General features: G+C 57.0%; 99 protein-coding genes and 5 pseudogenes (1 of these 104 running past the window's edge). 63 read left to right on the top strand and 41 right to left on the bottom strand.

Annotated elements, in window-relative coordinates; all coding sequences use genetic code 11:
• The 3 genes and pseudogenes from HNQ36_RS17455 to HNQ36_RS17445 all read left to right on the top strand — a co-directional run.
• Positions 1-873, top strand: partial view of an AMP-dependent synthetase/ligase gene (locus HNQ36_RS17455; protein ID WP_024577333.1) — the end only. The gene continues 942 nt to the left of window position 1, outside the view; the window shows 873 of its 1,815 coding nt (coding positions 943-1,815); its start codon lies off the left edge, out of view; it ends in the stop codon at positions 871-873.
• Between the two features lie 134 nt (positions 874-1,007).
• A complete protein-coding gene (locus HNQ36_RS17450) occupies positions 1,008-2,657 on the top strand; it encodes an acyl-CoA synthetase (protein ID WP_024577332.1) in 1,650 nt (549 codons plus the stop codon).
• Positions 2,658-2,922: 265 nt separating this feature from the next.
• A pseudogene (locus HNQ36_RS17445) lies at positions 2,923-4,182 on the top strand (efflux RND transporter permease subunit); the annotation flags it as partial.
• Between the two features lie 605 nt (positions 4,183-4,787).
• Here the strand turns inward: HNQ36_RS17445 and HNQ36_RS17440 are convergent.
• The 4 genes from HNQ36_RS17440 to HNQ36_RS17425 all read right to left on the bottom strand — a co-directional run bounded on the left by HNQ36_RS17440 (position 4,788) and on the right by HNQ36_RS17425 (position 7,701).
• Positions 4,788-6,413 carry a recombinase family protein gene (locus HNQ36_RS17440; RefSeq protein ID WP_184087187.1) on the bottom strand — a complete coding sequence of 542 codons (1,626 nt, stop codon included), beginning with the start codon at positions 6,411-6,413 and terminating at the stop codon, positions 4,788-4,790.
• On the bottom strand, positions 6,410-6,919 hold the full coding sequence (locus HNQ36_RS17435; protein WP_184087185.1) for a DUF2924 domain-containing protein: 510 nt from the start codon (positions 6,917-6,919) through the stop codon (positions 6,410-6,412). Before HNQ36_RS17435 ends, HNQ36_RS17440 begins: the two co-directional genes overlap by 4 nt.
• The gene (locus HNQ36_RS17430) at positions 6,916-7,365 is read right to left on the bottom strand and encodes a DUF3489 domain-containing protein (protein ID WP_081758784.1); all 450 of its coding nucleotides are present in this window, start codon (positions 7,363-7,365) and stop codon (positions 6,916-6,918) included. The genes HNQ36_RS17435 and HNQ36_RS17430 overlap by 4 nt, the downstream gene beginning before the upstream one ends.
• A gap of 105 nt (positions 7,366-7,470) precedes the next feature.
• On the bottom strand, positions 7,471-7,701 hold the full coding sequence (locus HNQ36_RS17425; RefSeq protein ID WP_024921766.1) for a hypothetical protein: 231 nt from the start codon (positions 7,699-7,701) through the stop codon (positions 7,471-7,473).
• A 239-nt stretch (positions 7,702-7,940) separates the two neighbouring features.
• Here HNQ36_RS17425 and HNQ36_RS17420 point away from each other — a divergent pair, with 239 nt between their 5' ends.
• The 6 genes from HNQ36_RS17420 (at position 7,941) to terL (HNQ36_RS17395) (ending at position 12,957) form a co-directional block, all read left to right on the top strand.
• The gene (locus HNQ36_RS17420) at positions 7,941-8,345 is read left to right on the top strand and encodes a type II toxin-antitoxin system RelE/ParE family toxin (RefSeq protein WP_024921767.1); all 405 of its coding nucleotides are present in this window, start codon (positions 7,941-7,943) and stop codon (positions 8,343-8,345) included.
• Positions 8,284-8,634: a helix-turn-helix domain-containing protein gene (locus HNQ36_RS17415; RefSeq protein ID WP_024921768.1), complete on the top strand. Its 351-nt coding sequence runs from the start codon at positions 8,284-8,286 to the stop codon at positions 8,632-8,634. The genes HNQ36_RS17420 and HNQ36_RS17415 overlap by 62 nt, the downstream gene beginning before the upstream one ends.
• 434 nt (positions 8,635-9,068) lie before the next feature.
• Positions 9,069-9,557, top strand: a complete 489-nt coding sequence (locus HNQ36_RS17410; RefSeq protein WP_024927783.1) for a hypothetical protein — start codon at positions 9,069-9,071, stop codon at positions 9,555-9,557.
• Positions 9,558-9,567: 10 nt separating this feature from the next.
• The gene (locus HNQ36_RS17405) at positions 9,568-11,022 is read left to right on the top strand and encodes a DNA modification methylase (protein WP_024921770.1); all 1,455 of its coding nucleotides are present in this window, start codon (positions 9,568-9,570) and stop codon (positions 11,020-11,022) included.
• Entirely contained in the window at positions 11,015-11,389 is a 375-nt protein-coding gene (locus HNQ36_RS17400; RefSeq protein WP_024921771.1) for a DUF5681 domain-containing protein, read from the top strand. Before HNQ36_RS17405 ends, HNQ36_RS17400 begins: the two co-directional genes overlap by 8 nt.
• Before the next feature lie 65 nt (positions 11,390-11,454).
• Positions 11,455-12,957 (top strand): phage terminase large subunit, encoded by a 1,503-nt coding sequence (gene terL, locus HNQ36_RS17395; protein WP_024921772.1) that lies wholly within the window; start codon positions 11,455-11,457, stop codon positions 12,955-12,957.
• 126 nt (positions 12,958-13,083) lie between these two features.
• On the opposite strand, the gene HNQ36_RS17390 is transcribed toward terL (HNQ36_RS17395), so the two are convergent.
• From HNQ36_RS17390 to HNQ36_RS17375, 4 genes and pseudogenes are all read right to left on the bottom strand, one after another.
• Entirely contained in the window at positions 13,084-13,473 is a 390-nt protein-coding gene (locus tag HNQ36_RS17390; protein WP_184087183.1) for a hypothetical protein, read from the bottom strand.
• A gap of 104 nt (positions 13,474-13,577) precedes the next feature.
• Positions 13,578-14,306 carry a recombinase family protein gene (locus HNQ36_RS17385; protein WP_024922099.1) on the bottom strand — a complete coding sequence of 243 codons (729 nt, stop codon included), beginning with the start codon at positions 14,304-14,306 and terminating at the stop codon, positions 13,578-13,580.
• Positions 14,307-14,441: 135 nt separating this feature from the next.
• Positions 14,442-15,425: a hypothetical protein gene (locus tag HNQ36_RS17380; protein ID WP_024922098.1), complete on the bottom strand. Its 984-nt coding sequence runs from the start codon at positions 15,423-15,425 to the stop codon at positions 14,442-14,444.
• Positions 15,422-16,668: pseudogene (locus HNQ36_RS17375) on the bottom strand (MBL fold metallo-hydrolase). Before HNQ36_RS17375 ends, HNQ36_RS17380 begins: the two are co-directional and overlap by 4 nt.
• 72 nt (positions 16,669-16,740) lie before the next feature.
• Here HNQ36_RS17375 and HNQ36_RS17370 point away from each other — a divergent pair.
• Positions 16,741-17,000: pseudogene (locus tag HNQ36_RS17370) on the top strand (helix-turn-helix domain-containing protein).
• A 461-nt stretch (positions 17,001-17,461) separates the two neighbouring features.
• Here HNQ36_RS17370 and HNQ36_RS17365 read toward each other — a convergent pair.
• A complete protein-coding gene (locus tag HNQ36_RS17365) occupies positions 17,462-17,716 on the bottom strand; it encodes a helix-turn-helix domain-containing protein (RefSeq protein ID WP_024922095.1) in 255 nt (84 codons plus the stop codon).
• 2,746 nt (positions 17,717-20,462) lie between these two features.
• A pseudogene (locus tag HNQ36_RS17360) lies at positions 20,463-21,088 on the bottom strand (transposase family protein); the annotation flags it as partial.
• A gap of 440 nt (positions 21,089-21,528) precedes the next feature.
• Here HNQ36_RS17360 and HNQ36_RS17355 point away from each other — a divergent pair.
• Entirely contained in the window at positions 21,529-23,556 is a 2,028-nt protein-coding gene (locus HNQ36_RS17355; protein WP_184087181.1) for a carbohydrate porin, read from the top strand.
• Between the two features lie 50 nt (positions 23,557-23,606).
• On the opposite strand, the gene HNQ36_RS26595 is transcribed toward HNQ36_RS17355, so the two are convergent.
• Positions 23,607-24,347, bottom strand: a complete 741-nt coding sequence (locus tag HNQ36_RS26595; protein ID WP_002714821.1) for a flagellar hook-basal body complex protein — start codon at positions 24,345-24,347, stop codon at positions 23,607-23,609.
• Positions 24,348-24,487: 140 nt separating this feature from the next.
• A complete protein-coding gene (locus HNQ36_RS17345; RefSeq protein WP_081602422.1) occupies positions 24,488-24,814 on the bottom strand; it encodes a hypothetical protein in 327 nt (108 codons plus the stop codon).
• 216 nt (positions 24,815-25,030) lie between these two features.
• Here HNQ36_RS17345 and HNQ36_RS17340 point away from each other — a divergent pair, with 216 nt between their 5' ends.
• The gene (locus HNQ36_RS17340; RefSeq protein ID WP_002714823.1) at positions 25,031-25,855 is read left to right on the top strand and encodes a hypothetical protein; all 825 of its coding nucleotides are present in this window, start codon (positions 25,031-25,033) and stop codon (positions 25,853-25,855) included.
• Positions 25,856-25,946: 91 nt separating this feature from the next.
• On the opposite strand, the gene HNQ36_RS17335 is transcribed toward HNQ36_RS17340, so the two are convergent.
• The gene (locus tag HNQ36_RS17335) at positions 25,947-26,354 is read right to left on the bottom strand and encodes a MerR family transcriptional regulator (protein WP_040301646.1); all 408 of its coding nucleotides are present in this window, start codon (positions 26,352-26,354) and stop codon (positions 25,947-25,949) included.
• 221 nt (positions 26,355-26,575) lie between these two features.
• Here HNQ36_RS17335 and HNQ36_RS17330 point away from each other — a divergent pair, with 221 nt between their 5' ends.
• From HNQ36_RS17330 to HNQ36_RS17310, 5 genes are all read left to right on the top strand, one after another.
• Positions 26,576-29,167 (top strand): heavy metal translocating P-type ATPase, encoded by a 2,592-nt coding sequence (locus HNQ36_RS17330; protein WP_002714827.1) that lies wholly within the window; start codon positions 26,576-26,578, stop codon positions 29,165-29,167.
• A gap of 124 nt (positions 29,168-29,291) precedes the next feature.
• Positions 29,292-30,041, top strand: coding sequence for a cytochrome c biogenesis CcdA family protein (locus HNQ36_RS17325; protein WP_002714828.1), 750 nt, complete (start codon positions 29,292-29,294; stop codon positions 30,039-30,041).
• A gap of 25 nt (positions 30,042-30,066) precedes the next feature.
• Positions 30,067-30,552 (top strand): signal peptidase II, encoded by a 486-nt coding sequence (gene lspA / locus HNQ36_RS17320; RefSeq protein WP_246395427.1) that lies wholly within the window; start codon positions 30,067-30,069, stop codon positions 30,550-30,552.
• A 45-nt stretch (positions 30,553-30,597) separates the two neighbouring features.
• The gene (locus tag HNQ36_RS17315) at positions 30,598-31,608 is read left to right on the top strand and encodes a L,D-transpeptidase family protein (RefSeq protein WP_002714830.1); all 1,011 of its coding nucleotides are present in this window, start codon (positions 30,598-30,600) and stop codon (positions 31,606-31,608) included.
• Between the two features lie 437 nt (positions 31,609-32,045).
• Positions 32,046-32,501 (top strand): class I SAM-dependent methyltransferase, encoded by a 456-nt coding sequence (locus HNQ36_RS17310; protein ID WP_245259275.1) that lies wholly within the window; start codon positions 32,046-32,048, stop codon positions 32,499-32,501.
• A 114-nt stretch (positions 32,502-32,615) separates the two neighbouring features.
• Here HNQ36_RS17310 and HNQ36_RS17305 read toward each other — a convergent pair whose 3' ends face one another.
• Positions 32,616-33,527 (bottom strand): cation diffusion facilitator family transporter, encoded by a 912-nt coding sequence (locus tag HNQ36_RS17305; protein WP_002714832.1) that lies wholly within the window; start codon positions 33,525-33,527, stop codon positions 32,616-32,618.
• 139 nt (positions 33,528-33,666) lie between these two features.
• Between HNQ36_RS17305 and HNQ36_RS17300 the strand changes: the two genes are divergently transcribed.
• The 11 genes from HNQ36_RS17300 (at position 33,667) to HNQ36_RS17250 (ending at position 44,106) form a co-directional block, all read left to right on the top strand.
• Positions 33,667-34,053, top strand: a complete 387-nt coding sequence (locus tag HNQ36_RS17300) for a hypothetical protein (protein ID WP_184087179.1) — start codon at positions 33,667-33,669, stop codon at positions 34,051-34,053.
• A 65-nt stretch (positions 34,054-34,118) separates the two neighbouring features.
• Positions 34,119-35,396: a divalent metal ion exporter subunit IhpA gene (gene ihpA / locus HNQ36_RS17295; RefSeq protein WP_184087177.1), complete on the top strand. Its 1,278-nt coding sequence runs from the start codon at positions 34,119-34,121 to the stop codon at positions 35,394-35,396.
• Positions 35,393-36,343 carry a divalent metal ion exporter adaptor subunit IhpB gene (ihpB, locus tag HNQ36_RS17290; protein ID WP_184087175.1) on the top strand — a complete coding sequence of 317 codons (951 nt, stop codon included), beginning with the start codon at positions 35,393-35,395 and terminating at the stop codon, positions 36,341-36,343. The genes ihpA and ihpB overlap by 4 nt, the downstream gene beginning before the upstream one ends.
• Positions 36,333-36,698, top strand: a complete 366-nt coding sequence (locus tag HNQ36_RS17285) for a P-II family nitrogen regulator (RefSeq protein WP_184087173.1) — start codon at positions 36,333-36,335, stop codon at positions 36,696-36,698. The genes ihpB and HNQ36_RS17285 overlap by 11 nt, the downstream gene beginning before the upstream one ends.
• On the top strand, positions 36,691-39,906 hold the full coding sequence (locus HNQ36_RS17280; RefSeq protein ID WP_184087171.1) for an efflux RND transporter permease subunit: 3,216 nt from the start codon (positions 36,691-36,693) through the stop codon (positions 39,904-39,906). The genes HNQ36_RS17285 and HNQ36_RS17280 overlap by 8 nt, the downstream gene beginning before the upstream one ends.
• Positions 39,903-40,280, top strand: coding sequence for a hypothetical protein (locus HNQ36_RS17275; protein WP_184087169.1), 378 nt, complete (start codon positions 39,903-39,905; stop codon positions 40,278-40,280). Before HNQ36_RS17280 ends, HNQ36_RS17275 begins: the two co-directional genes overlap by 4 nt.
• Positions 40,281-40,304: 24 nt before the next feature.
• Entirely contained in the window at positions 40,305-40,763 is a 459-nt protein-coding gene (locus HNQ36_RS17270; RefSeq protein WP_184087167.1) for a hypothetical protein, read from the top strand.
• A gap of 26 nt (positions 40,764-40,789) precedes the next feature.
• Entirely contained in the window at positions 40,790-42,976 is a 2,187-nt protein-coding gene (locus HNQ36_RS17265; protein WP_184087770.1) for a heavy metal translocating P-type ATPase, read from the top strand.
• Positions 42,977-43,024: 48 nt separating this feature from the next.
• Positions 43,025-43,339 carry a ferritin family protein gene (locus HNQ36_RS17260; RefSeq protein WP_002714842.1) on the top strand — a complete coding sequence of 105 codons (315 nt, stop codon included), beginning with the start codon at positions 43,025-43,027 and terminating at the stop codon, positions 43,337-43,339.
• 9 nt (positions 43,340-43,348) lie between these two features.
• On the top strand, positions 43,349-43,594 hold the full coding sequence (locus tag HNQ36_RS26465) for a PilZ domain-containing protein (protein ID WP_184087165.1): 246 nt from the start codon (positions 43,349-43,351) through the stop codon (positions 43,592-43,594).
• Between the two features lie 38 nt (positions 43,595-43,632).
• Complete coding sequence (locus HNQ36_RS17250) at positions 43,633-44,106, top strand: hypothetical protein (protein ID WP_184087163.1); 474 nt, start codon at positions 43,633-43,635, stop codon at positions 44,104-44,106.
• Between the two features lie 247 nt (positions 44,107-44,353).
• Here the strand turns inward: HNQ36_RS17250 and HNQ36_RS17245 are convergent, their stop codons facing one another.
• Positions 44,354-44,683, bottom strand: coding sequence for a hypothetical protein (locus HNQ36_RS17245; protein ID WP_184087162.1), 330 nt, complete (start codon positions 44,681-44,683; stop codon positions 44,354-44,356).
• Between the two features lie 694 nt (positions 44,684-45,377).
• Between HNQ36_RS17245 and HNQ36_RS17240 the strand changes: the two genes are divergently transcribed.
• Genes HNQ36_RS17240 through HNQ36_RS17230 form a run of 3 tightly spaced genes read left to right on the top strand, consistent with a single transcriptional unit; the run spans position 45,378 to position 50,352 of the window.
• The gene (locus HNQ36_RS17240) at positions 45,378-45,785 is read left to right on the top strand and encodes a FixH family protein (protein ID WP_184087160.1); all 408 of its coding nucleotides are present in this window, start codon (positions 45,378-45,380) and stop codon (positions 45,783-45,785) included.
• Positions 45,782-47,197 carry an efflux RND transporter periplasmic adaptor subunit gene (locus tag HNQ36_RS17235; RefSeq protein WP_184087158.1) on the top strand — a complete coding sequence of 472 codons (1,416 nt, stop codon included), beginning with the start codon at positions 45,782-45,784 and terminating at the stop codon, positions 47,195-47,197. The genes HNQ36_RS17240 and HNQ36_RS17235 overlap by 4 nt, the downstream gene beginning before the upstream one ends.
• On the top strand, positions 47,194-50,352 hold the full coding sequence (locus HNQ36_RS17230; protein ID WP_184087156.1) for an efflux RND transporter permease subunit: 3,159 nt from the start codon (positions 47,194-47,196) through the stop codon (positions 50,350-50,352). Before HNQ36_RS17235 ends, HNQ36_RS17230 begins: the two co-directional genes overlap by 4 nt.
• A 647-nt stretch (positions 50,353-50,999) precedes the next feature.
• On the opposite strand, the gene HNQ36_RS26590 is transcribed toward HNQ36_RS17230, so the two are convergent.
• Both HNQ36_RS26590 and HNQ36_RS26585 read right to left on the bottom strand, forming a co-directional pair.
• Positions 51,000-51,158: a hypothetical protein gene (locus tag HNQ36_RS26590; protein WP_184087154.1), complete on the bottom strand. Its 159-nt coding sequence runs from the start codon at positions 51,156-51,158 to the stop codon at positions 51,000-51,002.
• 36 nt (positions 51,159-51,194) lie between these two features.
• On the bottom strand, positions 51,195-51,332 hold the full coding sequence (locus HNQ36_RS26585; protein WP_184087152.1) for a hypothetical protein: 138 nt from the start codon (positions 51,330-51,332) through the stop codon (positions 51,195-51,197).
• A 137-nt stretch (positions 51,333-51,469) separates the two neighbouring features.
• Between HNQ36_RS26585 and HNQ36_RS17215 the strand changes: the two genes are divergently transcribed.
• From HNQ36_RS17215 to HNQ36_RS17205, 3 genes are read left to right on the top strand one after another with little or no spacing between them, the layout of a single operon-like run.
• On the top strand, positions 51,470-51,877 hold the full coding sequence (locus tag HNQ36_RS17215; protein ID WP_184087150.1) for a FixH family protein: 408 nt from the start codon (positions 51,470-51,472) through the stop codon (positions 51,875-51,877).
• Positions 51,874-53,289: an efflux RND transporter periplasmic adaptor subunit gene (locus tag HNQ36_RS17210; protein ID WP_184087147.1), complete on the top strand. Its 1,416-nt coding sequence runs from the start codon at positions 51,874-51,876 to the stop codon at positions 53,287-53,289. The genes HNQ36_RS17215 and HNQ36_RS17210 overlap by 4 nt, the downstream gene beginning before the upstream one ends.
• Entirely contained in the window at positions 53,286-56,471 is a 3,186-nt protein-coding gene (locus HNQ36_RS17205) for an efflux RND transporter permease subunit (protein WP_246395423.1), read from the top strand. The genes HNQ36_RS17210 and HNQ36_RS17205 overlap by 4 nt, the downstream gene beginning before the upstream one ends.
• Positions 56,472-57,088: 617 nt before the next feature.
• Here HNQ36_RS17205 and HNQ36_RS17200 read toward each other — a convergent pair.
• On the bottom strand, positions 57,089-57,319 hold the full coding sequence (locus HNQ36_RS17200; RefSeq protein ID WP_156464357.1) for a hypothetical protein: 231 nt from the start codon (positions 57,317-57,319) through the stop codon (positions 57,089-57,091).
• A 419-nt stretch (positions 57,320-57,738) separates the two neighbouring features.
• On the opposite strand from HNQ36_RS17200, the gene HNQ36_RS17195 reads away from it, so the two are divergent.
• From HNQ36_RS17195 to HNQ36_RS17165, 7 genes are all read left to right on the top strand, one after another.
• Positions 57,739-59,391: a hypothetical protein gene (locus HNQ36_RS17195; protein ID WP_056296696.1), complete on the top strand. Its 1,653-nt coding sequence runs from the start codon at positions 57,739-57,741 to the stop codon at positions 59,389-59,391.
• A 125-nt stretch (positions 59,392-59,516) separates the two neighbouring features.
• Positions 59,517-59,747: a hypothetical protein gene (locus HNQ36_RS25965; protein ID WP_200941186.1), complete on the top strand. Its 231-nt coding sequence runs from the start codon at positions 59,517-59,519 to the stop codon at positions 59,745-59,747.
• Positions 59,744-61,063, top strand: a complete 1,320-nt coding sequence (locus tag HNQ36_RS17185) for an SIR2 family protein (protein ID WP_082512525.1) — start codon at positions 59,744-59,746, stop codon at positions 61,061-61,063. Before HNQ36_RS25965 ends, HNQ36_RS17185 begins: the two co-directional genes overlap by 4 nt.
• Positions 61,063-61,593 carry a hypothetical protein gene (locus tag HNQ36_RS17180; protein WP_056296689.1) on the top strand — a complete coding sequence of 177 codons (531 nt, stop codon included), beginning with the start codon at positions 61,063-61,065 and terminating at the stop codon, positions 61,591-61,593. Before HNQ36_RS17185 ends, HNQ36_RS17180 begins: the two co-directional genes overlap by 1 nt.
• Entirely contained in the window at positions 61,590-63,638 is a 2,049-nt protein-coding gene (locus tag HNQ36_RS17175; protein WP_056296686.1) for an ATP-binding protein, read from the top strand. Before HNQ36_RS17180 ends, HNQ36_RS17175 begins: the two co-directional genes overlap by 4 nt.
• Positions 63,635-65,953 carry an nSTAND3 domain-containing NTPase gene (locus HNQ36_RS17170; protein ID WP_056296683.1) on the top strand — a complete coding sequence of 773 codons (2,319 nt, stop codon included), beginning with the start codon at positions 63,635-63,637 and terminating at the stop codon, positions 65,951-65,953. Before HNQ36_RS17175 ends, HNQ36_RS17170 begins: the two co-directional genes overlap by 4 nt.
• Before the next feature lie 127 nt (positions 65,954-66,080).
• Complete coding sequence (locus tag HNQ36_RS17165; RefSeq protein WP_056296680.1) at positions 66,081-66,761, top strand: hypothetical protein; 681 nt, start codon at positions 66,081-66,083, stop codon at positions 66,759-66,761.
• A 435-nt stretch (positions 66,762-67,196) separates the two neighbouring features.
• Here the strand turns inward: HNQ36_RS17165 and HNQ36_RS17160 are convergent, their stop codons facing one another.
• Entirely contained in the window at positions 67,197-68,903 is a 1,707-nt protein-coding gene (locus HNQ36_RS17160) for a P-loop NTPase fold protein (protein ID WP_056296679.1), read from the bottom strand.
• Between the two features lie 543 nt (positions 68,904-69,446).
• On the opposite strand from HNQ36_RS17160, the gene HNQ36_RS17155 reads away from it, so the two are divergent.
• Together HNQ36_RS17155 and HNQ36_RS17150 are read left to right on the top strand one after the other, a co-directional pair.
• On the top strand, positions 69,447-70,388 hold the full coding sequence (locus HNQ36_RS17155; protein WP_162244593.1) for a DUF4365 domain-containing protein: 942 nt from the start codon (positions 69,447-69,449) through the stop codon (positions 70,386-70,388).
• A gap of 39 nt (positions 70,389-70,427) precedes the next feature.
• Positions 70,428-71,411 (top strand): hypothetical protein, encoded by a 984-nt coding sequence (locus HNQ36_RS17150; RefSeq protein ID WP_056296673.1) that lies wholly within the window; start codon positions 70,428-70,430, stop codon positions 71,409-71,411.
• Positions 71,412-71,790: 379 nt separating this feature from the next.
• Here HNQ36_RS17150 and HNQ36_RS17145 read toward each other — a convergent pair whose 3' ends face one another.
• Positions 71,791-72,597, bottom strand: coding sequence for an HNH endonuclease (locus HNQ36_RS17145; protein ID WP_056296668.1), 807 nt, complete (start codon positions 72,595-72,597; stop codon positions 71,791-71,793).
• 88 nt (positions 72,598-72,685) lie between these two features.
• A complete protein-coding gene (locus HNQ36_RS17140) occupies positions 72,686-73,582 on the bottom strand; it encodes a 3'-5' exonuclease (RefSeq protein ID WP_056298723.1) in 897 nt (298 codons plus the stop codon).
• Between the two features lie 134 nt (positions 73,583-73,716).
• Between HNQ36_RS17140 and HNQ36_RS17135 the strand changes: the two genes are divergently transcribed.
• Positions 73,717-75,384, top strand: a complete 1,668-nt coding sequence (locus HNQ36_RS17135; RefSeq protein WP_082512608.1) for a RecQ family ATP-dependent DNA helicase — start codon at positions 73,717-73,719, stop codon at positions 75,382-75,384.
• 105 nt (positions 75,385-75,489) lie between these two features.
• Here HNQ36_RS17135 and HNQ36_RS17130 read toward each other — a convergent pair whose 3' ends face one another.
• The 4 genes from HNQ36_RS17130 to HNQ36_RS17115 all read right to left on the bottom strand — a co-directional run bounded on the left by HNQ36_RS17130 (position 75,490) and on the right by HNQ36_RS17115 (position 78,220).
• Positions 75,490-77,028 carry a recombinase family protein gene (locus HNQ36_RS17130; RefSeq protein ID WP_056296662.1) on the bottom strand — a complete coding sequence of 513 codons (1,539 nt, stop codon included), beginning with the start codon at positions 77,026-77,028 and terminating at the stop codon, positions 75,490-75,492.
• Positions 77,015-77,470: a DUF2924 domain-containing protein gene (locus HNQ36_RS17125; RefSeq protein ID WP_347339981.1), complete on the bottom strand. Its 456-nt coding sequence runs from the start codon at positions 77,468-77,470 to the stop codon at positions 77,015-77,017. The genes HNQ36_RS17130 and HNQ36_RS17125 overlap by 14 nt, the downstream gene beginning before the upstream one ends.
• Before the next feature lie 74 nt (positions 77,471-77,544).
• Positions 77,545-77,898, bottom strand: a complete 354-nt coding sequence (locus HNQ36_RS17120) for a DUF3489 domain-containing protein (protein WP_056296656.1) — start codon at positions 77,896-77,898, stop codon at positions 77,545-77,547.
• Between the two features lie 100 nt (positions 77,899-77,998).
• The gene (locus tag HNQ36_RS17115; RefSeq protein WP_056296653.1) at positions 77,999-78,220 is read right to left on the bottom strand and encodes a hypothetical protein; all 222 of its coding nucleotides are present in this window, start codon (positions 78,218-78,220) and stop codon (positions 77,999-78,001) included.
• Positions 78,221-78,607: 387 nt separating this feature from the next.
• Here HNQ36_RS17115 and HNQ36_RS17110 point away from each other — a divergent pair, with 387 nt between their 5' ends.
• From HNQ36_RS17110 to HNQ36_RS17100, 3 genes are all read left to right on the top strand, one after another.
• Positions 78,608-79,111 carry an RNA polymerase sigma factor gene (locus HNQ36_RS17110; RefSeq protein WP_056296650.1) on the top strand — a complete coding sequence of 168 codons (504 nt, stop codon included), beginning with the start codon at positions 78,608-78,610 and terminating at the stop codon, positions 79,109-79,111.
• 68 nt (positions 79,112-79,179) lie between these two features.
• Positions 79,180-80,160, top strand: coding sequence for a FecR family protein (locus HNQ36_RS17105; protein ID WP_056296647.1), 981 nt, complete (start codon positions 79,180-79,182; stop codon positions 80,158-80,160).
• Positions 80,161-80,255: 95 nt separating this feature from the next.
• Complete coding sequence (locus tag HNQ36_RS17100) at positions 80,256-83,729, top strand: TonB-dependent receptor domain-containing protein (protein WP_056296642.1); 3,474 nt, start codon at positions 80,256-80,258, stop codon at positions 83,727-83,729.
• 227 nt (positions 83,730-83,956) lie between these two features.
• On the opposite strand, the gene HNQ36_RS17095 is transcribed toward HNQ36_RS17100, so the two are convergent.
• On the bottom strand, positions 83,957-84,232 hold the full coding sequence (locus HNQ36_RS17095; RefSeq protein ID WP_056296639.1) for a helix-turn-helix domain-containing protein: 276 nt from the start codon (positions 84,230-84,232) through the stop codon (positions 83,957-83,959).
• 216 nt (positions 84,233-84,448) lie between these two features.
• Between HNQ36_RS17095 and HNQ36_RS17090 the strand changes: the two genes are divergently transcribed.
• Positions 84,449-85,018, top strand: a complete 570-nt coding sequence (locus tag HNQ36_RS17090; protein WP_056296636.1) for a hypothetical protein — start codon at positions 84,449-84,451, stop codon at positions 85,016-85,018.
• Positions 85,019-85,171: 153 nt separating this feature from the next.
• Here HNQ36_RS17090 and terL (HNQ36_RS17085) read toward each other — a convergent pair whose 3' ends face one another.
• From terL (HNQ36_RS17085) to HNQ36_RS17065, 5 genes and pseudogenes are all read right to left on the bottom strand, one after another.
• Complete coding sequence (gene terL, locus HNQ36_RS17085) at positions 85,172-86,566, bottom strand: phage terminase large subunit (RefSeq protein ID WP_056296633.1); 1,395 nt, start codon at positions 86,564-86,566, stop codon at positions 85,172-85,174.
• Entirely contained in the window at positions 86,563-86,997 is a 435-nt protein-coding gene (locus HNQ36_RS17080; protein WP_056298720.1) for a DUF5681 domain-containing protein, read from the bottom strand. The genes terL (HNQ36_RS17085) and HNQ36_RS17080 overlap by 4 nt, the downstream gene beginning before the upstream one ends.
• 2 nt (positions 86,998-86,999) lie before the next feature.
• On the bottom strand, positions 87,000-88,328 hold the full coding sequence (locus HNQ36_RS17075) for a site-specific DNA-methyltransferase (RefSeq protein WP_082512607.1): 1,329 nt from the start codon (positions 88,326-88,328) through the stop codon (positions 87,000-87,002).
• A gap of 108 nt (positions 88,329-88,436) precedes the next feature.
• A complete protein-coding gene (locus tag HNQ36_RS17070) occupies positions 88,437-89,144 on the bottom strand; it encodes a hypothetical protein (protein WP_082512524.1) in 708 nt (235 codons plus the stop codon).
• Between the two features lie 131 nt (positions 89,145-89,275).
• Positions 89,276-89,570, bottom strand: a pseudogene (locus HNQ36_RS17065) (alpha-hydroxy-acid oxidizing protein); the annotation flags it as partial.
• A gap of 709 nt (positions 89,571-90,279) precedes the next feature.
• Between HNQ36_RS17065 and HNQ36_RS17060 the strand changes: the two are divergent.
• The 3 genes from HNQ36_RS17060 to HNQ36_RS17050 all read left to right on the top strand — a co-directional run bounded on the left by HNQ36_RS17060 (position 90,280) and on the right by HNQ36_RS17050 (position 93,928).
• A complete protein-coding gene (locus HNQ36_RS17060) occupies positions 90,280-91,911 on the top strand; it encodes a flavin-containing monooxygenase (protein ID WP_184087145.1) in 1,632 nt (543 codons plus the stop codon).
• Between the two features lie 153 nt (positions 91,912-92,064).
• The gene (locus tag HNQ36_RS17055; RefSeq protein ID WP_056296622.1) at positions 92,065-92,832 is read left to right on the top strand and encodes an SDR family NAD(P)-dependent oxidoreductase; all 768 of its coding nucleotides are present in this window, start codon (positions 92,065-92,067) and stop codon (positions 92,830-92,832) included.
• Between the two features lie 4 nt (positions 92,833-92,836).
• Positions 92,837-93,928: a zinc-binding dehydrogenase gene (locus tag HNQ36_RS17050; protein ID WP_056298716.1), complete on the top strand. Its 1,092-nt coding sequence runs from the start codon at positions 92,837-92,839 to the stop codon at positions 93,926-93,928.
• Between the two features lie 72 nt (positions 93,929-94,000).
• Here the strand turns inward: HNQ36_RS17050 and HNQ36_RS17045 are convergent, their stop codons facing one another.
• Positions 94,001-94,795: an SDR family NAD(P)-dependent oxidoreductase gene (locus HNQ36_RS17045; protein ID WP_056296619.1), complete on the bottom strand. Its 795-nt coding sequence runs from the start codon at positions 94,793-94,795 to the stop codon at positions 94,001-94,003.
• Between the two features lie 375 nt (positions 94,796-95,170).
• On the opposite strand from HNQ36_RS17045, the gene HNQ36_RS17040 reads away from it, so the two are divergent.
• From HNQ36_RS17040 to HNQ36_RS17005, 8 genes are all read left to right on the top strand, one after another.
• On the top strand, positions 95,171-96,463 hold the full coding sequence (locus tag HNQ36_RS17040; protein WP_056296618.1) for an ABC transporter substrate-binding protein: 1,293 nt from the start codon (positions 95,171-95,173) through the stop codon (positions 96,461-96,463).
• A gap of 51 nt (positions 96,464-96,514) precedes the next feature.
• Positions 96,515-97,393 carry a branched-chain amino acid ABC transporter permease gene (locus HNQ36_RS17035; RefSeq protein WP_056296615.1) on the top strand — a complete coding sequence of 293 codons (879 nt, stop codon included), beginning with the start codon at positions 96,515-96,517 and terminating at the stop codon, positions 97,391-97,393.
• Positions 97,393-98,409 carry a branched-chain amino acid ABC transporter permease gene (locus HNQ36_RS17030; protein ID WP_056296614.1) on the top strand — a complete coding sequence of 339 codons (1,017 nt, stop codon included), beginning with the start codon at positions 97,393-97,395 and terminating at the stop codon, positions 98,407-98,409. The genes HNQ36_RS17035 and HNQ36_RS17030 overlap by 1 nt, the downstream gene beginning before the upstream one ends.
• A complete protein-coding gene (locus HNQ36_RS17025; RefSeq protein WP_244487248.1) occupies positions 98,409-99,176 on the top strand; it encodes an ABC transporter ATP-binding protein in 768 nt (255 codons plus the stop codon). The genes HNQ36_RS17030 and HNQ36_RS17025 overlap by 1 nt, the downstream gene beginning before the upstream one ends.
• Complete coding sequence (locus HNQ36_RS17020) at positions 99,173-99,883, top strand: ABC transporter ATP-binding protein (RefSeq protein ID WP_056296612.1); 711 nt, start codon at positions 99,173-99,175, stop codon at positions 99,881-99,883. The genes HNQ36_RS17025 and HNQ36_RS17020 overlap by 4 nt, the downstream gene beginning before the upstream one ends.
• A 4-nt stretch (positions 99,884-99,887) precedes the next feature.
• A complete protein-coding gene (locus HNQ36_RS17015) occupies positions 99,888-100,895 on the top strand; it encodes an alpha/beta hydrolase (protein ID WP_082512523.1) in 1,008 nt (335 codons plus the stop codon).
• A 5-nt stretch (positions 100,896-100,900) separates the two neighbouring features.
• The gene (locus tag HNQ36_RS17010; protein ID WP_200941184.1) at positions 100,901-101,992 is read left to right on the top strand and encodes an alpha/beta fold hydrolase; all 1,092 of its coding nucleotides are present in this window, start codon (positions 100,901-100,903) and stop codon (positions 101,990-101,992) included.
• Positions 101,993-102,054: 62 nt separating this feature from the next.
• On the top strand, positions 102,055-102,984 hold the full coding sequence (locus tag HNQ36_RS17005) for a LysR family transcriptional regulator (RefSeq protein ID WP_056296606.1): 930 nt from the start codon (positions 102,055-102,057) through the stop codon (positions 102,982-102,984).
• 1,478 nt (positions 102,985-104,462) lie between these two features.
• Here the strand turns inward: HNQ36_RS17005 and HNQ36_RS17000 are convergent.
• Positions 104,463-104,627 (bottom strand): type 2 periplasmic-binding domain-containing protein, encoded by a 165-nt coding sequence (locus HNQ36_RS17000; protein ID WP_184087141.1) that lies wholly within the window; start codon positions 104,625-104,627, stop codon positions 104,463-104,465.
• A gap of 50 nt (positions 104,628-104,677) precedes the next feature.
• Between HNQ36_RS17000 and HNQ36_RS16995 the strand changes: the two genes are divergently transcribed.
• Positions 104,678-106,399 (top strand): hypothetical protein, encoded by a 1,722-nt coding sequence (locus tag HNQ36_RS16995; RefSeq protein WP_184087140.1) that lies wholly within the window; start codon positions 104,678-104,680, stop codon positions 106,397-106,399.
• Between the two features lie 16 nt (positions 106,400-106,415).
• Here the strand turns inward: HNQ36_RS16995 and HNQ36_RS16990 are convergent, their stop codons facing one another.
• Positions 106,416-106,664, bottom strand: a complete 249-nt coding sequence (locus HNQ36_RS16990) for a hypothetical protein (RefSeq protein WP_184087138.1) — start codon at positions 106,662-106,664, stop codon at positions 106,416-106,418.
• A gap of 15 nt (positions 106,665-106,679) precedes the next feature.
• Between HNQ36_RS16990 and HNQ36_RS16985 the strand changes: the two genes are divergently transcribed.
• Together HNQ36_RS16985 and HNQ36_RS16980 are read left to right on the top strand one after the other, a co-directional pair.
• On the top strand, positions 106,680-109,883 hold the full coding sequence (locus HNQ36_RS16985) for a hypothetical protein (protein WP_184087136.1): 3,204 nt from the start codon (positions 106,680-106,682) through the stop codon (positions 109,881-109,883).
• A gap of 61 nt (positions 109,884-109,944) precedes the next feature.
• Positions 109,945-110,151: a hypothetical protein gene (locus HNQ36_RS16980; RefSeq protein WP_184087134.1), complete on the top strand. Its 207-nt coding sequence runs from the start codon at positions 109,945-109,947 to the stop codon at positions 110,149-110,151.
• A 9-nt stretch (positions 110,152-110,160) separates the two neighbouring features.
• Here the strand turns inward: HNQ36_RS16980 and HNQ36_RS16975 are convergent, their stop codons facing one another.
• From HNQ36_RS16975 to HNQ36_RS16950, 6 genes are all read right to left on the bottom strand, one after another.
• Complete coding sequence (locus tag HNQ36_RS16975) at positions 110,161-110,820, bottom strand: hypothetical protein (protein ID WP_210312094.1); 660 nt, start codon at positions 110,818-110,820, stop codon at positions 110,161-110,163.
• Between the two features lie 230 nt (positions 110,821-111,050).
• Complete coding sequence (locus tag HNQ36_RS16970; protein WP_184087130.1) at positions 111,051-112,586, bottom strand: recombinase family protein; 1,536 nt, start codon at positions 112,584-112,586, stop codon at positions 111,051-111,053.
• The gene (locus HNQ36_RS16965) at positions 112,576-113,064 is read right to left on the bottom strand and encodes a DUF2924 domain-containing protein (RefSeq protein ID WP_184087128.1); all 489 of its coding nucleotides are present in this window, start codon (positions 113,062-113,064) and stop codon (positions 112,576-112,578) included. The genes HNQ36_RS16970 and HNQ36_RS16965 overlap by 11 nt, the downstream gene beginning before the upstream one ends.
• Positions 113,061-113,417 carry a DUF3489 domain-containing protein gene (locus HNQ36_RS16960; RefSeq protein ID WP_184087126.1) on the bottom strand — a complete coding sequence of 119 codons (357 nt, stop codon included), beginning with the start codon at positions 113,415-113,417 and terminating at the stop codon, positions 113,061-113,063. Before HNQ36_RS16960 ends, HNQ36_RS16965 begins: the two co-directional genes overlap by 4 nt.
• 96 nt (positions 113,418-113,513) lie before the next feature.
• Entirely contained in the window at positions 113,514-113,735 is a 222-nt protein-coding gene (locus tag HNQ36_RS16955) for a hypothetical protein (RefSeq protein ID WP_184087124.1), read from the bottom strand.
• Between the two features lie 146 nt (positions 113,736-113,881).
• Positions 113,882-114,157 carry a helix-turn-helix domain-containing protein gene (locus HNQ36_RS16950; RefSeq protein WP_184087122.1) on the bottom strand — a complete coding sequence of 92 codons (276 nt, stop codon included), beginning with the start codon at positions 114,155-114,157 and terminating at the stop codon, positions 113,882-113,884.
• Between the two features lie 192 nt (positions 114,158-114,349).
• On the opposite strand from HNQ36_RS16950, the gene HNQ36_RS16945 reads away from it, so the two are divergent.
• Entirely contained in the window at positions 114,350-114,712 is a 363-nt protein-coding gene (locus HNQ36_RS16945; RefSeq protein WP_184087120.1) for a hypothetical protein, read from the top strand.
• Positions 114,713-114,747: 35 nt separating this feature from the next.
• Here HNQ36_RS16945 and HNQ36_RS16940 read toward each other — a convergent pair.
• The coding region (locus HNQ36_RS16940; protein WP_184087119.1) for a DDE-type integrase/transposase/recombinase at positions 114,748-115,343 on the bottom strand (596 nt) is incomplete at its 5' end.

Genomic DNA, 115,343 nt, shown 5'->3' with positions numbered 1-115,343 from the left:
GCGGAGAAGAACGCGGCCGACCGAACGTTGTCTGAAAAGCTCAAGTTTGCGCTGTCGTACTGGCTGATCTTCCGCGCGCTGCAGAACTTCATCGGGCTGCGAAAGACCCGCATTGCCATGACCGGTGCCGCGCCGATCTCACCTGCGATCGTGCATTTCTTCCGCGCCATCGGCGTGCCACTGATCGAGGTCTACGGTTTGACGGAAAGTTCGGGCATCGCGCTGGGGCAGGTGCTGTCGGACCGGCGAGTGGGGACCGTGGGCAGCGGCATTGATCGGATGGACACAAAGCTCGGACAGTCGAACGAGTTGCTCATTCGCGGCGATACGGTGTTTGAAGGTTACTATCGCAACGAAGAAGCGACCCGCATGTCGATCCGCGATGGATGGCTGCACACCGGAGATGTCGCGGAATTCAAGGATGGCCATTTCCGTATCGTGGATAGGCTCAAGGATATCATGATTACGGCGGGCGGAAAGAATCTGAGTCCGTCGGAAATCGAGAACACGGTGAAGTCCAGCCCGTTCATCAAGGAGTGCATCGTTATTGGTGAGGCGCGCAAGTATGTCTCAGCGCTGATCCAGATCGACTATGATCTCGCCGGGAAGTGGGCCGAGGAAAAAGGCATCGCCTATACGAATTTCAAGAATCTCACCGAAAACGAAAGCTTGCGCGATCTGATCCAGTCGGAGATCAACACTGCCAATGCGCAGCTTGCGCAAGTATCGCAGATCCGGAAGTTTCATCTGCTGACGAAGGAACTGGATCATGACGATGACGAAGTCACAGCGACAATGAAGGTTCGTCGCTTCAATGTTCAGAAGAAGTACGCTTCAGAGATCGAGGGTCTCTATAGCCGACATGGTTCATGAACGGCCTCAACCTTCCATAGCTCGGCTCATTCGGCGTTGTGAATGATCACCGAAACCATCGTGTATAGACAAATAGAGTACGGGTCTCGTCCGTTTCGGGCGTCCGACCTGTCGGACAATCAGGGAGTCAGGCTATGAGCGGCCATCAGGGCCAATACAGCACTGGTCTGGACAAGAATGCCGCCAACTATGTGCCGATGTCGCCGCTTAGCTTCCTTGCTCGCAGCGCCGCCGTCTATCCGGATCACGTTAGCACGGTCTACGAGGATCGCAGCTTCACCTGGGCGCAGACCTATGAGCGCTGCAAGCGCTTCGCGTCGTTTCTTGCTGCGCGCGGCATCCAGCGTGGCGACACCGTCGCGGCCATGCTGCCGAACATTCCGGCGATGAATGAGGTTCACTTCGCCGTGCCCATGGCCGGTGGAGTCCTCAACGCGCTCAATATCCGGCTCGATGCGGCGTCCATCGCATTCCAGCTCGACCATGGCGGCGCAAAGGTCATTCTGGTCGATCCCGAGTTTACCGGCGTGATCTCAGATGCGCTCGGTCTGATGAAGGGTCCAAGGCCGCTGGTGATCGATGTCGACGACACGGCATTTACCGGCGGCAAGCGCATCGGCGAACTCGAGTACGAGGCGGCAGTTGCGTCCGGCGACCCGGACTTCGCCTGGCATCAGCCGCAGGACGAATGGGACGCCATTGCGCTCGGCTACACGTCCGGAACAACGGGCAATCCCAAGGGCGTCGTCACGCATTATCGCGGCGCCTATCTCAACGCCGTCAGCAACATCCTCGCGGGCAATCTCGGTACGCATCCGATCTATCTCTGGACGTTGCCGATGTTTCATTGCAACGGCTGGTGCTTTCCGTGGACCATCGCCGCGTCGGCCGGGATCAACGTCTGCTTGCGCAAGGTCGATCCGGCCAAGATTTTCGAGCTGATCAAGGCCCACGGCGTGACCCACATGTGCGGCGCGCCGATCGTCTACAACACGCTGATCAATGCGCCGGGCGCGCCCAAGGGCAAGTCGGCGAAGCCCGTCGTAGGACTGATTGCGGGCGCGGCGCCGCCGGTAGCCGTGCTTGAGGGCGCCGAGAGCATCGGCATCAAGCTGACCCATGTCTACGGTCTCACAGAGGTCTATGGCCCCGCCTCTGTTTGCGCCGAACAGCCCGGCTGGGATGATTTGCCGGCAGATCAGCGCGCCCAGCTGAAGCGCCGGCAGGGCGTGCCCTATCCGCTTCAGGAAGCCGTCACGGTGCTCGATCCAGAAACGATGCGCGAGGTGCCGCGCGATGGCGAAACCATCGGCGAGGTCATGTTCCGTGGCAACATTGTCATGAAAGGTTATTTGAAGAACGAGGCGGCGACCAAAGAAGCCTTCGAAGGCGGGTGGTTTCACACCGGCGATCTCGGTGTCCTTGATGAGTTCGGCTACGTGATCATCAAGGATCGTTCCAAGGACATCATCATTTCAGGCGGTGAAAATATCTCGTCCGTCGAAGTCGAGGACGTTCTTTACAAGCATCCAGCGGTGCTGTTCGCCGCCGTGGTCGCCAAGCCTGATCCGAAATGGGGCGAGGTGCCCTGCGCGTTCGTTGAGTTGAAGGACGGCGCGAGCGCCACGGAAGCTGAAATTCTGGCTTACTGCAAAGGCGTGTTGCCGGGCTTCAAATCACCGAAATCCGTGATATTCGGCTTCATCCCGAAGACATCGACCGGCAAGATCCAGAAGTTCGCCCTGCGCAATCAGGTGAATTCGGCGAAGGCGATTTTGGCGTAGTGTCTGTGCCGCAATTTGCGAGCTTGGGTGGGTGTAATTCAGGTTTTGCTTCTATCGGTATGGCTTTCGGCGGCCTTGCCTCAGGTAAATTATTTGGCGCCTTTCACTCTCGTGGGGGCGCGTGCAATCGGAGCAGCGCACTCACACTCATCGCTTGGATATCGACCACCGGCACCAGAAGCCTACGTCTGGCCAGCACCAAAGGAGATAGTCAAAATGCAATCTCTAAACTAACATTCCAATCGGACCACTCGGTGGGGGCCGGTCAGTTTACGGAAAGGCTGGACGCGCATTGACCGCCACCGATCCTGCGCCGTCCGAAATGTTCGAGACAATTATCAATCTGAAGCCGAAGGAGGAATGGCGGCCCGGCGTGACCATCGACAGCCTGACCGCCGAGATGGATCGCGCGCTGCAATTCCCCGGCGTCTCTAACGCCTGGACCATGCCGATCAAGGCGTGCATCGACATGCTGTCGACCGGCATCCGAACGCCGGTCGGAGTCAAGGTGATCGGCACCGATCTGGCTGAGATCGACAAGCTGGCCAAGCAGATTGAGCAGGTTTTGAAGACTGTGCCTGGGACATCGTCGGCGTACGCCGAGCGTCGGATAGGCGGATATTATCTCGATATCACACCAGACCGGGCTGCTTTGGCGCGCTACGGCATCATGATTCAGGACGTCCACGACGTGATCGGGACCGCGCTTGACGGCCAGACCGTGACCACAACGGTGGAGGGACGGCAACGCTTTAGCGTTAACATGCGATACTTGCGCGATTTGCGCGACAGTCCGCAGGCTATCGCCAACGATGTTCTGGTGCCGATGCCGGCCGGCGGCGCGGTACCCCTCGGGGAGGTCGCCAAGGTTGCGCCGTCGCGCGGCCCGACATCGATCCGCACCGAGAACGGGCAATTGGCCGTCTATATCTATGTCGATATCCACGACCGCGACCTTGGCGGCTACGTGTCGGATGCCCAGCAGGCGGTGAACGCGAGCATCCAATTCCCGCCGGGATCCTATGTGGTGTGGAGCGGGCAATTCGAATATCTCGAGCGCGCGACCGCTCGCCTGAAGATGGTGGTGCCGGTAACGCTGCTGATCATTTTTCTTCTGCTGTACCTTAACTTCCGCTCGGTCACGGATACGATGATCGTCATGTTGTCGCTGTCATTCGCGCTGGTCGGCGGAATCTGGCTCATGTGATGGCTGGGCTTCAATTTGTCGGTGGCGGTCGTTGTCGGTTTCATCGCGCTGGCGGGCGTCGCCGCCGAAACCGGGGTCGTGATGCTGATCTACCTCAACCAGGCGTTGGCTGAGATCAAAGCGCGGCGTGATGCGGAGGGCCGCGAGATGACCCAACACGATCTCTACACCGCCGTCATGGAAGGCGCGGTGGAACGGGTGCGACCGAAAATGATGACGGTCGTGGCCATCATGGCGGGGCTGCTGCCGATCATGTGGAGCACTGGCACCCGCTCCGAGATCATGCAGCGCATCGCCGTGCCGATGATCGGCGGCATGAGGGGATTCGCTGTTCCCGCTGTAGAATTCCCTGATCTCTAAGATTTATTCCCTGTTAGTTTGGTTAGGGAATTCTCAAAAATCATTGCGGCACAGCGGTTTCAGCTTTAAGAGTCGCCTGCTCGAGCAGGGAAATCGCAGATTTCCCTGTAAAATTCCCTGTTAGCAGGGAATTCAAGCTGAGACGGGTGCGATCACCACTGCGTCACCAGCCAGCCAGTTCAGTCTCTCGGATAGAAACTGGCTCTGCCTAAGAGCGCTTTATTTTTCAGCGGGTTAGCGGGCATCAGAACGGTCTCTGCGACGGATTCGGCCGCGTCGGTCTCCCATTGGAGGCTGTTTGACCCATAAATCTCTGGCGTCGATTTTTGATATCCGAATTTCGATGCCTTGGATCGCTGAGACGGGTTCGTTTTCGGAAGAGACCGGGTTTGAAATAGCGATTTGAGGGCGAAGCCGGCAGTCAAAGTGCTGAGTGAGCAATTTGCAGGGGTGATTGGCCCGCGCAGCAGCTGGAAGTGAACCCAGTTTTTAGTTCGACCTAGCGGTCACGTTCGTGGTCGAATATCGAACTTCACTGAACGTGTTGTGCTCGAGATTGTACATCAACGTTTTGAACTCACCTTTAGCAGGTGGTGTTGTTGGCGCCATGAATGCACGGACGATTTTGCCAGTTCGGTGATAGTGAGACTGGCAGGCGCTGTCCCTTCGATGATTGATTGCACAATGGAGGGCGCGACAAACGCGAGCGGCGCAAGCAGGCGGATGTGACGTTCAACCTTTTTCTCTTTTGTGGCGATGTCTGCGAATGATTTCACACGTCCCAACGTCATGTCGCTGACCCATTGCCGAGCCTTGGCAATCGCATTCAGGAGCGCGTCACGCGTGTCTGGCGTCAATGTAGGACCGGTCGGATCCGGTGCGTGAACGATCCCTTTCACCGCAGAGAATATTTTGGCGGTCCAGGGGATTGAGATCGTATTTGAGCCTGCTGACGGCGAGTCCTTTGTTCTCCGTGTTCCTGGAATGATGTTCGTTGATGTCGGTTCGGTCTCAAGAAGTCTGATCTCAAGCACCTCCCGTCTCACAACTATTTTGTCGATCTGCGCAATGATCGCTTCCTGATCCGGGGAAGCGTCCGGATTGCGGCTGGATAAATTCTGCCGAACCGCTTGGAGGACGAGGTGTTCTATCTCGGTTGCGGGAACGCGGCTGACGGAGCCCGCATCACGTTTGCGTCCCTGGATTAACGCGTGCGAGACATAATACCGGTATCGCACGCCGCGTTTGTTTGAATGGCTCGGCGTCATGCGATTGCCGATGTCATCAAAGATACGCCCCATCAGGAGCGCGGGTGAACCTTTGAGGCGCATTGCGCGATCGACCGTGTTCTTCGTCAGCTTTTCCTGAACTTTGTCGAAAAGCTTGCGATCCAGAATGGCTTCGTGCTCTCCGGCGTGGATCTCGCCGCGGTAGTCGATCTCGCCGATGTAGAATCGATTACGCAGCAAATGGGCGAGGGCGCCGACGCCGAATGGACCTCCACCCCGGCTTTCTCCATTCGAAAGGGATCTGATTTTTGTCCGGATTCCCTTGTGTCCGAGGACTTCAGCAAGAGACGCGATTGAATCGGCTTCAAGATACAATGCAAAAATCAGGCGTACGATTTTCGCCTCCGCCGGAACGACAACAAGCTTCTTGTCCTCGGTGGCATAGCCGAGCGGGACAGGCCCCCCGACCCACAGGCCCTTTCGTTTGGATGCCGCGATCTTGTCTCGAACCCGTTCGCCAATGACCTCTCGTTCGAACTGGGCAAACGATAGCAGCACATTAAGGGTCAGGCGGCCCATGCTGCTTGTGGTGTTGAACGACTGGGTGATCGAGACAAAGGACACACCGTGCTGATCGAACAGTTCGACCAGCTTGGCGAAGTCGGCAAGCGAGCGCGTCAATCGATCGACCTTATAGACCAGGATGATGTCGATCTTGCCGTCCCGCACGTCGTCGAGCAATCGTTGCAGCGACGGCCGGTTGAGGGATGCGCCCGAGAGCCCGCCATCGTCAAAATGATCGGGAACGAGCCGCCAGCCCTCATGAGCCTGGCTCTTGATATAGGCCTCGCAGGCTTCCCGCTGCGCATCGAGTGAGTTGAACTCAAGGTCGAGGTTATGTTCGGTGGATTTGCGGGTGTAGATCGCACAGCGCTGCCGTTTTTGCGATTGAGGCGTCATAGTGCGCTCCTTTTGCCGCGACGAGGGCGGCTAAGCGCGACCGTTTCTGTGTTGTCTGATTTGTCGATGCTCAACCTCAGACCAAAGAATTTTGGGCCATTCCAATTGGTGCCGGTAATCAGACGCGCGATGCTCGAGAGACTGGCATAGGTTTCGTCCCTCCAGACGAATCCGTCCGGTGACACGACCACTGAATGCCGCTCGCCTTGGTATTCTCGAACCAGAACGGTGCCAGGTTTCAAGCGTCGTTGCGCTGTTTCGACCGCGGATTTACCCCGTCCGATGTCGTTCAAAACTCGCTGCGACGCCCGGCTTAAGCCGCCGAGCGCCTTCTCTTGCACATGGTAGCAGATCATCCGTCCCAACATGTCCTTGGCGAATGCAGACGGCGGCGGCGATTTGAATGTCTGCCGCCACAGCACCCGAAGCTGATCGACCGGCAGAGATCGGATCTGTTCGATCTCTGCCTCAAGTTCCGCTTCACCCTTCCTGGATATGTCGCTCATATCTTCTGGGATGGCCTGCCGTCGGCGATCCGGTACGATCGTTCGCTGCCGGATTTGTCTGACACCAGATTCAGACCCAGTCGTTTGCGGACGACCCCGGCGAAGAAGCCACGTACCGAGTGTTGCTGCCAGTCGGTCGCCTTCATGATGGCGGCAATGGTGGTGCCTTTTGGCTGGCGCAGCATAGTGAGCACAGTGGCTTGCTTTGAAGAGTCGCGTGCGGGCTTGGCCACTGCGGGGTGGAGAGAAGGTCCTTTGGCTGACTTCGACTGAGAGGCAGTTTCGACGGAGCGTGCGGTGGACTGTTCAGCGACGCCTCGAACACGGGAGCGCGCTGCTTTGGCTAAACGAGTTGTTTTTACCACTTTCGATGGTTGTCGTGCCTTGGCGGTGGGCTTGCGCGCTGCACTTGCTTCGCCGGCAGCGACTTTGGTGCGGATGTTCATGGGATCTCCTGTGGGGCAACGGCAACATCGGGTGTTGCCACTGACCCGACCCGCCGGTCGCAATGCGAGGGCGGGGGAGGTCTCCCAGTTAGGGAAGGATGCTAATTATGCGGTCTCAGCAAACAGGTTGCGCTTGATCGTCAGCGCTGCCTTGAACAGATCCCGTGCCTCATGCACCAAGCCTTCGAAATCCATCAGGATTTGCACCGCGCGATCCACGCTGCCATCGCGAGCGCAGCTCTCGGCAGCTTTCGCGATACTTAACGCTTCTTCCAGCTTGCCGCGGACTTCCGTTACGAGTGTGGCAACCACGTTATTTGCGGCGGCATCGGTCATCAGGGTTCTCCTTGTTGCGTGCCACCACACACGCTCCGTTCGCCGCCGAAGTCGAGCGGATTGTGAGCAATCTTGTGGCTTTATTGGCAGGACGCGGAGCATCTTGTGATGCTGAGGGATCTGCAATGTCAGGAGAATACGGCGCACGCAGGCTTCGACATGATTGCGACCCTGCGAGTTGTGCCAGGGCGTCATGCCCGGTTGACTTTGATCAATTATAGTATAAAAACTATATTCAAATGAGTGACGGCGATACTCCGGTCGAATGGGTTGGATCCTCCAAGGAGGACCTGTCTGCCTTCCCAAGGAAGGTAAAGGAGGCCATGGGTTTTGCGTTGCGTACTGCCCAGAAGGGCGGCAAGCACATCGATGCAAAGCCGCTGAAGGGTTTCGGCGGAGCAGGTGTTCTGGAAATCGTTGAAGACTTCGATGGCAACACCTACCGAGGTGTCTATACCGTTAAGATGAAAGGCGTGATCTACGTTCTTCACGCGTTTCAGAAGAAGTCGAAGAGCGGCATCAAGACGCCAGAATTCGAGATCAAGAAAATCCAGCAGCGTCTAAAAATGGCGGAGCAGGCTTATGCTAGTAGAAAAAAAGAAGACGACGAAAAGAAGAGCAAAGGTCGTAAAAAGCATCGGTAACGTATTTGCTGATATTGGGCTGCCGAACGCTGAGGCTCATTCGGTCAAGGCGGATCTTGTGATCGCTATCGGGGATATTATTCGAGCCAAGGGCCTGACACAGGCCCAGGCGGCCACTCGTCTTGGTCTGGCACAGCCTGATGTCTCAAAGCTCCTGAGAGGGCAGTTCAGCGGATATACCTATGACCGGCTGTTTTCCTATTTGAACGCTTTAGGTGAGAAAGTTCGCATTAAGGTGTCGGAAGCCAAAACCAAGAAAGAAGCGCGCTTGGAACTAGAGGTGGCCTGAGGACATCTGTTTGTCAGTGAACTATCGATAAATCTGCGCTTAGACTCTATATAAGGAAGCAACGCGGGAACCTTCCTCGTCGTTCTGATTTGAATCGGAACCAACGGAAGCGGCCTGAGCGGCCGCCTATCTTTAAGCAGATTGAAGGCTGGATATCTGGCTTGGCCGGGTGCCCGGTGTGATAGGGCGGTTTTTGCTGGAAGCCGTTGGATCAGGCTTTCACTCCGCTGGTTCTGCTCCCCAACAGCCCATCCTGTTCCACTGTACCCGACTTAGCAAACGCTCGGGGAGCAGGGCCTATCTGTTACGGACCTAATATTTTTCCCCTAGTGCAGCTCATCATCTTGGGCAGCACAGGCGAATAACTACCAGAACGTGCATTTGTGCTGTATGCGCGTCGTTTGCCGGTGCTCCCCGTTATCCGGAGCCCCATTATGCTTCAAAAATTGAATACGAAGATCGTCCCTTTTTCCCGCATTCAAGTCTCCCCTTCGCGGTTGCGTCGCAAGAACGTCGCGGCGCTGCGTGGGGCGATGCAAGTGATCCGCAAATATGGTCAGCCGCGCCCGCTGATCATCGGTCCAGACTATCAGCTTCTTTCCGACACGGTTTCGTATCTTGCGCTGAAGGCCGCGCGTTACGATTTCGTGAAGGTATTTCAGGTCACGGAAACGTCTCGTGCAGTTGTTCGTGCTGTCGGCCGCCTGCTTGTTTGCGCTGAGGTCATCAATCGCCAAGCGGAAGGCTTCAATGCGGCGCTGGCATCTTTGTTGGCATCCCTCGACCGGAGCGCGGAGCTGGATGTTGAGGAACTTGTGCGCGAACTGTTGCCGGTCATGATTACCGGTATCGGTGAGCTGCCGGACCGCGGTTCGTCTTCTGTGGCTTCGGACGCAGATGACCACACCCCGCTTAAAATTTAAGGGGTGCGGTATGAGCAACAAGAACTCACTTGAGATTGTTTATCTCAACGCGACGGCTATCAAGCCGTCGCCCCACGCTGCGCGTCAGCATAGCGCCGCGCAGCGTCGTAAGCTGAAAGCCATCCTGCGGCAGTTTGGCCAAGTTGTGCCGCTTCCGCTGGACGCGGCGACAGGCACGCTGATCGATGGTCATGCCGTGTTCGACGCGCTTGTCGACCTTGGCCATGACGAAATCGCCGTGGTGCAGCTGGAGAACCGTTCCGAGGCGGAAGTGCGCGCCCTCCGTTTGGCCCTCAACCGGGTCGCCCAGGAAGCTGTCTGGGACGACGCAAAGCTGCGCGGCGAGTTCGAATACCTAATCAGCGTGGGCTTCGATCTCGACCTGAGCGGGTTCGAAACGGTGGAGATCGACATGGCTTTGTCGATCGATACGCCGACCGCCAACACCATTGAGGAAGAAGCGCTCGATGAACTTGCGCCGGCGGCTGGACCGTCGGCTGCAAAGCCTGGCGATGTTTTCCGCCTCGGTGAGCACCTGATCGGTTGTGGCGATGCTCGCGACGCAGCTTTTATCCGTGACCTTGTAGGCACCAAAACAGCCGCCTGTGTGTTCACCGACCCGCCTTACAACGTGAAGATCGACGGCTTTGTATCGGGCCTCGGCAAGACGCGTCATCGCGAGTTCGCCATGGGCGTCGGCGAGATGTCGCGCGAGCAATTCGTCGCCTTCCTGAGCGCGACCGTGGCTGCATTCAAATCGGTCGTTGTCGATGGCGCTATCGCATTTATCGCTATGGACTGGCGCCATGGCGGTGAGCTTTGCGAAGCCGCCGCCCAGAACGGTCTGGAGCAGAAAAACCTCTGCGTCTGGGTCAAAAGCAACGCCGGCATGGGGTCGTTCTACCGCAGCCAGCACGAGCTGATCTACGTGTTCAAGCATGGGGAGGGGCCGCATCAGAACAACTTTGGTCTTGGTGCGGGCGGCCGCACCCGCTCGAACGTCTGGCAGTACCGTGGCGTCAACGCCTTCGGTAAGGATCGCATGAACCTTTTGGCTGTTCATCCGACTGTCAAGCCGGTCGCGATGATCGCCGACGCCCTGCGCGACGTGACCCGTCGTGGCGACGTCGTTCTCGATGTCTTTCTGGGATCGGGGTCGACCTTGATCGCGGCGGAAGAAACCGGTCGCGTCTGCGTCGGCGTTGAGCTCGATCCAGGCTATGTCGATGCCGCAATCCGCCGCTGGCAAAAGCGTACCGGTAAGGACGCTGTTCACGCCGCTAGTGGCGAGACGTTTGATGCGATCTATGAGCGCATTGTCTCGGCGGCTACCGCGGATCCGGCATCGACAGATGGTGCGGTTGTAGAGGCGTCGGCTGAGCAGCCTGCCATCGGCAGCGTGGTCGGTGCGAATCTGTACGCCGCCGCTACGGGCACCGACACGACGGAGGCGGGCGATGTCTGAGCAGGAGGAAGAGAAGGTCGGCTACCGCAAGCCGCCGGCCAAAACCCGCTTCAAGCCGGGGCAATCTGGTAATCTGAACGGGCGCCCTAAGGGCAGCGTCAATCTGAAGACGGATCTGCGCAGCGAGCTTTCTGAAAAGATCCGGATTCGGGAAGGCGAGCGCAGCCTCAAGGTCTCCAAGCAGCGCGCCATGCTGAAGGCGCTTGTCGCCAAAGCACTGAAGGGTGACGCCCGCGCTGCCAACGTTGTCTTGACGCTGGTCGGCAAGCTATTCGAGCCTGAAGCTGTGGCAGAGCGGGTGCCGGCGTTGACAGCCGATGACCAAGCGATCCTCGAGCGCTTTCTCGCGCGGCGTCTGGCCGAATAGGAGATGTGGATCATTTCGGCCGGTGCCGATCCGCACCGGCCACTCACTTCTTAGAGTAAATAACCATGCCTTCCGATCTTCAAATCTACCGCGCGGTCATGAAGACCGACCTTCAGGCGTTTCTCGAGGGCGCATTTCCTGTTGTGGACAATCGGTGGGGCCTCGAAGTCGCGCCCTATCTGGAATACCTGATCAGCGAACTGACCGGCGTAGTCGAGGGCCGGGAAACGCGTCTCATCATCAACCTGCCGCCGCGCCACCTGAAGTCCGTTCTGACGTCAATCGTGTTCGTCGCCTGGCTTCTAGGTCGCGATCCGAAACAGCGCATCGCCGTGATCTCGCACAGTCAGGCCTTGGCTTCAGATCTGGCGTCGAAAACGCTGCAGTTGATCAGCTCGGAATTTTACCAGCGTGCTTTTCCAGGCGTACGACTGCGCGACAATGGTCGCAAAGCCATGGACTTCGTCACGACGGACGGCGGTGGCCGCTATGCCGCTTCGTTTGAGACCGGCATCACCGGCCGCGGCTTCGACGTCATCATCATCGATGATCCCATCTCGGCCCACCACGTCAAATCGGAAAAAGAGCGGACAAACGTCAACGAGAACTTCGACAACATGATCGCGTCACGTCTCGACGATCAGATCAATGGGGTCATGATCGTGGTTGGTCAACGCATGCATGAGGACGACCTGTCCGGTAATCTGCTGCAGAATGGCGGCTGGAAGCACGTCTGTCTGCCCCTGGTGGCTGAGGAAGCGGCGTCCTATGCCCTCGGTAATTCAACCTGGCACCGAAAGGCCAGTGAACCGCTGCTGGTCAATCGGTGGCCGGAAGCAATCATCAATCGGAAGCGGGAAGAGGTTGGTGAATCGATCTTCGCCGCTCAGTATCAGCAGAACCCGTCAGCGGCCGTGGGAGAATTGATCCGACCAGGCCAGATCAAGCATTTTGATGACTTGCCGCCGGACGCACGGCAGATCACCCTCAGTTGGGATACGGCGGTCAAGACAGGTTCTGGCAATAGCTATACTGTCTGCCTGGTGATCGCTCGCGACACCCGGCGCCACTACGTCATCGACGTATTGCGCGCACGTCTTGAACCGGTTGAGATGCGTGACGCTGCTCTCGGCCTGATCACAGCCTATAAACCGTCAAAAATCCTGATCGAAGACGCTAGTTCTGGGACCGGCCTTGCGAGCATGCTGTCCGAACGCGGCCATCAGGTTGAACTGCGGCCGACCGGCGGGCGTGGTAAAGAGGAGCGGCTTGAAAGTCAGCTCCATATGTTCGCTCAACATCGGGTCCTGATCAAAAAGAATCAGCCCTGGACTGTCGAGTTCGAAAGCGAACTGATGCGGTTCCCGTTTGCCAAGCACAACGATCAGGTCGATGCGTTGACGCAGTATCTGGCCTGGATCGCTGAAAGTCCCATGGTCAATCCCGTGGTGATGGGTGCCGGCGGCAGGGAAGCGCGCATCGAGCGCGTGTTTTCCCGGCGACCTTGGCCTGTTGCAAAAGGAGATAATCCGTTACGCCCGCGCGGTAAACCCATGCGCCGATGGTAGCAAGTGCTGGAGCGGCTTTGCTAGAAATAGGCCCCATTGATCACGTGGGCCGGGCGACCATGTGGATGATGGGCCAAGACAATCATCCAAGATAGTCGCTCAGGTTGTGAGCCCTCCTAATCGTGGTCAGAACGGCAACATCGGTGCTTCAAGATAGACTTGGGATTTTTGGGCGTCAGCCCAGGACATGTTGAAAAATACCGGCTTCCGTCCGCGGTTCGTGAAGATGTCGGCGACGCAAACGCGGTGGCGAACTTTTTCGTTTTCGTCGAGCAAGTCTTTCCCGACAACTCCGATGTCCCCGATTTTAAGCAGTTTCAGTCCCAGAGTGGCTTGGGGAGAATCCTTGAAGGCATCCTGCAACATGTCGCGGGTGGTGTTGCTGTTGCATTCGGGAATGCTGCTGGGGCCACCATATCCTCCTGTCGCCAGTCGCAGCGTCACGATGACGACTCCGAACAGGGCCGCGAAGGCGATACCGGTCATAAGGTTTGATTTTGAAAATGACTTTGTCATTGGGGGCTTCCTTGGTGTGGCTTGAGGTCATCAGGTGATGGGCATGCAGCATCGTTCGCCGTCGCCGTTGAAGGGCGTGCGTCGAGACGTTGTCGGGCCAGCGGCTATTTCTTCAGGGCGATGTACGCCGAGGGCAGAGGTGCGGCATTGAGGAACGCTGTCAGCCGTTGCGTCTGTTCCTGCTGGTCAAGGAACGTGATCTCGAAGGTGGTGACGAAATCGCTGTCAAACATCGGGTCGTAGCGATCGATCACAGCGGCATGTCGCGCATCCAGCCGGTCGAGCGAAAATGTGGTCGGTGTCGTCGACAGGGGCTGTTCGGAGGGAGAGCCAGTCTTGTCAGCGATGGTCGGATTTGGCGTTGTGAATTTCGAAGTCAGGCTGATCGTCCTGACCGTGATGATACGAATGGCCGCATCCGTACCATTGCACAGATAAACCGGCATGTTCTTCAGGCTGCGGAAGTCCGGAAAATACAGGGTAAGGTCTGGCGGCGCTTTCTCCGGCGCAAGGCTGACATAGCCGCGCTCGCGCGATGGCTCCGGCGCGAAGGCCACCGGAATACTCGAAATCCGCGGACAAAACTCTGCACCGCTGCCGATAGCTTCTGTACGCGCGATCAGCAGCGTGGCGCCGGACTGTTTGCAGTCCTCCATGGCTTGCCGCAATTGCGGGCGCGAGAAGCCGTCAGTCTCGGGCTCGACGTATTCGGTCTGGACAGCCGCCCTATGGCCTTCGATCCAAGTTTTGACGGCTTCACGTTGTTCTTGCAGTGCAATATCAGAGTGCGCGGGCTCGTTCGGTCGGACGCGGTAATAGGCAATAACCTTCATGCAGAATCCCTGATTAACGGCACGGACTGCCCGTGCCCCCTAGATTCAAATGAGGCCCCGAGAAATTGCGGGGTTTTGCAAAGAAAGGCCGAGTGTCTCCCGAAAGCCGCATTTCGGGGCGCGGGCACTGCGACATCAGAAGAATTCACGCGCCGACCGGGTGTTTCCGATCGCTTTGATTTTAAGAGCTGGCTGGTGCTCCCGAAGGCGTTTGGCGTCCCGTTCCCAGCGCCCATCGCGCTGATCGCCATCGAAACCGAACACAATCAGCCGGGGATCAGGGTCAATCTCGGCCTGGACCTCACCTGCGGCGATGGCGGCGATGAGAGGATCAGGCGCTTGCAGCGGTTCAGTCACCGGGACGGCTGCGCGTACTGCAGTTCGCATGGTGTGGAGGCGGACCAGCGCTTGGCAAACAGCGACGTAGCGCTGTCGCAGTGTTGCATCATGCTGCCTGAGCGTTGCCTGGTAGCGCACGATCTGAGCCAGAACGGCAGGCTCGCCTTTGGCTCTCAAGGCAGGATTGCTGAAATGCTTAGCTTCATGAAAAACGATGAAAGGCTTGCCGCCGCGGTTCTCGACGGTGACGACATCCAGCCGGTCCTGAGACCGGTCAACCGACGTGGCGCCTGCCGAATGGACATCAGCATCTGGCAGGCTTTCATCAACGGAAGAGCTTGCCCGCAGCAGCGATAGTTCGACGTCGATGACTTTTGAGCTTCCAACGATCAGCGGATGCAATCCGCTCTTTTCCGCTCCGGCGAGATCGGTGGCCGAGCGGATCATGTCGGACAGCGTGGAGGGACCGCTATACTGCGTCCAACCGATATCAGACGGCTCGAAGTGTCCGTTGTCCTGAAGTTGAGCCAGCACCTGTTGCTGGCGGATCAGGTATTTGGTGTGGGTCCAGGGAATAACTCGGCCGGCTCCTGCATCGTCGATCCGGAAGATCGAAGCGCCCCGGTGATAGACGTTGAGCGAATTCGCTCGCACCGCGATGAATACATCGTCGCGTAAAAGCACATCGCGCCACCAAGATGGCTTTCGCGCGAGATTGTCGAGCGCATCGAGGAAAGCCTCACTCACGCCATGGCTTGAGAGCGCCTGCTGGATGATCATGTCGCGCCATCCCACCACTCGCCATCATTCTTGAGACTGACGGCCTGGAAATGTGCCGGAAACTGCCCCGGCTCATAGGTATGGATCGGCACCAGCATCTTCGGTTGGATCGCCTCCGCGAGGCGCTTCAGGTCAGGAATGCTGGCGTGGCCGGAGGTATGGGCGTGGTCGAGCGGGATACCGCGTGCGTGAAGCTCGGCGAGGAGGGCGACACCGCGTTCCTGTTTGAGATAGCCATCCATTGCGACCAGATGGCGCGTGCGCCGGACAGGCAGCCGGCATGATCAAGATCGCGCAGCATTGCTGGTCGGAAGAGCATTGCGGCCCGGGGCGCTAGATCCTCAAGTCGTTCCACGAAAACACGGTTGGTCTTGTGAGGATCGAGTAGGTCGAAGCGGCCGCTGCGCTTGATCTGGATTCGCTGATACTGCGGCACGTAGACCGCCACATTCGGCCAGTCGGACTGTGGGATATTGCTGTTCCCCGTCGCGCGAAGAATCTCGGCGGCATAAAGATCAATGATCAGCGTTCTGCCGGTACGCTTGCAGGCCCGATACAGGCTGACCATGCGATCAATGCTTTGTGCCGACGCTGCGACCAGCGCTAGGCCATCCGTCGCCTGGAGCAGATCAACCAGACGCTGCTCTACTTCTATCTCGGTCGGGAAGACGTGATCGGGGCTCAGGCGTCCGAAGCTCGAGCCTTCCATCAGCATCACGTCGATGGATCGTGGAGGGTGCGCCACGAGACGTTCGAACAGCGCGGCCTTACGACCATGCGCCCGGATATCGCCAGAATAGAACAGGCGTCTGCCACCGGCTTCCACCTCCAGGGCATAAGCATCATAGGCGGAATGATCGACCAGATGCGGCGTGACCCGAAACGGACCAAACTGCATCATCGCGCCAGATGAGAACTCGATTGGCCGCGCAGGCACATATGGTCTGGGCACAAACGGGGCGGCGGCCTTTAGAATGCGGTGAGTTGCAGCGCCTAGCGCAACGGGCAGATCAGGTCCGGCGAGATGGGCCAGCCCCCAATGGTCGACGTGACCATGGGACAGGATCAGAGCCAGCAAGTCCCCGCCGCCTGCTAGGCCGTCCACCGAGGGATGTATGCTGACCTCGTCCGCATCACCGTCCAGAGGCAACCCCAGATCCAGCAGGATCCGACCACCGTCGGCTTCCAGCTCGACACAGGTCCCGCCGATCTCTTTCGTCCCACGATGAATGCGGATGCGCACAACTGCCCCAAATCTGTAATAGGGACATTATAGTGCGTGTTTTAATGGGCCGCCAAGTCGTTTGTTTCGCTTATGAAAGCGACAGCGCTCGTGGCCTGGAATGTCCGGAAACTGCGGGTTAGATATGGCCTGTCGCAGGAGGCGCTGGCGGTCGATGCCGGCGTGGACAGATCCTATGTCGGCGAATCGAGCGGGGGATCGAAAATCCGACCGCCGAGACCTTAGAAAGATTGGCGGCGGCCTTGGACGTACCCGTCGCCGAGCTTTTGGCCGTCCCCAAAGCAAACGAAAAGCCGCCAGCTACGCTTCGAAAAGGGCGAAAAAAGCGGTAGCTTGGCCTTCGCTTCAAAGTCACGGGCCGGCCTTGGTGGCATTTGGACGGTGAGCGAATGAGCACTCAAAAAGGTCGGTTCACATGTCTTTGTCCGTTAGTGAAATGGATAAACACGTCCAGTTGATTGCTGATGAAAATCAGATCGTTATTCATTGTAGTTTGAACAGGCTGAGCCGTTCGTACTCAATACGAGTAAGCGAAGAAATTTATATCGCACCTATTAGATCGGTGTTGAGTTACGCGGTCGCGCTACATGAACTAGGCCATCAGTTAGGACCACATCAAAGCAGTCTTAGTGTATTAGTCCGCGAGAGAGCTGCTTGGAGGTGGGCGAAGAGGAATGCACTGCTTTGGTCGCCTCGGATGCAGGCGCGCGCCGAGGCCTCAATCCAATGGTATGAAAAGAACTATCGCGATATCGATAAGCGTCAGCGCTCGTACTTGGTAGTCGATGACCATTCAGGTCGAGTCTTTCACTGTCCAGTAAAGCAAGCAATTATTGAGCGAAGGTGATGTCGCCGCCAGCCGGCCGCGGCGGCGGGAGACCAGGGCCTCCGGGCCATGCTGGCCGTAGGCCTTCGCCAGCCGGAATACCTGACGTCGGCCAAGTCCCATCAACGCCGCAGCATCCGCAACCTTGATCCTGTTCGCCGCCAGATCCTGCAACACGCTCATCCGGTCGATCTCCGTCCGGCTCATCGCAATCACCGTCATCGGCCCAATGCTCCCCAACTGAAACCGTGGAGAGTGACATCTCTATCTGGGCCAACAGTGACTTCTCTATCTGGCGTCTACAATCCGGATTCGCGTAATGAGCGGTTATGGAACCAAGCTAACGGCCTTAAAGGATAATCCAGCGTTTGTGTTTTAAGCGACCCCGGTCGGACCTCTTTGCCGAGCGCTTCACCTGCTTAATCTGCGCAATTTTACGGGCAACATTGAGACAGCGTGATGATTAACCTCGGATAAGCGGACGGAAGAGTTAGCACCCGAGCTTCTTCAACGCGCAACGCTCGAACGGATGAAACGCGAATGGCCGCGATGGCTCCTGCTAAGACGCTTGAGAGGTTGCGTCATCAAGAGCGGATAGAACTGTGTCATAGGTTGCAGATGTGGTGCCGCAATCCGTAACCGCAAATGGAAGCCTTGGCACAGGCCATGCGGCGGCGAATTCGTGACCGTCAAATATCTGCGGCGATCACCCGCGTGGTCTTTGCGAGGCGCCCTTTGAGCGTCGAGAGCTTGTCGGTGAGCTCCCGGAGTGTCTGATCGGAGAACGAGGTTATCAGCGACCGCCTGCCGGGAAAACAGATTCGCAATTTTCTTGTGGGTCGTGTCGGTGAGCGACATTAGGACGACTCGCGCATCGTCCTTGGACGCGACGCGGCGCACGAAACCATGTTCTCCAAGATTTTGGTCGGAGCGTGTTCCGGTACGCTGTGGTAACGCTCAGAGCACCGCTGATTCCAACGTATGCACTCTGTGGCGCCCTGTTAAAAACGCAACGTGACTCACATCGCCCGGGTGTTACGGACGAACGCCGCCTTGGGGGCTTAATGATCGCTATCGAAGAATATGACGGATGGCCTACGCGATAGCAAAATCAGCGCGGCTGACACGTCGCAAAATGCATCGTGTGCAGCATGAAAAAAGCCCGCATTGCTGCGGGCTTTTATTCTTTTACCGGTGTCCACCACCACCGCTGTGTGCACCGCCGCCAACCCCGATGGTAACGCTCGGACCGCCTCCACCGTGACCTCGTCTATTGCCATAACGGGGCGCGTGGCCAGAGCTACTGCGGTAAGAATGGTTCGGACGTACAATACGCTGGACACGGTAATTACGCCCGTGCCGATCGCGTGAACTAAAGTCAGTGGACTGCGTCACGTCCGTTGAGGCATTCGCCTTTACCGAATTGTCTGCGGCGTTTGCCGCGGAGCCTCCAAGCAGCATAGCTGCACCGAGGGCCATTGCGATAGCAAAACTTTTCATACAATCAACTCCTATATGTGTATGAGACAATCGTCGATCACTTCGAATGTTCCGACATGCGGCGTTAATTCGAGGACGGGTACTTGAATGACTGTTCATATTGCTCAATGGACCTGCACGAAAAAGCCCGCACTTCTGCGGGCTTTGCTTCTCCAGTTGTCAGTGGTGGCCGCTGTGGTGTCCACCGTGATGACCACCGTGATGTCCGCCTCCGAAGCCAAATCCGATGCTGGGTCCACCGCCGTAGTAGTAAGGCTGTGGGGCATAGTAAGCCTGCGGAGCATAGTAGCCATAGCTCCCACCGTGGGGGCGAACGTGTCTGTGGCGTGAGTGATGACGATGACGCCGATGCTGCGAACTGAACTCGGCAATCTGCGCAGTATGGGCTGCAGCCTGCGCCGTCACTGAGTTGTCTGCTGCGTTTGCGGCGGAACCGCCGAACAGTGCAGCTGCACCGACGGCAAAATAGCTAACTTTTTCATTTCCTCACTCCATTGATAAGCATGTAAAATCCTAATTGCCGCAGAAGCTCTCCGTTCCAGCGCGTCACATTAAATTTGCGATCAGTCCTTGAACATCCATTCATATTGATGAACGCATCATTGTGTTGGTGAGCGTAACTTGCGATGACGCTGCCCTGGATGTCTTTCTCTGTCTCGAAGCCAGTCAGCCATCCCGGTACGACCTACCGTCTTGGCTTAGGGGCTCCTTGCACCCAACTTTGGCCTCGACGATAGCCGTACTGTCTCGGTTGTTCTAACGAGAGGGCACCTCGGAAACGGGGTGTCCTTTTCGTTTTAATCTTTGCCGCTGTTCGCCGCCAAGAAGAGCTTGGAAGGTTGCGGCCTGCGTCGAGTCACTGCATTGCCGATGCGCCAAACGTCGCCAGGCTGAGTAACAGCAGGGCCGGGGATAACCGGCGGCACTGCGTCGGCCGAATCGTCGACATTAGCAGATAGCTCGCCGATCAATACATCGATCTCAGGCGGCTCTAAGTGATTGGTCTACGATAGATAGCTGGCTCACGACGAGTGCTCCCTGTTTATGGAGCTTCGCCAAATGAAAAAGCGCATCTCCGGACAAAATCCAGAACCACGCCATCGGCATCACGCGTCAACGGGTACCTCTTAAGGCGGATCTAGCACATGTTAGGTGTTCCGCTTGGCAGGCAAGATGCGTTCAGCTGGTAACGCAGCTTGCCTCAAGAGCGCGAATATATAACTTTGTCATCTTTCATCCATCGCGCAGGGAGTTTCATGAGATGCCAGGTCTATTCACGGTTATTGGCAATCTGAAATTCATGATGTGGTCGTCCACAATGCTAGCTCAATGATCGTTGGCCCAACCGGATGCTGTCGCCGACATTTAGGGAAGTCACGATTTGCGCCGGTTAGAAATGTCACTCGGTCGGGAGAGCCGCCTTTCTATGGTTGGGGTTGAGTTTTTCGCGCCGGGTGATCCGTCGGCTCTAGCCGACCTTAAATATGTGGTTCTTCTGGCCGCGCCGGCGCGGCGCCTTGGCCCAGCGGGACATGTCGAGCTGCTTCTGCTGTTCAGCAACGTAGGCGAGGATCGGGCCCAAGCGGTTGTTCTCGACAATCGCAGCCTGGTTGACCTGCGGACGCTTATCGAAAGTGCGGTACTGCAAATCGACGCCGTTGTGCCGGATCGCCAGCCGCCCGTCGGGATAGTCGATCACGGTGACCCCGCTTGCGCGCCCGCGACCGCGCGATCCCGGTGGGCTCGAGCATAAACAGCATCTGGTCGTACTGCAGCGTCAGGTTCATCGAGACCGAGCGCTCTTCCTTCCAGGCGAAGACATCGTCGAGATCGTCATGCGCCGCGACGGACGATGGATATCGCGATTGTCGAAGCGCCCGCGTTGTACGTCTCCAGGAATGCATTGCCGACCAGGATGGTATCGATGCCGCACAACCGCATCTCCTTCACCAGCCGATCCTGCAACGTGCTATGGGCCCGTTCCACGCGGCCCTGGGTTGAGGAGTTGGCACAAATGATGTCAATGTTCAGCACATGCAGCGCTCGGCCGAACTGGGTCATGCCATCGCCGGAGGCAGCATCCTTCCTGTTGACCAGCCGGACATTGAGGATCGAGACAAGCGACTTGAGTGGTTGAATTGAAGTACCAACGGCCTAGGGCAAGGCCGCGTGTCGTGAGCCCCTGACGGGAGGGCGCGCTGAGGCCGTAACCGGCATCCGCTAGCACACAGCCGAAGCGCATGTCAGTCTGCACTTTGGCGCGCTCGTAGTTTGGTGTCGCCGGCGGCGGTATGAGAAGCCTTGGATTTGAGACGCTCCTCCGCGCCGTCTCCATGACCAGCTTTTCCCAGGCCGGAGGCGACCACTAATTTCAGACGAGCGACGTTACGCGACTGCCGCAATGCGATGGCTGGCCGGTCCCAAAGCAGCAACTTGTTGCTATCCATTCGCAAGAATTTTGTTGCAAGTGGTTCGCAACAAGTATTTGATAGTCATTCGCAAGTAACTTTTACGACTAGGAATGGCGGCATTTTATGACGCTGCGAGGCCAAAACGTCATCATCGAGACGCGTCGCGGCGCGAATAGCTTGAAAAGCCTGTTCGCCGGGATCGTGCTCGGGGCGCTGTCGCTCGATGCCGCTCAGGCGGCCGACGTGTCTGCCACGCCGGTCAAGGCGCCGCGCGTTGAAACATACTTCGACTGGACCGGCCCTTATATCGGCGCCCATATGGGGTACGGCTGGGGGCACTCCAGCGCGACGCTGTTCAATCCGCTGCCATCGACACTCTCCCATTCCTACAACGGCATCAATGGTGGCGTGCACGTCGGGTACAATGTCGTCTTGCCCTCGCGGGTTTTGCTCGGCGTGGAGGCCGACATCACGTTTCCAAATTATATCAACTCCAACGCGGTCGTGTCGTCTCCAAGAGCGGCCGAGTCCGGTCTGACCGAGAAGATGGATTACGTCGGGTCCGCCCGCGCGCGCATCGGTTACGCCGGACAATCCTGGATGGTCTATGCGACCGGTGGATTCGCTTGGCAGGGCACACGCTTTGCCAGTGACCTGTCGGGCGGACTGGAAGAGAAAAATATCCAGCTTCGCACCGGCTGGGCTGCCGGTGCCGGATTCGAATATGTCGTCGACCCGCACTGGACGGCGCGGCTGGAATATCTCTATTACGATTTTTGGTCGGCCGACGTTCGGCTGCCATCGGGAGCCCGCTATGCCTCGACGCTGGATTTTCAGACGCTTCGTTTCGGCCTGAACCGCAAAATCGACTGGCCCGGCAGTACCGAACCGCGATTGGCAGCGACAAAGGCCGCGCTCTCATCGGATATTTGGGAGGTCCACGGACAGACCACGTATCTGTCGCAGGGCTATCCCGGATTTCATGCTCCGTATAGCGGCACCAATAGTCTGACGCCCGGCCGCCAGTCTCAGGCGACATGGAGCAATAGCCTCTATCTGAATGCCCGGCTGTGGGAAGGCGGCGAAGTCTACTTCAACCCTGAATTGCTTCAGGGCTTCGGCCTCAGCAATACCGTTGGCTTTGCCGGCTTTACCAGCGGCGAGGCGCAAAAATCGAACTTCCCTTATCCGCGCTTCAACCCGTCGAGACTATACCTGCGCCAGACATTCGGCTTCGGCGGCAAGCAGGAAGAGTTGCCCAGCGGCCCCGGTCAACTCGCTGGGAAAGCGGACGTCTCACGGCTGACGCTGCAGGCCGGAAAATTCGCCGTCCCCGATGTTTTCGACGGCAATGCCTACGCCAAGGATCCCCGCAAGGACTTCATGAACTGGTCGATATGGGCGCCGGGCGCGTTCGACTATTCCGCCGACAAGGTCGGCCTGACATATGGCGTGACGGCCGAACTGAACCAGAGATACTGGGCGCTGCGCGCGGGTTATTTCCTGATGGTTTCGGAATCGAACTCAGGCAATTTCGACATGAAGGTGTTTCAGCGCGGCAACTACATCCTCGAGTTAGAAACGCGCTATTCGCTGTTTTCGCAGCCGGGGAAATTCCGCACCATCGCCTGGCTCAACAGTGCTTATTCCGGCAGTTACCGGGACACCTTGAACGATCCGGTGCTCAATCTCGACATCAGCCAGACGCGCCGCGGGCGGATTAAGTATGGCTACGTGTTCAACGTCGAGCAGGCGATCACCGACGATATCGGCGTATTCGGCCGGTGGAGCTGGAACGACGGCAAGACCGAGATTATGGTCTTCACCGACATCGACGCCAGCCTTGCATTCGGCGCGTCGATCAAGGGCACCTCATGGGGAAGGCCGGACGACATCGTCGGGATCGGCGGCGCGTTCAATGCCCTATCGAAGGACCATCGCGACTTTGTCGCGGCCGGCGGCCTCGGCGTGCTGATCGGTGACGGGCAAATCAATTACCGGCAAGAGAAAATCCTTGAGGTTTATTATGCGCTGGCCCTCAACAAGCAGATCACGCTGACCGCCGACTATCAGTCCATCACTAATCCGGCGTACAATGCGGACCGCGGCCCGGTATCGGTGTTCTCAGGCCGCCTGCGCGGAGAATTTTGACGTCGTCGTGCCCCAGTCAAAAGCAGCCGGCCCAAGTCAATTCAGGCCAGCTAATCGGGTACATCAGCCAGCCTGTTTAACTCAGTCACATCCTGTGAGCTTTTCAACAACTTGCTCACCATTTCGTAAGCTTTGTTGATTTCGGCCAGTCGGCTTATCTCGACGGTTGGCTGGACATTGGATTTCTCTACCATACCCTGCAGTACCTTCGCAGAGCCATCCGAAATTGCAGCCGGTGCAGAGTCCGATCGAAACAGATTTCCGCCGACCGCATGCAGATTGCCGCGTTCTGGAAATTGGACCAGCCGCAACCGGCCCAGTTCGCCCAGCTTGGTCGAAATCCGCCCGCTTGCATCGATACTGATGCTGTCAGCTTGGGTGGGCACTGTTACAGCGCCATTTCCAGCTTGAACTGTGTGGCCCTCCATGGTGACCAGCCGGCCCGATTTATCAAGACTAAATGATCCGTCTCGGGTGTAGCGCTCTCCCTGAGGGGTTTGGACGACGAAATAGGCATTTCCGTTGATCGCCAGGTCGAGCGGATTCGTTGTGATCTGCAGCCCCCCGGGCGAATCCGCCGTAAATCCAAATGCAGCGTCTACCAGAGAGAGGGGACGTTCGGGTTTGATGCCGACGACCTGATTGCTTTCTGGTTTGAGGTACTCTTGAAAGGAAAGATGCTGAGCACGGAAGCCGGTATTTTCGACGTTCGCAATGTTATTTGCTGCGACGTCGAGCTGACGCCTGAGAACCACCAGGCGCGAAAGATGGATAAGCGTGGTCTCGCCCACGGCGGCCCCTTTTCACGGCGAATCAAATTAGGTCTACGGCTTGGTACGATGCCGCCTTCGCGACGCAGCACAATGCGACATCTTGGGTGTACGGCCAGCGCTCACCACTCGGTTCCCGTGTCCAGGCGCGCTCTGCGAACTCAGTGATGGCCGTGGTGCCCGCCATGGCCACCGAAATGATGGCCACCGAAATGGTGGCCACCGTGATGACCAAAGCCAAAGGGTATGAATACAGGTGGTGCGTAACCGTATCCATAGCCGTAATAAGGATTAACACGATAACGTCGATGCGCGTAGTGCCTATGATGACGATGCCGGCGCATATGAACCGGCTGCACTTGCTCGCTCGCAGCAATACTTCGCGCTTCTATGGCGGTCCCGGAGGCCGGTAAGGCTGCTGCGGGAGTTACGGCTGCGACACCACTCAAAAGAATAACGCCGGCCGCAATCGTGATGATGGTTTTCATGGCAACGTTCCCTTAGTCGGTCGAGAGCAATCATGAATCCCGCAAGAGACATAAATTCTGTCACGTCCTGCGTGCCAAATCAATTCCCGTGCGGTAGTAGCTATCACTCCCTCAATGCCCGTTTATGGCAAAACGTACACGCGACAAAAGGTCCACCTTTTTGCGAGAAAGAGATGGTCTTTATAAAGTCCCATTCGATCGCAAAGGTTCCGCATTATGAAATGGATCAACGGGCATCACGAGTTGAAGAAGCTTAAGTTATTCTTCCTCGTGGCGGGATTGGTCGTCGCGATCAGCGCCATCAAGGTGTTTGTTCACTGGATGCAGTTCGAATTCGTGACGCTGAGCACGCTGTTGACCAGCGCAATCGGCGGAGCGATTTTCATCATTGGCTTTCTCCTGTCGGGCGTTCTTTCTGACTACAAAGAATCTGAGCGGTTGCCGGCCGACATTCGCGTGGCATTGGAGGCAATCCATGACGACGCTGTCTGTTTTGCCGAGAAGTGCCCGGATTTCAAAGTCGGTCCGCTGCGAATAATACTCGGGAACATCCTTATCGTCTTGCAGAGGGGGCTTGGACACGAGGGAGCCCACAAGGATCTGCGGCCAGCTATTCTCGAAATCGACAAGCTCACCCCGATGGTTGCGCAAATGGATGTCCTGGGCATGCCGGCGAATTTCATCGTGCGGCTGCGCGGCCAGCAGGATCAACTGCGCAGATGCGTCTTCCGGATCTATCACATTCAAAGCATGCAATTCGTGCCTTCCGTGTACATTTTGGTGAAGACGTTGGTTGCAGCTATCGTGCTGCTTTTGCTGTTCTTGGAGACTGAAGGCTCGCCCGGTACGGCGCTGATTTTTGGCTTCATATCCTATATGTTTGTATATGCGCTTTATCTCATCGAGACGCTTGAGCAGCCGTTCCGCAAAGATCATGACTCGCTCGACGATGTCAGTCTGTTCCTGCTACGCGAGTTCGGAGATAAATTGGACGGATGTAAAGATGAGAATCTTGCCAACCGGCCCGTCGCCGGCCCGTGATATCGATCGCGGTGGTCGAAGGCCGCTAGGTATTCGCAAAATCGCGGGCTGCGCACTGCAAGTAGGCAACGTTCGTACATGCCTTCTGCTTTCACTGAGCCGGAGCCAACGCTTCGATGATGCGGCAATCGGCAATCGTTCCACAACTGCACTGATTGATCACGCTATCCAGCTCGGCCCGGAGGGCCCTTAGGTCCGTGATCTTACGATCTACCTGTCTTAGATGTTCTCGAGCAATTACGTCGACAGCTTCACAGGATCTCCGCTTTTCGTCGGAAAGGTCGAGCAAGTTTCGTACCTGGCCCAACGTGAAACCCAGTTCCCTCGCCCGACGTATGAAACTTAATCTGGCCAAATGTTCCGGCGCGTATGATCGGAAATTACCCGTGGTGCGACGGGGCGCCGGGATAAGGCCAATGTTCTCATAGTACCGTATCGTTTCGACCTTGGTGTTAGTCGCCTTGGAGAGGTCGCCGATTTTTAGGAGTTGCACGGACATGCGCCCTTGACCCTCTAGTTGCTAGAGGGTGTATATGAGCGGTCACGTCGAAAAAGTCGAGGTGACAAGTGACAGATTTTTCCGTGCCTACAAGCTCACGGGTATTCCGATTCCAAGTTCAAGGCCTTGATTGCCAAAATGAGGTTCGCGTCCTCAGGGCTGCCCTCAGTCCTATAGTCGGTGGCGACGAGAGTCTCTCGTTCGACATCAAACACGGACTAATGACGATCGATGCAGGCGTCTCAAGTTTGGACGCAATTCTTGCGGCGGTCGCGGCAACTGGCATGACAGCGACGTTGCGGGCCGATAGCCCGACGACCGAACCGCTCTCTTTCCGCGTGACAGGCCTCGATTGCCAAAACGAGGTTCGTCAACTCAAGAGTGCGGTTGGTCCGCTCATAGGTGGCGAAGATAACCTCTTCTTTGACACGAAGGCCGGTCGTATGGACGTTACGCCAAGTGTATCGGTGGCAACTGATGCAATTAAGGATGCAGTCGCAACCACTGGTATGGTCGCGGAACTGTTACGTGACCAAAAGCTGCCATTGAGTGTGCCAGCGGCGGACCCTTCTTGTACTGGTTGCGCCAGCGACCTTGCACTCACCCCTCTCGTACCTGCCGCGATCCCAGGCGAAGCTGTGTTCAAAATCCATGGCATGGATTGCGGAGACGAAGTCGCCGCTCTCAAGCGCGAAGTCGGGCCGTTGGTCGGCGAGGACAGGCTTGTATTTGACCTCATCAACGGTCGGATGTCCGTGAGCGGCAATCCGGACGCAACCCTCGCGGCCAGCATTGAGAAGGCCGTGGCGCGGACGGGCATGCGTGCGGAACCGTGGAGCGAAGGCCCGAAGACCGAAGGTGCACATGCCGAGGACCGCAGGCGACATACCCAATCGCTTCTGACCACAGCGAGCGGTCTACTAACTGCAATTGGCTTTGCCATTCATGCTACGTCTGCGGGGAGCGTGCTTGCAGCGCTCAGCGAAACTCCGGGGGTGTTCGCGCCTGCTCCAATTGCCGCCATCTTGGCGTACGCATTGGCCATTGTCTGTGCGATTAGATATGTTGCACCGAAGGCCCTACTTTCCGCGCGACGTCTGCGGCCCGACATGAACTTGTTGATGGTCATCGCCGTCGTGGGCGCGGTTGCCATTCATCAATGGTTCGAGGCGGCCACCGTCTCATTCTTTTTCGCGCTTGCCCTGGCGCTGGAGGCGTGGAGCCTTGGGCGCGCGCGTCGGGCCGTAGCAGCGCTGATGGAACTGGCTCCAGCCGTTGCACGCGTGAAGTTTGCAGGCGGAACGGAGAAGGATATTCCCGTCGCGGCGGTGTCAATCGGTGCTCACATCGTTGTACGGCCTGGCGATAAAATTCCGCTCGACGGAATCGTCCTGACCGGTGCAAGCGAAGTGAACCAAGCTCCCATCACCGGCGAAAGCGCCCCCGTCTCGATATCGGAAGGTTCTGTGGTCTACGCCGGAACCATCAATGGCGAAGGTGCGCTGGAAATCGAAACCACAAAGGGTGCGCAAGACACCACGCTCGCCCGCATCATCAAAATGGTGGGCTCCGCGCAAAGCCGCCGCGCGCCTTCCGAGCAATGGGTCGAACGCTTTGCCCGAATCTATACGCCGAGCGTCATGGGGCTTGCGGTGGCGGTGTTGATCATTCCGCCGCTTATATTCGGCGGAGCATGGGACGTATGGTTTTATCGCGCCCTGGTTCTTCTTGTCATCGCGTGCCCCTGCGCGCTCGTCATCTCCACTCCGGTCAGCATCGTGGCGGCTCTGGCTGGTGCAGCAAAACAAGGCGTGCTGGTGAAAGGCGGCGTGCACCTCGAGACACCGTCGAAACTCAAGGCAATCGCCATGGATAAAACCGGCACGCTGACGCAAGGCCGCCCCAAAGTCGTTGAGCTCGTCACCTTCAACAATCACAGCGAGGGCGAACTGCTAAAGTTGGCGGCTGCCCTTGAAGCTCGCAGCGAGCATCCTTTGGCCCACGCGATCCTTGAAAAAGCGGCCGAAGCCGGTATTGCGGCGGTCCCCGCCAATGGGGTTCAGGCAGTGCGCGGCAAAGGTGTTGTAGGACGCATCGGCGCGCAAGAAGCTTGGTTAGGTTCTCGTCGTTTGATCCAAGAATACGACAGGCTTTCGAATTCGGCCGAGGCGCTTCAAGCCGCCGATGCTCTTGCAATCGCTGGACGCACCGTTATCGGCGTTGGAGATGACCGCGAGATCTGGGGGCTGATTGCCGTCGCCGATGCGGTGAGACCCGAGGCCAAGCGTATTGTGGCCGACCTACACGCGGCAGGTATCGAGCGCGTCGTGATGCTAACTGGCGATAACAAGGCCACTGCCGAAATGATTGCGCAGAAAACTGGCGTCGATGAGGTGCACGCGGAGCTCTTGCCCGAACAAAAGGTCGAAGCTGTTGAAAGATTGGTCGCGCGGTACGGCCATGTCGCTATGATTGGAGATGGCGTGAACGACGCTCCCGCGATGGCTCGCGCCAACGTTGGCATCGCCATGGGAGCAATCGGCTCTGATGCTGCCATTGAGACTGCAGATATTGCGCTCATGCAGGACGATTTATCGCGCCTGCCTTGGCTCATTGGTCATTCCAAGGCCACCTTGGCGATCATTCGGCAAAACATCGGCTTTTCGCTTGCTGTCAAATTGCTGTTTACAGGTCTGACGATCGTCGGATGGGCCTCGCTTTGGGGCGCCATCGCAGCCGATGTCGGGGCCTCGCTGCTGGTCGTGCTGAACGGGCTACGACTATTAAGCCGCGACCAGTCAGCTCAGACGTAAATCTATCGACGAATAGCCGTAGCCGATTGCCTCTGACTGCAGACGCGGAACGGTGTGCTCTCACTAAAATGAGCTGGTGGATGAAGGTTCTCAGGTTGATAGATTCGTTTAAGGCCATACACCGATGACGCTCGACCTTTCCGTCGTCGGCATTGTCACGACGTTCGCGGCTGGAGCGGTCTCGTTCCTATCGCCGTGTGTCCTTCCCCTGGTGCCGGCATACATCTCATATGTCGCAGGTCAAAGCCTCCCACCGGCGGACGGCGATCAATCGGTCCCGGCTCGGCAGCAGCTTCGCGTACTGTTTTTGAGTGTATGCTTTGTCCTCGGATTTACGACGATCTTTGTGGCACTCGGTGCCGGCGCCAACGCCTTGAGCTTGGTGCTCGCAGTTTACCGATACCAAATCAATATACTCAGCGGCGGGCTAGTCATTCTGTTTGGTATCTTTACGACAGGCCTCTGGCGTCCTGATTGGATCGAGCGCGACACGCGCGTGCAAATCGCACGGCCGGGCACAGGGCCGGTCTCTGCCTATCTCCTCGGTACTGCATTTGCGTTTGGATGGACGCCCTGCATTGGTCCGGTCCTTGGCGCAATCCTTGCGGTCGCGGCTTCGTCTTCCTCCGGCGCGAGCGGTGTGGCGCTGCTTGCCATTTACTCTCTCGGCCTTGGGTTGCCGTTCGTTCTGGCGGCGCTTTTTTCCAGCAGCTTTGTCGGACGCTTGGGAAAATTTGGACGCGCCGGTCGCATTTTGCAGCTAATTTCAGGATTCGTGATGATCGCTATGGGAGTTGCAATGATAACGGGTCATCTAACTGACGTTGCGATCTGGTTCATGGAAACTTTTCCGATGCTGGGCCAAATCGGCTGAGCAGGCGCGCAGGTAGAGTGTGATGATGCGAGCAACACTAGCGCTGGCTGCAACGTGGTACGTGATAGACCAAGCCACCAAATGGTGGATACTCAATCATCTCATGAATCCGCCAGCGGCGATCGGCATCACGCCGCTTTTCAACTTTGTGCTGGGCTGGAACACCGGAGTTAGCTTTGGGCTGTTTGGAGCCCTTGGCGTTCCGGCGTGGATTTTCGCTGCATACGCGATCGCGATTTCCGCCGCCCTTTTGGTCTGGCTGGGTCGCGCTAACACCCCATCCGTGCGTGTTGCCATCGGCTTGGTTGTCGGTGGAGCGCTGGGGAATGCTACGGACCGCCTACGGCACGGTGCTGTGCCGGATTTCTTGGATTTTCATCTCGGGGATTGGCACTGGCCGGCTTTCAACATGGCCGACGTTGGAATTGTCTGCGGAACATCTCTGCTGATGATGCATTTCGTCGGACATCGTAGCAGCGCTGACACCGCAAGCGCACGACAAATTCGCTGATGTTTGTAAGCGCGGCTTTCACTCTATAACGCTTCGGAGTTCGAATTGTCGAAGATCATCGCCACACTTATGGTTTCAGTCTTTCTCCTGGGATGTTCGACGCCTCAGTTTGACGCTGCTAAGCATCTGCGGCCGATACCCACCGTCTTATTGTCAGACATGCAGGCCAAGGGAATGACCTCGTCAGACCCGATCTTGGTGCGCATCTTCAAACAGGAAAATGAACTTGAAGTGTGGAAACGTGAGAGCAGCGACCGTTACGCTTTGCTGAAGACGTACGGCATTTGTCGATGGTCCGGCCAGCTAGGTCCAAAGACTCGGGAAGGAGACCGTCAGGCCCCCGAAGGATTTTATCTCGTTACGCCTAGGCAAATGAACCCTCGCTCGGAGCTCTTTCTTTCATTCGATCTGGGATTTCCGAACGAGGTCGATCGGGCGCACGGTCGATCTGGACGCCATTTGATGGTGCATGGTGAATGCACTTCGAGCGGATGCTACGCGATGACGAATGATGGGATGGCTGAAATATATGCGCTTGCGCGGGAGGCATTCGCCGGCGGCCAAAAGGCCATCCAGGTTCAAGCATTGCCGTTTCGCATGACGGCTGAGAATCTTGCCAAATACCGTGCCGATCCAAATTTTGCATTTTGGACAAACCTGAAGGAAGGTTCAGATCATTTCGAGGTTGTGCGTCAAGAGCCTAGAGTTGACGCGTGCGGCGGAAACTACGTTTTCAATGCGAGCGCCGCTCGCGGCCCGCTTCAGGCCTCGCGACCTTGTCCCGAATTATTGTATGAACCAGAGACAGCGGCACTCGTTGGAGAAAAGCAACGCAACGATACCCAACAGGTAGCTCAGCTCGTGCGCGCTGGCACTGGTGCATTTAAACGCGTTTATCTCGATGGAGACATGCACAAAAGTTATCGGCGCTTATTGGGCGCGGCACCCTCATCATATGCGAGCTTCAACGTCGCCGAGGTCAGTCGGCTGGAGGCGTTAAAGGGAGAGCCGCTAGAAATGCCGGTCACCTCACCTGCATTGGTTCGCGAGCGTTAAGATGGACGACCAACTCTCAGCTTTCGTTTGCAAACGCTCCAATGGCTTTCACCTCTCGCGAGCGAAGCCTCGGCTGTGTTCATGACCGGAAAGGATATCCTGAACAATGACGCTGCGATCATGGGTGGCACCAACACATAGTCAACGGCCAGATATATGGAGATACTATTCTTGTCCAGCGAACTCCCTCCGGCGGACAACAATCAAGCGCTTGCCGGGGACACATGCATGCTGGCGGTCAAACTGACATGCCTATAACTCGCCCTTCATCACTCATGAGTTCGGTGCGTGTTCGCTTGCTCATGTTCGTAAGTAAATGGGGCTACCGGTTAACGATTCGGGCGCGAAACTGGCGTGAGCCGCTGATACAGGACGCAGCGCTACGTTCAGGCGAGCGAGTCTTGGAGGTGAGCGCGGAGGGGTGCAGCTTGTGCGAGGTGCTTGCACGTCAGCATCCCGCAGTACGTTTTTCTGCCGTACAGCCTGCGGGATCAAGCACGGGCGTCCGCGACCCCTTAAGCAATCTCGAGCTTTTGCACGGGGATCAGTATTGCATCGGTTGCCATGCTGCATCATTCGACAAGGTGATCTTATCGCTCGCGCTGCATCCTTTGCGGCAGAGTGATAAGGTTGCCCTCCTCAAGGAAATAAGGCGAGTATTGCGGCACGGCGGTACACTGCACATTGCCGACTTCGACCAACCGCTGCACCCGCGAGAGATCCACGCGCTTCGCGGCACCGGCTACTTGTTCGGTTCTGAGACCGCGAAGTCCCATCTCGACGGCAGCTGGTTGCACTTAATCAAGAAGACAGGGTTTGATGGTGTGCGTCGCGTGAACACCGTTTCCGAGATAGTCGGCCGCATCGCCATAATCCGCGCACGCCGCAGTTGAGCCAGTGCGGTGCCGAATATCTTTCACTCGCTATTTCATTCCGGAATCAGACTGATGCAATGGCTGATCCGGCGGCAGGCAACTTTGTGTAGGTCGGGGACCGACAGGCCAGCTTCAGATGCGCAGCAAAGGCTCGGCCGTTCGCATTTCCTCGTCCTCAATCTGAATCGTCACATGATCGATCTTGAATTTCTCCTCGAGAACGGCCTTTGCGTTCATCAGGATTGCCCGTGCGTCTTTCATGTCGGTGACAACCACGTGGCCGGTCAATGAATCCGTTCCGGATGTAATGCTCCAGACGTGCAAATCATGAACGGCGGTCACACCGGGAATTTCCAGCAATGCTTTTTCAAGTGAAGGCACATCAATTTCGATCGGAACCCCCTCCATTAGGATATGGACAGCTTGCTTTAACAGCGTCCAGGTTCGGGGCACGATAAACAGGCCGATGCCGGCGCCGATGATGGGATCGGCCAAGGTCCAGCCGGTGTACATGATGATCAGGGCGGCGGCGATCACCCCCAGCGAACCGAGCATATCGCTGAGCACCTCGAAATAGGCACCCTTGACGTTGAGGCTTTCCGAAGAGCCCGCCGAAAGCAGCTTCATGCTGATGAGATTGACGACAAGGCCGACCGCGGCGACGGCCAGCATCGGTCCGCTGAGAATTTCGGGCGGCGACAGAAATCGTTTGTAAGCCTCGTAAAGAATGTAAACCGTGAGCAGCAACAGCACCACGGCATTGGTCAATGCGGCGAGGATTTCGGTGCGCAGATAGCCATACGTCTTTTGTGAAGTTGCGGCCTTCTGGGCGAAGTAAATTGCAAATAAAGCCAGAGCTAAGCCGCCGGCGTCGGTTCCCATGTGCGCGGCGTCGGCGATCAGCGCAAGGCTTCCGGTCCAGATCCCGCCGACGATTTCGGCGGTCATGTAAGTCAAGGTCAGCGAGAGCGCTATATAGAGAGGTTTCCGGTGTCGGCCAGCCGCCGATGGGATAGTTCCTCCGTGCGAATGACCTTCACTCATGTATGGGCCTCAAAGTATAGTCGCAATCGACTGACTGGACCACCGCTAGGGTAATTTCGGGTGAAAATCAAACTCCGGAGAAGATGATTTCAGTCAATTTGTGATAGTGTTCAGCAACGGAATTTGCTATTCGGACCATATGGAACATCGGACCAGCCGGAATCTATCTGATCAGCGAGCGCTGCGCGTTCGCCCCGCGCTGGTGATGTTTCTGGCGTTCGTTTATCTTTTTGTTGGACTGGCCCATGCGACCGCGCATGTGAACGAAACGATCGCAGGTTTCAAAGTCATTCCAACAACGATTGCGCTGGAAACGAGTTTGGCAACGGACGGTCTCGACGACGGGGGCTCTGAAAAATTGTCCGCCGGCGGTGAGTATTGCCAAGTCTATGTACCGATTTTATTGCCGGTCTTAGCCCGGGTTGCGACTCCGTCGGCTCAGCTTATTGATCCACAGTTTGGGGTACCGACGCTCCTGGTCGAGGACCACCGCCGGCTCGACAAACCACCCCCCAAAAATATCTGATCTGAATGTTGTCGTAGCGACGCGGCTCTTTCGCGTCGCCGTCTCTCCGTTTTCAGGTCAGTATTATGTCTTTCGTCCGAACGGCTTTGCGCATGATTTGCGCATTGCTTATCATAACAATTCCCGCCGCAGCCACCGAACCGCGTCCCACGCGCTCCATTTCGCTGCCGCAGGCACTGCAGCGGGCGCTGTCGGCTAATCCGCGCTTAACAGCCGCTGAGCGCGATATCGGGATAGCGGGGGGGCTTCGCATTCAGGCCGGAGCGTTGCCCAATCCTGACGTTTCCTTTGAACTGGATAATGCCCTTGGCTCCGGTCCCTACAAGGGAACGCGGTCCGCCGAGACAACTTTACAGCTCAGCCAACTCGTCGAGCTTGGAGGGAAGCGCGAAGCCCGTCTGGCCGCCGGCGAAGCCGGCGTAGGAAGCGCGGTCTGGCAGAGGCGTGCGACGCGCCTCGAAGTCCTCTCAGAGACTGCTATCGCATTCATCACGATTATCAGCGCCCAACGCCGGATCGAAATCTTCGACGAGCAGATCGCAAGCTTCGATACGCTCATTCCACTGCTTCAAAAGCGCGTTCAGGAGGGCGCTTCGTCGCCCGCCGAGACCCTGCGTGCCCAGGTCGCGGCCGATCTGTTTCGAGTCGAACGCGAGCGGTCGAAGACGCTCTTGGCGACAGCGCGGCGTGATCTGGCGATCCTGATGGGCGACAGCAGCCCGCGCTTCGGAACCGCGGTCGGGCGGCTTGCAAATATCGGCCAGCCGCCTTCGTTTCAGGCGGTCGTCAACGCCATCGAAGCCAATCCCCAGCTCATGCGGTGGACTGCCGTCACTGCCCAGCGCAATGCTGAACTGCTCATCGCGCGCCTGAAAGCGATCCCTGACCCGCGCATTTCGGCGGGTTGGCGCCACTATCAAGACACCAACGATAACGCTGTGCGCTTGGGCGTCTCGATTCCGTTGCCGATCTTCGACCAGAATACCGGCAACATTATCGCGGCCCAAGAGTCGCTGGCGAAGACCAATGCCGAGCGCGCCATCAACAAGCTCGTCCTGATCAGCATCGCGGGCCGTGCCTACGACACGCTGACTGGAGCGCTTGCGGAACTCAAGCTGCTGCGGTCCTCGGTCATCCCGAAGGCGCGCAGCGCTTCTGAGACCATCCTGAGCGGCTACACGCAAGGCAGGTTCACCTTGCTCGAACTGCTCGACGTCCGGGGCGCTGTTTTGCAGGCGCTGCTTCGCGAGCAGGAGGCCTTGCAGAATTTCCATATCGCGATCGCGACGATCGAAGGTCTCGTCGGTAACCCGTTTTCGCTAACCCGCGAGAGTTCAAGATGATCAAAGGACTAATTCGGTACTCGGTGTTTTTGCTAGTTGTCGGGACGCTTGTTTATGGCGGCTATCGGTTGCTGGCGCCGGCAACTCCCAAACCAGGCTCGACGGAAAAGGTGGAAAAGGAAGAACATTCCGAAGGGATCGAAATGAGCGACGCCAAAGTGGCCGCAGCCGGTATCGAACTTGCCAAGGCATCACCCGGCGTCTTGCGCGATAGCCTGCTGTTGAACGGCATGGTCCAGCCAAACCAGGAATCGCTGGTGCAGGTCACGCCAAGATTTCCCGGAATCGTGCGCGAAACCCGCAAGCGGGTCGGCGATCGCGTCCAAAAGGGCGATGTTCTTGCGATCGTCGAGAGCAACCAAAGCCTGACGCCTTATGAACTGAAGGCGTCTCTCGCGGGTACGGTGATCGATCGCCAGACCACACTGGGCGAATACGTTTCCGAGCAAAAGCCTGCGTTTGTTATCGCGGATCTGTCGACCGTCTGGGTGGATCTTTCTGTCTACCGCCGCGATCTGAACCGCGTCAGCGTCGGCGACCAGGTTCTTGTCGATCCCGCCGATGGTGGTCCTCCGATCGAAACGAAGATTGCCTATCTGGCTCCAATCGGCAGCAGCGACACCCAGAGCGCTCTCGCGAGAGCCATCGTGCCTAACTTAGACCAACGGTTGCGTCCGGGCCTATTCATTACTGGACGGCTGACGTTGTCGGCGAAGAAGGTGAATGTGGCGGTGAAGTCGTCCGCGCTGCAGACAGTGGAAAATCGAACCGTTGTATTCGTCCGCAACGGCGACAAGTTTGAAGTCCGCGATGTCGAACTCGGCGGGCGCGACCCGGAAATCGTCGAAATAGCATTCGGCCTTGTGGAGGGCGACGTCTATGCCGCCCAGAACAGTTTTATCGTCAAGGCAGAGATGGCAAAAGGATCGGCTTCGCATGAACACTGATAGCGACATGATGCTGGTCACAGCGCTGATCAGGCCGCACATGGAAGGCCATGTGGTGCGCATGCTTCACGACCTGCCTGATTTTCCGGGTTTCACACTCACCGAAACCCGCGGTCAGGGGCGAGGACGAGGGCAAGGCGGCGCCTATGTCTCATCTGAATTCGATCTGACGTATCACCAGTTTCTCGAACTCCGGCTGGTGTGCCGATCCGAACTGGCAGACGAGATTAGTGGCCGCATCGCGTCGGCCGCCTGGACCGGCAGAAAGGGAGATGGCGTCGTGTTCATAACGCCCATCCATTCTTTCGCGCGCATCAGGGAAATCGGCAAGCGTCCGGAGAAGTCCAATGATTGACGGTATCCTTTCGTTTTCCATCCGCCAGAGGTGGCTGGTGATGATCGGTGCTCTGCTCATGGCAGCGTTCGGAGCGTGGAATTTCACGCGCCTGCCGATTGATGCGGTGCCCGACATCACCAACGTTCAGGTTCAGATCAATACCAGCGCCCCGGGCTACTCACCGCTTGAGGTGGAACAGCGGATCACGTTTCCGATTGAAACCGGGATGGGCGGTCTTCCTAACCTGCTTAATACTCGGTCGCTGTCACGATACGGGTTGAGCCAGGTAACCGTCGTCTTCAAAGACGGCACTGACATCTATTTCGCGCGACAACTCGTCAATGAGCGCATCCAGCAGGTCAAGGACAGTCTGCCCACGGGTGTCGAAACGGCGATGGGCCCGATTTCGACCGGTCTCGGAGAAATCTATCTGTACACGGTCGAAGCCAAGCCAGGAGCGCTCAAACCCGGCGGCGAGGAGTTCACCCCGACCGATCTGCGCACGATTCAGGATTGGATCATCAAACCGCAACTGCGAAACACTTCGGGCGTGATCGAAGTCAACACCATCGGCGGCTTCGAGAAGCAGTTTCATGTGCTCCCCGATCCGGCACAATTGATGGCCTACAAGCTCAGCTTTCGCGACATCATGTCCGCGCTTGCTGCCAATAACGCCAATGTCGGCGCCGGCTATATCGAGCGCAACGGCGAGCAATATCTGGTGCGCACGCCCGGACAGGTCGCCAACATCGAGGAGATCAAGGAGGTGGTCATCGGGTCGCGCAATGGCGTGCCCGTTCGGATTTCCGACGTTGCCGATGTGAAGGAGGGCAAGGATCTTCGAACCGGCGCTGCCACGCTGAACGGCAAGGAAATAGTGCTGGGCACCGCGATGCTTCTGATCGGCGAGAACAGTCGTACTGTTGCGCAGCGCGTCGCCGCGAAGCTCGAACAGGTCGGGCGATCGCTTCCGGAAGGCGTGACGGCCCGCGCGATCTACGACCGTACCCATCTCGTTGAAGCCACGATCGCAACCGTGGAAAAGAATCTCGTGGAGGGTGCGCTTCTCGTCATCGTCATTTTGTTTTTGATCCTCGGGAACTTCAAGGCGGCGATCGCAACGGCGTTCGTGATCCCGTTGTCCATGCTGTTCACCGTCACGGGAATGTTCGAAAATAAGGTCAGCGCCAACCTGATGAGCTTGGGTGCAATCGATTTCGGCATCATCATCGATGGCGCCGTCATCATCGTCGAAAACTGTCTGCGCTTGCTGGCGCATGAGCAGCAAAAATTGGGCCGCGTTCTCAAACGCGAAGAGCGTTTCGCGACGATTCTGGAGGGATCACGCGAAGTTATCCGTCCAAGCCTGTTCGGCACTCTTATCATCGCTGTCGTTTACCTGCCCGTCCTCACGCTGACCGGCGTCGAGGGCAAGATGTTCACGCCGATGGCTCTCACGGTTTTGATGGCATTGCTTGGTGCCAGCATTCTGTCGATGACGTTCGTACCTGCCGCAGTTGCGCTGCTGGTAACTGGCCGAGTGTCGGAGAAAGAGAACTGGTTTATGCGTGGCTCGCGCCGCATCTATGTTCCCCTGTTATCGAAGTCAATCCAGCATCGCGGCATGATTGCGTTCCTGGCCGCGTTCCTGGTCATTGTAAGCGGCTTCGCGGCGTCCAAAATGGGCGGCGAGTTCATCCCAAGCCTGGACGAAGGAGATGTTGCCCTGCAGGCGATTCGTATTCCAGGCACAAGCCTAACGCAGTCGCTCGAGATGCAACAAATGCTCGAGAAGCGCCTTCTCAAGATACCTGAAGTGAAGGAAACTTTCGCCCGTACTGGCGTTGCAGAAGTTGCAACGGATCCGATGCCGCCTTCGATCTCGGATGGCTACGTGATGCTCAAGCCGCGTGACCAGTGGCCGGATCCGAAGAAGCCAAAGAATGAGGTCGTCAAAGCCATCGAGGAAGCTGCCGAAGAAATCGCGGGCAGCAGTTACGAACTTTCGCAGCCGATTCAGTTGCGCTTCAATGAATTGATTTCGGGCGTACGCAGCGACGTCGGCGTCAAGATCTTCGGTGACGATCTGGAGGTTCTGGCTCAAGTGGCAGCACAGGTTCAGGCCGTCATACAGAACGTACAGGGCGCGGCCGATGTCAAGACCGAGCAGATTTCGGGGCTACCGGTACTGACCGTCAAGCTCAATCGTGCGGCGTTGTCGCGCTACGGCATCAGCGTCGCGGACGTTCAAAATCTCGTCGAGATCGCAGTCGGCGGTAAGAGTGCTGGTCTGGTTTTCGAGGGTGATCGGCGCTTCGAACTGGTTGTGCGGCTTCCGGAGCGCTTGCGCACGAATTTGGAAGCGATCAAGTCGCTTCCCATACCGCTGCCTCCGCTCGACGGTCAAACGAAGGCGATGGCCACGCCCGCAGTTTGGGGAAATTCTCCGCTCGCCCAGATCAGATACGCCCCGTTGTCCGAACTTGCTCAGATCGATGTCGCGCCGGGCCCCAATCAGATCAGTCGCGAGGACGGCAAACGCCGAATCGTCGTTTCCGCGAATGTGCGGGGACGGGACCTGGGATCGTTCGTTGCAGATGCGCAAAGCCAGATAGCCGAGAAAGTGAAGATTCCTGCGGGCTATTGGATCGGATGGGGCGGTCAGTTTGAGCAACTGGTCTCCGCAACGCAGCGATTGACCATCGTTGTGCCAATCGCGCTACTTCTGATCTTCCTGCTGCTATTCATGAGCTTGGGTTCGATGCCTGACGCGCTGCTGGTGTTCAGCGGTGTTCCGCTCGCATTGACCGGCGGCATACTTGCGCTCTTGCTTAGAGGCATTCCTCTTTCGATCAGCGCAGGCATCGGATTCATCGCGCTGTCTGGTGTTGCCGTGCTTAACGGGCTGGTGATTATCACCTTCATCGAAAAGCTGCGCTCCGAAGGTCACGCGATCATAGATGCTGTCAGAGAGGGCGCATTGACAAGGCTGCGGCCCGTCCTCATGACGGCGCTTGTCGCGTCGCTCGGCTTCGTGCCGATGGCGATTGCCACCGGCGCCGGAGCAGAGGTTCAAAGGCCGCTGGCGACCGTCGTCATCGGCGGAATTATTTCATCGACACTTCTCACGCTTCTTGTCTTACCGGCGCTCTACGTTCTTTTCCGGCGTGAAAACGGCGAGAGGAGCGAAGCACCCCAACCCACATCCAATGGAGTTACAACATGAAATACGTTGCAATCATTGTTCTGTCCCTCATCTGGTCGGTGCCGTCTTTCGCGCAACATTCCCATGGAAGCCAAAAGGGACCGAATGGCGGGCAGATGGAGGATGTCGCGGGAGTTGACGCTGAGCTGGTAACATCTGGAAGCACCATCATGATCAACATCTTTGACGAAGGTAAAAAGCCGATTTCCACAAAAGGCTTCACGGGCGCCGCACTTATTGTCATGGGAGCGGGGCGCGAGACGGTCACACTTGCGCCATCAGGAGAGAACGCGTTGAAGGGCGAGGCCAAGGCCCCGATTGCCCCTGGCGCGACGCTCACGTTGACCATCAAGACAGCCGACGGAAAATCAGGCCAAGCGAAATTTAAGAAATAGGATGATCATACGAGGATAGGGTTCATGGCTATAAGTTTGGGCTTGCATCCCATCGGCACAGAGGATCCGGCGCACCTCACCATGTGCTCCGCTCTCCCGAGCGTCTGTCGTTTGTGCTTTCCATGGACTGTGGGGATTTTGTTCCTGACAGCAGTTAGTTCATGGTCTGCTGTTCAGGCGCAATCTTCCCAAGCCAAAATTGTCGGGCTGGGCGCAACTACGTGTCAGCGTTTCAGTACTGATATTAGGTCCAATCCTATCCTTCGTCGCGACTACCTGGCTTGGGCACAAGGCTTCATGAGTGGAATTCTGTCGAGCAGACCCAGCGGAGCTGATGAACAACCCGACCTCAATCCGGTCACGTTCGATCTCGTAAACCAGTTGCATTTCCTCGAAGATCATTGCGCTCAGAACTCGGCGATCAATTTTTCCGACGCCGTCGCGGCGCTATATAAAAGGCTGCGCAAAGAAGGCAAAACATGAACAGCCACACAACTAAAAGTCTGCCTATGGCCGGCACCCCACGCAGTTTGCGCCTCGGTGTCGAGGGGATGGACTGTGCCTCTTGCGCCACCAAGATCGAAAACGCCCTGCAACGGATGCCCGGTGTTGGCGACGTAACGGTCTCAGTGCATCGGGGCACGGTGACAGTTAGTCATGACGGTAAAGTCGAAAACGAAAAGATTCAAAACCAGATTTCGGATTTGGGTTATCGAATCACGCGCGTGGAAGAGCTTGCGGTCAAGCGCGCTGGTCATGAGACGGACGATGGCACGCTCCCGACTTCTGACGACCAGCTCCATTCACACATTGATGGGCTCGATTCGAGCAACCAAGCCTGGTGGCGAACCCGCAAAGGCATGCTCACCATTGCGTGCGGCGTAGCCTTGGCCTCGGCTTTTCTACTGGGCAAATTCTATCCAGCAACAGAGCGTTGGGCATTTCTTCTCGCCATGATGGTTGGCCTTGTTCCTATCGCGAAGCGCGCGCTGTCCGCAGCGCGGGCCGGCACGCCATTCTCGATCGAAATGTTGATGTCAGTCGCCGCCGTGGGCGCGGTGATCATTGGAGCAACTGAAGAGGCCGCCACTGTTGTCTTCCTGTTCCTGATTGGCGAGCTTCTGGAAGGCGTGGCCGCAAGTCGCGCCCGTGCCAGCATCCAGGACTTGACAAAGCTCGTTCCGAAGACCGCTCGGCTGGAAGAAAATGGTCAGGTTCGCGAGGTGCAGGCGGAGAGCCTTTCGGTCGGAGCGATCATCCAAATCCGACCCGGCGATCGCATCCCGGCCGACGGCGTCATCCTTTCTGGAGAAAGCGGGATCGACGAAGCGCCTGTGACTGGCGAAAGCACGCCGGTTCGAAAGGGACCTGAGGGAATCGTGTTTGCCGGCACCGTCAACGGTGAAGGCTTACTGCGCGTGCGTGTCACCGCCGCAGCTTCCGACAATACGATCGCGCGTGTCGTCCGATTAGTCGAGGAAGCTCAAGAATCGAAGGCCCCGACAGAGCGCTTCATTGATCGCTTTTCCCGGTACTACACGCCCGGTGTGGTTGTTGTTGCGGCCTTGATCGCCGTTGTTCCGCCACTCCTGTTCGGCGGTGTCTGGAGCACCTGGATATATAAGGGGCTTGCCATCCTCCTGATTGGCTGCCCATGCGCGCTGGTCATTTCGACGCCGGCCGCCATTGCCGCAAGCTTGTCCGCAGGGGCACGGCGGGGGCTCCTCATGAAGGGCGGCGCCGTACTGGAACAGATCGGGAAGGTCACTGTCGCGTGTTTCGACAAGACCGGCACCTTGACCGCCGGCAAGCCACAGGTCACGGACATACTTGCCTTTGCACGCAGTGAAGCAGACGTATTGCGTTTTGCCGCCGCGCTCGAGTCGGGGTCGAGCCATCCCCTCGCTACAGCGATTCTAGGGAAAGCAACCGAGCGGCAGCTTGCGCTACCGCTGACATCCGACGCCAACGCGATCGGCGGAATAGGCATTCGCGCCATGGTAGAGGGGGTGGAAGTGTTTGTCGGATCGCCCAAGGCCGCTGGCGAACGGGTTCCGATGACACCAGAGCAAAGGGCGCAGATTTCTGCGCTCAATCATGAGGGAAAGACGGTTTCCATTGTTCTGGTCGGGCATGAAGTGGCTGGCGCGATCGCCATGCGTGATGAAGTGCGGCCGGACGCGAAGTCAGGCCTGAAGGCTCTCACAGCCATGGGCATCAAGACGGTCATGCTGACTGGAGATAATCGCAGAACGGCAAATGCAATCGGCGAGCGTCTTGGAATCGAGGTTCAGGCGGAATTGCTGCCTGAGGACAAGCAGAGGATTGTTGCTCAGTTTCAGAAAGCGGGCTGGTCAGTTGCGAAAATTGGAGACGGCATCAACGATGCCCCCGCGCTGGCGGCAGCGGACGTCGGTATCGCCATGGGGGGCGGCACCGATGTCGCGCTGGAGACCGCCGACGCCGCTGTGCTTCACGGTCGAGTGTCGGACGTGGCGGCGATGGTCGATCTGTCAAAGCGCACCATGGTCAACATCCGGCAGAACATCGCCGTCTCGCTTGGCCTCAAAGCTGTTTTTCTTGTCACCACGGTGATCGGATTGACGGGCTTGTGGCCAGCCATTCTCGCGGATACTGGCGCTACGGTTCTGGTGACCATAAACGCCTTGCGCCTGTTGGCGCCGCCCAAACTTTAATGATGTGGAAGAACTGCAAGCAGTTTTGTTTCAACGGAAGGAAAGCAAATGGGTTTCGATCAGTATCACGAGCCGCCGGAAGAGCTTTCACAGGAAACTCGGACTTTCGCGCGGATGATCACGTCTCTGATCGAGGAGGCGGAAGCCATCAGTTGGTATGAACAGAGAATCTCTGTCGAAAAAGACAAGAACGCCAAGGCGATTATGGCAAACGCGCAGAAGGAGGAGTTCAAACATTTCGGAATGAACCTCGAATTTCTTCTCCGAAAAAAGCCGGACTGGCGTGCGGAGCTACAAGGGATTCTGTTCACGAAGGGCGATATCGTCAAACTAGGCGAGAAGGCGGAGAAGAAAGTCGATTAGACAAACGCGGTGTCGGTCTTGGGATATCATGAACGGAGGAAAGTTTTTAGAGCCGGCATAATCTCTTTCGGAGATGCGGCGATCTCCTGCACAGTCCGGAGTCTCAGTTCCACTGGAGCCTTGCTGGAAATTAGGGGCCCAGCAGCAGTTCCCAAGAAATTTACTCTTGTAATTGCCGCAGACGAGTTTCGGCGAGCTTGTCGAGTTATTTGGATGACGGAAAAGAGGCTCGGCGTGGTGTTCGAACTGATCTGACCTCGGGGGCCGATTCTGCTAGACTGTAGGAGGATGCAATGCTGCATTTATTCATCGTACTCATGGTGTGTCTGACCGTAACCGGAGCAAATGCGCGCGCGGCAGGAATGGCACAGGGCAAATTCTCCCCGCTCTCAGATGAACGCCTGCAACAGCTACCGCCAGCGATTCACAAGGCGTTCAAAGCGGCGCAGCGTCTCTGCATGGACGACGCGATAAATGTTCGAACGGGGTATCTGCGATACATTATGGGCTCGAGGGGCGAAGAGTTCATCGCAATTCACTTTGATCAGTTCAGGTGCTCCAATAGCCAAGCGCTATGCTCGCCGAAAGGCTGCCTTCATCGTGTTTTCGTTTCCAGAGCAGGTGTGCATCGCGAGGTATGGCGAGGGAACGTTTTCGAGATAGATATGTCGATCGACTCAGGTGTGCCGTCGATCGACATCAATTGCAGCCGAGACGGATTGTTTTGCCGCAACAAGGTGCAATGGGATGGCAAGCGGTTTCGTTGAGGTTGCCAGATGCGAACAGACATCAGCAAACACAGATAGTCGGGCGGGCATGGCTACCATCATCGGCGGAATCATCACTGACGAAAAGGGCCGCCAAAGGCGGCCCTTTTCGTAATCGCCCCATAGAGAACGCGTGGGATTGACGTTGTTAGACCACGTTGATCAACGTCCGCGCCACAATTTTTAATCGCACGCGCCTTCGGCCGCACGGTCGTAACTTCATACCGCGCAATGGTTCGCGAAAACGCTAGTGGTGGCCGTGGTGACCGCCATGGTGACCGTGGTGACCACCATGATGGGAGAATCCGCCACCGCCAAAGTAAATTCCTGGTCCGCCGTAATAGTACCCCGGTGCTTCATCGTAATAGTAGCTGGGGCCCGTTTCATAGCAGGCCCGGACCCAGCGATAGCCATTCCACGTTCGCTGACATACCAGACGCACCTGTTCGGTCAGTGCATGTCCAACAAATGCGCCCAGTCCGCCGGCTCCCGGCATCGCGTCTGCCCGCGTGCTGACGAGCGATCCTGCACCGGCGAGTGCCGCGACCGCCGCAACTGCAAAAACCAAATGACGCATCTTTTCCTCCTGGGCTAGAAGTCTCCGCCTCGCGCCAAGTCGACGCTTCAGCACAACAAGTCAGAACGGTAGGTCCAATTTATGGTGAACGGCGTTTCAGCATTACGCCTAATTGTCGCAGCGCGATTGTGAGCGAACCGTGGCGAATTTGATCACGGCGTCGTTAACCCGGAAGGCTTTCAATTCCGGCGCGTATATGAGATTTTCGAACCATGGACCGTCACCTCACCATCCGCCGGCTAGTTGCGACCGTCTTGATCGCCGGCCTGGCACTGGCTCCGCTATCGAAGCCTGTCATGGCGGATTCGCTGCCAGGAGGTGCGATGGCCGCCATGTCACAGGATATGGCTGCGTCGGTGACAACGGACGAAATGGCGAACGACATGCCGTGTCGTCCATCGAAAGCCCCGGCCTCGACCGGTTGTGAGAAGTGCCTTCTCATGGCGGTCTGCATGACCGCGAGCTTCGCGGCCGTGCCGGCGTCTACCTTGCTTCGGTTTCCTGCTGTTTCCAGCCGGATTGCACGGCCGAAGGATAATTCCTGGCTCCAGAGCCTGGTCCATCCACCCCCCGACCATCCTCCTCGACTCTTGGTCTGATCGGCGTTTCGACGCCGGTTCGCTGCCGCGCGGTATTCAGCCGTGCGGTTAAACGCATGCCGCATTGCGGCAGATCAGAATGTTGAGGATTTCAAATGAAGACGTTCAACCACCCGCGCGCCGTTCGGGCGGCGCTCATCGGCATTGCAATGACCGGATTGGGCACTGCCGCTCGCGCCGAGATCAAAGACTATGAATTTCAACTCGTCGATCAGACCGTCAAGGCCGGCCCGGACAAGATCGTTACGGTTCGGCTCGTCAACAAGACCAACGGCAAGCCGGTGCCGGATGCGGTGATCTTCGCGACTCGTCTCGACATGGCCCCGGACGGCATGCAGGAGATGGCGACGAAGATCGTGCCTGCTCCGGGCGCGGAGCCGGGCAGCTACAGGTTCAAGGCAACGTTCGGGATGGCGGGCCGATGGCTGCTCTCGCTCGGCGCGAAAGTGCAGGGAGAGACCGGTACTGTCGAAGGCAAGCTCGTCATTACGGCTCAGAAATGAGAACCGCCATCCTGACGATCGCAACCGTCGCCGCAGTAAGTGCGGCGGCGGGCAGCGGGTTCATTGTGGGCCGTCCCCAACATCAGGCAACCGAAGTCCCGCGCATCTCTCTCGTGACAGCCGCGGCCGCGCAGGCCATGGACGCGCCGATCTATTATCAGGATCCGGACGACAAACCGTCGTACTCGCTGACACCCAGGAAGACGCCGGACGGACGTGACTACAAAGCCGTGCCCGCCGGTGCCGACGTCAGCTTTGACGAGGCATCCGCCCCCGAGGCCATGCCACCGGCGCCGATGGATCGAAAGATCAAATACTACCGCAATCCGATGGGACTGCCGGACACGTCGCCAACGCCGAAAAAGGATTCGATGGGGATGAACTATATCCCTGTCTACGAAGGCGAAGACAGCGACGACGGATCGGTCAAACTCTCGCCGGGAAAAATCCAGCGCACCGGCGTGAAATCCGAGCCCGCTGCACAGCGGGTCATCCGCACATTGATCAGGGCGCCGGGAACGATCCAGCTCGACGAACGCCGCATCTCCGTCATTTCAATGCGGGCGGAAAGCTGGGTTCAGAAGGTTGCCGATGTCACCACCGGCACCAGGGTCGCGAAGGGCCAGCCGCTGATGGAAATTTATAGCCCGTCGGTTGCTTCCGCCTCCGCCGAGTACATCGCGACTATCACCTCGAAAACAACGGGCGGCGACGGACCGTTCGGTCGCGGCTCGCGTCAGCGGCTCATGAATCTCGATGTGCCGGACGCTGCAATTGTTGCAATGGAAAAGAACCGCACCGTTCCGATTGCAATCGAGTGGTCGGCTCCGCGCGACGGGATCGTGCTGGAACGCAACGCCGTTGAGGGCATGCGCGCGCAGCCGGGCGATGTGTTGTTCCGTGTTGCGGACACGTCGGTCGTGTGGGCGATGGCTGACGTCGCCGAGCGCGATCTTGGCGTGCTCGCTGTCGGGCAGGCGGTCATCGTTAAGGCGCGCGGCTTTCCAAACCGGGAGTTCGCGGGGAAAATCGACGTGATCTATCCGCAAGTGAATCGGGAAACACGAACCGCGCGGGTGCGAATTGAATTGTCCAATCCGGATGGCGCGTTGCTTCCGGATATGTATGTGGATGCGAGCATCAATACCGGCGCTCCTGAGCCGGTCCTGACGATCCCGGAAAGCGCCGTTCTCGATACCGGAACCAAACAGGCGGTATTCGTCGACAAGGGAGAAGGGCGCTTTGAGCCGCGCGAGGTCAAAATCGGCCGTCGCGGCGACGGTTATGTCGAGGTGCGAGACGGCCTCAAGGAAGGTGAGCCGGTCGTTGTCTCGGCGAATTTCCTGATCGACGCCGAAAGCAATCTGAAGGCTGCGCTCAAAGGCTTTTCGGACGCCGGAGCCCACCAATGATCGCCCGCCTCATCGCATGGTCGGCCCGCAACCTGCTGCTGGTTTTTTTCGGCGCCGGCTTTGCCGCGGCTGCCGGCATCTATGCTTTGGCGCATCTGCCGCTCGATGCAATTCCGGATCTCTCCGATACCCAGGTGATCGTCTACACGGAATATCCCGGACAGGCGCCGCAAGTGATCGAGGATCAGGTCACATATCCTCTGACAACCGCGATGCTGACCGTGCCCCGGTCGAAGGTGGTGCGAGGGTTCTCGTTCTTCGGTGTCTCGTTTGTCTACGTTATCTTTGAGGACGGCACCGATATCTACTGGGCGCGTTCGCGCGTACTCGAATTTCTCAATGGTGCAGCATCGCGGCTGCCGGCTGGCGTAACGCCGACCATGGGGCCGGACGCCACCGGAGTGGGTTGGGTCTACCAATATGCGGTGATGTCGAAGGAATTGAATCTCTCCGACACGCGCGCGATTCAGGACTGGAATCTGAAGTTCGCTCTCGCCAAGGCGGAAGGCGTGGCCGAGGTGGCAAGCGTCGGGGGCTTCGTCAAACAGTATAACGTCATCCTCAATCCGCAGCGCATGCGCGATCTCGGCATCACGATGCAGAAGATGCGCGATGCGATCCGCGCCAGCAATGCGGACGTCGGCGGCCGCACCGTCGAACTTTCGGAGTTTGAATATGTCATCCGCGGCAAGGGCTATCTGAAAGGCATCAATGATCTCGGCAACATCGTGCTGAAGACCAGCGGCGGCACGCCGGTCCTGCTGCGTGATGTCGCCCGTGTCGAACTGGGCCCGGACGAGCGGCGCGGCATTACCGAGTTGAATGGAGAAGGGGAGGTTGCGAGCGGAATCGTCCTGCAGCGGTTTGGCGTCAATGCGCTCGATGTCATCGACAACGTCAAGAAGCGCTTCAAGGAGATCGCCAGCAGCCTGCCGGCTTCGGTCGAGATCGTTCCGGTCTATGACCGTTCCGAGCTGATCAACGCGGCCATCGCCACGCTCAAACACACACTGCTCGAGGAGAGCGTGGTCGTGGCGCTGGTCTGCATCGTTTTCCTGCTGCATGTCCGCAGCGCCCTGGTGGCGATCATCATGTTGCCGGTCGGCGTGCTGATGGCGTTCGGCGCGATGAAATTGCTTGGTCTCGGCTCCAACATCATGAGCCTTGGTGGTATCGCGATTGCCATCGGCGCCATGGTCGACGCCGCCATCGTGATGATCGAGAATGCGCACAAGCATCTGGAGCGGGCCGAACCCGGCCGTTCTCGGGTTGATATCCTGATCGAAGCTGCATCCGAGGTTGGACCAGCCCTGTTTTTCAGTCTGCTGATCATCACCGTGTCGTTCATGCCGATCTTCACGCTGGAATCGCAGGAAGGCCGGCTGTTCAGTCCCCTAGCATTCACCAAGACGTTTGCAATGGCGGCGGCAGCTTTGCTGTCGATCACACTGGTGCCCGCCCTCATGGTGATTTGCGTACGAGGCAGGATCATCCCGGAGCACAAGAATCCGATCAATCGCTTCCTGATCTGGATTTATCGGCCGGTGATCAAGACGGTTATGCGCGCCAAGACATTGGTTATCCTGCTATCGCTCGCGGTGCTTGCCGTGACTGTCTGGCCCGCGCGGCAACTGGGCACCGAGTTCATGCCGAACCTGAACGAAGGCACGCTGCTCTACATGCCGACGACGTTGCCCGGTATTTCGGTGACCAAGGCGGGCGAACTTCTGCAAACCCAGGACAGAATCATCCGGTCATTTCCGGAAGTGGCGTCGGTCTACGGAAAGGCCGGGCGTGCATTGACCGCGACCGATCCTGCGCCGTCGGAAATGTTCGAGACCATCATCAACTTGAAGCCGAAAGAGGAATGGCGCGCTGGCGTCACCATCGACAGCCTGACCGCAGAAATGGATCGCGCGCTGCAATTCCCCGGTGTCTCCAATGCCTGGACCATGCCGATCAAGGCGCGCATCGATATGTTGTCGACAGGCATCCGGACGCCGGTCGGGGTCAAGGTGATCGGCACCGATCTGATCGAGATCGACAAGCTGGCAAAACAGGTCGAGCAGGTCTTGAAGGCCGTGCCTGGAACATCGTCGGCGTATGCCGAACGCGGGATAGGCGGATATTATCTCGACGTCACGCCGGACCGGGCGGCACTGGCGCGCTACGGCATCATGATTCAGGACGTTCAGGACGTCATCGGCACTGCGCTTGGCGGTCAGACCGTGACCACCACCGTCGAAGGCCGCCAAAGGTTCAGCGTCAACATGCGCTACCCGCGCGATTTGCGCGACAGTCCGCAGGCCATCGCCAGCGATGTTCTCGTTCCGATGCCAGGCGGCGGCGCGGTCCCCCTCGGCGAGGTCGCCAAGATTGCCCCGTCACGAGGCCCGACATCGATCCGTACCGAGAACGGGCAACTGGCCACCTATATCTATGTCGATATCCGCGACCGTGATCTTGGTCGTTACGTGGCCGATGCCCAGCAGGCGGTGAAGGCGAGCATCCAGTTTCCGCCAGGTTCTTACGTGGTCTGGAGTGGGCAGTACGAATATCTCGAACGTGCGACTGCCCGCCTGAAAATCGTGGTGCCGGTGACGTTGCTGATCATTTTTCTCCTGCTGTATCTCAACTTCCGCTCAGTGACAGACACGATGATCGTCATGTTGTCGCTGCCATTCGCGCTGGTCGGCGGCATCTGGCTGATGTGGTGGCTGGGCTTCAACCTGTCGGTGGCGGTCGTGGTCGGCTTCATCGCGCTGGCCGGTGTTGCGGCCGAAACCGGCGTGGTGATGCTGATCTATCTCAATCAGGCGCTGACGGAGGTCAAAGCGCGCCGCGAAGCTGAAGGCAGGACGCTCGCGCGCGGCGATCTCTACGACGCGATCATGGAAGGCGCGGTCGAGCGCGTGCGGCCCAAGATGATGACGGTGGTCGCCATCATGGCGGGACTGCTTCCGATCCTGTGGAGCACCGGGACCGGCTCCGAGATCATGCAGCGTATCGCCGTGCCGATGATCGGCGGCATGATTTCATCGACGTTGCTTACGCTGATCGTGATCCCAGCGATCTACGGATTGGTGAAGGAAGCGCATCTCAAATCGGTCGCCAAAGTAAAAATTGGGCAGCAAAGCGGGCCCGTCGCTCCTTAAACTCGGATGCCCCTGCCATATAATCGCAAGCTTTCAGCGGCGCGTTCGGGAGCACATCGTTTGGTCGGCGAGTAAGACGTCAAACGTCGCCGCTGCTTAAGGTTGGCGGATCCGCTTAGACAGAATGAAGTCTGTAAATCTATAAACCGATCCCTGATACGGGCCAGGGCATCCCTGTTACCGGGCCAAAATTCCCTGCTATTGTTGCTAGGGAATATGCGGTGAAAGCCCTGCGACGCACCGATTTTTGAACTCCCTTGAGGGCAAAGCCGCGCCGAAACGGTTGTTTTCCCTGTAAAATTCCCTGTTAGCAGGGATTTCTGACGGAGACGGGTGCGATCAGCACTGCGCCGCCAGCCAGCCAGTCCGGCTTTCGGAGAATTTCTTACCTGAGCTTGAGAAAGGCCCGCCGAATGCGGGCTTTTTAAACACGCTGAGGCTCCACAGAGACCGGATTCGAACCATCATCTTCCGAAATCGGGGCCAAGTCTCCACTCAACCATTGAAGAATTCCCGTTTTCTGGAGACTCGCTCTGGAGACCGGAGAATAAAACCACTGCGTGTTGAGGGAGGCAGTGATGGGGCATTCTCTCTGCCAATGTTGTGATCCGGACACCCTTTTCAAACCATCAGGGCCTGTGAAATGTTTAGACCATGTGCTTGAGCCGAGTTATCCGCTTGCTACTCACGGTTTTCGTCGCCGTCGGGTTGGCAGTTGCGCCGCTGGTCGGACCCGCGGCGGCAAAGGCGTCTTCGATTGTTGCGATGACTGACATGACTGACATGGCGGCATCGTCTGCTGACATGCCTTGCTGTCCGGAGAAGCATTCCAGCAATGATTGTCAGGATTGTCCGCTTGCTGCGATGTGTACGCTGACCAATGTCCAGGCCGTGCCGCCTTCGTCGAGCGGTTTCGCAATCAGGGCATCGAAGCGAACATTGATCTCTGCGGTGAACGACCTGATCTTGGACGGCCTCAATGCCGCTCCTCCTGACCATCCCCCTCGAATCCTGATCTGATTGGCGCTTAAGCGCCGGTTTGCTGTCGCGCGAGCTATCGTTTGCGCGGCTAACGCATGCCGCCCAGCGGCAGGGTCAGGATACTGAGGCTTCCAAAATGAAGATGTTCAAATACGCGCGCGCCGTTTGGGCCGCGTTCATCGGAGTGTGCGCGATCGCATCGATCACCATGGCTCGTGCCGATATCAAAGATTACGAATTTCAACTGGTTGATGCGACCGTCAGTGCTGGCCCGGATAAGATCGTGACTGTTTGGCTCGTGAACAAGACCACCGGCAAGCCGGTGTCGGACGCTGTGATCTTCGCAACTCGTCTCGATATGGCGCCGGACGGCATGCAGGAAATGGCGACCAAAGTTGCCGCGATGCCCGGTGCCGAACCTGGGACTTACACATTCAAGGCAACTTTCGGCATGGCTGGCCGATGGCAGCTTTCGCTCGGCGCGAAAGTGCAGGGTGAGACCGGGACCGTGGAAAGCAAACTCGTTATCACGGCGCAGAAATGAACCGCACCATTTTCACAAGCGTCGCCGTCGCCTCGCTCATTGCGGCCACTGCCGGTGGGTTCCTGTTGGGACGCACGCGTATTCAGCCGAACGACGCGCGGAATATGGCGGTTGTCACGCCTGCCGCTGCTCGCGACAGCGGCATAACCGTCTATTATCAGGATCCGGACGGTAAGCCGTTTTATTCGCTGGCTCCCAAAAAGACCCAAGAGGGCCGCGACTATCGTAGCGTACCGGCGAGTGCGGACATCAGCTTTGAAGATCCGCCGGTAGCCGAGCCGGCACCTGCCATGTCGGCCGAGCGCAAGATCAAATACTACCGCAACCCGATGGGTTTGCCTGATACATCTCCAACACCCAAGAAAGATTCGATGGGAATGGACTACGTCGCCGTCTTCGAAGGTGAAGACAGTGATGATGGTTCGGTGAAACTCTCGCCCGGAAAAATACAACGCACGGGCGTGAAGTCAGAACCTGCGGCGCTGCGGGTTATCCGCACGCTGATCCGTGCGCCTGGAACGATCCAACTCGACGAACGCCGAATCTCCGTCATCTCCATGCGTGCCGAGAGCTGGGTGCAAAAAGTAGCGGATGTCACGACTGGCGCAAAAGTCACCAAGGGCCAGCTGTTGATGGAAGTCTACAGTCCTGCTGTAGCCAGCGCCGCAGCGGAATATGTCACGACATTGAACTCGAAGATCACCTCAAGTGAAGCAGCATATGGCCGCGGTTCACGGCAGCGGCTGATGAATCTCGATATCCCTGAAGCCGTCATCGTTGCCATTGAGAAGACGAGAGTGGTGCCGATAGCGATCGACTGGACCGCACCGCGTGACGGCCTCGTGCTGGAGCGCAATGTCGTCGAGGGTATGCGCGCTCAGCCGGGGGAGGTGTTGTTTCGGGTTGCCGATCCGACGGTGGTTTGGGCCACCATCGATGTTGCCGAACGCGATCTCGGCGCATTGGCGGTTGGCCAGCCCGCTGTCATCAAGGCGCGCGGTTTCCCTGGGCGTGAGTTTGGCGGAAAAATCAGTGTGATCTATCCGCAGGTCAACAAGGAGACACGCACAGGCCGAGTGCGCATTGAACTGGCAAATCCAGATATCGCGTTGCTGCCCGACATGTATGTCGATGCGGAAATCAACACTGGCAACCCAGCGTCGGTCGTTACCATTCCAGACAGCTCTGTTTTGGACACTGGCACCAAACAGGCGGTGTTCATCGATAGGGGTGAGGGGCGATTTGAGCCACGCGAAGTGAAGATTGGTCATCGGGGCGACGGGTATGTGGAGGTAACGGATGGCGTCACCGAAGGAGAGGCCGTTGTTGTTTCGGCGAACTTCCTGATCGATGCGGAAAGCAACCTCAAGGCTGCGCTTAGAGGCTTCTCGGACGCAGGAGCCCAGCAATGATTGCCCGTCTCATTTCCTGGTCGGCCCGCAATCTGTTGCTGGTGTTCTTCGGTGCCGGGTTTGCCATTGCAGCGGGAATCTATGCGCTCGCGCATCTGCCGCTCGACGCCATTCCCGATCTCTCCGATACCCAGGTGATTGTCTACACCGAGTATCCCGGTCAGGCGCCGCAAGTGATCGAGGATCAGGTCACCTATCCGTTGACGACGGCGATGCTCACGGTCCCAAAATCCAAAGTGGTTCGCGGGTTTTCCTTTTTCGGTGTCTCGTTCGTCTACGTCATCTTCGAGGATGGCACCGACATGTATTGGGCACGCTCGCGCGTCCTTGAGTTTCTCAATGGTGCAGCCTCGCGGTTGCCTGCCGGCGTGACGCCGACCATGGGGCCGGACGCGACCGGCGTTGGCTGGGTCTACCAATATGCCGTGATGTCCAAAGAGCTCAACCTTTCAGATACGCGCGCGATTCAGGACTGGAATCTCAAATTCGCGCTCGCGAAGGCGGAGGGTGTTGCCGAGGTGGCGAGCGTCGGTGGTTTCGTCAAGCAGTACAACGTCATTCTCAATCCGCAGCGGATGCGCGATCTCGGCATTACGATGCAGAAGATGCGCGAGGCGATCCGGGCCAGCAATGCCGATGTCGGCGGGCGTACGGTTGAACTCTCAGAGTTCGAATACGTCATTCGCGGCAAGGGCTACTTGAAGGGCATCAATGACCTTGGCGACATCGTTCTCAAAACCAACAACGGTACGCCAGTCCTGTTGCGGGATGTTGCGCGCGTCGAACTTGGTCCGGATGAGCGGCGGGGTGTCACTGAGTTGAACGGGGAGGGTGAGGTCGCCAGCGGCATTGTGCTGCAGCGGTTCGGAGTCAATGCCCTCGACGTTATCCAGAACGTCAAGAAGCGCTTCAAGGAAATCGCCAGCAGCCTTCCACAATCTGTGGAGATCGTGCCGGTCTACGACCGCTCCAATCTGATCAATGCCGCGATTGCCACGCTCAAGCACACGCTGCTGGAGGAAAGCGTTGTTGTCGCTCTGGTGTGCATCGTATTTCTGCTGCACGTCCGCAGCGCGCTGGTGGCGATCATCATGTTGCCGGTCGGCGTTCTGATGGCGTTCGGTGCCATGAAGCTGCTTGGGCTGGGCTCCAACATCATGAGCCTTGGCGGTATCGCCATTGCGATTGGCGCCATGGTCGATGCTGCTATCGTCATGATCGAGAACGCGCACAAGCATCTGGAGAGGGCCGCGCCGGGCCGCTCGCGGATCGATGTGCTGATCGAAGCGGCCTCGGAGGTGGGTCCGGCGCTGTTTTTCAGCCTGCTGATCATCACCGTCTCATTCATGCCGATCTTCACGCTGGAATCGCAGGAAGGGCGATTGTTCAGCCCATTGGCGTTCACAAAGACATTCGCGATGGCTGCTGCGGCCCTGCTATCGGTCACACTGGTGCCTGCGCTGATGATCGTCTGCATCCGCGGGAGGATCGTTCCGGAACACAAGAATCCGATCAATCGTTTTCTGATCTGGATCTATCGGCCGGTGATCCAAATTGTGATGCGCGCGAAAACAGCTGTGATCTTTGTTTCGCTTGTCATTCTCGCGGTCACGATCTGGCCTGCACGTCAGCTTGGCACCGAGTTCATGCCAAACCTGAATGAAGGCACGCTGCTATATATGCCGACAACCCTGCCAGGAATTTCGGTGACCAAGGCCGGTGAGCTTTTGCAGACACAGGACAAGATCATCCGAACGTTCCAGGAAGTCGCGTCGGTGTATGGCAAGGTCGGTCGTGCCGCCACCGCAACCGATCCTGCGCCTTCCGAAATGTTCGAAACGGTGATCAACCTGAAGCCGAAAGACGAATGGCGGCCGGGGGTCACGCTGGAAAGCCTAACGGCTGAAATGGACCGCGCGTTGCAGTTTCCGGGAGTTTCAAACGCCTGGACGCAGCCGATCAAGGCCCGCATCGACATGCTTTCAACAGGGATCCGCACGCCTATCGGCGTCAAGGTCATCGGCACCGATCTCAACCAGATCGACAAGCTGGCAAAGCAGATCGAACAGGTTCTGAAAGCCGTGCCCGGCACATCGTCGGCTTATGCCGAACGCAGCCTCGGGGGATATTTTCTGGACGTCACACCGGATCGTGCTGCGTTGGCTCGCTATGGAATCATGGTTCAGGACGTTCAGGACGTCATCGGAACCGCACTCGGTGGACAATCAGTCACGATCACCGTGGAGGGCCGGCAGAGATTCAGCGTCAACATGAGATATCCGCGGGACCTGCGCAGCGATCCCAAAGCGATTGCCAACGATGTTCTGGTTCCCATGCCCAAAGGCGGTGCGGTGCCGCTGGGCGAGATTGCCAAGATATCGCCGGCGCGCGGGCCAATGTCGATCCGCACGGAAAACGGTCAACTCGCCATCTATATCTACGTCGATATTCGGGATCGCGATATTGGCGGTTATGTTGCCGATGCCCAGCAGGCTGTGAAAGCGAGCATCCAGTTTCCACCGGGCTCTTATGTCGTATGGAGCGGACAGTACGAATATCTCGAACGCGCGACTGCGCGGCTCAAGATCGTGGTGCCACTGACTTTGCTGATCATTTTCCTGCTGCTGTACCTCAATTTCCGATCGGTGACCGACACCATGATTGTCATGCTTTCGCTACCATTCGCGCTGGTCGGCGGCATCTGGCTGATGTGGTGGCTCGGTTTCAATCTGTCGGTGGCGGTTGTTGTCGGCTTTATCGCTCTGGCTGGCGTCGCGGGCGAGACCGGAGTGGTGATGCTGATCTACCTCAATCAAGCGCTGGCGGAAGTCAGGGCACGACGCGATGCCGAGGGTCGTGCATTGACGCACCACGATCTCTACGACGCGATCATGGAAGGCGCGGTCGAGCGCGTTCGGCCCAAGATGATGACGGTGGTCGCCATTATGGCGGGGTTGCTTCCGATCATGTGGAGCACCGGCACCGGCTCCGAGATCATGCAGCGCATTGCTGTTCCAATGATTGGCGGCATGATCTCATCGACGCTGCTAACGCTGATTGTGATCCCGGCGATCTACGGGTTGGTAAAGCAGGCTGCGCTCAAAATAGCTGCCCAGGGTACTCACGCAGGCTATTCTCGAACAAGTCATACGCGCGAGGGCATTGGGCAGATTATCGAGTAGCTTTGGAAGGGCGTTGTGCTTCTTGATGGCCCGCTGGCGTGAGGTTCTAAATGGCGTGCCAGAATGGCGGGATGCCGGAGAGCTTTTGCTTAGCTGTTTTCAGAGAGGTGCATGCTCCCGGTTCAGCATCCGGTGGGTGCAAAAGTCTCTAGGCCCGAAAACCCAGAAAAAATGCAAAATTCTCTTGAGAAATCAAAGGGGTTTTTGCAATTGGGAATGCGGCGGTTCGAATCCTCCCACGACAGCCAGCCAGTGCGTGATTAGGAGAATTTCTCCGTTGGTTGCGAAAAAGGGCCGCCAATGGCGGGCTTTTCGCGCGGGCGTATTCTCCACAGGGACCGTTTTCCCGCCAACCCGACTAAAATTGGCAGCTATTCTCTGGCCCTCGCAGAAAATATTCCAGTTTTCAGAGGAGTTGAGCCAGAGATCGGTTCGATCGCACTGGGTGCAGGCCAGATAGGCGAGAAATTTCCATCTCAACTGCGCTTGTCTGTGCGCCGAGAAGTCTGCTTTTGACCCAAAGCGGACGTTCAGTGACGTCGGGTCTTGTGCAAAGCGAAAATTCGGTTAGCCAGCGAAGCTGGCTGATAATTGAAGGATGAAATCCATCGAGACGTTCACTGATAAGGAAACGACGAAATGATTATCAGTTGATCGCCGTTGAGCGTGTGGCCTCCACCATCTGATGGTTCGAATCCTTCGCCCCAGTCACCCAGTCCTGCGGTTTGCGACAGTTTACGGCCTGCGCCTCCCAGTCCGGAAAATCCGGCTTTCGCGCGTTCGACTTCGTCCGCAAGCTCCTGCTCGTCCAATCTCGCGGAAAAAATAGCGGAAAGTCTCTGGCCCATTGTCGGAAAACTCCTATTTTGCGGAGGTTATCGGCGGAAACTGGTCGATCACGACTGCCGTCAGCTTTTTTGAGGCTCTTATCGGAAGCGCATCTCGAACTGGTTGACGGATTTAGACGTGCCGCCGAAACCTTTCTGTCGAAGGGAGAATCATATGATTCCCTAATGAAATCCAGATTAGTAGAACGCTCGTGAGCCAGCACGTATCTTCAGAATACTCATCTAGGGAGGTCAAACTCGTCTACGGTGTCGATGTAAACGGCGGAATTCGACACGTCTCGGAGGTTGAACGCGGGTCTGCGTGCGGCTGCACTTGCCCAGCATGCGGTACCCCGCTCATTGCGAGAAAAGGGGACTATTTAACCCATCATTTTGGACATCAGGCTTCTTATGCATGCGCGAATGCGCCGGAATCGGCATTGCACAAGCTTGCGAAGGAGATCGTTGCGACGAAGTGTCGCCTCAACCTTCCTGAGGTCAGAGCCGAATTCAATGGTGAGGTTGTAGTTTTACACAAGGCGGGACTTGTTCGCTTCGACAGCGCAGTCGTAGAAGCGCAGCATCTTAAAACCATAGTGCCGGACCTTTATGCCCAACGCGCCGGACACCGCTTGCTTGTTGAAATCTACGTGACACATGCATGCGACGAGTTGAAGCGAATCGAACTTAAGAACCAGGGAATTGCTGCGATCGAGATCGATCTGTCGCGTCTTCTTAGGAATTCATCGCGGTCCGATGTTGAAGAAGCTGTACTAGAGAAAGCCGGACGACATTGGCTCTTTCATCCAAAGATAGATGCCGAAGTCGAGGCTATGCGCACGAGGCATCAAGCCAAACTCGATGTGCAACGTCTCAGATTCGAGAAGGAAGTGACGGATTGTCTGCAGCGATACGACGCGGGCCTGAAGGAATTGGCGAGCCGCAAGGTCGAACCATCCGATGAAGACGCAGAATTCTTCCGAATTGGGCTGGGTGCTCATATCGGATGCCCAGTAGGTGGGGCGGGCGGATTTCGCGTAACCGAACGGGAATGGCAATTTGCGCTTCTTCGTACCTTTTTGCCCAAAGACGCAGAGCGTTCCTCCTATCGGCACAAGGCGCTTTTCGACTGGCTGAAGAAGCAAAAGTTTACCAGAGCCGATTTTGACTACATTCGGCCTGAACTCGAAGATGCTGCGCGAGGGCGGAATGACCAATTCCGCAGTCCTTATCGAGCGGTCGAAGCGTACCTTGATAAGCTTGTTGAGAGAGGGATACTCCAAAAGCACCGGTCGTATTGGCTGTCCAAAAGCGTGTTCGACGGACTCCTTGATCTACGCGCTAGCGATCAACGCAAGGCATCCCGCAGAACAAATCTTACGGGACGCATTGAAAGGATACTGGCATCTTTACCGGATCAAGAGAGCGGTGATCTCACCGCCGACGAGTGGCTGAAGTTGCCACAGGATGGAGGACTATCGTTTGATGCCGCGATAGAAGCCGATGATGGCACATTCGACGAGATGGTCGCCCCCTTGCACAAGATCGAGGCGATGATGTTCCGGAATGGGATGTCAGTACTTCAGGCGCTCCGCTTACCGATAGAGCGTGAGCAGGAGCGCCAGGTAAACGCACGGAAACTGGAAGCGGAGGCCAAGGGATTGGCAAAGGCCGAATCGCTGCGTCTGGCTATGGATGGGCGCCGGCAAAGGATTCAATCGACGGCATCCGCGCATGGAGGCGAGTGGACATTGTGGATCCAAACAGCGCATCTGTTTCTTAATGGAAAGACGCCGTTAGAGGCTGCCATCGAAGGGGAGGATGGCATGAACCATGCGCTAGCCCTTTTGCGTGATGCGGTCGATAAACGTGCTCGTGAGCGATCAAAGGCCGAAGAAATACATCGGTGGCGAATAACCTTGGAGCGAGAGGTTTTCACGATATTGGGCAGTGCGGCGCAACCTTTTCTGAATTCGCCTTATTCCTTGGGGCCGAATGGTAGGAAGTTCAGGCCTCGAGACCATTGTGTATCGGAAGCAACTTTCAGGGAGTGCGTCGATCTTGCCAAGGAGGTACTGAAGAAGCGACGATAATCCCAAGCAGCGGCAAATTTCGAGCACGGCTACTCTATCTAATCGTGCGAGCAGTCGAAGCATGTTACAAAGAATGGCGGCAAGGGGTTAATTGCCTCTGCGCGTCACGCCAACCGGAAGAGAATATGGCAACTGCCTTGAACATTAAGAAGCCTTCCGTTTCAAAGCTCGAAAAGCGGGAAGATAAGTATCTGGTAACGCAGCGTGGTTACGACGAAGAGAGTGGCGGAAAGCTTGAGCTGACCGTAACGTTGCTGGAGAGATCGCCTGTTCGAATCGAATATCTAGACAACATGGCGCAGCAAGCCACGAAGGTGCTTCGTCGCCGGACAGGCACTCGAAAGGGGATCGCGTGACCCCTCAGACGATCGCTCGGCTTCTGGCTTCAATGAACGCAGGCCGCCTCCTCGTGGTCTGCGGCGCGGGGTTGTCGATGGCGCCGCCCAGCTGCCTGCCGTCCGCACGGATGGTCGCTGAGCGCTGCTTCGACAGATACCGTCTCGAATCTGACCCGAACTGCGACCTCGGCCTTCGGGACAATCTGGAGGCACTCGCCGAGCACTTTGCAGGCCTCAACACCCTACAATCGGTCTTCATCGAACACCTCGTGCCTTGGCCCGCTTTTGTGCGGCCTTCGAATGCAGGGCATGCAGCAATCGCAGATTTTCTCATTACCCGCGCCGCCGTTGCGGGCATATCGAGCAACTACGACACGCTGATCGAGCGACGCGCTTGGGACTACGGCGCGGACTTCCGCGGCTCGCTCGACGGAGACGAAGCCACCGCCGATTCCATCCGTCAGGCACCCTTGTTGAAATTCCATGGCTGCTCCCACCGTGATCGGCAAGCCACGGTCTGGGCGCCTTCACAGCTCGACGATCCAACCATTTCGGGGCGCATTGCGCGAAGCAAAGTTTGGATGGCTGCCAACCTTCGGCAGAAGGACCTGCTCGTCGTCGGCTTCTGGTCTGACTGGCAATACCTCAACGCCGTTATCGGCGAAGCGCTGATCGACGTGCAGCCGTTGTCCGTGACTGTCATCGACCTCTCGCCGACAAACGCGCTCGAGCAGAAGGCCCCACAACTCTGGGAGATCGCGCACGCACAAAACGTGACGTTCGAACATGTTCAAGAGTCAGGGGCTGCGGCGCTCGACGAGCTGCGTCGAGCTTTCTCATCGAACTACCTGCGTCAGGTCCTGGACGCCGGACGAGCCGCCTTCGAGCAAGCTACCGGAGCTCAGTGTAACCCGGCTTGGCTAGACGTCGGAAATTTCGACAGCGAGGCCCTTTATGGTCTGAGGCGGGATGCCGAAGGCGTCTCGGCGGCAGAGCCGGCCAAGCTCCTGCGTCCAGCAAATCCAGAAGCCCTCGGCTTTTTCCACTTGCTGCTCCGTCAGGCTGGCGCCGTTCAACGCGCCGATGGTTATCATCTGAACGGCCGGAGCATCCGAGTCCTCAACGGGGCGCAATCCATTATCGGGACGCTACGTGGGAAGTTCCTCGAGCCGCCTGCCGCGATGCAGTCCGACATTGTCGTCGCGGTAGGCGCGACCGACTTGGGCGTGCCGGACAATGTCGTGCGCAGCGGACGCACCGGTGACGTCATTCGTCCAGACCCGGCAGGTGAATGGTACGACCTACCTGGGGCAAGAGCTGCGTTGGGCATCTGATGGACATCTTCACCCAAACCGAAATCCTCCTTCGCGACGCACAGTATGAAACCTGGACGTGGACCGGCTCGGCCGGCCCGGTGACCTGTTTCGAAAACGCGGCGCTGATGGGATTCGTCCACGTCTTCGACAGTGCAGACGCTCTCCTCGGCGCCTGGAAGGAGAACCAGAAAATCGCGCTCGCTCGGCATGCCACTTCGTTGCGCGGCGCCGGAGTAAAGGCGTGGAACGTGTATTCGGTCTTCCTGACCCCGGATCAGGATGCGCGCCGAGGGCGCGAGATCGAGCGCATCGAAGAGGATTTCTCTTTGACCCGAAAGATCGCGAGGGCCTCCATCACCACACCTGATGACGTTGAGAAGGCGCTGCTACCGCTACTGTCGATACGCTCCAAGCCGTTGCTCGGCGCGTCCAACTTCGAAACAAGACTGCGGACCAGGCTGAAGGACATCCCTCCGGATGCCGTTACCGCGTTTCTCAGCGAAACCACGCCGGCAGAGATCGCTCGCATCTTAGGGGCGACGTCATGAGGCTTGATTTCATCGAAGTATGCGGCTTTCGTGGCTTCAGGGATCTCGTCCGGATCAATTTCGGACGGGGCTTCACCGTCATCACCGGTCGCAACGGCGTGGGCAAGAGCACGCTGTGTGATGCGGTCGAGTTCGCGATCACAGGCTCGATCGACAAGTACGCCGTCGAAAAGGCCGCGAAGGAGAGCCTCAGCGACTACCTTTGGTGGCGCGGCGAAGGTGTTCCCAAAGCCCACTACGTGACAGCCTCTTTCATCGACGACAGCGGGAACCCATTCACCATCACGCGGACGCGGGAACGTGGCTCCGATCGCTCAGCGGAGGATATCCACGCCGCGCTTTGCCGTGGACCTGCACCAGACGACGCACTTCGGCAGCTCACCCGGACGTCGATCATCCGCGACGAATGGATCGCCGCGCTCAGCCTGGATCTCACTGAAACGGAGCGATTTGATCTCGTGCGCTCGGCGCTCGGTGCATTGGAAGGATCGGAAGCCGGTAGCAGAGCCAAGGAAATCGTGACTGCCGCCGAAGCCGCGCACACTAAAGACGAGGCCGCCTATGAGGCTGCCCGCTCGCGACTGGCCGACAGACTGACGCAGCAGTCCGAGACACAAGCCGCGTTCAGCCGATCAGGTGATGCGTCCGGCGCGCTTCAGGTGATCGCCGCCGCGGCGCCGGATGCGCCCACCGAGCTGACGGCACGTCTGGCTGCAGGTCGAAGCGCGCTCGCAAACGGACGAGCCAGATTGGGTCGGATGGGCGAAGCGCTTCAACTCGGTCGAGAGGTCGCGGCGGCGCAGGCGCTCTACAACGCTCCCGAGGCTGTGGCGAACCGCGAGGCCGCATCGGCAGCGCACGAAGCAGCGCAGCGCGAGCATGAGGCCGCACAGAAAGCCGTCTCGGAAGCCGAACTACGTCTCTCGCGGGAAGAAGAGATGGACGCGATGGCGACGTCGCTGAGTCTCCTCGTTGAACATGGCGAGCGCCTCGGGTTACACGACGATCATTGCCCGCTATGCGCAGCCCATCGAACATCGGACGAATTCGCTGCCGGTCTGGCCGCCGCGCGTCAACGGATTACAAAATTGGCGTCGGGCGTTCAGGCCGCCCGTGATGCTCTCGCCACCGCGAAACTGAACGCGCGACAACCCAGCCTCACGTTGCAGACAGCCACCGCCGTGATCCAAGCTCATGCGGACGAGCTGCGGCGTCTGCGCGACCAGGAAGCGGCGCACGTGGATTTCTACGATCAGTGGGGGCTCGATCACCGCTTCATCCCGGATCCTGACAGGCTGGAGCAGGCCATTTCTCCAGAACGCGACCGGTTGATCGACCTCGAGCGCGCGCTACTCGTGCTGGAGGCCTCGCAAGCGGTCTCGCGAATGTCGTCGATCGAAAGCAACATCTCGGCGCTGCGCGCTGAAATCGAAAAGCTGGCGCAGTCGGTCAGCCAGTCCCAAAATGCCGTCACAGCGGCCCGCGAAATCGAACGCTCTGTCCGACGTGTCAGCGCGGAAATCATCGACGAGCGCCTCGCTCAGATCAGTCCTCTGCTCAATGAGCTCTATCAACGCCTGCGACCGCACGCCGACTGGCGGACAATCGACTACAGCATCCGCGGTGACGTCCGACGTTTCCTGAGCCTCAAGGTCGGCGACGGGTTGAACCCGCAATTCGTCTTTAGCAGCGGCCAGCGTCGCGCCGCCGGTCTCGCCTTCCTTCTTTCGGTCCATCTTGCGCGGGCGTGGACACCGCTTAGGTCCCTTCTACTCGACGATCCCGTTCAGCACATCGACGATTTCAGAGCCCTTCACCTGGTCGAAGTGCTCGCCGCTCTGCGCTTGGACGGGCGCCAGATAATCTGCGCCGTCGAAGACCCCGCGCTGGCCGATCTGCTGTGCCGGCGCTTGGTGAGCACCTCGACGGAGGGAGGCCGGCGTCTCGACATCGACCTTGGTCCGCTCGGCGCCACAAGCGTGGTCATCGACCAGGAAATCAATCCGATGCCGGTCGGTGTTTTACGTGGTGTAGCCACTGCATGACGACTGAGAGCGCGCAGATCGAGCTTCCAGCGCCACGCGAACGCCGTGCGCACGGACCCTGGAGCGATCTGGCGCTCCACACCATCGGCTGGCGCGCGTTTCAGGATCTTTGTTCGCAGGTATGCGAGGTCGTGCTCGGCCGACCCGTAGAGATCTTCCGTGAAGCACAGGACGGCGGCCAGGACGCGGTCTTCCTCATCCCCTCGGGAACGGCCGCAACGCCCATCGGCACCGTCCAGTGCAAGCATACGTCCGATGCCATGAAGGCCTTGAAGCTCAGCGATCTCACCGCCGAGCTTGAGAATGTCGACGAACTGGTCAAAGCCGGTCAGGCGGACACCTACGCCTTTATGACGAACATGAGCGTAGATGCGCCTGTCGCGGCGGCGATGCGCGCCAGGCTTCGGGTGCTCGGCGTGCGCAGGCCGCACATTCTTGGTCGCCAGTATATTGTCCGGGTCATCAGAACCAGCGCCCGCCTGCGGGCCCTCGTCCCACAGGTCTACGGCCTGGGAGACCTCACGTCGATCGTTGATGAGCGTCTGAGCGAGCAGAGCCGGGCGCTCCTTGACAGTTGGATTCCAAAGCTCCGCACTTATGTGCCCACAAAAGCGCATCGCGACGCCGTCAACGCCATTTCCAACCACGGCGTGGTGCTGCTGTTGGGCAATCCATCAAGCGGCAAATCAGCGATCGGCGCGATCGTCTCGACGATCGCTTCGGAAAACCCGGACAACACCGTTCTAGCTTTGACCAGTCCGCGCGATTTCGAGGCCGGCTGGAATCCGAACGATCCGGGCCGCTTCTTCTGGATTGATGACGCCTTCGGCTCGAATGTGCTACGCGACGACTATGTGCAGGACTGGGCGTCGGCTTTCTCGAAGCTGCGGGCCGCGATCAAGCACGGCAACCGATTCCTCCTCACCTCCCGCAAGCATATCTATGAAGCGGCGCGGCGTCGGCTCGGACAACGCAACCTTGCCCAATTTGTCGATGGCAGCGCCGTCGTCGATGTCGGCGAGCTGACCTTCGAAGAGAAGGCGCAGATCCTCTATAACCATGTGAATTTCGGCGAGCAGAGCCAGAGCTGGCGATCAAGCGTCAAGCCACACCTGGCCGCAGTCGCCGCCGTACACGACTTTCTTCCTGGGATTGCGGAACGTCTTGGCGATCCGAACTTCACCAAGGGGCTCGCGCCTCGCGAAAGCTCCCTCGTTCGCTTCATGGAAGAACCGACAGAGCATTTGATCGATACGGTCAATGCCCTGGATGATCAGCTTCAAGCCGCGCTCATCTTGGTTTACGTCCATCAAGCCGGCTTCGATCCCAGCGACCACGATGTGTTGGCCGCGCAGGCGGTCGCGGAGCTGACGGGGTACAGCCTCGCTAAGGTCCAGGATTGTTTCGCCGAGCTGAAGGGCTCGTTCCTGAAACTTTCCGGATCAAAATGGACCTTCGCCCATCCGACGATATCCGACGCGCTGACGGAGATCCTGCGTCAGAAGCCGCATATGATGGCGGCGCTCATACGGGGCGCGACGATCGACACCATTCTCAACAGTTTCACGTGCGAGGGCTCGCCTCTGATTCGAGACGCACTTGTCATTCCGGCGACGCTCGACGATGCTCTGGTCGGTCGGCTCGGCCACACCCCCGATGAATGGCACCGCAATTGGATGCTGTTCCAGTTTTTGTCTTATCGCGCTAGCGATGAAGTATTAGCGAAGGCAATCGAGCAGTTTTCGGGTCTACTTCAGCGCTCATGCTGGCAAACTGAACTCGCCGGCAGCGATCCCCGATTGGCTACCCACGCCCGCGCCCATCGTATGGGTGTTCTGCCCGATGACCTTCGCATGGAGGCGGCCGATAGTCTCGAGTCCTCTGCGCTTGTGGATCTCGATGCTTCCTTCTTTGAGGAAGAGGAAATGCTCGCTCTCATTCCGCCGCTCCGTCTTGTCGGCTTAGGAATCTCGCTGCGGGCGAAGATTTTACCATCGCTTGAAGAGCGTATCGACGAAATTGCCACGGATGCTGACCTGGACGAAGAACCTGAGAGCCACTTCAAGAAGCTTCTTGGTGTACTTGATTGCCTGGAGGCGATTGGCATCGATGCGGACGCTGCGGCCTTAGTCAACGACGCGCGCAGTCAGGTGAAGCAATCTATCGAAGCTCTTGAAGAGCGCAAGCGTGAGCGGGATGAAGACACCGAAGACGAAACTGATTGGACGCACATCGTGACGCAGAGGAAAGAGGAGATTTTACCCTCTTCTACGGTTATGACGAAGCGTTCGGTGTTCGACGATGTTGACAAATAGCTAAGACTTGCACCGATCAAGAGGCCCGATTGAGGTCTTTTCTGAAAGGACAGGTCCCATAGGAAAGAAACTTGTGCTCGAATTTTGCAAATAAATTATAGAGGTCGTCAATCGAAGTGATGCGTTTATGAGCGACAATGAGATGTTAAAGAGAATTTCAACCTGGACGCCGCTTGTTTCGGGTGTCGCGTTGGCGACGCTTACTGTGTTCAATGTTGGGTACTTCTCAAAGATTGGAATTCATTTTCTCGGAGTCGTCGATTTTAGCAATGTTGTGTATTCGTTCGGTCTTGCTTTTGGTGTAGTGGGGATGCTTTTTCTTTTGATCGGATTCGATACGTTTGACTACGTACGCAAACCAATTGATTTCGAGAAGGCGTTTCCCTTTACGTTGGCGCTTAAAGTAATTGCAGCGATTGTCTTTCTTTCATTCTTGCTCGGGCTGGTCTTCGATTGGCAATATCTGAGAACTGACATTTATGGAGCGATAGCTTCATTCTTCACAGCTTTTTGTATTGGGCTTCATGGGTATGTTCGTTTAAGAGCGTCAGGAAATTTATTGCCAAGCGACTACATCCTGGCTTTTGCTACAGCCCTTATTGCTCTTCTATTTTCTGGTCGTGCTGTCGCTGAAGGCCAAATTGTGTATCGGTTGACGTACAACGTCACGACAACAGACAGGTCTTTAAATGACGTTCGGCTCGTAAGATCTTCTTCAATGGGCTTTATTATTGCTGAAGGAAGAAAAATACTTTTCATTCCAGCGTCACAAGTTAAGCAAATAGAGTCCAGAACGCCGGCCAATTGAAAAAGGGCATTGCGGTAGAGCTTCGGACAGAACGTCGCGATGTCCTTTTGAGAATGGATGAGGGCCGTGCGGATACTCAGGAATCTCAATGTCCAACGTCGGGAGGTCAGTTAACGACGGAGGCGTCATCGATATCGCCTGAGATTATGACTATGTGGGAGATACGATAGACATCAATCAATTTAAAAGTGTCAGGCTGCTGACAAGGAAAGTCGCCAATGGCGTCAGGCCCGGCTAGGGAAATGGAAGGACGCCCAATCCGTCTGGAAGTTCTCAAAGCGAGATAGTTGGCGGTCTATCCAATATATTCCTCTTCTGCGCGTGCGGGCGGCAAAGCCGGTCAGTTACTATGCCAAGGCCGACGTGATGCGAACAATTGGTCGACTGGAGTTGAGAAGGAACCGCCGGGGCGGTTGGCGGGTTGCTGATGCCGGGTCAGGCCAGGTCATCAGCCGTGATATGGAATTTAAGTAGGCGGCGAGCATTGAGAGGGCTTTCTTTGCCGATCAGGATGAGCGCTGCCTTGGCATTGTCGGCAATCGTTCCGTACGCGGGATCTTGCTGTCGAATTCCGTGAAAGCCCAATGCCGCGCCAATGACACGGCGAAGTCGCAACCCTTCTAGATTTTTGAACATGTTGTAATAGTCATCGACCGACAGGGTTGCGAGCAGCTTGGTGTCCGTCTGGCTCCAGCCGTGATTGAAGCCGATGCTGTGGAGGATTTCCTCCGGCGAGCGCTCCTCGCGAAACGTTTTCAGCTTCTCTGCAAACGCATGAAGTACGTCCGGGTCTTGGATGTTCTCGGTAAACGGATGCGACGCGAGGTCGTAAAAGTTATAATCCTCGTCCTGCCTTCGCTTGATAAAATGCGCCAGCACATATTTGGCGGCCCGTTCCCGTCCGAGGGTCTTCAGCAGACTCACGGCGCCGTTCAACTCAGACGGGGTCACGAATTTCGCGTGAAACTGCATCGCGCTGACCAGGGCGCGGACGATATCGCGGGTGTTGTCTTTGAATGACTCGTGGAAAAGCGCCCATGCGTCAGCGAAGGACTTTGTCGAGTCCATCTGCTTCAGTCGCTCATTCATTTCCTCGGCATTGCGCTTGATAAGGTCTTCGTCGAAAAAGCCACATTTGACACCGTCGAACAAAGCCAAATCGAAAGCGTCAGTTGAGGAATAACCGTAGTTATCGAGAAGCGTATCCCACTTGTGCTGTTCCGGCTGCTCGTCTGCATCATCAAACACACCGGCCATTTGGTCATCGCGGCGGGCCAAGATGAAGTCGATGAGGGCGTTGTCATCCGCCGCAGTCCTGGAGAAGTAGGCCCAGCCCAACAGTGTGAGGGTGGAGGCTGCCTGTTCGGCGACCTTTTCGTGATAGCCGTTCAGTACCGGCAGCACATCGGCGAACAATCGCTCAATCTTTTTGATGACGCGGATATTGGACACGCCTAGGGAAATGCACCGTTGAGAGAGCAGATGCGTCGTGGGTGCATCCTTGTCCAGCGCAATTCTGACGCTCTCCTCTTCGGTCGGAGCAAAGAGGAGCGACAGGTCGATGACCTTCTCCTGGTAGCGGGCAAGGTCTTTGGCGTCTGTGTCGGTTAATGCCTCATCGTTGAGGATCATAACGACCTTACATCCGCGGCGTTCGGTCAGGTATGACACAAGGCCAAGGACGTCGATGATCCGCAGATTGCTACCGCGGCGTTCCAGATCATCAATGCACACGATACGGTCGCGCACGGCGAGGAACGAAATCGCCTCCAGCGTGGCGGAAGCTCCTTTAAATCGCGAGATGACCGATATGAGCTGCGTGCCAAACGACTTCACGACGAAATCGGTGTTGGTCTGCAGCGTCTTCAACGAAGGCTCGATGCCAACATCCTTCGTGTCGATAGTGTTCTCGTAGATGGAATATTTTAGCTCGTTGAGATTCTGCAGGCCGAAGAGTGAGACATAGGCATACTTCTTGAGGCCGATGGTGGCCTTCGTCTGTTCAAGAAGCTTGTTCCAAAGATAGGTCTTGCCGACGCCCCATGCGCCCCTAAGAGCGAGCACCTCAGGCTTGGAAGATTCCAGGAAGCGGACAATCTCACGGGTTACCCGGTCGGTCGCCGTGCGTTCGATGTCGGTCAAGATTGGCCCCCGCTAGCCTTAAGCGGGCAAACACTAGCCGAACATGACCAAAACGGTATAGTGGAGCGTCCTGCCCAAGCGAGCACATCGCACAGGAAAGTCCGAAGTCGGAAAACGGTCACGGGGTTATCCGACATAGGCTATCCGGTCGGGGGCAAAACGACCGGGATGGGACGAGGCCACCGGTGTGCAACAACGGAGCCGATGAGGGGGCGCCAGGAGCAGCTTTGACCGTTTGTCCTTGCCGTCGCCCCCAAGTCGCCAAAACAAAAGGCCCCTTATCGGGGCCTTTGGAGTTTCAGCTTAATCGACGTAGCTGACGTGGGACTTGGTCTGCAGGAAGTTGTCCGCATCCGGGTTGGTCTTGGACTGGTGGAAGCCGGTAAACAGGCCCCCGGTGATGCGACTGCAAGGCTGAGTACAAAAGCTATGGTGGTTTCTTCTCGTTGATTTATATCCGCCTTAGGGCGTGATGGAATCATGACCCAAGCTTAGATTGCCGTCACTACGGCTTAAGCCACTGAAAACATGCGGATGACGTCCATGAAGCAGACGGACAGAGAGGGTGTGAACGCCGTTGAGGGCATTGTCCTTCGAGAATTGAAGTGGGTGTTTAGAGAGCAGCCGATTTCGGACTGGGGTATCGATGCCCATGTCGAGGTGACAAACCAGGACGAACCCATCGGCAGGCTGCTCGCCCTGCAGATCAAGAGCGGCAAGTCGTTCTTCCGGAAGCGCGGCAACAATTACGTATTCTACGGGGAGGGCCGCCACCTTCGCTATTGGCGCAACCATTCCCTTCCAGTGACCATAGTGCTGCATGACCCTGATACCGGTCTGACGCTTTGGCAGCGCGTCGAAGAGAGCCTGATCAAGTTTGGCAAAAACGACCGGTGGTCAATCGAGATACCGCCCGACCAAATCCTTAACGCCGACGCGAAAGAGGGCTTGGAGAAAGGCGTCTCGGACATCACCGCGCTTCGCAAGCTGAGGCTAACCTTCGATCTTCCGTTGATGAGGGAGTTCGCTTCGAAAGACGAGGTATATCTCGTTATTGATGAGTGGGTGAACAAGAGCCTCGGCTTTCGCGATGTAAGCGTCTTTTTCGACGCAGATAACATCGACGATGGCGAGCCCGACCATGTAATCGGCATGTGGTACCCGACCCATAGCATCGGCGAGTACATGGCCAACGTCTGGCCGTGGCTGTCATACGAGTACATCGACGAGGTGCCTGAATGCTCCGGGTACGAAGAGGTCGAAGCGCACAAAATCAATGTTGTGCTGAACGACATCGGCAAGGCTTTTCTGACGCTCGAAGATTATTATGCGAACGGTGCGGAGGTGATTGAACCCGAATATCCTGAGTCTGAGCTGGAATATGATGCGGACGCTGAAGAGTATTATGCCTGGATCGAGGAAGAGGAGCGGAAGGAAAAGGCTGGCGAGAAACCCCCGCTCGATCCCAAGGACGCCCCGTTTTGACGTAGTGTGGTGGGAAGCCGCTGATTCGTTAGGGATACCGTGAGCGACGCGTCCGAACAATCGATCGAGGAATTGTTGGCCACGTCAACGGCGCCGGCCATCATCCCATTTGAGCTGAAAGGCTTCGCTGACGAGGAGACAGCGAGAGCATTAGCCAATCGCACGACAACCTTCATCAGATTCATCGGCACCCGGATGAATCTGGAGAATCTGGTCGGCGTTACTGTCGCATATGACTACGCCAAGGCCCTGACTGAGATCGACCGCGGGTATGAAACCCGGCATGTCCTCACGCCTTCAACCGAGATCGCGCATGGGGTCGCGATGGCGCCCGGCGTATTCCGTGATGGCGTGCTCAAGACCTACCTGGCCTTCAACGCGAATGTCCTGATGCATCTGATGGAGGGGGAGGGCGAGAACTTCTCCCAGGTCTATTACCAACTCGCACACGAGTGCGGTCACGTCCACGACCGCACTGCATTCGATGTCGCGATACCGGGCCTTCTCCAGCGCCCTTATGACTTTGGGAATGAATTGGCCCGCATTAAGTTTAGTTTGGGCTGGGGAAGCTGGGGTGAGTACGCAGCGACCAGACTGAGCGCGTCGTTCTATCCTGAGCAGATCGTCCATTTCGAGGAGACATTCTTCGCCGCACTGGAAGGCCTCGATGAGCGCATTGATGCAGCGATGGATGCTTTCTGGTATGATGGCGATGGATGGAAATGCTTCAGGGCGGTCACTGGCGAGTACGACCGGTTTTTCACATTCACCTCTTATCTCATCGGACACATAAGTGGACTAGACGGTGAAGTTGACCGAGCGCCGAAGTTCAAAGAGTTCTTCCAGTCCGGCAACTGGCTCGCGCAATACCTCATTGAGTTGGACAAGGTGCTTGAGAGCATCTGGAGCAATTACGGGGATTGGAAGAGCTTCGAAGAGTTCAACGGGATAGGCGAGCTGATCGTGTTGATTGCAACTACGCACGGCGTTCACCTAACGGAAGATGGACTCGCCATCTACTGACCTGTTGCCAACATCAGCGGTGCTGTGCGCATAATCGGTTGTGCCTGCAAAAGCCGCCCGCAAGCCCGGACGTACGTTCGATTATCTCCCTGCATATTCTGACCAGGCCGCGAAGCTCTGCCGCCTTGGCGCCACGAATGCAGAAATTGGCGACTTCTTCGAGAAGGACGAGCGCACCATCAACAGATGGAAGACAGACCATCCCGAGTGTTGTCAGGCCCTAAAAGCAGGGAAGCGATTATTCTTCCAAAATGAGTGAAGGCCGCTGCACTGCCGCGCGGGTTCGCTTCCGAAATAAGCTCACGAATGAAATTCCATAACATCGGATGTGCGATCATGACCGGCTAATCCGCATTTCATGACATTCGATGGGCGAATCCTAATTCGGTTCAATGCTCTGCATCTTTGCTAAGAGGATGTCATTGTAAGCAGGTCCGTCTTTGCCTGCGTGGACTCTTCGATGGCAATTTGGGCATAGAGAAATAACAAATGCAGGATCGTCGGGCCCGCCGTCACTAACGCGCCGAATATGATGGGGCTCAAGATAGGGGCTACCGTTCTTCCGGATAAATGGCGCTGGAGAGTTGCATCCCTCACAGTTTGCGCCGGCGCGCATAAGCACGTAGTTTCGAACATCTCGGCTTCGTTGGTAAACATTTCGAGTGCCGGCAACTTGAGTTGGCGGAAAGATGCCGGCAGAAGCTTTCGCCAGGGCGCGAAGCTGCTCTAGGTCATTTTTGTCATCCAGAGGTGCATCCTCCGTGGCTTCGAATATCGCACCAAGTGGTCGAAGTTCAAAAACGATTGCATCACGTTCATTGTTCTCGCGATCGGGTGCTCGCTCAATGTGGTGTTTTTCGTAGACCATCTCGCTTACGAATCGGAGGCCTTCAGTGGTTTTGCGAAAAAGCAGCAGACCCTTTCCTTCGGCCGCATGTGTAGCAATCGCTAAATTTCCGCGCTGCAGCGCCATATCGCCGACTTGTCCTTCGCCGAAATACTCAAATGCGCCGTCAGCCCGCATGCGATCGGCATAGCCGTGTTCTAAACCTTCTTCGCCGGTAATGATGAACACGACTGGGTGCTGTGACGGTGTGATGATTCCCCCTTGCTGCTGACCACCAAATTTCGCATGGATATCGGCGCGCCGATTGTACACCTTATCTTCTTCGAAACCCCAGCTCATGAACCCGCCCCCCTACCATTCACCAGTAGAATGTTACTCAAGCAGCAGAGGTGAGCAATGGCCGAGAGGAACATTCCATAGGATCGGATCATATCCGCTTAGAAAATCGCTGTGCGGCGGTGATCCGATTGGAGAACAGATCAATGTTACGCTGGTAGATCTCGTCGCGTAAGAACTTGAGCTCATCAGCTTGGCTTGCTTCCGGAACATCGACATACCAAGCTTTGGGGCGGCCGTTGGACCCATCATTCCAGCGATACTTTCGCTTTTTCAGTATCTCACGGAGATCGAAAGGAGATTGCTCAGCCCATATACGTACCGTAGGCTTGCGAGCGGATTCGAGTAGCAGCGCAAGTGCCGTACTCTCACTCCCATTTGGCTTCATCGACATAATTTCTAGCAGTGCTTTGCAATCGTCGGCTGCTCGATGTGAATGATGAAAGTAACCGCATCCTGCCAAGAGATAGGCTAGCCGGGATCCTTCAAAACCCAGCTTGCGCCATTCGACCTGGGTTGCCGAGCAGGCCCAGTTCTTGTGCTCAAAGGTCGACCAATAGCGTTCGCTAAATTGGCGATCGAAGGCTGCATTGTGAGCGATGATGATCGCTGCGTCTGCGACGAAGCTGTTGACGTCATCGGCTGAAATTCTATGGCCGGCGACGAGTTCGTCAGTAATCCCTGTTAGCTCTACAATTTCGGATGGTATCGGCGTAGACGGCTCATTAAACGCCTCGAAAACATCGGTGATATGGGTGATTTCACCGGAGGGGAGATAGGCGAATTTCACCATCCCCAATTCAATAATCTCGTCCTTACTCGTGTCGAGACCGGTCGTCTCAACGTCGAGCGCCACGCCAACCCTAGTGTTTTCACTTTTATCGGGGACGCTCATCTCGCGTGGTTTTAGCCGGCGAAGGACGCGATAGTCCGGGCAGAGCGAGAGCTTTTCCGCCATGGCGTCGAGTTCGGAGTTTGATACAGTCATGGTTGTAGCGGTCCGGAATAAAGCACGTCGACTATGCGGGATGCCCATCATATTGAACTGGACGACGGATTTTTCCAAGGTTTGCCGGAATATTTTCGGGTAGGTTGGCTGGCAAGCACACTACGGGTCCGTTGATGCTGCCTTCTTCAATAGAGTGGAAGCGAATTCGCACGCAGGTTATTCAGCGGGATAACTTCAAATGCGTGGAGTGCGGGACTGTCGCGAAAAGCGCAGATATCGATGTGCATCATCTGCTGCCGAGGTCCGCAGGTGGTACTGACGATCCATCAAACTTGGTCACCCTCTGCGATGGTTGCCATGCGGCTCATCATCCAAAACTCGCAGGCGGGCTTGCTCGGCGCGCAATCGAGCGCTGGGCTGTTCGGTTGGCGCGTTGGCTGGACCGTGACGGAGAGGTGGTCGCAGAGAGTCAGGCCTTTGGTGCTGGGCTTCGCTTGTTCGGCCTCGATCGGTTCAAAGAAGGCCAGCTACCGATCATCCAGGCGGCTTTAGCCCGACAATCGTTGTTGGTTGTAAGTCCCACGGGCTTCGGCAAGACCTTATGTTTTCAGCTGCCTGCTGTTTTGCGGCAGAGCATTAGTGTTGTCGTCTCGCCGCTAAAGGTCTTGATGGGAGAGCAGGTTTCCTCGCTTCTTCGACGTAAGATTCCGGCAAGCTTCATCAATAGTGATCTCGATTCGGGCGAGAAGCGCCTGCGGTATCAACTTCTCTCACAAGGCAGCTTTAAGCTTCTTTATGCCGCGCCGGAGCGCTTCTTTGTACGAAGTGGAGCCGAGCAACAGGTGCTGCGCGCGATGCGCCCAAGTTTCTTGGTGATTGATGAGGCCCATTGTGTCGATCAATGGGGGCGAGATTTTCGGCCCGAATACGGGCGACTTAAGGAAGTGAGAGAGGCGCTGGGATCTCCTCCGATCCTGGCATTCACCGCAACCGCCGGAACAGAGATGCAGCAGCGCATTCTGCATTCTCTCGGAATTCCTGATGCGCGGGTGTTTGTCCGCGGCGTCGATCGGCCCAATATTGCGCTGCTGCGCTGGCAGGCGCCTGCCAAAGAAAGATCGGCGATCATCGCAGCTCTTTGCCGGCTTGCTCTTCCCGGGAGCGGCAAGTTGATGATTTTCGTGCCAACTCGCAAGATTGGTGAAGCTCTGCAGGCCCATCTCGCTCGTGAAGGGCTTGAGACGCCGTTCTATCATTCGCAGCTCGGTAATAGCTGGGAGCGAGAGCAATTGCTTAAGCGTTTTGTCGGCGACAGCAGACCTGTCGTTGACCGTATTATTTGCACGAGTGCTTTCGGAATGGGTCTCGACGTACCGAATGTGCGTATGGTTGTTCATTGGCAGCACCCCGGTTCGATCGAGGATTATCTCCAGGAGTTTGGCCGTGCTGGTCGCGATGGAGCGCCGTCTGTCGCCGTCCTGCTACAGGGAGGGGAGGTAAAAGAAGATATCGGCCTGTTGCGTTACATGGCCCAACGAGCAATCAACGGATCCAAGTTGAGCGATGAAGCGGCCATCGTGGCACTGCGGCACAAGCATGAGCAGATCGCCGTCATGGCCAGTATGGCGCGTAAGAGTGCCTGCTTCCGCAAAGCGTTGGTTGGCTATTTCGAGGGACCCGAGAAGGTGACGCGAAGGAGCATATCAACGCGCATTATGGAATGGGTCTTTGCCGACGCTAGGCGTAATCAGAGCCGAGTGGCTTGCTGTGATGGCTGCCATCAGGTCGAGATCGTCAAGAAAGGGAGATTGAACTTCATTCGCAAAGTGCTGGCTTCATAGCGGGGATAGAGAACTCGCGGCACCTTCCATTTTCTAGGTCGACGAAGCCCGCGTCCGGCGCGCGGGGGAGTTTTTTGTTCCATAACATCGGATGGGCGGCTCCGATCAAAACCCCAAGGTGCGGCATTGCCCAGACCAGGCCAAAGGCAGTGTCTTTGGAATCCGGGCCAGCGTGATGGTTGGCGGTTGATCACCCGTCAGAATGGCCTCGGTAATGGAAGGCGCCAGAAACGCATAGCGCAGCTCCTGCCGAACGACTTTCGGATGGAGTTTGACCGACGTGGCTATCGCCTCGACGCTGTCGAATTTGCCCAACTTTAGATCCCGCAGCCAGGCATGCGCACGAACAATTGCCTGCAAAAGCTTTGGATCTGGCTGATCGGCATAGTTCGAGGATGGCGCCAGTGCGGGACCGTTCTTCACTGAGGCTTGCCACGGAATCTCGATGGTTTGTGCATTGTCTGATTGCAGGCGGATCATGATCTTCTTGGGATGCACGACGACGTCAGCAACGGAATCCACGACAAGATGTCTGAGCTGATCATCGGGAGTCTGCACGTCCAGTGCGAGGTGCTCCCGGATCGCCGTGATGACCAGGTTCTCGATGGCCTGTGCTGGAATCCGGGCAACGGAGCCGGCTTGAGTTTTTCTGCCGCGCATAAGAGCGCGTGAAATATAGAACCGATAACGAATGCCGTTCTTGACCGTAAAGCTCGGGCTCATTCGGTTGCCACGATCATCGAGAATCTTGCCGGTGAGAAGCGCCCCGCTGGTTGATCGACGGGTTTGTGTGGTGACGCGGTTTTCGGCGAGCAGTGTCTGCACCTGATCGAAGCTCTTTTGATCGAGAATTGACTTGTGCTCAGCCGGATACCATTTGCCATCATGATGGACCTCGCCGAGGTAGACGCGGTTCTTCAGAAGATGGGCGAGGGGACCATAGGTGAAGGGGATGCCGCCACGAAATTTCGGGACCTTGGTGTCGCGCCGTTTGGTGACGATGCCGCGCTGGTCGAGATTCTGGACTAGGCGGCTGAAGGATTTCAGAGCGATATATTGCCTGAAGATGGTGCGGACGGTTTCGGCTTCCTTCAGATTTATAACGAGTTTCTTTTCTTTGGCCTCGTAGCCGAGGGGAACAGTCCCGCCGGTCCATTTGCCTTTGCGGCGGGAAGCGGCGACTTTGTCCCGGACGCGCTCGGACGCCAGTTCTCGCTCGAACTGGGCAAAGGACAGCAGCACATTCAATGTCAGCCGTCCCATAGACGAGGTGGTGTTGAACTGTTGGGTCACAGCGACGAATGAGATTGACTTCCGATCGAAGGTCTCGACCAGCTTGGCGAAGTCAGCGAGAGATCGGGTCAGGCGGTCAATCTTGTAGACGACAATGACGTCGATCAGACCGGCCTCGATGTCTGCCAGAAGCTGCTTCAGGGCAGGGCGATCGAGATTGCCGCCGGAGAACGCCGGATCATCATAAGGCTGAGGTAGAACACGCCATCCCTGTGAGGCCTGACTCTTGATATAGGCCTCACATGCTTCCCGTTGAGCATCGAGCGAATTGAACTCAAGTTCAAGACCGTGCTCAGTGGATTTACGGGTGTAGATGGCGCAGCGAACCGGTTTCATATTACTTGCGGCCACGGCAGGCTCCCTTTCTAACCCTTTTTGCCTGGACCGTCTTGCTTGCTTCTTTGCTTGCCGTCCGCAGCCCAAAGAACTTCGGGCCATTCCACCGCGTGCCGGTGATCCGATTGGCGATCTCCGAGAGGCTGGTGAAGACCTCCCCTTGGTAGGCGAAACCCTTGGCCAACACTGTGACCCTATGCGTTTGTTCGTTCCAAACCCGCACCAGTTCCGAACCGGGTTTAATCCGCTGCGGCATCTCAAGAGGGCCAGTCTTTCCGGAAGCTACCGATCGTACCAGTTGGCCGAGTAGCTTCTTCGCCTCCCCAGAAAAGCCGCCATAGGCTTTGTCCTGTACGCGCTGGGCAATACTCCGCCGCAGCAGGTCTGGCCCAAATGCCCGGGGAGGTTCGGACCGGATTAGCTCCCGATATCTGATCCGCAAGTTGGCAATAGACATGGAGCCGATCTGTTTTAGCTCGGCTTCCACCCTGGGATCGATTGGTCGCCCATTCGATGGGGAACGGGTGTGCATCACCTCGAGCCTGCAGGCTTGCCAATCCGGTAGCGGCGCTCGCCACCAACCTTGTCAGAGATCAGATTGAGCTTCAGTTTCTTGCGGACGACTCCCGCAAAGAATCCTCGCACTGAATGTTGCTGCCACTCGGTGGCTTTCATGATAGTGGCGATGGTGGTGCCGGACGGCGCGCGGAGCATGTCGAGGACCCTGTCCTGTTTGGACACGGCCGCATCTGGCGTCTTCAGAGTTACCGGCTTCTTCGGCGCGACAGGCGGCGGAGCCTTCAAAGCTGGTTTGGTCGATCGCTTTGGTGCCGGTCGGGATTTACGCGCCGTCTTGCGAGGTGGCTTACGATTGCTGGTGGGCATTCTGGTTCTCCTGCATGCATGACAGCATCCTGTGCCGCCACTGCTGCAAGCCCGTCGGTTGCCGACGGGCGGAGAATCCATGGATTCGAAGGGATCGATCTTATTTGAGCGACAACCGGTTGAGCAGTGAAGCCGCATCCTGCAAACGGCCGGTCTCATAGACGATCTGTTCGAGATCCATCGAGACTCTCACGCCTTCACTAATGCTTCCAGCGAGCGCGCAGGCTTCAGCAGCTTTGGCGATCCGAGTGGCCTCGCCGAGGCGAATGCCGATCTCGGTGAGGATCAGTCCAATTGCCTGTTCTGTGATTTTGCGGTCCATCATCTGCCTCCATTTACGGTGACAGTGACGCTCCACGTGTGAGGGAAGTCGAGCGGAAACGCAGCAATCTAGTGGCTCATATCAGCCGATCCGGATCATAAAATGATCAGGAAAACCCCTAAGCTGCGCGGCTTGGGACGCCACGGCCGCCAAAGCAGTGTTTGAGCAACTTCACGGGATCGAGGTCACAGGACCAACGATGCCTTGCAAGAATTGCGACTATCTTGATCAGCATGCGTTGCACGCACCCAACCACCTGAACTTGATGAATTCGCATGAGCCATCTTAGATACGATCTAATTTATTGTATTTGCGACAGAATTGCCGCCACGCTAACTGTTCACCCATTGATTGGAAGCGCGCGATTGCGTCGCTACGGGCTTATCGATGAGTGTGCGTACATTAGACCTTGCCGCTCTATACTCTTCGGAACGTGGACGTCTGCACCGGCTGATTAAGCGCATCGTCGGCAACCGCACCATCGCCGAGGACTTGACGCAGGATACTTATATCAAGCTCCACGCCCACCCTGTTGGCGCAGCCGATCGCGGCCTGCTGTTTCGGACCGCTCAAAACCTAGCACTGGATCATCTTCGCGGGCAGCGCGTGCGAGATGGTTATGCCCGGGCGGCCCAGATCGAACAGGATGCCGTCGATGAACACGCTCCCGAGCATGTTCTTGCGATGCGGGAGGAGTTGGAGGCGCTTCTGGCGGCGCTTGCGACGCTGCCCAAACGCACGCAGCAGATATTCCTGCTGAGCAAACTGGACGGCATGAGCCATCCCCAGATCGCCAAAGCACTCGGCATCTCCGTCAGCACAGTTGAAAAAGATATGGTCCGTGCGATTTCCTTCTGCCGTACTTGGCAGAGAAATCGTGATACGGAATGAGGGATTCCGGCGTTAGAATCGTTCTCTTACTGTCGGGTCTATAACGACGGGACGAGCGCGGTTCTCAGATGAACTCCGATTCAGAGAAGATACCGGATACCGAGAAACGGGAGCGCGAAGCTACCGCATGGTTCGTGCGTCTGAATGAGCCCGATGTCGCTGACCAAGAGCGCCGCGAGTTCCGGCGCTGGCTCGCTGAAGACCCCGCTCACCATCAAGCGTTCAACGACGTCAAGAGCCTTTGGAATAACCTGGATGCGCCCGCGGCAATCCTGGGCGAAGGAGGCTGGCACCGGCAAGGGTTGAAAAAGCCGAGGCCACTGTCTGCCCGGGGCGGGGCTGTCGGATCAGCTTTGGCCGCCTGCCTTCTGGTTGCGATTGGAGGGCTGATCTGGCGCGATCCGGGGTTTTTCGATCGCCTCCGGGCGGATCATGCGACGAGGCCCGGCGAACGGCGCAACGTCAGTTTGGCCGACGGCTCGCAGGTTTATCTCGATGGCGATACAGCCGTTACCGTCAAGTTTACGGCAGACGGAAGGTCAATCGAATTGCTGCGCGGGCGTGCGTGGTTCGATGTCGTCCACAATCCCAAGTCACCCTTCTCCGTGCACTCAGGTGTGGTTGAAACGCGTGTTCTCGGCACCGCTTTCTCCGTCGATCAAGAGCAGGGAGAAGTCGGCGTCACGGTCGAGCGCGGGCTGGTGGCCGTGTCGCGTTCGGGTGCCGACCGCGTTCAGGTTCCTGCCGGTAAGCATCTGTCCGTCGGAGGGGGGCGCATCGGACCGGTGGTTGAAGCCGACCCGGAGACTGCGCTTGCGTGGCGCAGGGGGCTGATCATCCTCGATCAGGCGCCGCTCGGCAGAGTGATCGACGAACTCGCGCGCATGCAGCCCGGCCGCGTGATGATGACTGACAACTCCCTGCGGCAGTTGAAGCTGACTGGCGTTTTCAAGGCGGATGATCCCGACGCTATCGTCGAGGCGTTGCGTTCTGCGCTTGGATTGCGAACCGTCACGGTTCCCGGTCTTGCTACGCTGGTTTTCCGCTGACATGGCCTGAGATTTTTTTTACGGGGTTCGCTCGTCTGAATCGTTGTCTGCATGTGGCCGTTAAGCATTTCGGCCGCTGAGTGGACTGAGGTTCGATGACGACGATCAAAAAGAGAGCGGATATCGCTCGGAGAAGCATCCCGGTTACGGTGCTGTTGATGGCATTCGCAGCAGTGCCGCAAGCGGTTGCGCAAACCGGTACTCAGCTGCGCGGAGCGCAGGCGGATCGCAGCTTCGCCTTCAATATTCCCTCGAAATCTTTGCTTGCTGCGCTTGCCGATTTTACAGCCGCAACGAACATTCAGGTCATCCGGCCCAGTTCTGAGGCTGTCACCGGCAAGTCGTCACCAGTATCCGGCAATCTCAGTGCAAATGCTGCACTTGGCAGGATTCTGGCTGGCACCGGGCTGACCTATCGCTTCACCAACGCCCGGACGGTGACGATTCAGCGATCCCAGGGTGAGACGTCAAATTTTGCGGTGTCCGATGGTTCGGTCGTGCTTGATCCGGTTGACGTATCGAGCGTAGGCGCTACGGCCGCCGATGCGCCGTATCTGACGCCGGGATCGGTGTCGAACATTTCCCGCCAGGAGTTGGATCGCATACCTCCGATATCGACGAGCGATGTTTTCCGCACGACGCCTGGCGTCATTTCGGCGGGAGGCCGCTCGGGCGTGTCCATCAATCCGAACATCCGTGGATTGCAGGGAATGGGGCGCGTCAATACGACCGTGGATGGCGCGAGGCAAACATCGAGCTCATACCGCGGTTACAGCGGCACCCGCGACGAGGTGTTCGTCGACCCGGACATGATCGGCGGCGTTGATATTTCCAAAGGTCCGAGCGACGGCGTAGGCACCGGCACCATCGGCGGTGCAATCAATTTTCGCACGCTTGAGGCCAGGGACATCGTCAAGGAAGGCAACGACTCGGGCATTCGTCTCAAGGCCAGCACAGGTTCGAACACGGTGACGCCCCGCGCTCCGGTTCAGTCGCCTGCGTCGGTCATCAACATGGCCAGCGAGGCACGCCCGGGTTTTCTCAATGGCGATATGTTTTCGGGAAATGTTGCCGTTGCATCTATCAAGGAACACTACGAGTTCGTCGCAGCGTATTCGAAACGCCAGCAAGGCAACTATTTCGTGGGCACGAATGTTCCGCCCGGCATTGTTTTCAGAAGGGGCGACTTCACATGGGACAGCAATAACGCCAATGCCCGCGTCCCGGCCGGGGGCGAAGCATTCAACACCTCGGAAAACGCCGACTCGTTTCTGGCAAAGGGCAAGATCAAATGGGGCGATGGGCAATCGCTCGAACTGAGCTATCTTTATTTCGGATCGATCTACGGAGAAATCAGCGAGTTCAACATCGCGCCATCCGGATTGCTGGATAATTACGGTCAAGTTGCGCTTCTGCGAACCCGTGTCGATACTTACACGGCCAAATACCGGCATAATCCATCTGACAATCCCTACCTCAATTTTCGCGCGAACCTGTGGTTCACCGATCTGAAGACTGATTTCAACACTGCTTTGCGAGGTGTTCGCACCCTTGGCGGCGATATCGGCAATGCATCGACATTCGCCACCCCGCTGGGTGAATTGGTCTGGGACAACGGCACCGAGATCGTCCGTGAAAGTGCGTTCGCCGATCAATATCCCACAACGATCACGGGAGCTGGCGGATGGATGACACTCGGCCCGACAGGCGAGCGGCTGTTGAGCGGCACGTTCAGCAAGGCGGCTCTCAAGCCGGTCGATTGGCTGACTGTGTCGGCGGGGGGCCGCTTCGATTATTACGATTCAGAGGGCGGGGGGTATCTTGCGAAATATCCTGAACGGTCCGGAAGCCGCTTCAGCCCCAATGCGGGCATCGTGCTGAGTCCCCTGGAAGGGCTCCAATTCTATGGACAATACAAGGAGGGCTACCGCCCTCCCAGCTTGCGCGAAAGCCACTGGCACTACGAAGGCCTTTTGGTCAACAATCCCAATCTGCGCCCCGAGATATCCAAGAACAAGGAAGTCGGCGTCAACCTGCTGCGCAAGGACGTATTCACAACCGGCGACAAGCTGCGCGCTAAACTGTCTTTCTTCGATAATCATTATGACGACTACATTTTCCGCGGCCTTCGCTCGTCGAGGGGCGGCCAGAATGTCTATCACTGGATCAACATGGACAGCGCCAACTATCGCGGGTTCGAGGTTTCCGGCGGATACGATGCTGGCGTGGCCTTCGTAGAAGGCGCCTACACGAACTATGATCGTGTCGAATATTGTCCGACTCCGACCACGTGCTCGGGACCGTCTGGTCTTAGAACGAACATCGGAGCCCCCCTCCAGACGCCGCAGCAGGCCGATTACGCCACGAACTATATCCCGCCGACCACATCGGGCAGTGTCACCGCGGGCGTGCGTCTTTTCGATCAGAGCATGACCATCGGCGGCAGGATGCACTTTGCATCGACCCGCTTTGGAAGCGTCTGGAATGGAGGCAGGGGCCAGATCGGCTACACGATGTCGCCTCCCGGCTATACGGTCTACGATGCTTTCGCCAGCTATAAGTTTTCGGACGACAGTGTTTTCAATCTCAGCATCGAGAACATCACAGACGAATACTATTTTGGCGCGATGACCGCGCTAGGGATGCCGTCGCCCGGTCGAACCGCGCGGCTGTCGTATACAACCACGCTGGGCGGCGCGAGACTGGTGTTACCCGATGTGCATTTGGGGAATGCATCGCACGGTGCGCCCGGAAGCGACTGGACGGGTCTTTATGCCGGCGGTTATCTTGGATACGGGCTCGGCCATGTCAGCGGATTCACAACCGCTTTGAACGGTGCTGTCACCCCCGTCGCGGCGTCGGAGTCCGCGGATATCGACCTCAATAACGTCACCAAGGGTCTTCAGGTCGGATTCAACTATCAGTTCGCAAGCGGCCTTGTGATCGGCATGGAGGCCGAACATACCTGGCTGAAACATGGCGAAACGCAGAAATCTCTTGCGATCGAAGGTGGCGCGGCGCTCATGGCTGGCGGATGGATGCAGGCCAGCACGCAATACGGCATGGACTGGATGATGGCATTGCGCGGCCGGGCAGGATTTGCGTTCGACCGGCTACTTGTTTTTGGAACGGGTGGTGTCGCCTGGCTGAAGGAAACCCAGGAGCGAGCGCAGTTTCAATCCAATTTTTCCACTTTGGCCCAGCCCGGCGGAACGAGCACGAGCGGACCAGAATTCAGCGAACGGACTTCTGTCATGCGGCAGGGTTGGACCGCGGGCGGAGGCGTCGAATATGCGCTCCTCAACAACTGGTCGCTAAAGGGCGAGTACTCGTACTCAGATTTCGGCGAGGACAATTTTCTCTTTCCCAGAGCGCGAGCTGGCGTGACGCAGTCTTATCAATATCAGGAGATCGTCGATTACCGACCAAACCCTCGGGGCGGTCCGCCCATACCGGTTTACGGACCAATGATTACAGTTCCCGGGAGTTATAGCACGGTCAATGGCCGCAAGGCCTCCAACCGTCTGGATATGCACGCGTTCAAGATCGGACTGAATTATCGGTTTTGATGCAAATTTTATGAGGGTATCTGCGAGCTTGCACACGCCTAATTTGAATGAGCGATTGATTTGCCGAAAGGTGTTTTAGTTGGAGCGATGGTGACAATCGAGTTCATTGCTATTCTTCATTGCCGTAGAGGCGCGATGGCAGTCGAGCAGAAACGCAGCAATCTAGTGGCTCATATCAGTCGTTCCTGATCATAAAATGATCAGGAAACACACCGAACCTACCCGGTTTACCTGGCCGAACGCTTTGACGCGGCTTTGGGAGAGCCTTTACCGCCGACGTAATCCTTAAACAGCTTCACGGGATCGGCGCCGAGGGCGCGGGCGATGGCCGTGAACTCGATGATGTCAAGGCGGCGCTCGCCGTTCTCATATTTGGCGACAAAGGATTGCGGGCGGCCGAGCTTCTTGGCCAAGGCTAGCTGGCGGATGTCCGCCGCCTTCCGCGCTGCGACAAGCTGGTCGATTAGCCGGGCATATTCCGCAGATTTGAGGGTCTTTTGCATGCGCCGCCAGAGCCGTGAATCGGCGGCGCATAATTTGATCCCAGAAACGGATTATCCCAAAATAGGATTATATTAACGGAGACTCACCATAGTAGCGCCCGACAGTCGGAGGTGCCGTGGACTTCTGCGCGGCGGGAAGCGATGTGCTGAGCCACCCACGCCGAGCCATCCTAAAGCGGCGGAAGGGACGTCGAACGCAAACTTGGAGAAGGTCCCATGAATATCGCAATCAAGGCGGCCTTGGGCTGCGCGCTTGGATTCATTGTCGTCGGAGCTCTGGTTGGCGGTGGTCGAAGCGCGGCCCCGCCCGTGCCGAGCGTACCTCTGCCATCTGACCAGACACGGTTCATAATGGCGATTACCCAGGCGCGATCCAAATTCAACGCGGCTCCCAATGAACTGGCCGCGGGTGGGTTCCGCAATACAAGACAGCAGGCGATCTGCAGCGCATTGAACGGTCAGAGCGCATCAGGTTGGATCGGCAAAGTCGCTCATCTCTCCACCAATGGCGATGGCAAGGGCGTAATCACGCTTGAACTTGCGCCGGGTTTGCAAGTTTCAACATGGAACAACGCTATATCGGACTATTCTGATAAGACCCTGATTGATCCGGATACGCAGTTCTTTAAATCTCTCGCCGCCATGAAACGCGGTGACACGGTGCGGTTTTCAGGAGGGTTCTTTCCCTCGAACGTGGATTGCGTGGGCGAACAGAGCGTAACCTTGGCAGGCTCGATGAAGAGCCCCGTCTTTACGATGCGGTTCTCATCAATCCGGAAGCTTTGATTACGGCAGTGGCGCTATATCTTTGCGCGCGCTGCTAGCTAATAGCTGTTTCCTCGACTCTGGCTTGTTTGAAGCGGTCGCCGAAGATCCGAACGGTCGAAGCTTTGAAATCTGACACGCGGGACACAGAGCTGTTGACCATTTCGGCGCGAGTCACCCTACCCAAGATAAAGTCGTATCATAGCCACCCTTGTATGAGAGTGCTTGGCTGAGGCTATCGACCTGATCATCGTGTTTGCCTTGCGGAAAAGTGAGAAGCTCGGCTTCGAGCTGAGCAAGGAATGGCGCTATCCGGGGAAACAGCACCAGCCCTGCTTCGAACTTGGCTTGATGCACGAACAGACGGCCCTGCTTATCCCGCTCGATGGGTACAGGTCTCACGCTGTAGATATCGCTTTGTTTAAGTTCCTGAGCCAGAGCGATCCCGGTTGATGCATCCTCGACCAGTATTTTGTGCGGATCGTATCGCTGCGCGAGCGCAATCGCCGTGGCGCGCAATTGAGGATACTCGTATCGCCCTCGCGTCACGTCCAGCAGATAAAAGTGCTTATCAACCAAAAGCCACGTGGTGCAGACCGACCAGTCATTCTGGCTGCCGACTTTTGCTGCAGTATCCCAGCTTTGAATGACTTTGGTTCGATATGTGCGCTCCGGCGGTTGATCATAGTATCGGATCCATTCGCGGTGGATCATCGCGCCGCCGTCAGGGACGGGCGACTGCTGATACTGGGCACTAAAAATGGCAGAGCCCATTTCAGTGCGGAGTTTTTCCAGTGTGGCGAGGGTCTCGTAGCGCGGATGGAGCGCTTCGCCGACCCGGCGCTTATGAAACTTGTCATCGCCGATCGGAATCGTCTCATCGGCCTCGGCGATCGCGGGTAAGCTCAGTACGGTCCAGTCCTTGGAATTATCAACGAGGAACCCTGTCAGGTCATGAAGGTGAACTCGTTGCATCACCAGAATAATGATGCCGGTCGCCTTGTTGTCGAGTCGCGACAGCAGAGTGTTTGTGAACCATTGATTGAGGGAATTACGCAGTGTGTCTGATTGCGCGTCGACCGGCTTCTGCGGGTCGTCAAGAATGATCATGTCGCCGCCAAGACCCGTCAGTGTGGCCGAAACGGAAGTCGAGCGACGAAAACCCCGCTTCGTGGTGAAAACGTCAGAATCGGCGATCCGATCGACACGCATGCTCGGAAACGCTTTGCGGTACCAATCAGATTTTACGATTGCCCGAAAATCTGCCGCATGCTTGGCCGAAAGATCGTTGCTGTAGCTAACGCCAAAAATCTTCATCCGTGGATCATGTCCGAGCAGGAAAGCCGGGAGTATTACCGACACCGTGAGCGACTTTAAGTATCGCGGTGGCATGTTGATGATCAGACGATTGACCTTGCCGTCTCGAATAAGCTGGAGCTGGTGAGCAATCGCCTTGATGTGCCAGTTCGGGATGTACTGAGCACCCGGATTGAGCATCAGAAAGCAACGGTGGAGGAAGCTCTCAAAGTCGCTGCGCAGGATAGAACCTAGAAGGTCTTGATCATTCATCGCGCTTTCTCCTTTCCACCTAGCGAGGATTGGAAATTGCGTAGGTAGGCGTCGAGCACTGCCTTGTCGTCGCGACTTATCTCGGACTCGTTACCTCCGTCGGAAGTAATCGCGGCCAACTGATTTAACAGGAAGGTTGCGCTCTTGATATTGCCCTTTAAAGAGTCCTCCACCACCTTATGGAAGATGCCCTCCATGACTGTGATCTTGCGAGCCTTGCCATCCCGTCGCATTGTGATTTTGCTGTTGAGCAATTCGCGCAGGATAGTGTCACGGTTTTTGGCTCCCTTCGGGCGGCCTTTCGGATTGCCGCTTTGACCAGGCTTGAATCGACGGGAGCGAGGCGGTTTTCCGTAGCCGACGTCGTCATCGCTCGACTCCAGCCGCACACGTTTCCGGATGACCCGTTTGACTTTCGGTATCGATGCCATCATCAAATCCTTACGCGCTTGAGAGCAGGGGAGGCGGACCGCTCGGCGGCCACCTCGTCGAAGGTCTGGCCGGTGGCCAGCAGAATCGCGTCACGTTTGGTGAACTCCTGCCAGCGTCGGATGGCCACATCGACGTAGAGCGGGTCGATTTCAATGCCGTAGCCGCGCCGACCGACCTTTTCCGCGGCTAGAATGGTCGTGCCGGATCCCATGAAAGGATCGAGCACGATGTCGCCACGACGCGAACAGTCCCGCATTGCGTCGGCAACCAGGGCGACGGGCTTGACGGTCGGATGTACCGTCAATTCGGCAAGCCTGTCTTTGCGGAACGTATTGACGCCAGCGTACTCCCAGACGTTTGATCGGGAGCGGCCAAATTTGCCGAGTTCGATATTGTTCTGGTGGCGTCCGGTGCCGTTCTTGAATACAAGGATCAGCTCATGCTGGGAGCGGTAGAAACTGCCTTGCCCGGCATTGGTTTTGACCCAAGCGATGATATTCTTGAGCTCAGTGAAGGCATCTTCGCCGGCCGTAAGGCACTCACGAAGGTGCCGCCAATCCATGCAGCAGAAGACGATTGAACCGTCTTCTAAATAGCGAGCCGCTAAGCGCATCCAGCTGACAAGGAATTCCTTGAACTCGGCTCGGGACATCTCACCGGATGCGAAAGAAAACTCACGGTGCTTGATCTTGCCGCGCCCTTGAACCGAGCTAACTCGAACATTGTAAGGCGGATCGGAAAATACCATGAAGGCGCGGGCGGTGCCCATCAGCCTTTTGACATCCCCGGGTTCTCTCGAATCTCCACACAGCAGCCGATGTTTTGACAGCGTCCATAAGTCGCCAATTTGACTGACGGCCTTGGCTTCTACCTCTGGTACGACATCTGCAGGCTCACGTTCCGAATCGAGGTGATCGCTCATCAGGCTGTCGATCTCGGCAGCCTCAAAGCCGGATAGTTCGATATTGAGCTGACATTCGGGAAGCAGCACCGCGAGCTCGCCAAGCTCCGCCGCAAGAATTGGATAATCCCATCCCGCGTTCACCGAAATCTTGTTGTCCGCTATGGAGAGGAGGCGCTTCTTGGTGTCGCTTAGGCCCGACATGATTATTGTCGGTACTTCCTTCAGACCGAGCTCGAGCGCGGCGAGATAGCGGCCATAGCCGCAAATGATAACGCCGTCTTCGTCGATCAGGATCGGGTAGGTCCAACCGTAACAAAGGACTAGGTTTACGATCTGCCGAATTTGCTTCTTGGAGTGCGTTCTTGTCTTGCGTTTGGGCGCTCGCAATGAGCGTACAAGCGTCATGACGATGCGGTCGTGGGTCACAGTGAGCTCCATTCAAAACGAACGAAGCCACCAATATTCACATCATTTGCGCCGCGTCACTAAGCTCATCCAAGTTGAAATGTGGCTGAAAAGCGGTGTGCATTGAAGTCAAGATTTCGGTCTGCGTTTTGGCTTCCAAAATCCCGACAATGCTAGCGTGTCCGAAATCTTCTGTTCAGACGGAGATTTTTCATCCGGAAACAGCATCTCAAATTCTCCTTTGATATTCAGGAGTAAGAGGGGCTGTATCTCAATCTGAGCCAGTTTACCGAAGTCGATGAACTTTAATCCGCTCACGAACTTGCCGAATTCAACAGACTTGCCCCCAACATCAATAATCCGCTTGGCATCCTCCTCAGGCAATCCGTGACGGAAGGATCGATAGACGGCGCCTTCAATCTTGGCCACTGAAATGGCGGCATGGATGACTTTCTCATCTAAGGGGGTGAATTCATATGGAAGTCGAGCGGGTACAATCTCCACCGCGCGTAACGTGGTGCCATCTTGCAGCGTGACAACCGCATCATCTGACACCATACCTCCGTCTAACAAATCAGCAGCATACTCGCGGCGCTGGCCGGTCAAATTCTCAATTGCACGAAACATATTGCCTGATTGCAGGGGAATAAAAGCGCTCTCGTCGTGAAGCGACCTATATTCCAATACAACCAGATGAAAGTGCTTGCCGGTATTCAAATTCATTCGCCGAACATGCACCACGATTTGCGCACGCTCTGAAAGACCGTAGCTTTGCTCGACAATATAGATTGCCTCAGCGAGGGTTGTCGGTTTCCGTATCGGATCGTTTCTGGTCATGGAGGTGCTTCTAGTGAGCAATACAGACCGAAGGACAGGACTTCCTGTACTTTTAGCTGCCTTTTCATTTCTGCGCGAGCGAGATTCGCGGAATGAGCAGTTATGGAATCTTTATTCTTTATAGGCATGCGATGCATTGCAGCTGCCGCAACCGCCGCTCGCCGTCGTGGAAAACTCCTACGCGCTGTAGGTGAGCAGTAGAAGGGCAACGCTAACTTCTGGCCCATTACCGTCACGGATATGCCTACTTCGCTGACGCCTTGCAAGACATTGGAATGAAATCGCACTCTTCGAAGTTCTGCGTGTTGCGGCGCTGACTGATCTCATCATCGGCCGCCATCTATATAGTTGAAGGTCGTTCCGGGGCAGCCGCTGACGTGCAAGTTGTCGAAAGTCCTCAAAGTTCAAGCAATCATCCAAGCACATACATAATAAGTTGAAAAAATATCTGACCACGTTGCTGGGGGAGCAAAAGCTGTAAGAGTTTTGCTTGCGAGGTTATCCATATGGGAACATCTCAGAAAATCAATCAATCAACGCAGAGGATCGGTGCGCATTTACAATGCGCGCCTGCTGATCAGATTTCCTGAACATCAGAATCAGGCGATGTTGGTTTTCTACCATTTCTCTCTCTCATATTATTTGCAGGCAACCCGGAGCGAGTTGCTCCAAGGTTTCTGAGAGGGCGTCATATGCAGGAATTGCTTCTCGCGATGGTGCGGGATGAAACGATTGCTAAATCACCCTTAGAGCAGGCACATCGCATCGATGCGCCCACGTGGTGAGACGGATATAATGCGCGACGTATCGGTGGACATCAAAGGTCCGTCCAATTGTATCGAGGCTGTACCCGAAGAAGCCTGGAGGAATGTGAGCGGCTCACTTGCCGAGTCTTCGAAGAATTTGGCGAGATCCATAAAGGTTTGGAAAGTGCCGCCTCTTGTTTCTTCTGTCGGACCACGGCGTCGTCAGTACTATCGCCGGGATCGCGATCTGCGGTGGACGATTTATCTGCATAAGCGACTGAGGGGCATCGGCGTTCAGCCGAGAGCGCTTCGCTACGCATTTTAATTCGACGGTCCAAAATGGCGTTGATGCCGACCAAAATTACGATGACGCAGGGTAGACAACGAGCATGACAAATTCTGAACCGATTGTTCTTGATGCGCTGGTGCTGGGCGGCGGCTTTGGGGGCATACATATGCTCCATCAACTGCGCGAAATGGGATTGACGGTAGTTGCGCTCGAGGCCGGGACCGGGGTGGGAGGCGCGTGGTACTGGAATCGCTATCCTGGAGCCCGATGCGATATTGAGAGTCTCGTTTATTGTTACTCCTTCTCGCCCATCATCGACGACGAATGGAGCTGGACTGAACGCTATGCGACGCAGCCGGAAATCGTTCGTTACATAAATTTTGTCTGCGATCGGCTCGATCTTCGCAAGGATATTTGCTTCAACTCCCGCCTAGTCAAGGCGACGTTCGACGAAGAGGCCGGGTTCTGGACGTTACATACCGAGAACGGCGATGTCTATCGTGCGCGGCATTTCGTTTCCTCGGCGGGCCCCATCTCGGAGCCTATCTGGCCTGACATTCCTGGTCGCGAGAAGTTCAAGGGAGAAATCTACCATACAGCGAAGTGGCCTCAGCAAGAGCCGGATTTCAGAGGCAAGAGGGTGGGAGTTATCGGCACGGGATCGTCCGGAACCCAACTCATTCCTCTTGTCGCAGAGCAGGCCAAACACCTGACAGTATTCGTCAGAACGCCGAACTTTTATGCCAACGCCAACAATCGGCCGCTGACCGATTCCGATCAGGCATGGTGGATGCAAAACAGGACAAGAATTCGCGAGCGGCTGCGGACGTCGGAAATCGTAGGTTCAGGTGATGTCTTCATGAATGAAGAGATGCTTGCAACGCGACTTCGCAAGGGTGACGAATACAGCGAGAATGAGCGGCGCGAAATTCTTGAGAAGCGATGGCAGTTTGGTGGGGCGACGATGCCTCGCGCGTTCGTCGATATTTTGACCAATCATGAACTGAATGACGAAATTTCCGGTTTTCTGCGCGCAAAGATTGCGCACATTATCAAAGACCCTGCAACGGCCGAGATCATGACGCCGCGCAACATCTATTTTGGAACCAAGCGGATCTGTGTAGGCACAAATTTCTACGAGACATTCAATCGCCCCAACGTCACGGCTGTCGGCGTCAAGAAAACGCCCATCGAACGGTTCTCGGAAAAAGGACTCGTCGTTGATGGCAAGGAACATGAGTTCGATGTCATTATCTGCGCCTCTGGTTTTGATGCGCTAACGGGTGCGTTGACCGTTATCGACATCCATGGCGTCGATGGGAAAACCATCAAGGATGTCTGGTCAAAGGGATCCGACACCTACTTGGGTATCGGCGTTGCGGGGTTTCCAAACCTCCATCTCATCGGCGGACCTGGAAGTCCTTCCGTCCTGGTAAATGTCGTTATGGCGAATGAATATCAGGTCGGATGGATATCGCGGCGCATCAAGTACATGCGGGACCACGGGTTGACTCGTGTTGATGTTGATCCTGACTATCAGGCGAAATGGTCGCAAACCGTGAAGGATGTTATCCAGGGAACGGTGCTTGTCAGCGCCGACAGTTGGTACGTCGGCACGAACGTACCAGGCAAGGCCAAGGGCATCTTGGCCTATGCGGGAGGTATGGTGAACTACAAGCAAGCCTGCGATGCAGCGGCAGAGCGGAAGTACGAGGGATTCGTATTTTCCTGACGGCCTGCATTCGCGACACTAATGAATGCGGTTCACTGGTGGTTACGAATTGGGGCGGTCAGCATGATCGCTGCGTGTGCCAGTTTTCCAATCAACGTATTTGAATAACCGTCGTGCTGATAACGAAATGCGCGATGGCGTCGGGGGATATAAATGGATTTGGGTATCAAGGGACGTGTTGCGCTGATCACAGGTGGCGCAAGGGGATTAGGACTCGCCGAAGCCGAAGCATTAGCTACAGAAGGTGTCTCCATAGCTGTTAACGATGTTGATTGTGACGCAGCTGACCAAGCGGTTTCGCGTTTGAAGGAATTAGGCGTCAATGCGGCTGCGTTTATCGGCGATGCGGCCGATGAGGCTGTGGTCGTCAATTTGACGAAGCAGGTTGTTGGCGAACTCGGGCGTCTCGATATTCTGGTCAACAATGCCGGCATCGGCGCGCGTCCTTCGTATCGCGTCCAAGATATGCCAGCGGACGCCTGGGATCGAATGGTTCATATCCATATGCGAAGCACGTTCTTATGGACGCGCGAGGCGATACCCGCCATGAGGTCGCAGGGATGGGGGCGCATCATCAACACGTCATCGATGAACTATACGGGTGGCGGGCGAGCGGGTGTGTCCCACTATGTAGCCGCCAAGGCTGGTATCGCCGGTTTCACGCGGACGGTGGCCAAGGAGGTTGGCTCCTTTGGGATCACCTCTAACGCCATTGCGCCGGGATACGTGGAAACCGATCTCATTGGCGGCTTCACTTCAGAAATGCTCGCGGTCGTACGGGAGCAAAACCCGCTGCGGAGGCTATGCTCACCGCGTGAGATCGGGAGCGCCGTCGCGTTTCTGGCCTCGAGCAATAGTGGATTCATCAACGGCGAGTTGCTTTGTATCGATGGCGGACGGCGCGAATTTTATTGGGGCTAGCAGCATGCGTGGCGCAGTCTCGGAGAAACCGGGCGAACCCCTCGAAATCCGCGAATTGAGGCTCGCCAATCTCGCCTCAGACGATGTGATCGTACGCATACAAGCGACCAGCCTCTGTCATACAGACCTGGAAGCGGTTGACGGGCACCTCGATACGCCACTGCCATTCGTTCCCGGTCACGAAGCAGCGGGGATAGTGGAATGGACCGGATCATCCGTTTATCGGCTGTCAGTGGGTGATCATGTCGCTCTTTCCTGGAATCCGCATTGCGGGCATTGCTATTTCTGTTCCCATGAGCAGTTCATACTGTGCGAGCAGTATCGAGCGAATGGGGTCCGTTCGATGCACTTTGACGGTAAGGCGCGGATTTTCGACGGCAAACAGCCCGTTCATCAGTTGATGTACGCCGGCACTTTTGCGGAACTGGCAGTTGTCACTGAAGACTGCGCTGTCAGGATCCCGAAGAGCATGCCTTTCCACGTTGCCTGTCTGATCGGTTGTGGAGTAGCGACCGGGATTGGAGCGGTCAGCAATATAGCACGGGTTCAGCCTCGCAGCAGCGTTACCATCATCGGATGCGGTGCGGTCGGACTCTCGGCTATCCAAGGCGCACGTCTTGCCCAGGCGGAGACGATCATCGCGATTGATAGAGATGTGCGGAAGCTTCATATGGCGAAACGCCTTGGAGCCACGCACACTCTCCCTGTAGATGAGAACCTGATCCAGTCCCATGCCGCTCTCACGTGTGGGCGTGGCGCGGACTATGTTTTCGAAGCAGCCGGCAATGAAAGAGGATTCCAGACCAGCTTGGAGATCGTAAGGCCAGGAGGGCAGGTGGTCTGGCTCGGTAAGGTCGCACAGCAGCAGCTGGTAAGTTTTCGTTGGGGGTCGCTGATGGGTGAAAAGAATATCGTACGATCAAGTTATGGTGGAAGCCGGGCGCAGGAGTTCTTCCCTTCGCTTGCAGAAAAATACTTGAGCGGTGACCTTCTGTTGGATGATTACGTGACTAGCCGCATCTCTCTTGGTGAAGTCAACGCCGCTCTCGATCGGTTGCGAAAAGGACTCGATATTCGATCGGTTATCGAATTCTAATGTTTGAGTCCTTCCCGCAGTTTGTGGAGCCGGGATGGGGGCTATTTTCCTTATCCCGGCCACACAGCACGGTCAGAACGTGTTGACCTCACCCGACCCACCGTATGCCGACCATCCGCCGTCTACGAATAGCTCTGCGCCGGTGATGTAGGAGGCCCAGTCGGAAAGCAAAAATGCGGCTGCCTGAGCAATTTCTTCAGGTCGCGCCATGCGTCCCAATGGTGTTCTGTTCACGATGCGCATCACGTCAGTTGCACCGCTATTGATGATACCTTGAGCCATCGGTGTGAGAACATATCCCGGGCCAATCGCATTGACACGAATTCCCGATTTGCCCCACTCCGTTGCGAAAGACCGGGCGAGATGGCCGACGGCGGCCTTGGATGTGCCGTAGGCACTGCGCCGTGGCTGCCCGTTATAGCCTGCGATGGATGTTACAACGACCATAGCGCCCGAACCCTGAACTTCCATGTGCCGTGCGGCGAGGCTGCAGACAAGCTGGGTTCCGCGCACATTCACGTCCATCACACGTTGCCAGATATTAATGTCCTGCTCTGTCGCTTTGCCGATATGATGGATGCCCGCACAGTGGAAAAGCCCATCCAGGCCGCCAAGCTCGGCAACTGTTTCGCTGATTAGCCTTTCCGCCTGATCAGGGACAGAGACGTCAGCGGCGACATGGGCCCGGGCTCCAGTTTCTGCGGCGGCTTCCACTATTGCATCGGCTTTGACGTCCGAAAGACAAACGTTTGCTCCGAGATCGGTAAAGATTTTACAAGCAGCTTTTCCGATGCCGCTTGCGCCGCCGGTAACGAGTATTCGCTTTCCGGACAGTCCGAATGATGGTCCTGATGAAATTCCTTGCATGTCCTTGAATCCCTTTGCAGAACAAGTCCGTCTCTGACGGATTGCCCTGTCCGTTTTCTGGCGTGAACTGATTTGCCACGCCCTCCCAGGCAATCATAAGCCTTGCGATGGCGGTTCGGCCTAATTTCGGTTGATGTTGATCGTCAGCGAAGGTGAATGACTGGGATGACAGACGTGGCGGGGGCGTCTTCTTCCCTTCATCAGTTTTTCTGAAGTCAGGAGTCAGGCGATCTTGCTACCCTTTCATCTTTTGCTTCCCTACCTTGTACCTCAGATCACAAGCGCCGAAGAGACCGCTCTGAACCTGAAGTCAGGCCAGGAGCGGCCGAGAGAGCATCATGGTCCGGGTGGAAATTCCGATCTGGGGAGAGAAATATGCGCGATATTAAATTTTCCGCGAACCGCAGGCGTGCAATTAAGGCCGCTGGCGCGACCGCAGCTTTGGGCGTTTACGGTTTATTGGGTGCGCCGGCGATCGCGCAGACCACTCCGTTGCGAATAGGAATTCTTGCTCCTCGCGGAGGTATGGCTGGAACGGCCGGGGAGGGGGGAATTCGCGCTGTCGAGTGGTCTGTGGAGCAGCTGAATGCGGCCGACGGAATCGGAGGCCGGAAGGTCGAGCTCGTCTTTCAGGAAGAAACGACGCCAAAGGAAACCATCGACCGTTATCGAAAGCTGGTGTTGCAGGACAAGGTCGATGCCGTCCACGGCATAATCTCCTCCGCTGTGAGTCTCGCACTGGCGCCTGCAGCTGAGCAGTCGAAGATGCTGACGATGTTGTGGGATGGCACGACACAGGACGGCGTCAAGGAGATGATGCCCAATCCGCAGTATGTTTTCCGCTCCATCGACAATGAAGTCGATGCCGTAATGGCGTCGCTGCTCGCGATCCGGCATTTCAAAGGCAAATTTGCACGGATCGCTGGTATCAATCCCGACTATACGTACGGCCGTAACACCTGGACAACATTTACCGCGCTTCTCAAGAAGTTCGGTATTGAGCACACCGTTGTTGCCGAGCAATGGATAAAGCCCGGAACGATGGATCTAACATCCAACGTGGCGGCTTTGAAGGCGGCGGCGCCGGATTTGATCTTCACTTCGATGGTATTTGCCGATTTGCCTGTGTTCATGCGTCAGGCCCACAATATGGGACTAACGGATGGCGTAAAGTTTGTCATGCCGGCGGCGGGGTGGCAGCAAACCTCGCTCAAGAAGGAGTTCACGCCTGAGAACATCGTATTCGGTCACAGCACATTGTACTTCGCCAACCCGGCAGCTTCCCCACTGCAAAAAAGCTTTGTGAAGTGGTACTTTGATAAATACACAGACTATCCCCATTGGGAATGTGACCGCGCGTACTACTGCCTTCATCTGTATAAGGCAGCCGTCGAGAAGGCGATGGCGGCGAAGTCCGGATCGTGGCCGACGTCCCTTGAGATCGCGGAGGCCATGCCTGGTCTCACGGTGGAATCACTAGGTGGTCCTGCCTCCATGCGGCGCGATCACATTTCCGATCAGATCATTTTCCAGGGTCTTACGACTCATAAAAATGATTATGATTTCGTCACGCTCGCCACGACCGAGTCGATGTCGACGAAGGAAATTCAGAAGCCGCCCGGCGCGGATTTCTGGGAATGGCTGCAGACAGCTGACCTAAAAATCTAGTCGCGTACAGAGAAGGGGCGCCGACCGCATGTCGTGGCGGCGATATCATCTATGGCTACAGCGGCTAGCATACTAATCGCAGGGCTCTTTCACGGAGCCGCGCTTTTCTTGCTGACATCCGGACTGCAACTCAGTTTCGGTGTTCAAAGAATCGTCAATCTCGCATGCGGCTCGATATATGCCCTAGGTGCGTATCTGGGCGTATCCGTGACCACATGGGCGCTGGCGCAGGGGCTTCCGGTCCCGCTGTTTCCCCTTGTTTTGTTGGCGTCCGGGCTGGTGGCGGGATTGATAGGATTGCCACTGGAGCGTGTTTTGAGCACGATTTATCGTCGTCCTGAGTCATTCCAGTTGCTTTTGACTTTCTCGCTCATCCTGATTTTCCAGGATGTGCTTCGCTTCTTTTGGGGTGCGTATCCTCGCCAACTGCCGAACGTATCGATGGTCTACGGTTCGATCAACGTGGGTGGCGTGCAGATGCCTATGTACAATCTCTTTGTCATTCTTGCCGCCGTCGTTATCGGTGTGGGTCTGACGTGGTTCTTGAGTCATACGACTTCGGGGAAAGTATTGCGTGCTACCGCCGAGAATCGCGAGACGAGCGCCGCAATGGGAGTGAACGTTCGGCTGGTATATTTGCTGGTCTTCACATTAGGGACAACATTAAGCACGGTCGGTGGAGCGCTTGTTGTGCCGACGGCCGCGGCATCGCTACAAATGGGCGTCGAACTGGTCGTCGATGCATTTGCGGTCATAGTCATTGGCGGTCTCGGCAGCATGAAAGGCGCCGCAGTAGGTGCGGTTATCGTTGGTCTGATCCGCGCCGCAGCACTCTTCATCTATCCTGAAGTCGATATCCTGGCGACCTACGCGGTCGTGCTGATCGTTTTGATCTGGTGGCCGACCGGCCTATTTGGAAAGGCGTTGTAATGAAGCAAACCGCATCAGCGCTGGATATGTCGGTGGAATCGGACGGTACCCGCAGTCGATCCGGAATCACCGTGAAGGTGATGTTGTTTGTCGCCGTCGTGGCGCTTGCCGCGGCGCCTCACGTTACGAATATCTATTACGTCAGCCTCGGTATCCCGTTCATGGCATACGCAGTTGCCTTGCTCGGGTTCAACCTGCTGTTTGGATATGGCGGCCAATTGTCTTTCGGTCACGCGCTGTTTCTGGCCATCGGCGCATATTCGTCTGCTTTGGCAGTTCGGCTCACCGGCAACGCGGCATTCGAATTGATGCTGCTGTTCGCCGTGGCGGCTGCGTTAGCGATCTCCATCCCGTTGGCATGGATCGCAAGCCGGTTCTCCGGCATTTTTTTCGGCATGCTGACGCTTTCGTTTGGCATGCTATTCTATTCGTTCCTCAACAAATTTTATGATTTGACGGGCGGGGACAGCGGAATGAATGTTCCGCAGCCATCGCTTCTTGGCATCGACTTCTCGCAAGTTGACAAGATGGGATTTCTGACAGGCCCGTTCTACTATTATTGCCTGGCTTTGCTGATCGTGAGTGCGTGGATTATGTGGCGTATAGTCCGATCGCCTTACGGGCTACATCTTCAGGCCTCACGCGATAATGAAGTGAAAGCAAGTTATCTCGGAGTGAAGGTTCGCCAAGTACGCGCGGTCGCCTTTGTCATCTCCGCGATCTATGGTTCCGTTGGGGGTGCGATGCTTGCGATAAGCACCGGGCTCGCCGATCCCGAACTATCGTACTGGCAGCAATCCGGTCATCTCGTTTTCATGGCGATTCTTGGTGGCTATCAGGAGCTCATAGGACCTATCGCAGGAGCTTTGATATTCATTCTGCTTCAGGACGAGTTACAGGCTGCCACCCAGTATTGGCGATTTTTTCTGGGCGTCGTGCTGGCGCTGCTCGTGATCGGAATGCCGGGAGGTCTTTTGGGTACTGCGAAGCAGATTCTGGCCAGATGGAGGCGTTGATGTCCAGTGACCATCTGCTCGTCGCGCAGAACATCTCCAAATCGTACGGGAGTTTCGTCGCCATGCAGGGCGTCGATCTCAATCTGGCTAACGGCGAGTTTGTGTCCGTGGTCGGACCAAATGGTGCTGGCAAGACGACGCTCGTCAATGTTCTCACTGGATTGCATTCACCCACGGAGGGGAGCGTGCGATTTATGGGGCGCGACATAGCGGGACTTAGTCCCGTAGATCTTTCGACGCGAGGTCTCGCGCGCGCGTTTCAGCTGGTGAGCGTATTTCCCGATCTCACCGTAAGGCAAGCGCTCACCGTCGCATCCTGCTCACGTCTTGGTTTGCGATGGAAAATGTTCGCGGACGCTTCGCGCTATCGTGAAGTGCGAGAAGCCGTCGCGGCGATTGCCGCAGCATTTCGACTGACAGATTCGCTTGAAAGTTCTGCAAATTCGTTGCCGCATGGCAAGCGTAAGTTGCTTGACGTTGCTAGCGCTTTTGCATTGCGTCCGAAAGTAATTCTGCTGGACGAGCCAACGGCTGGCGTTTCAACGGCTGACAAGCATGGTGTGATGGAAACTTTGTTGTCTGCTGCGAGCCAGATGGGAATTGGTGCAATTCTCCTGATTGAGCATGATATGGATCTCGTGCGGCGTTATTCGTCCCGGATCATTGCCATGCAGGGCGGACGAAAGATCGCTGATCTACCTACTGAGAAGTTCTTTGCTGATGAAGCCGTTCTCTCTGTCGTGATCGGCAAGGAGGCACATGCATGACGCTTCAAATCGAGGGGCTGAATGTATCGATCATGAGAAACCGCGTACTGCACGGTGTCTCACTGCGTGTGTCTCCTGGAGAGTTGGTGTGTCTTGTCGGGCGCAATGGCGCGGGGAAGACTACCACGTTCAGGGCGATCATGGGATTCGAAGCGATCGGAGGTGGGCAAATCTTGTGGCGCGGTAAAGATTTGAACAAGCTCGCGACGCACCGCATTGCTGCGGCCGGACTAGGCTACACGCCGGAGGGTAGCGATGTGTTCGGAGATCTGACCGTTGAGGATAATATCGCGTTGCCGACCTGGACACGCAAATCAACCAAATCGGCGGATGAGCGGATCGAAGCGGCCTACGCGATATTTCCGAAGCTGAGATCATATGCGCACCGGGGAGGGCAGCAGCTATCCGGGGGGGAGCGCAAAATGGTTTCAATCGCCCGCGCACTTGCGCTGGATCCCGAGCTTCTTTTACTGGATGAAGCATTTGAAGGTCTTTCGCCCGCGATCTTGCCTACCATCAGCAATGGCCTGCGAAGCATTCTTGACCAGGGTCGCTCCGTATTGCTCGCTGAGTCGAACTTTTACCACCTGCCTCGTTTTGCGGACCGGCTCTACGTGATCGAACGTGGAGCGATTATTTTCGAGGGGACGCGGGAGCAAGTGGAGGCCGATGGGGCAACTATGAAAGTGATAAAGGGAGTTGAGTAGCCGGATGGAACATCCACCGCAGCCCACTCTTGACTCGTTGGCAGAGATCGACCGGTTACTCGCACCAAATGTTGTGCCGGTTATTGAAGCCATCCGTGCCGCGAACCAGTCAACGATGGATCCGGCGACTTTGCCACTCGCCGAGGCTCGTGCCCGGTATGAGGACGTTCAAAGGGGATGGCGGCCGACGCTTCCCTCCGACGTCGCTATCGAACGCTTTTCTATCCCGTGCGCACCGTCGGATCTGTCCGCGGTAAGGATAGTTCCGGCTCAGACCAGAGAGTTGGTGGGCCAAATGCTCTATCTGCACGGCGGCGGATGGGTGTTCGGATCGATAGATACTCATCTTTCTCCCATGGCTCACCTCGCCGCGCGAACCGGATTGGAAGTGATTGGAATCAACTATCGGCTTGCTCCCGAATTTCCGTTTCCGGATGCTTTGAACGATTCCCTGGCGGCATGGCGCTCACTATCTTCGACGTGGCCGGGCGCGCCTTCGCTGCGATTTATCGGGGGCGATTCTGTGGGAGCGAACCTCGCGGTAGGGCTGATGCTCAGCTTGCGAAACGCCGGATCGACGCTGCCGGACGCGGCCCTGCTATTTTACGGTGCCTATGCGGCCGACGAGGAGACGCTGTCTCATCGCACATTCGGCGATGGAAGCTACGGACTCTCCAGCAGCCGCATGGCATGGTTTCGGAAGCTGTATCTCGAGCGTTCGCTCCCGCCAGTTGCGGTCACCGATCCCCTTGTGGCTCCGCTGCACGCGGATCTTCGAGGTTTGCCTCCTCTCTTTGTGTTGTCCGCGCAGTGTGATGTTCTGTGCACCGAAGGCGATCTGTTTGCACAACGAGCGAAAGAAGCTGGTGTCTCGGTCCAGGATTCGATTCAGCCGGGTCTTATCCACGGCTTCCTTCAGATGGTGGGAATCGTACCTGAGGTCATGACTGCTATAGATGAGGCAGCTGCATTTGTGCGTTCGCAGCGGCGAGCGCCTAGTCATTCCGGTTGACGCGCGTGAGCGATCTTGCTGAGGCGTTACTCACGGTCTCTGCTGTTCAACCTTTGCGGCATCCGCCTTTTCAGCTCGGATGGGTCGACGCACCGCATTACTCGGTCAGCCTTGGTGACTTCCCGCTGGATTCCGGCGGTGTTATCGAGGATTTCTCGATATCTTTTGCCGTGCACGGTGATTCGCGCGACGACCGGCTGCCGATCGCACTTGCATTATGTGCGATTGGAAGCACGCACCATAGAATGGATTTTATGATTGGCACCGGGCAGGCACTCGACCCCTCCCGTCTGCGCATACTTGCTATTGACGCAATCGGAAATGGTCTGACGACGTCACCCTCCACATCGCGTAGCCAGCCCGGATATTTGTTCCCGCAATTTACAATTGGCGACATGGTGCGCAGCCAAGCGTCTCTGGTGAAGCGGCTGGGTATTGAAAAACTTGATCTCGTTGCCGGTGCATCGATGGGCGGTATGCAATCGCTCGCTTGGGGTGTCATGTATCCGGAGGCTATGCGTCGGATCGTGGCTCTGACCCCTATGGCGAAAACGACACCCTGGGCCCGCCTCGTAAATCTATTGGCGCGCTCGACATTGGAGCGGGGGATGTGCCACGAATTGGGTGGCGAGCCGGCCACCGATCCCTGGTATGATTGGGTACCTCTCATGCTCGCCCTGTCGATGCGCACTCCGAGTCAATTCGATGCCGAGATTCTGGATTTCTGTCGAAGCCCGGGAAAATCTGATCCCTGCCCATGGCTTGACCTCCGAAGATCTTGGTGGCGATCCCAGGGCTTCGAGTCGATAGACTGGATCTATCAGTCAAGAGCTTACGACCTTCATGATGTGGGGAAACTGGGTTCATTCAACGGAGACACGGTCGCTGCCCTGAACTCAGTGCGTGCCCCGACCTTTATAGCTGCGCCGTCGTTGGATCTTTATAATCCAGCAGATGCAGCGGTTTGGGCGTCGCGCCATATTCCGGAATGCCATTACATGGAGATCAACAGCGTGTATGGCCACATGGCCGCGAGTGGCCTTGATCAAAGCGCATCTCGTGCTTTGAATGATGCTGTCGCCAGATTCATAGCGTAGAATCTCGCGCGATAGAGCGCCCATAGAACGAGGCGTGAAAGTTTCAAGGGTGGAGGATCTGAATGGATATCCGTCTCATACACTATTTTATGAGTGTCTATGAGGAGCGCAGCTTTGTTAAGGCTGCTGAGCGCATGCATGTCGTGCCATCGGCCCTAAGCATGCAGATTCGCAATCTCGAAGAAGAACTGGGCACGTCCGTATTCGACCGGACAAAAAAGGGCGTTGAGGCGACTGTAGCTGGGCGGCGATTCTATGAACTTTGTCAGCCGATAGCTCGTACCCTGGCTTTCGCAAAGCAGGAGATGCGCGACCTGGTTCAGGGCAATAGCGTATCCGGTTCACTTCGCGTGGGGATGCCTTCGGCAACCAGCTTCGGGATCCTTGGCGACTTGCTGCAAGAATTCACAAGTTTGTATCCTAACGTTGATCTGACCGTCGTTGAAGCATTTAGCCGCTATGTCACCGAACAAGTACAATCCGGCTTTCTCGATGTCGCGCTGGGTGCGCTGCCTGTCGATCATAGCGGATTAGCCTGTAGGCCAGCTTATCGAGATCACTTTGTGCTGATCTCGGGACGACCTATCAACGGTCCCCAATTCAGTCCCATTGATCTGTCGGCAATGAAAGAACTCAAACTTGTCGTGCCGTCAGAGCGTCATTTAATGGGCGCAACCCTGCTTGACTACATCACTGGTGGTCAAATCGTTGCAAGCCGCGTCATGAAGGTGGACGGGTTTGTGGGAACTATCGAGAGTATCAGGCGCTCAGATTGGGGCGCAGTATGTCAGGCTATCGGTGTCATGCAGTACCTGGACAGAAAGGATCTATTTATTTATCCGATCTTTAAGCCAGTCATGCATCTTGAGTCGTATTTCTTACATCATCCTAGTCGCCCACTGACGTTAGCGGCGCGCTGCTTTGTCGAAATGCTCGAACGAAGATTGCTCGATGTATGTACCGCATGGGAGAGGATTTATTGTTGGAAATAAAACGGCGCTAAGTCTCGTTTGTTTTCCTTCACAAGCCGTCTTTCACCATAGGCTCTGTACTACGAAGACGAATCTCAGAGGCTGCGCAGAAACTCGTGTCGGCGTAAGCTTGATGCGAAAACAGCAACTCCGGGAACGGCATGCCGAGGCCGTTCACACGTCATTACTTCCATCGCTGCTACCGCCTAGAGTGTTGGAAAGCCGCTGGCTGAGCTTGGAATACAAGTTCAGAATGGGCTAGCTCAGTCGTCAGCAAGTGTTCGCCGTCATCACCCTTGAGACAAAATGAGGCTTCACGAAGAGAGGGTTTCTAATTCATCGTAGCCGCAAGGAGCGAGGAGGAAGCAGAAGTCCTTACTCGGCAAAGCGCCCGCAATGCAGGCACTGACTTTAAACTTCGGACCTGGCGTAAACCTTCCCGCTCCAGCAGAGGTCAAGTTACCAGACAGAAATGGAAAGGAATTTGCGGAAGGCGGTTGCGTGACGTGTCATGGGCTTCACCGTGTCGTTGCTGCGAAGCGATCGCCGCAGGAGTGGAGAAGTGTCGTTCATCGGATGGTTTTTCTGGGTTCCGCACTCCCGGACGATGACGTTGCCGCTGCGATGGATTACTTAAACGTCAATTACGGTTCCCCAGAGGCCACTTCTCTAGGGCAGAGGCCTTAATGACGCGCCGCTAGCGTGAACATGCACGGCCTATATCAGTGATCTAATGTATGTTCGCGAGGGGCTGCATTGAGCGCGGGCTAGATCATAGGCCGCCACCGTCGGGCGTGCCTACTCGGATTTCAGGAATACCGTACGTTCACGCAGAATATCAGCCGCGTTTCGATTTATCAGACGCTTGTCGCGGCAGCTCGGTGCCGTGGAAAATGCGCTATTAGGCTATATAGCATATCCCTGTTAGCGTCCGCACTTTCCCTGATGTCTTGAAGATATTTCCCTGTTAGTTCCGTAAGCGATTGTTCAAGAAGTACCTGCGGCGCAGTCGTTTTACTTGGAATTTTGGCTTGTCAAAATCAGTGATTGCAAATTTTCCTTGTAAAATTCCCTGTTTGCAGGGAATTGACGCAGAGACTGGTGCTATTAGCACTGTATCGCCAGCCAGCCAGTCCGGCAACCAGAGATTTTCTCTGCGAGATCGCAGAAAGACCCGCCAATGGCGGGCTTTTTGTAAGCGACGAGTTTCCACGGTGTCGCACCAATTCTTCCGAAAAATCCCGAAAGTCTCTGACTATCTATTGGGAAATTCCCGTTTTCTGGAGACCCGCCTCAGAGACCGGAGAATAAAACCACTGCGCGGCAGGGCGCGCAGTCGCGGTTACCTTTTACGCGAGGAGGTAATGCTTCGTTGTCCTAGGACCTTTTGGCAAAGCCGGCCTTCATTTCACTGACCGTCTTAACAAGGCCTCTATGATCGGGGAGTGCGCCCGATCCTTGTGATAGGCGATGCTGTATTGTGTTTTGATGGCGCGCCACTAGATTTTCAGTGCGTGCAGGTTCGGGTGCGGAACGAATTCAAAATCGGCGACCACGCTGATGCCGAGGCCCCGCTCGACGGCTTTCCAAACACCGTCACGGCTTTCAATCTCGAAGACCGGGTTGATCTTGAGTTCTTCCTCTTGCATCAGCACCTCGTGCAAGCCGCGGGGGTTGCGCAGATAAAAGCCGCGGGCATTTCACGGAACCTCCCGTGCCGCAGCGACTCGTGTTATCCCGGCTCATGCAGTTTCACCGCTATATGGGTGTCGACGAGTTCGCGCGCGAGCTTGATCGCCTTCACGCTTTCCGTGGCCGGAACGTGGGCACGGGCCTACTCGAATTACTCGAAGGGCAGGGCCTGCTCATTCCGCGGCTCCGCATTCGCTATCCTGACCCGGTGGCGCGTCGATTTTGGCTGATGGCGCACGAGCACTGGGCCCCGCGTGAGCTACGCCATCCAATCGAGCCAGACGGGCCACGCTGGGACTCTGCCATCGAGCTTGATGAGGCACTCTATCGCTGGCGAAATAGCATCGTATATGGTCCGTCGATCAACCCGCTCGACGATCCGGCAGCGCGCTTCTCCGAGTTTATCCAGCACCCATCGGCCGCGACGTTCGAAACGTGGCTGGATATGCGCGTCGATATAAGCAACGACGTGGAGACAACCTTGTTCGACGGGATGAATGTCGAAACCTACTACTCCACTTGGCAAATCTTATTGGCTGCCGAGATGGCGGACGCTGGCGTGCATATCAGAATCAATCTTGGCGACGAAACAATCGGCCGGCGTGCCATTGAGGCGCTGGAAGAAGGCAGGCTCCCGGAAGGTTCTGGCCCCTCTTTCAATTTTACGCCCTTCCATGCGGCGCGCGGATTTGCCAAGCATCAACCAGCCTTGGATGCGGTTGTTTGGTTCGCCGAGGAGCGTTGGCGTGTCCTTTCCGATATCATCAAGGGACAAGGCGGCGGGCGCTTCCGGCTCAGTCCTGCGCAGAGCGCGCAGTACGAACAGGAAACCGTAGCGCTGGCGGCGACAGCCGTTGGACGCTTTAACGTAAGTATTGATCATCTCGTTTCTACAATCCGATTTCTTTCGGAACGTTGGTCCGAGTGGAAGCGCGAAGGTAGGCCATTGATTGTGGATGCCTATCAAGCATTTCTCAGGAAAGCGGTCGTGCTAGCGCGACAGGCCGGCGACATGAAATTCGCCGAGTTGCGCGATCGTGTTGGACGGGTCGGCGGATGGTTTAAGCCCGCATTGGATGTAATCTGGCCGGATTGGTCTGCTCAAGAGAAAGAGCGCGTACACCTGACGCTTAAGGCGTCGCTGACCAAGAAGAGCTCAACCGGCGTTTCCGAAGCTGATATCACGGCGTTTGTCGATTTTCTTGCCAGCCAAGGTCAGGAGGCGTTCTTCTGGCGGTTGAGATCGTTCGAGGAGCACGCGCTGCGCGGCAACGAGTTTGCGATCGAGGGCATGAAAAGCGATGTGCAAGAGCTATCCGTCGTCGTCGAGCACATTGCGGCTGCGCTAGGCGGCACTGGCACTCAGCTTTTTCAGAAATTCAGGCAGCTCTGGCGCGATCCGCAGGTGCTGCATCTGCTCGATCGCAACGATGTTTCGAACCTGCGGAAACAATTCACGCTTCCAGAGAACTGGGCGGCGCAGAAAGCGGCATTCCAGGCCTTGCGGGGAGAACCGGGCGGCGAGGTCGTTGCCGACCTAGTGGCCGCGCACCGAATTCGCGCCTCCGTTCACAATGCGCTCCCCGAAGACGATCACTTCGAACTGGAGTCATTCTTCGTCGGTTTGATGCGCGCTGCTTTGCTTACCTTTTTGGAAGTTCGCCGCACGGACGGGACAATCTCTGTCCCTGCGGCCGATACGCAAGATCCCGCCTATCCGAGTCAGACAGTGGAGGTCCCCTGAAGGGCTTCAATGGGCGTCATGGACCGGAGAGGTGCAGCCATTTCCATAGCGGCGCGAAAGGAATTGCATGGACGAACCCATAAAGAATTTCAATCTTTCGCCCGAACAGCAGAACACGACAGCGCTGATCCAGCGGCTGCTCGGAAAACGCATCGCGGATCGCTACGTTGATTTTTGCCGCCTGGCCGCGGGCGCTTTTCCCTTGCGGGTGTCGAGTCCGGTCGCGGCCCATGCCCTGCGCGAGCTGGAATCGATCCTGCGGCAAACGCTCGAAGTTCCGATGGAAGTGGCGATTACGCCGTCGCCGGAACAGATCAAGCGGATTGAAAAAGCGAAAGAGCAGTTGCAAGCGCTCGGGTTCAATGCCGACGAGATCAAGGGCGTAGCAAAGGAACTGCGGCCGAGGTTGAGCCATAAACAGCAAATACAAGCGATCGTGACCCGCCTGGGCCTTGCACCCGACGGTGACATCGCAAGGGCATGGAATTCGATTTCGGGAATAAATGCCGAGGCGCATGGCGGACGGGCGCTTCATCAATCGTTCGTCGTCGACGATGCGTTCAGGGCCGACTGGCAAGCCCCTTTCGACACCGTCATTCGTGGTCTCATGATTGCCCTTCAGGGAAAATACGCGGCGTTCGTCCAACGGATCGATCAATTGGTGGCGATGAAGGATCGCAGCGCGGCGGTCACAAGCCTCTCCAAAGAAATTCCAGGAGCGCTGCCGTTGCTCTGGCACTTCTTCAACAAGCTCGAGACACCGGACTGGCTCCCGCATTTGGCAAAGCGAAACCTGCTCTCCGCCCCTCTCTCGCAGGCTGAAGAGGCGGGCGTCGACCGCTCGTTTCTCCGCCAGTGGCCGGCGGGCCGTTATCTGCTGCGCATGGCGAAATCGCCCGATGCCAAGGCCCGTGCGCTGATTACCGATACGCTTCGCAGCGTCGCTGTATCCACGCATCCCGATGTGCAGCAGATGGGGATGGAAATTCTGGCGGCACTTCCCGCAAATGAAGCGGCACCGCTCGTCGACCTCGCGGAGGCGTGGTTGACCCCAGACGCCCGGTTTATCGTGGCGCAGGGGCCGCACGACTTGATCAAGCATCTTGCGCAAGACTGCGAGGGTGACGCCGCACTCCGCGCCACGCGCGCGGTGTTCAAGGTGTTCGCCGAAAACGAAAGGCTCGCGACGCTATTCAGCCGGCACATGTACGAGCATCACCTGCCAGACGCAATCAAGGCGATCGCTCCGGTCTGCAAGGCTGAAGCAGTCGCTGTCGTCGCCGATCTACTTGATCAAGCCGTTCGCATCGCCCGTAAGGTGACGGATGATCCGCCCCACGATTACACCTATTATCTGTCCGGCGAGGTTTCCGAGCACGGCACCAAGCATGATGTGATTGATGCGCTCGTCGGCGAAATTGTCAGGGCGTCCAAGCTCGCCATCGAGGCCGATCCCGCCTGCACACGCGATGTCGTCTCGCGCATACAGAGCCGTTCACCGAAAATCTTCACCCGGATTTCCCTTCATGTGCTGTCGATCAATCCGGGCGGCGCTCCTGATCTTGCCCAAGCCTGCCTGGCCGATCCCGACCTCATCGAAGAAACCTGGTGCCGTTTCGAATACGGGGAGCTTGCGCGGGCGTGGTTTCCGTCCTTGGCTGCAAGCAATCAGCAGAGCATCTTGAGCTACGTCGATTCCGTCCCGGACAAATACCGCGACCGCTTCAACGAACGTTTCGAGAAACACGAAAAGAGGCCTCCGACACCGGAAGAACAACGGAGCCGCGATGAGTCCGTTGTGCGCGACCTGCTGTGGCATTGGCGGGACGTTCTGCCGGCCGATCGGCGGGACCGCCTCGAGCAGCTCGGCGATCCCGACGCATGGAGGCAGCGACTCTACGAGCCAGCGAAAAGTCCTGCAACGGCGCCGGATTTCTTGACGACCCCGATAGATGAAATCGTCGCGTACCTTGAAACGTGGCGGCCATCATCCGGCGAGCAGCGCGAGACCGCGACTGCGCTTGCACAGGATCTTCGCACCGCCACCACGAACAACGCGGCCTTATATTCGGCAAACGCGGCGCGCTTCGCGCAGCTTCCCCCCATCTACGTGCGTCGCGTCCTCGAAGGGCTCTCGAACGCCTCCAATAACAAGTATGACCTTGATTGGAACGGTGCGCTTGCACTGATTGAAGCGGTGACGCAGCCTGTGGTCGAACCCGAACCGAGCGGTATCGAGGGAGACGACCCTGACTGGTCATGGACGCGGAAAGCGGCGATCGGATTGCTCGCCTTCGGCCTGCGCCGAGGCGCTGAGGGATTTCCGTTTGGGGCTGCCGGGCTCGTGCACGGGTTGATCCTCGAGCTGTATCGCACCGCCCCGCGCGAACCGGATACGGATAATTTCGAAGAAAGCTACCGCAGCTTTCCGCATTTCGGGGCACAATCGACGTGGCGCGGCGCCGCGGTCGAGCTAGCGATTCTTTTCATTTTCTGGATCAGCAAGGACCAAGACAGCGAGGTCGGCAAGGCTCCCCGCGAAGCATTCAAAAAGCTTCCCGAACTTCGCCAGATATTCGAAGCCGAGTTGACCGATCGATCCCCCTCCGGACGCATCCCGCGTGCGATCATGGGCCGTTATCTCAACTGGTTCGCCTACTTCGCGGAATCATGGCTTCGCGGGCAGATGCCAGCGTTGTTTCCGGACGATGACTTGTCGCTCCGCGATGCCGCGTGGCTTGCCCACCTCAGTGCCGACAGTGGGCCGATCAGCGGGTTCGCAACCGCCATGCGCGATTGCTACGTGACCGAAATAAAAAGGCTCGGAGATGAAAGTTCGGCCAGGGACAAGCAGCATGTGGATGACCGTCTCGCCGAGTACCTGATCATTCTCTACATTGCGGCAGCATTTGCCGATGATGTGTTCGCGCTGTTCTGGGACACCGCGCCCGTGCAGGCACGTCAGCACGCGATGTGGTTTCTTGGCGTGCAACTTGAACTGCGACCCGATCAACTTCCTGACGATCTCCGGGCGCGTGCACTATCTTATTGGGACCGCCGCCTCGCCGCGGCGAAAGCTTCCTCAACCCCGGATCATTTCCGAGAAGAAATAGGCGCAGTCGGGCAGTTCTTCTTTCGTAAGGGAATTCCGGATGAATGGCTTATGGAGCAAGTGCTCTTGATGTCGGAAGGAGGCTTCGCGCCAACCGAGTCATACAGCGTGATGGATCGCTTGGAGAAGATATCACCCAACTTCCCAGATCTGGCCGCCCAAACTCTCGCCGCATTGGTCAAGAACCAGCACTTCGATCGTTGGGTTTACATGACCCAATCCGCTGGGATGCGGACCATATTTGTGAATGGTCTTGCGACCGCCTCGCCAAAAACGGCCGCAGCCGTTTCGGAAGCCATCAATTACCTCGTCGCCATCGGCGACACAGGGTATCTGGACCTTCTGCCAAACCCGCAACTGAAGGAGCGATAACTGTAACGCCGATCAAGGTCGCTGCGATCTCGCTGGCCTTATCGGTCTTATCGCGGCCATCGTGGCCGCAATCTACTGGTGGAAGGCAAGCCGCGTGGACATTCCGCACACGGCAGCAGCGTCGATCTCCGATGTCCCCGAGCTATATATTCTCAACACGCAAGTCGCATTCAATGAATCCTCACGGCTCAACTGCCGCGCCGCAGTATGGACCGGCCTTGCGGCCGTCCTCAGCGCGATCGCATCGGTCCTTGGCGTTCTGCCTTGACCACGCACGTCACGTCCCCGTCGCGCGCATCCCTGTGAAGTAAGTATCCCAGAAGGTTGTGGCGAGACGCTTAAAGCGCTCCTCATGCTCGATGTATTGGGGCCGACCGCGTGTGCAGGCGATATAGAGCAGCACCACTAACCTCTCTGCGGCATCGTGCAGCTTGAAGAAGGTGTCGTATTCCACAGTCGGAGTTGGCTCATCGGGGATTAGGATATGCGCGATGGCGTCGTTACGCAGCGCGCGGCCGTCCTGAAACAGCTTGTCTTGCCGAAGCGCCTCGAATTCCGTGCGCGCCGCTGCCAATGCTTGGGCTGCATCGGCAGCCGCCTTGGCGTTTTCGGGAAATACCGCCGCCAGCGTTGAATCTTGAAGCAGGTCCAGGATTTGTCCAGCGCTGGCGCGATTGCCCCGCCAGTCGCTGGGATCGAGGCATGCCATGATCGCGCCAATTGCCGCACGGAGCGTGCCCGCGCGTACCATACCGATCGCCGAAATGTGCGGCTCTTGAACGACGCTGAGGCCGCGGCGATGCAGGTCTTCCAAGGTCGCGCGGAAAGCCCGCGCATTTGCCACCGCCTCATCGAGTGCGAACAACCGTTCAAGCACGTCGTTCGCCCGGTCACGAAGCTCGTCCGTTATTGGCACGGGTGGTCGTGTGTCGCTCACAGGAACTCCCATTGTCCGTCAATTCTGTGCGGGCAAGGCCCGCATTGCGACAATACATCGATGCAACAAATCTTGCATGGATATGGGCGCCGGGAACGAGATTGTTTTGCGATCCCATGCCGCGTCGATTTTTGTTTGACGCGGGGTGGAGCAGCCCGGTAGCAGGCTCATAACCTGAAGACCACATCATTCAGTCCGCCCATAGGAACATCGGATCTGCGATTTCGGCGTCAAAACCCCAACGCGCGGCGTTGCTCCGACCACGTTAGCGGCAGGGTCTTTGGGATTCGCGCCAAGGATAATGTTGCTGGCTGATTGCCAACGATAATGGCTTCGGTGATGGTCGGCGCCAGAAATGCATAGCGCAGCTCCTGCCGCACCAACTTTGGATGCAGGTTGACGAAGGCTGCCAGCGCCTCGACGGTGGCAAACCGGTTATTCGCTAGATGACGCAGCCAGGCATGGGCGCGAACCGTGGCCTGGACCAGTTTTGCATCAGGTTGGCATCCGCCGTCCGCTTCAACGATCGATGCGGAACCGGGTCGGCGCACCTGCCAAGGGATCGAGATTTGGTTCGATCGAATTTTTGCTGCCGGCGAGGTGGTGATTTGGACGGCGCGGTTGCTCAACTCGGCACGTGCGACATAGTTGCTAATGACATCCGCGTCCAGCACGGCCGTATCGATCTTCAAACGTTCGCGCATGGCGTTGATCACGGCCAACTCGATGTTCGTTGCCGGGACGCGGGCGAATGATCCAGCTTCCAGCTTGCGCCCGCGCAACAAAGCAGAACTGACATAGAATTTGTAACGCACGCCGTTCTTTGACGAAAAGCTCGGGCTCATCGCATTGCCCCGATCGTCGAAAAGTTTTCCCATCAGGAGGGCGCCGCTTTCCGATCGTTTGACCTTCCTTTTGTTGGTGCCGAGCGCCAGCAGTTCCTGAACCTTGTCGAAGGTTTTGCGGTCAATGATTGCCTTATGCTCGCCTGGATACCATTTGCCGCCGTGACCGGTCTCGCCAATGTAGATCCGGTTCTTCAAGAAATGAGCGAGGGGTCCATAGGTGAATGGAATGCCGCCATTGAACTTCTTGACCTTGGTATTCCGCCGCTTGGTCACGATACCGTGCCGGTCGAGGTCGGCTACCAGCCGGCCAAAGGATTGCAGCTGGATATAGCGGCGGAAGATGGTGCGGACGGTGTCGGCTTCAGTAGGGTTGATGACGAGTTTCTTGTCCCGAGCTTCATAGCCGAGCGGCACTGTGCCACCGGTCCACTTTCCCTTGCGACGCGAAGCCGCCACCTTGTCCCGGACGCGCTCGGAGGAGAGCTCGCGCTCGAATTGGGCAAAAGACAGCAGGACGTTGAGAGTCAGCCGGCCCATCGAGGTGGTGGTGTTAAACTGCTGCGTGACCGCGACGAAGGAAATGGATCTGGCATCAAACGCCTCGACCAGTTTGGCGAAATCGGCCAGCGAACGGGTGAGGCGGTCGATCTTGTAGACCACGACGACATCGACCTTGCCGGCCTCGATATCTTTGAGCAGTTGCTTGAGGGCAGGGCGTTCAAGGTTGCCACCGGAGAATGCCGGATCGTCATAGGGCTGCGGCAGAACCTTCCAGCCCAGTGACGCCTGGCTCTTGATGTAAGACTCGCAGGCCTCGCGCTGCGCATCGAGCGAGTTGAATTCCAGCTCAAGGCCGTGCTCAGTCGATTTGCGGGTGTAAATGGCGCAGCGCAGGGTTCTAGGCGCGTTACTTGCCATGGTCTTCAGCCTTTTCGGGCTTCGACCGTAGCCCGAAGAACCGCGGTCCATTCCAGTTGGTACCCGCAATCAGCGACGCAATCTCGGAGAGGCCCGCATAGGTTTTGCCCTCATAGGCAAAGCCGTCCGGACGAACCACGACGCGGTAGGTCTTTCCCTTCCATGTGCGCACCAGCTCCGAGCCGGGCTTAATCCGGCGCGGCAGTTCCAGTCGCCCGTTGGGCTTTGCAGCCATGGCTTTCACAAGCTGGTCCAGCAGGCGCTTGGTCGGACCGGACAATCCGCCATAGGCCTTTTCCTGAATCCGCTGGGCGATGCTGCGACGGAGCAGGTCTGGCCCGAAAGCCTTTGGCGGATCCGTTCGAAGCACCTCCCGGTATCGCTTGCGCAGTTCAACGATAGGAGCTGTCGCCAGCCGATCCAGTTCGGCTTCCACGGCGGGATCGGCTGGCTTCATGGAGGAGGGGGCTTGGATCATTTCGCAGGGGCCGCCTTCGCGACGACGCGGTACACGCGCTGGTCGTCAGTCTTCTCCGACTTCAGATTTAGTTTGAGCTTCTTGCGCACAGTGCCTGCAAAGAAGCCACGCACCGAATGTTGCTGCCAGGCAGTTGCCTTCATGATGGCGGCAATAGTGGTGCCGGACGGAGCGCGCAGCATCTCGAGGACCTTGTCCTGTTTGGATACGGCGACGTTTGGCGTCTTCAGTGGTGCTAATTTCTTCGGTGCGTCGGACGGCAGAACCTTCATAGCGGGTTTTGTCGATCGCTTTGCTGCCGGTGAGGATTTGCGCCCGGTCTTGCGAGGGGGCTTTCGATTGCTGGTGGCCATTTCGGTTCTCCCTGCGTGAATGACAGCATCCTGTGCTGCCACTGCCGCAAGCCCGTCGCTCGCAGACGGGCAGAGAAACCTTTGGGCTGAAGAGATCTAGTCGCTCGACAGCCGGTTGAGCAGCGACGCCGCATCCTGCAAACGGCCGGTCTCATAAAAAATTTGTTCGAGATCCATCGAGACTCTCACGCCTTCGCTGACACTGCCGGCCAGCGCGCAGGCCTCGGCGGCGTTGGCAATCCGTGCCGCCTCGCCAAGGCGCGCACTTATCTCGATGAGGATCAACCCAATTGCCTGTTCCGTGATCTTGCGGTCCATCATTCTGCCTCCGATTTACAGCGACAGTGACGCTCCATGTGCTGACGAAGTCGAGCGGAAACGCAGCAATCTTGTGGCTCTTATCGGCCGGCCACGATCACGAAATGATCCGCCCAAAAAAGGGCTATGGGTCGCGCATCAGCGGCCTATTTGGTCGGACGCTTTGAAGCGGTTTTCGGCGAGCCCTTTGCCGCGACGTAGTCCTTAAACAGCCTCACGGGATCGGCGCCAAGCGTGCGGGCGATGGCCACAAACTCGATAACGTCGAGGCGCCGCTCCCCGTTTTCATACTTGGCGACAAAGGACTGCGGTTTGCCCAGCTTCTTGGCCAGCGCCTGCTGTCGCATATTGGCAGCCTTCCGCACTGCGACAAGCAGGTCGATCAGCCGGGCATAGTCCGCGGATTTGAGGGTCTTCTGCATGCGCCGCCAGAGCCGTGAATCGGCGGCACAGAATTTGATCCCAGAAACGGATTATCCCAAAATAGGATCAAAAATTAACTCTGAATTGCTTCCTTCGCTATCAAATGACCTTTGGACTGGATGTCGATGCGCAACGAAGCCACTAGCGGCTTGGCGCTTCACGCGGTGTGAACGCGGCAATGGAGTAAGGGTATGTCATTGGCAAACGATGCGGCGGCGTCCTCCGGGCGAAAGCAGAGTGAGCAACAGGTCGCTACACAAGTTCAAGAGACCCTCGCTGCCCACCTTCCCGACTATACGGTCGAAACGGGAAAAAGCCTGCTCTACAAGATCGAGGTCGATCCTTCCGGCCAGCTCAGTCATGAGAGCGCTGCGAGTCCGACGCGTGGGCAGAATGCATTTCAGACGGACATCCTGATCACAAAGGATTCGATCCCACTCGTTGTCATTGAGCTAAAATCCGGTTCTTTCACATCTCATGACGTCATTACCTATAGTTTTAAGGCCGCGCGGCATTGTCCGTCGTCAGATAATTTGAGACAGATGGCGGGCTGATTTAGTGGAGGCTCTGGCCCATCTTGTTTGTCATTTTAGGCTGCAGCTTTGCGATGTAGCAAGCGCCGCTGTTCGATGGTCTTTCGCTTGATCCTTTCTCTCTGCAGCAGAATGGTTTGGCCGCGTCCGAGGTAGACGTCGGCGGGGGTGAGATTGTCCAGGCTCTCGTGGTAGCGGCGATGGTTGTAGCGCTCGACGAAGGCCGCGATCTGGGCTTCGAGATCACCCGGCAGGAAGTAGTTCTCCAGCAGGATGCGGTTCTTGAGCGTCTGGTGCCAGCGCTCGATCTTGCCCTGGGTCTGAGGATGGTTCGGTGCACCGCGGGTGTGATCCATGTCGCGCTCCTGAAGCCATTGCGCCAGCTCGCCGGCGACGTAGCACGGCCCGTTATCGGAGAGCAGACGCGGCCGCGGACGTACCGTCGCCCGATCACAGCCCGATGCTGTGAGCGCCAGGTTCAAGGTATCGGTGACATCCTCGGCTTTCATGGTGGTGCACAGCTTCCAGGCGATGATGTAGCGGGAGAAGTCGTCGAGGATGGTGGACAGATAGAACCAGCCCCAGCCGATGACCTTCAAATAGGTGAAGTCGGTTTGCCAGAGCTGGTTGCACGCCGTCGTTTTGTCCCTGA

It is taken from the genome of Afipia massiliensis, assembly GCF_014203115.1.
In the GTDB taxonomy this organism is placed as follows: Bacteria; Pseudomonadota; Alphaproteobacteria; order Rhizobiales; family Xanthobacteraceae; genus Afipia; species Afipia massiliensis.
Note: the sequence above shows the minus strand (reverse complement) of the source record. Positions and strands in the feature narration are given on the sequence as shown.

Bases quoted from the DNA above. Each gene is read 5' to 3' on its own strand.
- HNQ36_RS17450 (WP_024577332.1), top strand. From the start codon at position 1,008: ATGAGCGGCCATCAGGGCCAATACAGCACTGGTCTGGACAAGAATGCC.
- HNQ36_RS17440 (WP_184087187.1), bottom strand. From the start codon at position 6,413: ATGACGCCTCAATCGCAAAAACGGCAGCGCTGTGCGATCTACACCCGC.
- HNQ36_RS17435 (WP_184087185.1), bottom strand. From the start codon at position 6,919: ATGAGCGACATATCCAGGAAGGGTGAAGCGGAACTTGAGGCAGAGATC.
- HNQ36_RS17430 (WP_081758784.1), bottom strand. From the start codon at position 7,365: ATGAACATCCGCACCAAAGTCGCTGCCGGCGAAGCAAGTGCAGCGCGC.
- HNQ36_RS17425 (WP_024921766.1), bottom strand. From the start codon at position 7,701: ATGACCGATGCCGCCGCAAATAACGTGGTTGCCACACTCGTAACGGAA.
- HNQ36_RS17420 (WP_024921767.1), top strand. From the start codon at position 7,941: ATGAGTGACGGCGATACTCCGGTCGAATGGGTTGGATCCTCCAAGGAG.
- HNQ36_RS17415 (WP_024921768.1), top strand. From the start codon at position 8,284: ATGCTAGTAGAAAAAAAGAAGACGACGAAAAGAAGAGCAAAGGTCGTA.
- HNQ36_RS17410 (WP_024927783.1), top strand. From the start codon at position 9,069: ATGCTTCAAAAATTGAATACGAAGATCGTCCCTTTTTCCCGCATTCAA.
- HNQ36_RS17405 (WP_024921770.1), top strand. From the start codon at position 9,568: ATGAGCAACAAGAACTCACTTGAGATTGTTTATCTCAACGCGACGGCT.
- HNQ36_RS17400 (WP_024921771.1), top strand. From the start codon at position 11,015: ATGTCTGAGCAGGAGGAAGAGAAGGTCGGCTACCGCAAGCCGCCGGCC.
- terL (WP_024921772.1), top strand. From the start codon at position 11,455: ATGCCTTCCGATCTTCAAATCTACCGCGCGGTCATGAAGACCGACCTT.
- HNQ36_RS17390 (WP_184087183.1), bottom strand. From the start codon at position 13,473: ATGACAAAGTCATTTTCAAAATCAAACCTTATGACCGGTATCGCCTTC.
- HNQ36_RS17385 (WP_024922099.1), bottom strand. From the start codon at position 14,306: ATGAAGGTTATTGCCTATTACCGCGTCCGACCGAACGAGCCCGCGCAC.
- HNQ36_RS17380 (WP_024922098.1), bottom strand. From the start codon at position 15,425: ATGATCATCCAGCAGGCGCTCTCAAGCCATGGCGTGAGTGAGGCTTTC.
- HNQ36_RS17365 (WP_024922095.1), bottom strand. From the start codon at position 17,716: ATGACGGTGATTGCGATGAGCCGGACGGAGATCGACCGGATGAGCGTG.
- HNQ36_RS17355 (WP_184087181.1), top strand. From the start codon at position 21,529: ATGACGCTGCGAGGCCAAAACGTCATCATCGAGACGCGTCGCGGCGCG.
- HNQ36_RS17345 (WP_081602422.1), bottom strand. From the start codon at position 24,814: ATGAAAACCATCATCACGATTGCGGCCGGCGTTATTCTTTTGAGTGGT.
- HNQ36_RS17340 (WP_002714823.1), top strand. From the start codon at position 25,031: ATGAAATGGATCAACGGGCATCACGAGTTGAAGAAGCTTAAGTTATTC.
- HNQ36_RS17335 (WP_040301646.1), bottom strand. From the start codon at position 26,354: ATGTCCGTGCAACTCCTAAAAATCGGCGACCTCTCCAAGGCGACTAAC.
- HNQ36_RS17330 (WP_002714827.1), top strand. From the start codon at position 26,576: ATGACGATCGATGCAGGCGTCTCAAGTTTGGACGCAATTCTTGCGGCG.
- HNQ36_RS17325 (WP_002714828.1), top strand. From the start codon at position 29,292: ATGACGCTCGACCTTTCCGTCGTCGGCATTGTCACGACGTTCGCGGCT.
- lspA (WP_246395427.1), top strand. From the start codon at position 30,067: ATGCGAGCAACACTAGCGCTGGCTGCAACGTGGTACGTGATAGACCAA.
- HNQ36_RS17305 (WP_002714832.1), bottom strand. From the start codon at position 33,527: ATGAGTGAAGGTCATTCGCACGGAGGAACTATCCCATCGGCGGCTGGC.
- HNQ36_RS17300 (WP_184087179.1), top strand. From the start codon at position 33,667: ATGGAACATCGGACCAGCCGGAATCTATCTGATCAGCGAGCGCTGCGC.
- ihpA (WP_184087177.1), top strand. From the start codon at position 34,119: ATGTCTTTCGTCCGAACGGCTTTGCGCATGATTTGCGCATTGCTTATC.
- ihpB (WP_184087175.1), top strand. From the start codon at position 35,393: ATGATCAAAGGACTAATTCGGTACTCGGTGTTTTTGCTAGTTGTCGGG.
- HNQ36_RS17285 (WP_184087173.1), top strand. From the start codon at position 36,333: ATGAACACTGATAGCGACATGATGCTGGTCACAGCGCTGATCAGGCCG.
- HNQ36_RS17280 (WP_184087171.1), top strand. From the start codon at position 36,691: ATGATTGACGGTATCCTTTCGTTTTCCATCCGCCAGAGGTGGCTGGTG.
- HNQ36_RS17275 (WP_184087169.1), top strand. From the start codon at position 39,903: ATGAAATACGTTGCAATCATTGTTCTGTCCCTCATCTGGTCGGTGCCG.
- HNQ36_RS17270 (WP_184087167.1), top strand. From the start codon at position 40,305: ATGGCTATAAGTTTGGGCTTGCATCCCATCGGCACAGAGGATCCGGCG.
- HNQ36_RS17265 (WP_184087770.1), top strand. From the start codon at position 40,790: ATGGCCGGCACCCCACGCAGTTTGCGCCTCGGTGTCGAGGGGATGGAC.
- HNQ36_RS17260 (WP_002714842.1), top strand. From the start codon at position 43,025: ATGGGTTTCGATCAGTATCACGAGCCGCCGGAAGAGCTTTCACAGGAA.
- HNQ36_RS17250 (WP_184087163.1), top strand. From the start codon at position 43,633: ATGCTGCATTTATTCATCGTACTCATGGTGTGTCTGACCGTAACCGGA.
- HNQ36_RS17245 (WP_184087162.1), bottom strand. From the start codon at position 44,683: ATGCGTCATTTGGTTTTTGCAGTTGCGGCGGTCGCGGCACTCGCCGGT.
- HNQ36_RS17240 (WP_184087160.1), top strand. From the start codon at position 45,378: ATGAAGACGTTCAACCACCCGCGCGCCGTTCGGGCGGCGCTCATCGGC.
- HNQ36_RS17235 (WP_184087158.1), top strand. From the start codon at position 45,782: ATGAGAACCGCCATCCTGACGATCGCAACCGTCGCCGCAGTAAGTGCG.
- HNQ36_RS17230 (WP_184087156.1), top strand. From the start codon at position 47,194: ATGATCGCCCGCCTCATCGCATGGTCGGCCCGCAACCTGCTGCTGGTT.
- HNQ36_RS26590 (WP_184087154.1), bottom strand. From the start codon at position 51,158: ATGTCAGCAGACGATGCCGCCATGTCAGTCATGTCAGTCATCGCAACA.
- HNQ36_RS17215 (WP_184087150.1), top strand. From the start codon at position 51,470: ATGAAGATGTTCAAATACGCGCGCGCCGTTTGGGCCGCGTTCATCGGA.
- HNQ36_RS17210 (WP_184087147.1), top strand. From the start codon at position 51,874: ATGAACCGCACCATTTTCACAAGCGTCGCCGTCGCCTCGCTCATTGCG.
- HNQ36_RS17205 (WP_246395423.1), top strand. From the start codon at position 53,286: ATGATTGCCCGTCTCATTTCCTGGTCGGCCCGCAATCTGTTGCTGGTG.
- HNQ36_RS17200 (WP_156464357.1), bottom strand. From the start codon at position 57,319: ATGGGCCAGAGACTTTCCGCTATTTTTTCCGCGAGATTGGACGAGCAG.
- HNQ36_RS25965 (WP_200941186.1), top strand. From the start codon at position 59,517: ATGGCAACTGCCTTGAACATTAAGAAGCCTTCCGTTTCAAAGCTCGAA.
- HNQ36_RS17180 (WP_056296689.1), top strand. From the start codon at position 61,063: ATGGACATCTTCACCCAAACCGAAATCCTCCTTCGCGACGCACAGTAT.
- HNQ36_RS17175 (WP_056296686.1), top strand. From the start codon at position 61,590: ATGAGGCTTGATTTCATCGAAGTATGCGGCTTTCGTGGCTTCAGGGAT.
- HNQ36_RS17170 (WP_056296683.1), top strand. From the start codon at position 63,635: ATGACGACTGAGAGCGCGCAGATCGAGCTTCCAGCGCCACGCGAACGC.
- HNQ36_RS17165 (WP_056296680.1), top strand. From the start codon at position 66,081: ATGAGCGACAATGAGATGTTAAAGAGAATTTCAACCTGGACGCCGCTT.
- HNQ36_RS17155 (WP_162244593.1), top strand. From the start codon at position 69,447: ATGAAGCAGACGGACAGAGAGGGTGTGAACGCCGTTGAGGGCATTGTC.
- HNQ36_RS17145 (WP_056296668.1), bottom strand. From the start codon at position 72,597: ATGAGCTGGGGTTTCGAAGAAGATAAGGTGTACAATCGGCGCGCCGAT.
- HNQ36_RS17140 (WP_056298723.1), bottom strand. From the start codon at position 73,582: ATGACTGTATCAAACTCCGAACTCGACGCCATGGCGGAAAAGCTCTCG.
- HNQ36_RS17135 (WP_082512608.1), top strand. From the start codon at position 73,717: ATGCTGCCTTCTTCAATAGAGTGGAAGCGAATTCGCACGCAGGTTATT.
- HNQ36_RS17125 (WP_347339981.1), bottom strand. From the start codon at position 77,470: ATGTCTATTGCCAACTTGCGGATCAGATATCGGGAGCTAATCCGGTCC.
- HNQ36_RS17120 (WP_056296656.1), bottom strand. From the start codon at position 77,898: ATGCCCACCAGCAATCGTAAGCCACCTCGCAAGACGGCGCGTAAATCC.
- HNQ36_RS17115 (WP_056296653.1), bottom strand. From the start codon at position 78,220: ATGGACCGCAAAATCACAGAACAGGCAATTGGACTGATCCTCACCGAG.
- HNQ36_RS17110 (WP_056296650.1), top strand. From the start codon at position 78,608: ATGAGTGTGCGTACATTAGACCTTGCCGCTCTATACTCTTCGGAACGT.
- HNQ36_RS17105 (WP_056296647.1), top strand. From the start codon at position 79,180: ATGAACTCCGATTCAGAGAAGATACCGGATACCGAGAAACGGGAGCGC.
- HNQ36_RS17100 (WP_056296642.1), top strand. From the start codon at position 80,256: ATGACGACGATCAAAAAGAGAGCGGATATCGCTCGGAGAAGCATCCCG.
- HNQ36_RS17095 (WP_056296639.1), bottom strand. From the start codon at position 84,232: ATGCAAAAGACCCTCAAATCTGCGGAATATGCCCGGCTAATCGACCAG.
- HNQ36_RS17090 (WP_056296636.1), top strand. From the start codon at position 84,449: ATGAATATCGCAATCAAGGCGGCCTTGGGCTGCGCGCTTGGATTCATT.
- terL (WP_056296633.1), bottom strand. From the start codon at position 86,566: ATGAATGATCAAGACCTTCTAGGTTCTATCCTGCGCAGCGACTTTGAG.
- HNQ36_RS17080 (WP_056298720.1), bottom strand. From the start codon at position 86,997: ATGGCATCGATACCGAAAGTCAAACGGGTCATCCGGAAACGTGTGCGG.
- HNQ36_RS17070 (WP_082512524.1), bottom strand. From the start codon at position 89,144: ATGACCAGAAACGATCCGATACGGAAACCGACAACCCTCGCTGAGGCA.
- HNQ36_RS17060 (WP_184087145.1), top strand. From the start codon at position 90,280: ATGACAAATTCTGAACCGATTGTTCTTGATGCGCTGGTGCTGGGCGGC.
- HNQ36_RS17055 (WP_056296622.1), top strand. From the start codon at position 92,065: ATGGATTTGGGTATCAAGGGACGTGTTGCGCTGATCACAGGTGGCGCA.
- HNQ36_RS17050 (WP_056298716.1), top strand. From the start codon at position 92,837: ATGCGTGGCGCAGTCTCGGAGAAACCGGGCGAACCCCTCGAAATCCGC.
- HNQ36_RS17045 (WP_056296619.1), bottom strand. From the start codon at position 94,795: ATGCAAGGAATTTCATCAGGACCATCATTCGGACTGTCCGGAAAGCGA.
- HNQ36_RS17040 (WP_056296618.1), top strand. From the start codon at position 95,171: ATGCGCGATATTAAATTTTCCGCGAACCGCAGGCGTGCAATTAAGGCC.
- HNQ36_RS17035 (WP_056296615.1), top strand. From the start codon at position 96,515: ATGGCTACAGCGGCTAGCATACTAATCGCAGGGCTCTTTCACGGAGCC.
- HNQ36_RS17030 (WP_056296614.1), top strand. From the start codon at position 97,393: ATGAAGCAAACCGCATCAGCGCTGGATATGTCGGTGGAATCGGACGGT.
- HNQ36_RS17025 (WP_244487248.1), top strand. From the start codon at position 98,409: ATGTCCAGTGACCATCTGCTCGTCGCGCAGAACATCTCCAAATCGTAC.
- HNQ36_RS17020 (WP_056296612.1), top strand. From the start codon at position 99,173: ATGACGCTTCAAATCGAGGGGCTGAATGTATCGATCATGAGAAACCGC.
- HNQ36_RS17015 (WP_082512523.1), top strand. From the start codon at position 99,888: ATGGAACATCCACCGCAGCCCACTCTTGACTCGTTGGCAGAGATCGAC.
- HNQ36_RS17005 (WP_056296606.1), top strand. From the start codon at position 102,055: ATGGATATCCGTCTCATACACTATTTTATGAGTGTCTATGAGGAGCGC.
- HNQ36_RS16985 (WP_184087136.1), top strand. From the start codon at position 106,680: ATGGAAGTGGCGATTACGCCGTCGCCGGAACAGATCAAGCGGATTGAA.
- HNQ36_RS16970 (WP_184087130.1), bottom strand. From the start codon at position 112,586: ATGGCAAGTAACGCGCCTAGAACCCTGCGCTGCGCCATTTACACCCGC.
- HNQ36_RS16965 (WP_184087128.1), bottom strand. From the start codon at position 113,064: ATGATCCAAGCCCCCTCCTCCATGAAGCCAGCCGATCCCGCCGTGGAA.
- HNQ36_RS16960 (WP_184087126.1), bottom strand. From the start codon at position 113,417: ATGGCCACCAGCAATCGAAAGCCCCCTCGCAAGACCGGGCGCAAATCC.
- HNQ36_RS16955 (WP_184087124.1), bottom strand. From the start codon at position 113,735: ATGGACCGCAAGATCACGGAACAGGCAATTGGGTTGATCCTCATCGAG.
- HNQ36_RS16950 (WP_184087122.1), bottom strand. From the start codon at position 114,157: ATGCAGAAGACCCTCAAATCCGCGGACTATGCCCGGCTGATCGACCTG.
- HNQ36_RS16945 (WP_184087120.1), top strand. From the start codon at position 114,350: ATGTCATTGGCAAACGATGCGGCGGCGTCCTCCGGGCGAAAGCAGAGT.